This is a genomic window from Nocardiopsis sp. NPDC050513, assembly GCF_044457925.1.
Taxonomy (GTDB): domain Bacteria; phylum Actinomycetota; class Actinomycetes; order Streptosporangiales; family Streptosporangiaceae; genus Nocardiopsis.
Genome location: NZ_JBITHK010000010.1, coordinates 57,268 through 171,361, shown reverse-complemented (window position 1 = coordinate 171,361; position 114,094 = coordinate 57,268). Strand labels below are relative to the sequence as shown.

Genomic DNA, 114,094 nt, shown 5'->3' with positions numbered 1-114,094 from the left:
CTGAGCCAGGCCGAGAACAAGGTCTTCCTCGACGCGGCGGACGCGTTCGTGTTCGTCGTCGACGCCGAACAGCTGGCCAGAGGGGTGCCGGACGCCGCGTTCAGCGCCATCCTCAACCTCGTGCCGAACAGCCGGGACAAGGCCGCCGTGCTGGTGCTGTCCAAGGCGGACCGGTTCCGCTTCGAACCCCCGGTGGACAGGTGGCTGCGCGCCGGGCCGCCCGACGCGGACCCGGCCCGGATCGAGGCCGAGACACGCGACCTGTACGCCTTCGTCACACGCTTCGACGAGGCCGACGGGTGGCTGCGCCCCTGGGCGGAGTTCGGCAGGTCCGCCATCCACGCGGTCTCGGCCACCGGGGGCCCCGACGCGCCCGGACAGAAGCTCTTCGCCCGGCCGGTGCGGCCCCAACGCGTCCTCAGCCCCTTCGTGACGCTGATGGCGATGACCGGCGTGATCGGTTCCGACGAGGCACGGAGGGTGGGGCTGTGACGGCGACGGGAGACGCGGGCGGTCCCGTGGCGCACCAGATCCACTTCGGGTGGCGGGAGAACAACCTGTTGGGGCAGGGCCTGGGGCCCACGTCCACCTCACTGCGCCGCGACGTCGACTACGAGCGGCTCCGCTCCTGGTACGGGCGGCTCGCCAAGGTCGCCATCCCGGAGTTCGCCCCCGGCGAGGCCGAGCCCGGCTTCTGGTTCCGCCGCTTCGAGGACGGGCAGGGCGCTCTGCTGTACCGCGTTCCCGAGTCGGTGGACCGCGACCGCCGCGGCAGCTTCGCCCGGGCCATGGTCGGCCCGGGCGTGGGGCCGACCTGGGCTCTGCTGTGCGCCGCGCGCAACGGGCTCGGCGGGGCCGCCCCCGCCCACGAGGACTGGGGGATGCTGCCGCCCCTGCCCCTCCCGAGCCGCCGGACCGAGAACCTGCGGAGGATGCACGGCGAGCTGGACCGGGACGCGCTGTCCCACCCGGGCCTGGTCAACCTGGTGGCGGCGGTGCTGGCCAACCCCTTCGCCCGCGTCGACGTCCGCTCCGCCTACGGCGCCAGGACGATGGACCACAAGGACCGCATCGTCCTGCTGTGGGGGCTGTACCGCGCGCTCTTCCGGGTCCTGGGGCGGAGCAACGATCCGCTCTTCGACGGTGTGGACTGGTCCTTCAGCACCAGTGAACCCTGGTCGGACCGCACCGGCCACCCCGCGGACCCGCCCCGGCTCGCCTTCCGGCCACCCGGCTCGGGCGACGGACCGGTCGACCTGGCGGCGCCCGCGCCGCAGGACCACGCCCGCCTCGTCGCCCAGTGGTTGACCAACCGGCTCGACGAGGAGGACGACCCTCTCACCCCGGACGAACGGGCCCGGATCCGGCGGCTCGGGGAGTGGGGCGACGACGGCTACGGGTGGATGATGCGGCGGTTGCACGAGAAGGCCGCGCGGGAGGGGACGACCGTGCCCGCGCCCCCGCGAGCCGGGGCCACCCGCCGCTCGCCCGCGGACGCGCCGCCGTGGTCGCAGCCCGGTGAGGAGCCCGCCACCCGGACCCGGCCCGACACGGCCGACGAGGAGGCCACGGAGGAGGTCCCGCCGCCTCCCGCCGGTCCCGACGAACGCACGGAGGAGATCGCCCCGCGCCCGGGCGCCGCCGAGGAACCCACGGAGGAACTCTCGCCGGGGGGTGCGGGCGTCCAGGGCGCGGACCCGGAGCTGGCCTCGCTGACGACGCGGATCAGGCACGCACGCGACGGGGACGAGCTGGCCCAGGCCGTGAACGAGCTGGTGCACCTGCTCAACCCCACGGTTCCGGACGCCCTGAGGCTCCGGGGACGGCCCCGGGACCTGCGGATCTCGCTCACCGCGCCTCTCCACCTCCTCGTCGCGGCGGGTGCGGCGCTGCTCCTGCTCGTGGTCTGCCTCGTCCTGGTGGCGATCCTGGTCACCTGACCGGCGGCGGATCCCAGAGCCGCACCACCGACCGCAGCACCTCGCCCCTGCGCATGCGCGCGAAGGCCTCCTCCACGTCCCCCAGACCGATCTCCTCGCTGACGAACGCGTCCAGGTCCAGACGGCCCTGGCGGTAGAGGTCGACGAGGACGGGGAAGTCGCGGGAGGGCAGGCAGTCGCCGTACCAGGAGGACTTGAGCGCGCCGCCGCGGGCGAACACGTCCAGCAGCGGCAGCTCCAGCCGCATCCGCGGGGTGGGCACCCCGACCAGGACGACCGTGCCCGCCAGGTCGCGCGCGTAGAACGCCTGCTCGTAGGTCTGGGGCGTGCCGACCGCCTCGATGACCACGTCCGCGCCGAACCCGCCGGTGAGGCCGCGGACGGCGGTGACCGGGTCCTCGTCCCGGGCGTTGACGGTGTGGGTGGCGCCGAGCCCGCGGGCCCGGTCGAGCTTGCGGTCGTCCAGGTCCACGGCGATGATCCGCGCCGCGCCGGCCAACCGGGCCCCGGCCACGGCGGCGCACCCGACGCCGCCGCAGCCGATCACCGCCACCGAGTCGCCCCGCCCCACACCGCCGGTGTGGACCGCCGCGCCGATCCCCGCCATGACCCCGCAACCGAGCAGCCCCACGGCGGCGGGGGACGCGTCCGGGTCCACCGGGGTGCACTGGCCCGCGGCCACGAGAGTGCGTTCGGCGAACGCTCCGATGCCCAGGGCGGGGGAGAGCGGGGTGCCGTCCTCCAGGGTCATGGCCCGCGTCGCGTTGCGGGTGGCGAAGCAGTACTGCGGACGCCCCCGCCGACAGGCACGGCAGTCCCCGCACACCGCGCGCCAGTTGAGCACGACGTGGTCCCCGGGGGCCACGGTCGCCACGTCCGCGCCGACCGACTCCACCACCCCCGCCGCCTCGTGGCCGAGGAGGAAGGGGAAGTCGTCGGAGATGCCGCCCTCGCGGTAGTGCAGGTCGGTGTGGCACACCCCGCACGTGCGGACCGCGACCACGGCCTCGCCCGGACCGGGATCGGGGACGAGGACCGTGGTGAGTTCGACGGGCGATCCCTGGGAGCGGGCGACCACTCCGCGTACGCGCTGGACCATCGGGAGTACCTCCAACGGGGCCGGGGAGCGGCGCACGCCGCGTTGTGAGCATCCCCCGGGGACACGGCGCCCGAAACCGTCCGCCGGTCGGCGCGCCGCGCCCGCGGCCCGCCGGAATCAGAGCCGCGCGCTCAGTCCCAGTCCCAGGCCGCCGTCGACCAGGATCTCCTGCCCCGAGGTGAAGGTCGCCTCGAACCCGAGGAAGAGCACGGCGCGGGCGACCTCGGCGATGGTGCCGTGGCGGCCCATGGGGGTCGCCGCGTCGCCGACGCGCATGAACTCCTCGCGCTGCTCCTCGGTGAGACCGGGGACGCCCATGCTCGGGGTGTCGATGAACCCGGGGGCCACCGCGTTCACCCGGATCCCGCGCGGCAGCAGCTCCGAGGCCAGCACGCGGCCGAAACCGAGCACGGCCGCCTTGGTGCCGGTGTACACGCTCATACCCGCGGCGCCCATCACGTTGGTCACCGCGGTGGTGAACACGATCGACCCGTGGTCGGCGATGAGGGGGAGCAGGCGCTGGACGGTGAAGAACGCGCCCTTGGTGTTGACGTCGAACATCCAGTCGTAGGCCTCCTCGGTGACGTCGGCGACCGGTCCGAGGCCGGACACCCCCACGTTGACGTGGAGGAAGTCGATCCCGCCGAGCTCCTCGCGCACCGTCGCGGCGAGGGCGTCGACGTCGGCCAGGTCCGCCGCGTCCGCGCGCACCACGTGCGCGTCCGGGCCGAGCTTGGCGCGCGCCTCCTCCAGGTTCTTCTCGTTGCGGCCGGTCAGAAGCACCCGCGCGCCGCCCGCGACGAGTTCCTCGACCACGCCCCTGCCCATGCCGTGCGTCCCGCCGACCACCACGGCCCGCTTGCCCGTGTAAGCGCCCATCGTCGTGTCTCCTCCGTCGTCCGTGCGGCCGGTCGGCCGCTGGCTGATGACCCCACCGTGTCCCCGGCCGCCACGGATCCCCTACGGGCCCGCTACGGCCCGGTGGCCGTGCCGCCGCGGGTACGGGCCGTGGGCCGCTACGTTGGGGGCATGCGATTCGGGGTGCTGGGGGAACTCGCCGTGTGGACCGACGACGGCGAGCCCGTGCGCGTCCGCGACACCAAGGTCCGCGCCCTGCTCGCGGCGCTCCTGTCGGCCGAGGGGCGGATGGTCACGGTCGACCGCCTCGTCGACGCCCTGTGGGGCGACGCCCCGCCCGCGCGGCCCGCCGCCGTGCTCCAGGCCCGCGTCTCCCAGTTGCGCGGGGTGCTGGACCGCGCCGAACCCGGCGCCCGCGCCCTGGTGCGGTACCGCGCTCCCGGGTACCTCCTCCCGGCCGACGACGTGGACGCCGTGCGCTTCACCGCGCTGGTGCGGCAGTCCCGCGACGGCGCGGCCCCCCGCGCGAGGGTCGACCTGCTCACCCGTGCCCTGGACCTGTGGCGGGGACCGGCCCTGGCCGAGTTCGCCGACGGCGAGACCGCGCGGCCGGCGGTGGCCCGGTGGGAGGAGGGACGGGTCGCGGCCGTGGAGGAGCGCGCCGAGGCCCTGATCGAGCTCGGCGAGTACGCGGCGGTGGCCGCCGAGCTCGCCGACGCCGCCGACCGCCACCCCTTCCGGGAACGGCTGCACGCCGCCCGCATCCGCGCGCTGTACGGCGCGGGCCGCCAGGGCGAGGCGCTGGCGGCCTACGAGCGGCTGCGCGCCCGCCTCGCCGACGAGTTGGGCGTCGACCCGGGCCCCGACCTCGTCGCCCTGCACCGCGCCCTCCTGGAGCAGGACCCCGCCCTGGGCCGTGTGACGGTCGCGGACGCGCCGCCCGGAAACCTGCCCGCGCCCGTGGACGGCCTGGTGGGCCGCGAGGAGCGGCTCACGCGCCTGGTCGCGCTGGGCGGGGAGCGCCGCCTGGTCACGCTGACCGGTCCGGGCGGGGTCGGCAAGACGCGGTTGGCGCTGGCGGCGGCCGATCGGCTGGCGGCGACGGCGGGACCGGACGGCGCCTGGCTCGTCGAACTCGCGCCCCTCGCGGAGGGCGGTGACGCGGTCGCCGTGCTCGCCGCCGTGCTGGGGGTGCGCGACGACGGGGGCGGACCCGACCCCTTCGACCGGACCGTGGAGCTGCTGCGCGGGCGGCGGTCCCTGATCGTGCTGGACAACTGCGAACACGTCGTCGCGTCCGCGGCCGACACCGCCGCCCGCCTGCTGCGGGCACTGCCCGACCTGACCGTCCTGGCCACCAGCCAGGTGCCGCTGGACGTGGCGGACGAACAGCTGTTCGCCGTGCCGCCGCTGGACCTGCCCCCGGAGACCGGCGGCCCCGAGGCGCTCGCCCGCTCCGGAGCGACCCAGCTCCTGGTCGCCCGGGCCAGCGCGGCGGAGCCGTCCTTCAGGCTCGACGAGGACACGGCCGCCGCCGTCGCCGCGATCTGCCGACGCCTGGACGGCATCCCCCTGGCCCTCGAACTGGCCGCCACGCGCCTGCGCCACATGAGCGCGGACGAACTGGCCGCCCGGCTCGACGACCGCTTCGCCGTGCTGGGCATCGGCCGCCGCGACGCCCCGGCGCGACAGCGCACCCTGCGCGCGATGATCGACTGGAGCTGGGAACCGCTCGGCTCCGTCGAACGCCAGGTCCTGGCCCACCTGTCCGTCCTCTCCGACGGCGGCGACCTGGCCGCCGCCGAGGCCGTGTGCACCGCTTCCGGAGCCGTGACCCGCGCCCAGGTCCTGGACACCGTCGGCGCGCTCGTCGACCGCTCCCTGGTGGTCGTCGGACGCCACCCGACCGGGACCCGCTACCACCTGCTGGAGTCGGTGGCCGCCTACGCCCTGGACCGCCTCGACGCGTCGGGCGCCACGGGCCGGGCCCGCCTGCGGCACGCCCGCCACTTCACCGACCTGGCCGAACGCGCCGACGCGGGCCTGCGCGGACGTGACCAGCGCCGGTGGCTGGAGCGCCTGGACTGCGAGGCCGCCAACCTGCGCGCCGCCCTGGACACGGCCGTGCGCGAGACCGACGCCGACCTGGCCCTGCGCCTGGCCAACGCCCTGTGCTGGTACCGCCACCTGCGGGGGAGGGGCCGCGAGTCGCGTGCCGCGCTCGACCGGGCACTGGCGCTGCCGGGCGGTCGGCCCGGGGCGCGGGCGTGCGCCCGGGTGTGGCGGGCCGCGCTCGCCGACCCGAAGGACGCCCGGCTCCGCGAGGAGGCCCGGCGGGCGCTGCCCGTGGTCCCCGACACCTCCACCCGCGCGCGACTGGCCTGGTTCCTGGAACTGTCCCGCTGGGGGCTCGGCGACACCGGGCAGGCCGAGCGACGCGTGCGGGAGGTGCACGAGGAGGCCCTCGCGGCGCACGACGGGTGGTGCGCCGCGGTCAGCCGGGTCCTGCTCGCGCAGGCCGCCCATCGGAGGGGCGAGTTGGACGTGGCGCTGAGGTCGGCGAGGGAGGGCGAACGCGAACTGCGCGCCCTCGGCGACCGCTGGGGCGTGCTCCAGGCCGCCAACGCCGCCGCGGAGGTCCTGGAGGCGCTCGGCGACCTGGAGGGGACCGCCGCCCACTACGAGGAGGGGCTGCGCATCGCCGAGGACCTGCGGCTGTGGGCGGTGGTCGCGCGCACGCTCTCGGGGCTGGGCCGCGTGTCGATGCTCCGCGGCGACCTGGCGCGGGCGGGCGACCTGCTCGAACGGGCGCGGGGGATCGCGGCCGAGCACGCGGACACGCTGGGCGAGCAGTTCGCGGACGCCGGACTGGCCCTGGTGGCCCGCCGCTCGGGCGACCTGGAGCGGGCCGAACGGCTGCTCCTCCGGTGGCTGGACTGGAACCGCGGCGCCACGGGACGGATCGGGTTGGCGTTCATCCTCACGCAGCTGGGCTACGTCGCCGAACAGCGCGGAGACTCCGGGCTCGCCCTCGCGCGGCACGAGGAGGCGCACGGGGCCGCCGAAGCCAGCGGTGACCCCCGCGCCGTCGCGCTCGCGCTGGAGGGCCAGGCGGGCGCGCATGCGCTGATGGGGGACGGGGAACGGGCGGGGAGGCTCGTGGCCGAGGCCGCCGGGCTGCGGGAGCGGGCGGGCGCGCCGCTGACGGCGGCCGAACGGGTGGACGTGGACCGGATCGCGCAGCGGTCGGGGGAGCCGGGACCGGTCCCGCGGGCCGACGACGGGGGCCCCTGACCCGATCGGCTCAACGGCGGGCGTCGCGCGGGGCCGTGCGCACGAGGTGCTTGGTCTCCTGGAACTCCTCCATGCCGCGCGGTCCGTTGAGCCGTCCCACCCCGCTCTGCTTGAAGCCGCCCTCCTCGAACTGGTCGTGGACCACCGCCCAGGTGTTGGTCCACACCGTTCCGGCGTCCAACTCCCGTCCGACTCTCAGCGGCCGGTCGGCGTCCCTGGTCCAGACCGAGGCCGCCAGGCCGAACTCGGTGGCGTTGGCGAGGGCGACGGCCCGCTCCTCGGACTCGAAGACCTCGAAGGTCGCGACGGGACCGAACACCTCCCTCCGCACGATCGCCGCCTCCGGGTCGGAGACCTCCAGGAGGGCGGGACGGTAGTAGGCGCCTCCGGCCAGCCGGTCGGCGTCGGGATCGTCCCCGGTGAGGGGCCCGCCCCGGAGCAGGGGGCGGGCGCCGTCCGCGATCGCCGCACCGACCTCGGCGTCCACGCGCGCGACCGCCTCCCGGTCGATCATGGGGCCGATCTCCGACTCCGGATCGTCACCGGCGCCGAGGCGGACGCCGGACAGGGACGCGGTCAGCCGGGCGCGGAGTTCGTCGGCGACTCCGCGCTGGACGAGCACACGGCTGCCCGTCATGCAGAACTGGCCGGCGAAGGTCGTGACGGCCTTGGTCAGGACGGGCACCGCCGCGTCCAGGTCGGCGTCGTCGAAGACGATCATCGGGGTCTTGCCGCCCAGCTCCAGTGAGACCGGCGTCAAGGTCTCGGCCGCCTGCGCCATGATCGCGCGTCCGACCCGGGTGCTGCCGGTGAAGCTGACGACGTCCACGTCCGGGGCGGCGACCAGCGCCCGCGCGCCGGAGCTCCCGGACTCGGTGAAGAGGTTGAGGACCCCGTCCGGCAGGCTCCCGGTCGCCGCGACCACCTCGTTGAGCAGACCGTTGACCAGTCCCGTCTGACCCGGCATCTTCACGACCGCCGCGCATCCGGCCGCCAGGGCCGGGGCGAAGGACCGGACGGCCAGGACGACGGGGGAGTTCCAGGGGGTGACGACGGCGGCCACGCCCGCGGGCTGGCGGAGGGTCATGGAGTAGAGGCCGGGTCCGACCTCCGCGGACCGTCCGGAGTCGGTCAGCGCGAGGGCCGCGTAGTACCGCAGCTTGGGGATGGCGAGATCGACCTCGAAGGCCGCCTCCGCGAGGATCTTCCTGTTCTCCCTGGCCAGCAGGGTGACCAGTTCGTCGCGGCGTTCGGCCGTCCGGTCGGCCAGCTCGTTGAGTGCCCGGGCGCGCCAGGCCCGGTCCCGGGCCCAGTCGCCCGTGTCGAACGCGGCGCGCGCGGCGGCGATCGCGGCGCGGGCCTCGGCCTCTCCGCCGTCCGCGTAGTGGTCGAGCACGCTCCCGTCGTGGGGGCTGGTGGAGGGTGTGACCCTCGTCGACGTGGCCCAGGCGCCGTTGATCCAGTGCCGTGCGTCGGCGGTGGGAGTGGTGTGCGCGGTGGTCATGGCGGTCTCCTCGTACGGGGGTGGGTTGGCGGGTGGGGGGCTGGGGCGGCCCGTCGCCGGCCGCGTGCGCGGGGCGGGTCAGTCCATCAGCAGGACCGGTTTGACCGCGCCTCCGTTCTCCGCCGCGGTCGCGGCGTCGTTGATCTCCTCGAAGGCGAACGCGGTGACGAGGCGTTCGAGGGGGAAGCGTCCGGCGTCCTGGAGGGCCGCCAGGGCGGGGATCATCCTCTGCGGCACGCTGAACCCCTGGTTCACCCCGATGACGGTGGGGTTGCGCGTCAGCATCGAGGGGACGTCCAGGCTCACCTCGCTGCCGAACGGCGGCGCCCCGACCACGGCGACCCTGCCGTTGACGGCCACCAGGTCGACGGCCTGGCGCAGGACGGCCGGTACCCCGGTGCTCTCCAGCACGTAGTCCGCGCCGCGCCCCGAGGTGAGTTCGGCGACCGCCTCGGAGACGTCCTGCCCGACCGCGTTGACGGTCGCCGTCGCGCCCAGCGAGGTCGCGAGGGCGAGGCGTTCGGCGATCCGGTCCACGACGATCACCTGCGTCACGGGCGTCAGGCGCGCGGCCAGGACCGCGGCGAGGCCCACTCCTCCGGCGCCGTAGACCACCAGGCTCGTCCCAGGCTCGGGTCGGAGCACGTTGAGGACGGTGCCCGCCCCGGTCTGCGTGCCGCACCCGAGCGGGGCCAGGGCCTGCCACGGGGCGGAGGACTCGACCCGTACCACGCCCCGCTCGGGGGCGGTGGCGTGGGTGGCGAACGAGGACTGGCCGAAGAAGTGGGCGTGCAGGGGACGCCCGTCGGGCCGCCGGACGGGGGAGGACCCGTCCAGCCGTGATCCGCCCAGCAGGTTGAGGTGCACCCAGTGGTCGCACTGCACGGGTCGGCCGGTCCGGCACGCGGTGCAGTGGCCGCAGGACGGGAAGCTGAGCACGACCCTGTCCCCGGGGGCGACCGAGGTCACGGCGGATCCGATCTCCTCGACCACCCCCGCGCCCTCGTGGCCGAGCACGGCGGGCAGGGGGAAGGGCGTCCTCCCGTCCCGGGCCGCGAGGTCGGTGTGGCACACGCCCGCGGCGCGCACGCGGACCCGCACCTCGTCCGGCCGCAGATCGTCGAACTCCACCCGGGTCAGCCGGAACGGCCCTCCCCGTTCCTCCACCACAGCGGCGGTCACCATGTCCCCACTCCTCTCCTGGGCCGTCCGCGGCCGGCGTTCACAGCCACGGGGGCACCGTCGCGGCGGCCGTGACCGTGCGCGCCGCCGGGGTGTCCCGCCCGGCGAGCCAGGCGCACAGCGCGCCCGCGGACCCGGTGACCTCCTCGGCGACGGATCCGCCGGGGCCGATCCGGTAGGTCCGGTCCCGGTCGTCCGGGCGCAGTGAGAGCGGCGGGCAGTCCTCCTTCGCGCCGATCCCCCGGCTCACGTCCTCGAGCAGGGCGTCGAGCAGATCCGGGGGGAAGCCGTCGAAGTCGTCGCCCGTGCCGAGGTCGACCCGGTGGATCCACAGCTCGCGCGTGCGCAGCCACGCGACCTCGGCGGCGGGGACGGTGCGGCCCAGGGCACTGCGGACGGCGGCCCGCCACGCGGCGTCGGGGAGGGCGTCGGCGGCCGCGAGCAGCCGGGCGTCCGACTCCAGGACGTCGGCGAGGACCTCGGACGCCGGACGTCTGGAGCCCCGTTCGATGTCCTCCCGACGCGTGGCGGGGTCCGGGTACATCGGGGTCTCGGCGCCCGTGCGCGCCCAGGTGAGCAGGTTCGCGAGGGCGTCGGCGTTGCGCGCGAGATGGGTCAGCACGTGCGCGCGGGACCAGCCCGGCAGCAGTGAGGCGCCCTCGGCCGCGACCGGTCCGAGCTCGTCGAGCCGCTCGCGGAGCAGTCGGGAGCCGGCACGGGCCCAGGCGAGTTCCCGCAGGGGCGCTGCCTGGGCGTCAGCCATCGGTCCTCTCCCTCCGTGCCGTGTTGCGGCACTCGCCGACCCCGGAGACACGGGTGGTGAGCACCTGCCCGTCGGCGAGGTAGCGCTGGGGTGTGCGGGCGTGCCCCACGCCTCCCGGTGTCCCGGTGGCGATCACGTCCCCGGGCTGGAGCGTGACGATGCGGGACACGTAGCGGATCAGCGCGGCGGGGTCGAAGACCAGGCCGGAGGTGTCGGCCCGTTGGACCGTCTCCCCGTCGACCTCGCCGGTCAGGGCCAGGCCGGACGCCGCGTCCGCTTCGTCCGGGGTGACCAGGAACGGACCGAACGGGGTGGTGGCCTCGAAGGTCTTGCCCTGGTGCCACTGCGGGGTCCGGAACTGCCAGTCCCGGGCGGTGACGTCGTTGAGGACGGAGTAGCCGGCGACGGCTGCGGCCGCGGCGGCCGGATCGGCCCGGCGCACGCGCGTCCCCACGACGACGGCGAGTTCGGCCTCCCAGTCGATCGCCTCGGACTCGGCGGGCAGCACGATGTCGTCGTACGCGCCGATCAGCGCCTCGGGGTACTTGCTGAACAGCGTCGGGAACTCGGGCAGCGCACGGCCCATCTCCAGGATGTGGTCGCGGTAGTTGAGGCCGACGCAGACGATCTTCCCGGGCCTCGGCACGACCGGGGCGTACTCCAGGTCCGCCGTCAGGTGGGTGCGGCCCCGGGCGGCCTCGGCCACCTGGCGCCACCTGCACGAGCGCAGGAGCGCGCCCACGTCGCCGTGCCCGGTCTCCGTGGCGGTTCCGCCGTCGACCCGCACGGCGGCGGTGCCGCCGGGGACGCGGATGGTGGCCAGCTTCATCGGTTGCCTCCCGGGGCGGTGGCGGGGTTGGTGGCGTCGGTCAGGTAGAGGTGCAGGCGCTCGCTCACCGGCTGGTCCCCGAAACGGAACAGGTCGAGCTCCGCGCGGGCCTCGACCCGGACCTCGGTCCAGCTCGGAACGGCGACCAGGTCGCCCTGCTCGACCTCGTGCGGCCGGCCGTCCAGGTGGAAGACGCCGCTGCCCTGGAACACCTGCCAGACCGAGCTCGCGGACTCGCGGGAGGGCGCGGTGCCGGTTCCGGGGCGAAGCCGGTGCATCTCGGCCCGGAGGGTGGGGAGCACGTCGCCGCCGGTGGCGGGGTTGGCGAACCGGACCGCCGCGTGGCCGGGGGCGACGGCTCCCGGGTGCCCCTCGTCGGACAGTTCGAGCTGGGCCGCGAGAGCGGCGTCGGTGTGCTCCCAGCGGTAGGCCGCCAGGGGGGATCTGTGCGGGACCGTCTCGCCGCCGAGGGGACGCAGCCCGGGGTGGCCCCACAGCCGTTCGCCGCGGGAGTGCACGGGGGTGGACCGATCCTCCAGTTCGCCCGGTCCGAACTGGAAGAACTCCGTGTTCAGGGCGTTGGACAGCGGGATGTCCAGCCCGTCGAGCCAGGCCATCGGACGGTCGGTGGTGTTGTGGTGGCCGTGCCAGGCCCATCCGGGGGTCAGGAGCAGGTCGCCGCGGCGCATCGCGACGGGGTCCCCGTCCACGATCGTCCACACGCCCTCGCCCTCCAGGACGAAGCGGAAGGCGTTCTGCGCGTGCCGGTGGACGGGGGCGGCCTCGCGCGGACCGAGGTACTGGACAGCCGCCCACAGGGTCGCGGTGGCGTGCGGCAGACCGGGCAGTCCCGGGTTGGCGAGGGCGATCGCGCGGCGCTCGCCGCCGCGTCCGACCGGGACGAGTTCGCCCGCGCGGGCGGCGAGTTCGTAGAGCTCCTTCCAACGCCAGCGGTGCGGCACCGCCGACGGTCGCGGCACGGTGGGCATGAGGTCCTCGCGCTGGGTCCACAGCGGGATGAGTCCGTGGTCGTCGAAGTCCCGGTGCAGGGTGTCGAGGCGGGGGTCGTGTGCGGTCATGGCCGACTGCGCTCCAATCGTCGAGGTCCGGTGGGGAGCAACCCTCTGGACGTCTCCGACGCTACGACCGGTTTTCTTTCCAGTGAACTAGATATCTCATAGAATTCTTCCATGAGGAATTCACCTGCTCTGGAGTCCGTGGACAACGCCCTCCGACTGCTCGTCCTCCTGCGCCAGGAGGGGCGCGTCCGGCTCAGCGACGCCGCCGACGACCTGGGCATCGCCCGCTCCACCGCGCACCGCCTCATGTCGACGCTGCGCGCCCGGGGCTTCGCCGTCCAGGGAGCGGACAAGGCCTACCGCCCGGGGCCGGAGCTCTACCGGCTCGGGGAGTCGCAGCGCACCGACTACGAACTGATCGAGACCGCCCGCCCCCACATGCTCTGGCTCAACACCGAGCTCAACGAGACGGTGCAGCTGATGGTCAGGGACGGGACGCGGGTCCGGTTCCTGCACAGCGTCGAGGCCTCGCACGTCCTGCGCGTCAGCTCCCGCGCGGGCGGGACCCTCCCCGCTCACCTGGCCTCGGGCGGCAAGGCCCTGCTCGCCGAGTGCGGCGCCGCCGAGATCGACGAGCTGTACGGAGCCCGCCCGCCCGGGGAGGACCCCGCCGCCCTGCGGGCCGCCCTGGCCGAGGTGCGGCGCATCGGCTACGGCGTCAACAGCGGAGCCACCGAGCGGGGTATCACCGCCGTCGGCATGGCCGTCCACGAGGCCGGCGGCCGGGCCGTCGCCGCGCTCGCGGTGTCCGCGCCCTCCCTCCGGCTGCCGCGGAGCCGCTTCGAGGAGGTCGCGGCGGTGCTGAGGGTCGCCGTGCGGAGAATGGAGGGCCATCTGTGACCCTGATTCCTGTGTGAGGAATTTCTCCTCCTTGTGGATTGTCGCAGGTCGAACCCCTGGATCTACTGAGGGGCGTTCAGGCCGGGGCCCTTCGCGACGGTCGGCCGTCCGCCCCGCGCCCCCTTCCTTCCGGAGGTCGATCCGCATGCCCGAGTCCCCAACCCCGTCCGCCGACGCGGCGCCGGCCGTCAGAACGGCGCCCGTCCTCACCGTCGCCTCGCTGTGCACGGCCACCATCACCGTGGAGGGCTACGACCTGATCGTCTACGGTGTGGCCCTGCCGTCCCTGAGCACCGAACCGGGTTGGGGGATGAACGCCGGGCAGATCGGGATGCTGGGCAGCCTCGCCTACGTCGGCATGCTGGTCGGCGCGTTGGTCTGCGGCCACCTCTCGGACCGGTGGGGCCGCAGACGGCTCATCCTGGCCTCGATCGCCGTCTTCACCGTGTGCACCGGGGCGTGCGCCGTCGCCACCGCGCCCTGGCAGTTCGGCGCCCTGCGGTTGCTGGCCGGCGTCGGCATGGGGGGCGTGATGCCGTCCGTGGTCGCCCTGACCAAGGAGTTCGCCCCCCGGAGGCGCGCCTCCCTCATCGTGACCCTGGTGCTCGCCGGCATCCCGGTCGGCGGCTCCATCGCCGCTCTGACCGCGGCGCTCTGGCTCCCCCTCCTCGGCTGGCGCGGACTGTTCGCGGTCGGTGCGGCCCTCTCCGTCGGTGTGCTCGCCCTGGTCCTGTGGCGGCTTCCGGAGTCCGGCGCGCACGGGGACGCCCACCCCGTGTCCGCCCCGCACCCGCGGGGCACGGTCACGAGGGAGCTCCTCGTCGGCCGCCGGGGCGCGGCCACGCTGCTCTTCGTCCTGGCCAACTTCACCATCCTGCTGACCTGGTACGGCCTCAACACGTGGTTGACCCAGCTCATGCGGGAGATGGACTACCCGCTCGGTTCGGCGCTGCGGTTCACCCTGATCCTCAACCTCGGCGCCGTTCTGGGCTCCTTCGTGCTCGCCGCTGCCGCGGACCGGCTGGGCCGTCCCCGACTCGTCGCGGCCGTCGCGGCGGCGCTGACCGCCTGCTCCGTCGTCGCCCTCCTGCTCGGTTCGGCGGGTACCGGAGCCCTGCTGGCGAGCACGGCGCTGGCCGGCGTCGGCGCGCAGTCGGCGCTGACGATGATGAACGCCTCGGTGTCGGCGACCTATCCCCGTCGGATCAGGGCCACCGCCCTGGGCTGGGTGTCCGGCTTCGGCCGGATCGGCGCGATCGCCGCGCCGCTGGTCGGGGGATGGATCCTCCAGGCCGCCCTGGGACCCGTGGCGGTCTTCGCGGCCTTCGCCGTGTCCGCCGCGCTGTCCGCGGTCTTCTTCGCGGCGGTGCCGTTGAGGGAGCGGGAGCTCGGGACCCCCGGACCCGTCGCGGCGGAGCCGACCCCGAAGGCTCAGGCGCGCACGAGGTGATAGCGGTGCTCGGGTCGTCCCCCCGACCCGTAGCGCAACCGCAGGGCCGCCCGGTCGTCCGCGCACAGGTGCTCCAGGTAGCGTCGCGCGGTCACCCGGGCGATCCCCGTGCGCTCGGCGACCTCGGCGGCCGACAGGTCGCCGTCCGCGTCGCGCAGGGCCTCGGTCACCAGACGGACGGTCGCCGCGGACAACCCCTTGGGCGGCGCGGACGCGCTGCCGGGGCGCAGCAGTCCCAGCACACCGTCGATATCGCTCTGGCTGGCCTCGACCATCGCGGCCAGCCTCCGCCTCGCCGCCGCGTAGCGCTCCAGGCGGTCGCGCAGCTCGGTCATCGCGAACGGCTTGACCATGTAGTGGAGCGCACCGCCGTGCAGCGCGGCCCGGACGTACTCCGCGTCGCGCAGGGCGGAGACGACCAGGACGTCCACGTGGGGGACGGTTCCGTCGCGCTCGGCCGAGCGCAGTCCGTCGAGCACGGACAGGCCCGACCCGTCCGGCAGGAACAGGTCCAGGAGCACGAGGTCGGGACGGTGGTCGCGCACCGCCTGCATGGCCGCCGCCGCGCCGTGCACGACCGCGGCGACCTCGAACCCGGGAACCGTCTCCACCAGTGCCCGGTGGTTGTGCGCCACCCGGGCGTCGTCGTCCACGATCACGGCCTTGGGCACGACACGTCCGTCCTCTCCTGGGCGCCCGCGCCGGCCGCGGGACCGTGCGGGCGAAGATAGGCGGCGAACACCGTCTCCTCGTCGGTCTCCACCTCCACCCGGCCGCCCCAGCGCGCGCACGCCTGGCGGACCAGGGAGAGCCCCAGACCACGCGGACCCGCCCCCGGGTCCTTGGTGCTGAACCCGGCGGTGAACACCTCGTCGATCCGGTCCGCCGGGATGCCCGGGCCCGAGTCGGCCACCCGGACCTCGACCAGCCCGTCCGCGAGGCCGCTCTCCTCGCAGGAGTGCAGGCGGACCAAAAGCTCCACGCGGCCGCCCGAACCGGCCGCGTCCAGAGCGTTGTCGACCAGGTTACCGACGACGAGCAGGACGTCGTCGCGCAGGCGGCGGTCGAGCTCCCGCGGCACCCGGGTCATCGGCGACAGCTCCAGCCGTGCGCCGATCTCGCTCGCCTGCGCGGACTTGGCGAGCACCAACGCCGCCAACGCCACGTCCCCGACGCGCTCGGCCGCCTCGGCGCCCGCGCGGGTGTGCGCCCCCGACAGCTCGGCGAGGTAGTCGCGGGCCTCGTCCACGGCGCCCAGCTCCAGCATGCCCGCCACCGTGTGGATCCGGTTCCCGTACTCGTGGCGCTGGGCGCGCAGGCCCCGGGTGACCGTGCGTGCCCCGCTCAACTGCTGGCTGAGCCGGACGAGGTCGGTGCTGTCGCGCAGGGTGACCACCGCCCTGTCCCCGCCGTCGGGGGACCGCACCGGCCTGCGGTTGCACACCAGGACACGCGGGCCCACCGCGACGAAGCGGTCCTCGCCCCCGTCCAGACCGCGCAGCAGGCGCAGGAGGGGCTCGTCGAGGTCGAGTTCGGCCAGTGCGCGGCCGACGCAGTCGTCGGGCAGGCCGAGCATCCGCCGGGCGGGGACGTTGGCGAGCACCACGCGGTCCTCGTCGAGGCCGACCACGCCCTCGCGGATGGCGTGCAGCAGGGCCTCGCGGCCCTCCAACAGCGCGGTGATGTCCTCGGGTTCCAAACCGTGCGTCCTGGCGCGGATGCGCCGGGAGATGGCGTAGGCGACGCCGGCGCCCAGCAGGAGGGCCGCGGACAGCGTCAGGAGGGCGATCCGCCGGGCCTCGGCCGACGCCTCGCCGACCTCCTCCGCCAGGTACCCGACGCTGACCATGCCGACGACGTCACCGTCGGCGTCGCGCACGGGAACCCGTGCCCGCAGCGTGAGCCCGGCCGGACCCCGCCGGACACCGGTCCACGTCTGTCCCGCCAGGATCGGCCCCGGGTCGTTGGCGGGACGGCGCCCGATCTCGTCGGGGTCGGGGTGGGCGCGGCGGATCCCGTCGTCGTCGACGAAGACGACGTAGCGCGCCCCGGACGCCGCGCGCACGCTGTCGGCCAGGGGAACCAGGACCTCCTCCGGCGCGGGGCCGTCGAGCGCCTCGGCGACCCCGGGCGCCACCGCCACCGTCCTGGCCAGGCTCAGCGTGCGCTGCTCGTAGCCGTGTTCCACCACCTCGTCCAGATGCACGGTCCACAGCACGCCGGCTCCGAGGAGCACCGCGGTCAACAGCAGCGTGTTGGCGGCGAACAGCCGACCGGTCAGTGTGGGGCGCATCAGGCGGGGGTTCCCTCGTTCTCCCGGAGCGACCCATACGACCAATAGGCCCTTTGGGAACACAAGCGCGCGGTCGCGCGGACCGGGGGCGGACAGTGTCGCTCAACCTATCGGACACGGCCGCGCAACCTCCCGACAACCTCGGTGAGCGGCCGACGACACACACAACGGAGGAGCCATGCTCACCGTCATAGGAGCGGCCGTCATCGTCAGCGTCTCCGCTCTCCTCATCTCCGGGAGGGTCGCCCCGGTGGTGGCGCTGTCGATCGTCCCCCTCCTCGGGGCGTTCGCGGCGGGCTTCACGCCGGGCGAGATCGGCGCGTTCTTCGAGTCCGGTGTGGGCTCGGTCCTCGACGTGGCCGTGATGCTCATCTTCGCCATCCTGTTCTTCGGCGTGATGAACGACGCGGGGATCTTCCGGCCACTGGTCGACGCCGTCGTCCGGCTGGCGCGGGGCGACGCCGTGGCCGTCGCCGTCGGGACGGTGCTGCTCGCCGCCGTGTGCCATCTCGACGGGGCCGGGTCGACCACCTACCTCATCTGCCTCCCCGCGCTCCTGCCCGTCTACCAGCGCATGCGGATGAGCCCGTACCTGCTCATGCTGCTGATGGGCACGAGCATGGGCATCCTCAACATGCTGCCCTGGGGCGGACCGGTCGGCCGGGCGGGCGTGGTCCTCGGCATGGACCCGGTCGACCTCTGGCGCGGTCTGATCCCGGTGCAGGCGTACTGCCTGGTCCTGTTGATCGTGATGGCGGTGGTGCTGGGACTGAGGGAGAAGCGGAGGATCCGGAGACTGGACGAAGCCGTCGCACCCGTGGGCGCGGGCGTCGGCGCCCGGGGCGGCGCCGGGAGCCCGTCCGGTGCGGGCTCCGACGCGGGGGCGCCGACCACGGTCGCAGGCGACCCGGTGCGGGAGGACGGGGACGCCGCGGACACCGGCGGGGAGCCCCGGCCGCGCGTGCGGCGCCCGCTGGTCAACGTCGCGCTCATCGTCACGGTCCTGGCGGTCCTGGTCTGGGGCATCCTGCCGTCCGGGTACGTGTTCATGGTCGGACTGGGCGTCGCGCTCGTCGCCAACTATCCGCGGGTCTCCGAGCAGATGGACCGGATCAAAGCGCACGCCGCGAGCGCACTGGGCACCGGGGCGATCATCCTCGCGGCGGGCACGTTCCTGGGCACGCTGGAGGGCACGGGCATGCTCGACGCGCTCGCCGCCGACCTGGTCGGGGTCCTTCCCGCCGCGGTCGTGCCCCAGCTGCACCTGGTCGTCGGGGTCCTCGGTCTCCCGCTGGAGCTGGTGCTGAGCACCGACGCCCACTACTTCGGCCTGCTGCCGCTGGTGGAGAGCACGGTGACGGCGCACGGCGGCGACTCGCTGTCGGTGGCCTACGCGGTGATCGTCGGCAACATCATCGGGACCTACATCAGCCCGTTCAACGCCTCGCTGTGGCTGGGCGTGGGGCTCGCGGGGGTCGATCTGGGCAGGCACATCCGCTACTCGCTGCCGTGGATGTGGGCCTTCAGCCTGGCCGCCCTCGCGGGCGCCGTGGCCATGGGGGTCGTCAGCGTCTGAGGACGCGGCCGCGCCGGAGGCCGCGCCCTCCGCGCCCGCGGCCGCTCAGACCGGGGGCGGGGCGGTGGAGCCGCGGACGACCAGGTCCACGGGCAGCAGCAGGGAACGCGGTCGGTGGGCGGGCTCCTCGATCGAGTCGAGCAGCATGCGCGCCGCCTCCGCCCCCAGGTCGTGGTGGGGCACGCCCACCGTGGTCAGCGGCGGGTGGAGCTTGTCGAGGAAGGGCATGTTGTTGAAACCCACCAGGCTGACGTCCCCGGGACAGGACAGGCCGCGTTCGGCGAAGACGTCGTAGCATCCGAAGGCGAGCAGGTCGTTCCCCGCCACGACCGCCGTGGGGAGCGGGCCGCGGTCCAGCAGCCCGCGCAGCGCGTCGGCGCCGGCGGCCTCGGTCCAGGACGCGGCCTCGGCGACCGGCGCGGGGTCGTCGTCGAGCCCGAGGTCGCGGACCGCGTGCCGGAAGGCGCGCGCCCGGGTCCGGCCGGTGGAGGTGTGACCCGGACCGGCGACATGGGCGACGCGCGTGTGGCCGAGTCCGGCCAGGTGCCGTACGGCCAGTTCGATCCCGGCGGCATCGTCGGGAGTCACGCACGGGATGGCCGGCGCGGAGACCTTGCGGTTGACCAGGACCATCCGCACGCCCTCGTCGTGGAGTTCCCTGAGCAGCGGGTGGTCCAGCTGCGCCGTGGCGATGATCAGCCCCTCGACCCGGCGCGAGCGCAGCGACTCGATCCGGGCGCGCTCGCGGTCGGGGTCGTTGTCGGTGTTGACGATCCACGCGTCGTAGCCGCGCGGCTCCAGGGCCGCCTCGACGCCGCGCACGATCGGGGGGAAGAACGGGTTGGTGAGATCGGGGATCACCACCCCGACGCTCCCGGACCGCGCGGTCCTCAGGCTCAGCGCGATCGGGTTGGGCCGGTATCCCAGCTCCTTGGCGGCCTTCTCCACCCTGCGCACGGTCTCGGCCCCGACCTGCGACCGGCTCTTGGGGTTCAGAGCACGGGACACCGTGGTCGGATGGACTCCGATCAGGTCGGCCACGTCACGCAGGGTCGGTCGGCCCGGCCGGTCAGGGGTCATGGCCCAACGTCTCCTTCTGAAGGTCTCCACCGTCTGCGGCCCAGCACGGCGCACAACCCGAGGGGTATCGCCAGTACGGTCACCCCGCCGAAGATCTCAGCGTACCGCTGTGCCTCGGCGAGGCCGCCCGTGAGCGTATGGGCCGCGGCGCCGCCGAGGAAGAGCGCTCCGGCGAACGCCGAGACCACCATCGCCCGCGCCCCGGGCAACACCTCGGTCGCCCAGGTCTGGAGGGTCGAGTGCATGAAGGTCCAGGCCACGCCGAGCAGCCCGGCCGAGGCGAGCGCGGTGGCCGGCGAGCGCGCCACCGTGACGAGCCCGCACGCCAGGACGGCGGCCGCGGAGCCGAGCGCGATCAGCCGCCAGGGGTGCATCCACCCGGAGATCCTCCCCACCACGTGCGAGCACACGAGCACCGCGACACCGTAGGCGGCCGTCACCGCCCCGGCCACCGACGCGCCGGCCCCCGCCGACTCGACCGCGGCGGGCAGCAGGGTCAGCGCGCCGAGCAGGACCGCCCCCTCGACGAAGACCAGGGCCAGGACCAGCCGGGTGGGCCGGGACCGGACGATCGCGCGCATCGGCGCCACCAGTCCCTGCCGCCTTCGCGGCGCCGTCGGCGGGGGGAGTCCGCCCAGGGCCGCGGCCAGCGCGATCGCGGCCACCCCCGTCAGAACGAAGGCGGCCCGCCAGGAACCGTGTTCGGCCAGCGCCCCAGCGCCGACCGAGGCCAGCGCCGTCCCCACGGCCACGCCCGCCATCAGCCGGGCGACCTCGTGCTGGCGCCGCCGGGAGGGCACGGTGTCGCCCACGTAGATCAGACTCGCCGGGATCGCGGCTCCGAAGCAGGCCCCCGCCAGCCCGCGGGTCAGACCCAGCGCGAGCACGGATCCGGAGAAGGCCGAGGCCACCGCGCTCGCCCCCGCCAGGGCCAGCGCGACCCGGACCGTCCCGACCAGGCCGAACCGGTCGGACAACAGTCCCCACACCGGCTGGGTCAGCCCATAGGCCAGCACGTAGGCGGCCAGTGCGTGGACCACCGAGGACAGCGGAACGCCCAGGCTGGACGCGATCGTGACCATCATCGGGGGCATCGCGAACCGGTCGAGCATGCTGACGAACGGGACCACCCGGAGTCGGAGAGGGGTCATGCGCGCGCCTGGACGAGCCCTCGCGCGGGGTCGAGCGCGTCCGCCAGCGCGGGGTCGGGACGGTGGCGCCGCCTCAGGTCCACGACCGTGCGCATCGCGTCCATGTCGACCGATCCTCCGGCCACCAGCCCCTCCACGGGTGACTTCAGGCGCCGCACGTAGCGCTCCGCCAGCGGACCGGGCAGCCCGAGCGCGGCGGCGGCCTCCTCGGCGGCCAGGGCGTCGACCGCACCGCCGACCAGTCGTTCGGCGGTCTCCCGCAACCCGGCGGCGAGCCGTTCCACGTCCCGCCCCCCGACGGTCGCCAGAACCGAGCCGAGGTACGGGCCGCACACGTCGGCGACACCCGACACACGGGTCGCGCCCGCGTCCTCGGCCCGCAGTTCGCTCCCCGCGTTGAGCATGGTCGCGTCGCACTCTCCGGCGAGGAGGGCCGCGAGCCGCCGTGGCGTGGCTCCGAGCGCGGTCACCCGGAAGCCGCCCGGCCGCAGACCGTGGGACTCCAGGAGCCGGTACAGGGCGAAGGCGTACCCGGAGTCGGGGACGTCGACGCCGACCAGCGCCCCGCCCAGGCCCGCGAGACCGGGACGCGTGTACAGACCGAGACCGAGTCCGCGGTCGACCGGGGCCGCGATCCGCGCGTCGAAGGTCGCGCCGAGCGGGTTGTCGCGCACGAAGCGGTAGGCCACGACGTTGTCGGGGCTGGTGACGGCGGCGTCGATCCGGCCGTCGCGCAGGGCGCGGAACTGCTCGGGCGACGAGGACTGCGGCTGCTCCTCGACGTCCAGGAGTCCCAGGCGCCGTCCGACGCGCAGTACCACGGAAGGACTGAGGGTTCCCACCTTCAGCACATTCGATTGCATCCGATCATTCCTCTCTTGACAAGCAATGAATCTAACCGCATGCTGCTGATTACGCAATCGATTGCGTACTTCGGTGCGATCCGACACGGGATCGCCGGAACGACCGTGGAGAAGGCGGGTACCTGATGACGGACGCACGAGTCGGCTGGATCGGAACCGGCAGGATGGGCCTGGCCATGGCCGCGCGCCTGGCCCGGGCGGGGGTGGACCTCGCCGTCTGGAACCGCACCGCCGCCAAGGCCGAACCCCTGCGGGAGCACGGTGCGGCGGTGGTGGGCTCCATCGCCGACCTGCGCGACCGCGGCGTCGTCTTCACCATGGTGTCGACCTCGGCCGACCTGGAGGAGGTGCTGGACACGCTCCTGGGGGGCGAGCGCACGCCCGGGATCGTGGTCGACTGCTCCACGATCTCCCCGGAGGCGTCCGCGGCCGTGCGCGTCCGGTGCCGCGGGCACGGCGTGGAGTTCCTCGCCGCTCCGGTCAGCGGCAACGCCAAGGTGGTGGAGTCGGGCGGGCTCAGCCTCGTGGCCTCGGGCCCCCGGCGGACCTACGAGGCGGTGTCCCACCTGCTGGGGCACATCGGCCGGGCGGTGGCCCATGTCGGGGAGGGGGACGAGGCCCGCCTGGTCAAGATCGCGCACAACCTCATGCTCGGCGTGGTCACCCAGTGCATGGCCGAGATCACCGTGCTGGCCGAGAAGGGCGGCGTGCCGCGCCACGCCTTCCTCGACTTCCTCAACAACAGCGTCATGGGCTCGGTGTTCACCCGCTACAAGACGCCCGCCTTCGTCAACGTCGACTACACCCCCACGTTCACCCCGGTCCTTCTGCGCAAGGACTTCGACCTGGGGCTGGCGGCGGCCCGGAGCCTGGACGTGCCCATGCCCCTCACCGCCGCCACCGCCCAGCTCGTCCAGGCCAGCGTCGGCAGCGGTCGGGTGGACGAGGACTTCGCGATCCTGCTCGACCTCCAGGCCGCCGCCTCGGGCCTGGAACTGGATCCCGAGGGCGTCGCCGTCGACGACGGGCTGGCCCGGTCGTGAGCGCGCCCCTGGCCGCACCCGGCCACATGGCCGTCGACTACGAGCAGCGCGTCGACTTCGACCGGCTGCGCGCCCACCGGTGGGGCAGGGCCAGGGCGGCGTTGGAGAGCAGCGGCTGCGGAGCCTTCCTGCTGTTCGACTTCTACAACATCCGCTACACCACGCAGACCTGGATCGGCGGGGCGCTGGGCGACAAGATGACCCGGTACGCCCTGCTCACCCGGGACGGCGGACCCAGACTGTGGGACTTCGGCTCCGCCGCCCGGCACCACCGCCTGCACAGCCCGTGGCTCGACCCGGAGGACTGCCACGCCGGGATGCTCGGCCTCCGGGGCGCCATCGCGCCCACCGCCGGTCTGATGGAGGACGCGGTCCGCCAGATCCGCGGACTGTTGGAGGAGGCCGGAGCGGCCGACGCCCCCGTCGGCGTGGACATCGTCGAACCGCCGTTCCTGTTCGAGATGCACCGCCAGGGCCTGCACGTCGTGGACGCCCAGCAGTTCATGCTCGACGCCCGCGAGATCAAGTCCCCCGACGAGATCACCCTGCTCACCCAGGCGGCGGCGATGGTCGACGGCGTCTACCACGACGTCGTGGAGGCGCTCAGACCGGGCGTCCGGGAGAACGAGATCGTGGCGCTGGTCAACAAGCGGCTCTACGAGATGGGCTCCGACCAGGTCGAGGCGGTCAACGCGGTCAGCGGGGAGCGGTGCAACCCGCACCCGCACAACTTCTCCGACCGGTTGATCCGCCCCGGCGACCAGGCGTTCTTCGACATCATCCACTCCTACAACGGCTACCGGACCTGCTACTACCGCACGTTCGGGGTCGGATCCGCCACGCGCAGCCAGCGCGACGCCTACCGCCGTGCCCGCGCGTGGATGGACGCCTCCATCGCCATGGTCAAACCGGGGGTGGGGACCGATCAGGTGGCCGGGGTCTGGCCCGCCGCCGCCGACTTCGGCTTCGAGAACGAGATGGCCGCCTTCGGCCTCCAGTTCGGCCACGGGCTCGGGCTCGGACTGCACGAGCGGCCGGTCATCTCCCGGCTCAACAGTCCGCGCGAACCGGTCGAGCTCCGGGCCGGGATGGTCTTCGCGCTGGAGACGTACTGTCCCGCCGACGACGGGTTCTCCGCCGCGCGGATCGAGGAGGAGGTCGTGGTCACCGAGGACGGCTGCCGCGTCCTCACCCTCTTCCCCGCCCAGGACCTCGTCGTCGCCAACGCCTACTGAAGGAAAGGGCATCCATGCTCACGGAACTCCGCATCGCCGGGAAACGGGTCCCGGCCAGCGACGGTGGACGGTTCGGCGTGGTGGACCCCGCCTCCGGGCACGAGGTCGCGACCGTGGCCGACGGCACCGTCCCAGACGCCCTGGCCGCGGTCGACGCGGCGGCCGCGGCCGCCGAACCCTGGGCGGCGACGCCTCCGCGGCAGCGGGGGGAGATCCTGCGCCGGGCCTTCGAGCTGATGGAGCAGCGCTCCGAGCAGCTGGCGGCGCTGATCAGTCTGGAGAGCGGCAAGGCGCTCGCGGACGCGCGTGCCGAGGTCTCCTACGCGGCGGAGTTCTTCCGCTGGTACTCGGAGGAGGCCGTGCGCGCCTCCGGGGAGGTGACCACGGCGCCCTCGGGGGCCCACCGGATCCTCGTGCTGCGCAGGCCCGTCGGCGTGTGCGTCCTGGTCACGCCCTGGAACTTCCCCGCCGCGATGGCCACCCGCAAGATCGGCCCGGCGCTGGCGGCGGGCTGCACGGTGGTCCTCAAACCGGCGAGCGACACCCCGCTGACCGCGCTGGCCGTCGGCGGGCTGCTGGAGGAGGCGGGCGTGCCGGACGGCGTGGTCAACGTCCTCCCCTCCCGGCACTCCGGCGAGGTGGTCTCCGCGATGCTGCGCGACCCCCGCGTCCGGAAGCTCTCCTTCACCGGTTCCACCGAGGTGGGGCGGGTTCTGCTCCGCGAGGCCGCCGACCGCGTCGTCAACACCTCGATGGAACTGGGCGGGAACGCTCCGTTCCTGGTCTTCGCCGACGCGGACCTGGAGGCCGCGGTCGAGGGCGCGATGGTCGCCAAGATGCGCAACGCGGGTGAGGCGTGCACGGCGGCCAACCGCTTCTACGTCCAGGCGCCGGTCGCCGACGCGTTCGGGCGCGCCCTCGCCGAACGCATGTCGGCCCTGGTCGTGGGCCCCGGCACCGATCCGGACACGCAGGTGGGGCCCCTGGTGAACCGGGAGGCGGTGACGAAGGTCGACCGGCTCGTCCGGGACGCCGTCCGGGCCGGGGCCAGGACCCTCGCCGGCGGCGGGCGGCCCGACCGGCCCGGCTTCTTCTACGAGCCGACCGTGGTGGCGGACGTTCCCGAGGACGCGCCGCTGCTCAGGGAGGAGATCTTCGGGCCGGTGGCGCCGATCGTCGCCTTCGGCACCGAGGACGAGGCGGTCCGGATGGCCAACGACACCGAGTACGGGCTCGTCTCCTACGTCTACACCGGCGACATGGCGCGCGGGCTCCGCCTGGCCGAGCGGATCGAGTCCGGCATGGTCGGGCTCAACCGCGGTCTGGTGAGCGACCCGGCCGCGCCCTTCGGCGGGGTCAAGCAGAGCGGTGTCGGCAGGGAGGGAGGACACGAGGGCATGCTCGACTACCTGGAGCCGCGGTACGTCGCGGTGGACTGGTGAGGCGCGGGGCGCCGGAGGCGGGCCTTCGGCGCCCTCGGGTTCAGGCCCGCCCGGCGGGGCCTCGGTCCGAGCCGGGCGGGTAGGAGACCAGCTCGAACTGCATACCCCACGGGGCGAGGAAGTACACCCAGCGCTTGCCCCGGACCGGGCCCCGGCTGGGGTTCGGTCCGTCGAGGACCCGCACGCCCCGACTCCTCAGATGGGCGGCGGCGGCGTCGATGTCGTCCACGCGCAGGGCGACGTGGTGGCCGCCGACGTCGCTGTTGCGCGGCACGGAACGGGCCTGGTCGGGCGCCTGGTACTCGAAGACCTCGAAGACCGCCTGGTCGCCGCAGCGGAAGAAGTGCAGTTCGCGCATGACGGTCCGGGGATGCACGTTGAGCCTGGTGGCCATCCAGTCTCCGTCGTCGTCCCGGAACGGGCCGAGCGTGTACAGGTACTCGCAGCCGAGCACGTCCTGCAGGAAGATCCGCGCCTCCTCCAGGTCGGGCACGGTGAAGCCGACGTGGTCGACGCCGGTCAGTCCTGGCAGCATCGCGCTCCCCTTCGTTCGGATCCACGGCCTCCTCCGGCCGACGGCGCGGCTCCCGCCGGCCGGTCACCGGAACCCTGGCACAGGTCCACCTGGTTGCGCAATCGATTTCAAGGAGGAATCATGACGGAACGACACCCACTGGAGCCCGCCGCGCCCTGGGTGCGGATCACGGCCGGCGACGAGGACTGGGACGGGGCCGACCCGGACCTGCTCATGACGATGCTCGGCCACCTCGTCCTGATCAGGGCGTTCGAGGAGTACCTCCTGGAACTGTCCCGCGACGGCCTGGTCCACGGACCGGTGCACTCCAGCATCGGCCAGGAGGGCGGGGCGGTCGGCTCCGTCCTGGCCCTGACCGGCGCGGACACCGTGAACGGGTCGCACCGCGGCCACCACCAGTTCCTGGCCAAGGCGCTCGCCCACCTCGAACCGGAGGGCGTCGACCCGCGCAAGGACCCCTCCGACGCCGTCCGCGCCCTCCTCCTGAGGACCCTCGCCGAGATCTGCGGGCTCGACCGCGGCTTCAGCCACGGCCGCGGCGGTTCCATGCACCTGCAGTGGCACGAGGCCGGCGCGATCGGCACCAACGCCATCGTCGGCGGAGGCGTCCCCCTCGCCGCCGGATCGGCGTGGGCCCACCGGCAGGCCGGGACCGACGCGGTCGCGGTCACCTACTTCGGGGACGGCGCGATCAACATCGGTTCCACGCTGGAGACCCTCAACCTCGCCGCGGCCTGGCGGCTGCCGCTGTGCTTCTTCGTCGAGAACAACGGGTACGCCGTCTCCACCGCAGTCGACGAGGCGACGGGGGAGCCGCGGCTGTCGGGGCGCGGCCCCGGATTCGGGATCCCCAGTTGGAAGGTCGACGGGATGGACCCCCTCGCGGTCCACGCCGCCATGGCCGAGGCGGTGGCCCACATGCGCGCGGGCCGCGGCCCGACCCTGGTCGAGGCCGACGTCTACCGGTACTTCCACCAGAACGGGTCCTTTCCCGGCAGCGCCTTCGGATACCGCACCAAGAAGGAGGAACGCGCGTGGCGGGACCGGGACCCCATCGCCCGGGTCCGGGCCCACCTGGAACGGCGCGGCCTGCTCACGGCGGCCGAGGCGGACGCCGCGGTGGAACGCGCCGCGGCGCTCATGGCCGGCCTCGGCGGCGAACTCCTCGAACCGCTGCCGGGCGGCCGGCCCGGTCAGCGGCGCATCCGCCCCGCCGAGTGGCCCGACCCCGCCTTCGCCGACGTCGGGGTGCGCGGCGACCTCGGCGAGTTCGCGGGAGCGCGGTTCGCCGAGCGCGCCGACTTCACCGGCGACATCGCCGAGTACCGGATGGTCGAGGCCATCGCCAGGGTCACCGCGCGGCGGATGGAGACCGACCCGGGCGTCGTCGTCCTGGGCGAGGACGTGCACCGGCTCAACGGCGGCACCAACGGCGCCACCCGCGGGCTCAAGGACGCCTACCCGGACCGCGTTCTGGGCACCCCGATCAGCGAGAACGCCTTCACCGGGCTCGGCGGGGGGATCGCGCTCGACGGGCGGTTCCGTCCGATCGTGGAGTTCATGTACGCGGACTTCATGTGGGTGGCGGCCGACCAGCTGTTCAACCAGATCGGCAAGGCCCGCCACATGTTCGGCGGCACGGGCGCGGTCCCGTTCGTCCTCCGCAGCAAGGTCGCGACGGGGACCGGGTACGGATCGCAGCACTCCATGGACCCGGCGGGGATCTTCGCCACCGCCGCCGGATGGCGCGTCGCCGCGCCCTCCACCCCCTTCGACTACGTGGGCGTGCTCAACAGCGCCCTGCGCTGCCAGGACCCGGTGGTCGTCCTGGAGCACACCGACCTGTACGACGCGGTCGGCGAGGGGCCCGCCGACGATCTCGACTACTGCCTGCCGATCGGGCGGGCGGCGGTCCGCCGCACGGGGTCCCAGATCACGGTGCTGACCTACCTGGCGATGACCGGAACGGTCCTGGACGCGCTCGGCGACGTGGACGCCGAGGTGATCGACCTGCGCTGGCTGGACCGGGCGAGCCTGGACTGGGAGACGGTCGGCGCGAGCATCCGCAAGACCAACAACGTGCTCATCGCCGAGCAGGGCGCCCTGGGCACCTCCTACGGCGGCTGGCTGGCCGACGAGATCCAGCGCCGCTACTTCGACTGGCTGGACCAGCCCGTCCAGCGGGTGACGGGAGGGGAGGCCTCGCCCAGCATCAGCGCGGTGCTGGAGCGGGCGGCCGTCGCCGGGGGCGACGAGGTCTCCGCCGCGCTGACCGAGATCCTGGGGTACTGACATGGCCGACGTGGTGCGCATGCCGCGGATCGCCGCGGACACGGCGGAGCTGGTGCTCCAGGAGTGGGTGGTCGCCGAGGGCGGGGCGGTGACCGCGGGGGAGGCGGTCGCGACCGTCGAGACGGACAAGGCCGTGGTCGACGTGGAGGCGGAGGGCGACGGCGTCCTGTTGAGGGCGCTGGTTCCGGCCGGGACCAGGGTCCGGCCGGGTGAGCCGATCGCCGTCGTGGGAGCGGTGGGGGAGCAGGCGCCCGCCCCGGACACGTTCCCGGACGAGGCGGCGGTCCGCGGCGAGGCGCCCGGGCCGAAGGCGGCCCCCGCGGGACCGGAATCCGGACACGGCGCCGGAGCGGAGGCCGGGGCCCGGGTGTTCGCCAGCCCGCTCGCGCGCCGGATCGCCCGGGAGGCCGGGATCGCGTTGTCCGAGGTCGACGGTTCGGGTCCGCGCGGCCGGATCCGGCGCGCGGACGTGGAGGCGGCCGTCGAGACGACGAGGAGCGCGCGGACGGCGGAGGCCGCGTCGGCCGCACCCCCGGTGGCCGCTCCTCCGGCGGCGCCGACCCCCGCGGCGGCCTACACCGAGATCCCCCACACGCGCCTGCGCCGCGCCGCCGCCGCCCGCCTGACCGAGAGCAAACGGACCGCGCCGCACTTCTACCTGCGCGGCACGGCGCGGGTGGACCGCCTGACGGCGTTGCGCGAGCGGCTCAACGCCGAGGGGGCGGGGACGCGCGTCTCGGTCAACGACCTGGTGGTCAAGGCCGCCGCACGGGCGCTGGTCCTGGAACCCGGCCTCAACACGACCTGGACCGACACCGCGACGCGCGTGCATTCCAGCGCCGACGTCGCGGTGGCCGTCGCCACGGACGCGGGCCTGGTCGCCCCCGTGCTCCGCGACGTGGACCACCGGTCGGTGGGGGCGGTCGCCGCGGCCGTGCGGGACCTGACCGACCGGGCGTCCGCGGGACGGCTGCGCCAGGACGAACTGGAGGGCGGGACGCTCACCGTCACCAATCTGGGGATGTTCGGGACCGAGGAGTTCGCCGCGATCATCAACCCGCCGCACGCCGCGATCCTGGCCGTGGGGGCCGCCCGCCGGGAGCCGGTCGTCGAGGACGGCGCGGTGGTGGCCGGCACCGTCATGCGGTGCACGCTGTCCGCGGACCACCGGCCGGTGGACGGGGTGGCCGCGGCCCGGTGGATGCGGGCCTTCCTGGACCTGCTGGAGAACCCGCTGCGCATCCTCCTCTGACCGGTCGGACACCGCGAGGGGCCGCGGTCGCACCGCGGCCCCTCCGGCCCGTTCCGGGGCCGCGCGCTCCTCCCGCGGCCCCGATCCGGCCTACCCGGCGCCGGGCACGGCGCCGATCTGACGCAGCAGTCCCAGTTCGTCCCCGAAGAACCAGGCCTCGGCGACCAGCCCGTCCTCGATCCGCCAGATGCCGACCTCCAGGACCTCCACCCTGCGCCCGGTCGCCGGGATCCCGAAGAGCGGGCCGGTGTGCGTTCCGCGCAGCGTCCACACCGCCCAGACCCGGTCGTCCTTGGCGATGACGTCCTCGACGGTGTCCACCCGGTCGGAGATGGTCGACGCGGTGTACCCCGGCCCCTCGGCACGCGCGGCGTACGCGTGCGCCAGGTGACCGAACCCGTTGCGGTGCCGGCGCATGTCCGGATGCGTGTACCGGCGGCGCTCCTCGAAGGGGGCGGCGCGCAGCGCCAGGACCAGGTCGATGTTGGCCCGCTCCCGGTCGGTGTAGGAGGCGGGCGGGGGCGGCAACGGCGGAACGGCCCCGACCAGGCCGCGGTCGCGGTTCACGCCGCTCCCTCCATCCGCACGAGCTCGACCTCCAGGGTGATCCGCACCTCGTCGGAGACGACGGCGCCGCCGGTGTCCATGACGCCCGACCAGGTCACTCCGAACTCCCTGCGACGGATCACCGCAGTGGCGGAGAAGCCCGCCCGTACGGCGCCCCGGTGCTCGACCTGTCCGCCGAAGACGGCGTCGAGCACGACCGGGCGGGTGGCCCCCCTGATCGTCAGGTCGCCGGGGACCCGGAAGCGGTCTCCGCCGACGAGTTCGACCGGACGCGAGGCGAACGCCATCACCGGATGGGCCGCGGCGTCGAGGAAGTCGGGCGAGCGGATCAGGTCGTCCCGCATGGGGTGACCCGAGGAGACGCTGGCGACGTCGACGGCGGTGGAGACCGTGGCGCCGAACGGGTCGTCCGGGGGCACCGTCACCCGGCCGTCGAACGCCAGGAAGCGCCCGTGCACGCGCGCGACGGTCATGTGCCGGACGGAGAACCCCACCAGGGAGTGGGCGGCGTCGATCGTCCAGATGCCCGGACTCAGGGGGGTAGCTGTGCCGGTGGCCGCCATCACCGCCCCCCGTTCCCCGACGGGCCCGCGAACCGCGGCATGACGTCCCTGACGAACCGGTCCAGGGAGGCGTCGGCCAGCGCGGGGTCCATCTGCCCGTAGAGGAACACCAGCGTCATGTGCTCCACCCCCTGGGCCCGGTACTCGGCGATCGCCGACGCCACCGTGTCGGGTCCGCCGACGATCATCGCCCTGTCGACGAAGGCCTCGCGGTCCACGGGAGAGACCCCGACGACGCTGTTCTTGAACCCGGCGCCCTCCGCGCCGCCCCCGAACGTCCGCCTGGACTGCTCGGCCAGGTAGTCGAGCGGTCCGGCGACGTCGCGCCGGGCGGCCTCGTCGGACTCGGCGACGTAGACCATCTTCTGCACCATCGACCACTCGCGGGCGAAGCGGACCGTCTCGGCGTCGTGCCCGGCCTCCTGCAGGGCCTTGTGGTAGAGGGACCACTTGCGGCCGATCTCGGCGGCCGAGTCCCGCGCGGTCATGAGGACCCAGCCCCGCTCGGCTGCGTAGAGCACCCCCTCGTCGGACAGGCTGGCCCGGCCGAAGCGCGGTCCTCCGGGTGTGAAGGCGGCGGGCATCACACGCCGGGTCAGCACCCCCCGGGAGTGCGTGGTCTCGTACTCCAGGTCCGGGTCCTCGAGAGTCTTGGCCAGGGCCTCGCCCGCCACGTCCAGGACCTCCTGCATCATGGGGCCGCGCTGCTCGGGGTCGCGGCCCAGGCCCTTGTACTCCTGGGGCGACCCGCCGGTGCCCACGCCGATCACGCACCGGCCCCGGGTGAGCAGGTCCAGCGTGTTGCACGCCTCGGCGAAGTTCAGGGGGTGCCAGAGGGCGGGGACGGCGACGGACAGCACGACGTAGGCGTCGCGCAGTTGCGGCGCCAGGTAGGCGCCGAAGGTGAACGGGTTTCCGTACGTGTTGTAGCCGGTGAAGTGGTGTTCGGTCAGGCAGATCCCGGCGAACCCGCTGCGGTCGGCGCGCAGGGCCTGTTCGGTGACCGCCTCGATCACGTCGAGATCGTGGTCGGGGCCGGGGGACTGGGCGTTCAGGTAGATCGAAAACCGCATGGCAGCTCCTTGTCGTGACGGTGTGGGCAGCGTCCGCCGGAGGCGGGCGGGGGGTCAACGGCGTGTGCAAACCTGCACACGGCCGCCGCGGGCGCGACCGTGTTCGAAACTGCACAGCGGCTTGTCCGGAGGATGCCGCGAACGGACGATGGGCGGCATGACGAGCTCAACGGAATTCGTGGACTGCATGTCGATGGCCCCGGCCGTCAACCTGGCCGGGTACGGGGTCGGCGAGGCGCTGTTCAAATCGGTGGTCGGTTCGCTGCCGACCGGGGTCACGGTGGTGACGTCCCTGGACGGGGAGGGTCGGCCGGTCGGTATGACCTCCGGCGCGGTGTGCGGTCTGTCCTGTTCGCCCCCGCTGCTGTTGACGTGCATCGGACGCCGGTCACAGACGCTCAGGCATCTGCTCGGGCACGGGACGTTCTGTGTGAACGTCCTCGGCGCCGGGGCGGACCGGCTCTCGGACCGGTTCGCCGGGCGCGGTCCCGACCGGTTCGCCGGGGTGGCGTGGCGGCCGGGTCCGCGCGGGGTGCCCGTCCTCACCGAGGGCGTGGTCGCCCACGCGGTGTGCGAGGTGTACGAGGAACTCGGCGGCGGCGACCACACGATCGTCGTCGGCCTGATCGTCGGGGGCGAGCACCGGCCGGACGCGGCCCCGCTGCTGTACCACCGTCGGCGCTATGCCGGGTTTCCGGAGGACTGATCGAAATCGATTGCAGAGACATCGGCACGCATCTGAGGCTCCATCCTCCAGTCGGATGGGGCCTTCTCTGTGTATCCAGGCAGATCCCGAGGGGGAGGTAGCGGGTCAAGAGCGCGTTACAGACTGCACAGCACCCTTGACCAGCGACATGTGAGGTACAACACTCTCGTCTTAAGCAATCGATTGCGTCACGTTCTCCGGGCTTCACCCGGAGCGGGCGCGGTCGGTACGACCAGGCGAAGGAGTTGGCATCCTGGATGCGCGTCCTCTACCTCCCCGTCCGCCGCTCGACGGGGCGAACACGGCGGTCCGCCCCGGAGCGGTGTCCGTGCCCCCCCGAACCGGTCGGACCGGTGGTGACGGCATGAGCGCCTCCACCACGCTGCGGTCCGCGTCCGGCCTCCAGTCCCGCAAGCGCAGGCGGACGGCGCCGGGAGCGGCACGCCGGGGCCTGACCTCGGTCCTGCGCGGCGTGGCCGGGGCAGCGGCCGTCGCACTCGCCTTCGAGGGCTTCGCGCGGCTGGAGGTCGTCGACCCGCGGCTCCTGCCCCCGGCCACCGTGATCCTGCCCCGCGCCCTGGAACTGCTCGTCGACCCGTCCTTCCTCGTCGAGGTCTGGGCGACCCTGGCGTCCCTGCTCCTGGGACTGGCGCTGGCCGCCGTGATCGCTGTTCCCCTGGGGCTGCTGCTCGGCTCCTACCAGGCCATGGCCAGGGCGTGCGCGCCGATGGTCGACTCGCTGCGCTCCGTCCCCGGCATCGCGGTCATCCCGCTGCTGGTCCTGGTCATGGGCCAGGGCCTGGAGATGAAGGTGACCATCGTGGTCTTCGTGACGGTCTGGCCGCTGCTGTTCAACACCATGTACGGCGTGCGGTCCGTCGACCGGGTCGCGGTGGAGACCGCCCGCAGCTTCCGCGTCCCGACCCTGATGACGTGGCGGAGCGTGGTCCTGCCCAGCGCGGTGCCCCTGATGCTCACCGGCCTGCGCGTCGCGCTGGCCACCGGCCTGACCGTCGTCATCGCCGCCGAGATCGCGGTCGGCACCTACGACGGCGTGGGCTACTTCATCCTGCGGGCCAGCTACGGCGGGTTCAACGCCGACACCGTGTTCGCCGCGGTCGTCCTGGCCGGTGTGCTCGGTTTCCTCATGAACTGGCTCACCACGGCGGCCACGTCCCGGCTCGTGGCCTGGAGCGACCGAGGAGCGACCCCGTGACCAGCACAGCGGTGACGACCCCCGCGAACGCGCTGGCGCACGCGCGCGGCATCGCGATCCGCGTCGTGCCCACGGCCGCGGTCCTGGCGCTGTGGCAGTGGGCGACCACGGCCCACCCGTCCCTGTTCTTCCCCCCGCCCTCGCTGATCGTCGGCCGGGTCGTGGAGCTGTGGTTCAGCGGCCCCCTGGCGGGAGCCCTGCTCACCGACCGGTTCTGGGCCGACGCCGGGCCCAGCGTGGCCAGGGCGCTCACCGGCTGGCTGCTCGGCGCGGCCGTCGGGGTGGCCGTGGGGATCACCGCGGGCCGGTGGCTGAGCGCCGCGGGATACCTCGATCCCCCGGTCAACTTCATGCGCTCCCTGCCCAAGCCCGCGATCGTCCCGCTCTTCCTGCTGCTGTTCGGCGCGGGGGACGCCATGCGGGTCGGACTGATCGCGTTCGGCTGCATCTGGCCGGTCCTGCTCAACACCATGCAGGGTGTGCGGTCCGTCGACCCCGCCTACCACGACACGGCCAGGGCCTTCCACATCCCCGTGGGCCGGCAGCTCCTCCACATCGTCATCCCCGCGGCGGGGCCCAAGATCGCGGCGGGCATGCGGGTGACCCTGTCCCTGTCGCTGATCCTCATGGTGCTCTCCGAGTGGCTGCTCGCCCGCGACGGGCTGGGCCACTTCCTCATCAACGCCCAGCGCACGTTCCAGATCCTCGACCTGTGGGCGGCCATCGTCCTGCTCGGACTCCTCGGCTACCTGCTCAACGTCCTGTTCCTCGCCGTCGAGCACCGCGTTCTCGGCTGGCACCGCGAGATCTCCCTGGGAGGCACCGGATGAGCACGCTCGAGGTCGCAGACCTCACCAAGGTCTACGACCGCGGATCACCCGCCCACACCGCTTTGAGGGAGGTGTCCTTCGAGGTCGGGGAAGGCGAACTGCTGTCGATCGTCGGTCCGTCGGGCTGCGGCAAGACCACGCTGCTCAAGTGCGTGGCCGGGCTCGTGGAGCCGACCGCCGGCCGGGTCTCGCTCCTCGGCGAGGAGGTCACCGGGGTCCCTGAGGGACTGGCCGTCGTCTTCCAGGACTACTCGCGCTCGCTCTTCCCGTGGATGCGCGTCGGGCGCAACGTGGAGTTCCCCCTGCGCACCCTGGGCCTGACCAGGGACGAACGTCGGGAACGGGTGGAGTCGTCGCTGGCCGCGGTGGGGCTGGCGGGCAAGACCAGGCAGTACCCCTGGCAGCTCTCCGGAGGCATGCAGCAGCGCGTCGCGATCGCGCGGGCGCTCGCCTACCGGCCCCGGATGCTGCTGATGGACGAACCCTTCGCCTCGGTCGACGCCCAGACCCGGTCCGAGCTGGAGGACCTCACCCGGGCCGTGCACCGGGAGTTCGGCATGACGATCCTGTTCGTCACCCACGACATCGACGAGGCGGTCTACCTCGCCGACCGCGTGATCGTCCTGCGCGGGTCTCCCGGGGCGGTCCTGTCGGAGATCGGCGTGGACCTGTCGGACGAGCGCGACCAGATCAACACCCGGTCCCTCCCCGAGTTCGTGCGCCTGCGCAGCTCCGTCGCCCAGCAGATCAGGGACGCGGCGGCCCTCGGCAGCGGTACACCCTCGTGAACTCCGCCAACGTACGCGAACCCCGACCCCTCTGGAGGTAACACGACCATGATCGCCCCACGACCCCCGCGCCTCGGCGTCCTCGCCGCGGCCGGCGGACTCCTCCTCACCACCGCCTGCGCCGGCGGTTCCGACGCTCCCGCGTCCGGAGACGAGGACACGACCATCACCATCAGCAATCCGGCCAACGTCAGCAACGTGGCCCTGCACGTGGCCATCGCCCAGGGCTTCTTCGAGGAGGAGGGGCTGACCGTCGAGGCCGACATCGACCTGGGCGCGGGCAGCACGGTCGAGGCCGTCGCCGGGGGACAGGTCGACATGGCCTGGACCAACGTCGTGGGCGGACTGACCGCCTACAACGAGGGGATCGACATCCGCCTGGTGGCCGTCACCGACGTGGCGGTCGCCGGATCCCAGCAGGTCCTCGTGCCCGAGGACTCCGACGCCGAGAGCGTGGCGGACCTGCGGGGAGAGACGGTGGCGGTCCTGTCGCCCGCGACCATCTGCATCCTCAACCTCCGCTCGGCCCTGGCGGCGGAGGGGCTGCCGGTCGACGCGATCGAGGTCACCCCGGTCTCCCCGCCCGAGCACCCCAACGTGCTGGAGGCCGGGGAGGTCGCCGCGACCTGTACCAGCGACCCGTTCCGGACCCTGATGATCAACGAGCTGGGCGCCCGGTCGGTGTACGACACCTCCAGCGGTGAGCTGGAGGGCTACGCCGTCGGCGGCTACGTCGTGTCGGAGGAGTTCGCCCAGGAGAACGCCGGGGCGCTGGCCGCGTTCCGGCGGGCGCTGATGCGCGGCACCGCCTACGCCAACAGCAACCCCGAGGAGGTGCGCACCGAACTGCCGGAGTTCACCACCGTGGACGCCGAGATCGCGGACGAGGTGATCATCAACATCTTCATGGAGGCGGCGGACGTGGCCGCGATCGAACCCGAGGTCCAGCGGATCGCGGACGCCATGCTCGAGTACGGGATGGTCGACGAGCCGATCGACATCGGCGACTACATCGTCCCCGACGGGGAATGAGGGCGGTGTCCCGCCCGCGCCCGCGGGCGGGACACCCGCGGTCGGCCCGAACACCCCGCACGACCACGGAGGAGAGGTCCCCGGTGATACCCGTGTCGCCGAACGTCCCCACACGAGCCGACCTGTGCGCGACACCGCTGCTGTCCGGTCTCCCGGAACGGGCGGTGGACGACTTCCTGCGGCTGGCGCGCACCCGCCTGCACCGACGGGGCACCCGCCTGTTCTCGGAGGGCGAGCCGGGCGGGTGCGTGTACCTCCTCCTGAGCGGCAAGGTCAAGGTCACCCGCCCCGGGCTGGACGGCACGGAGATCCTGTCCACCATGGTCGGACCGGGAGAGCTCCTGGGGGAGCTGACCGCCTTCGACGGCGCACCCCGGCACGCCGACGCCACCGTGGTGCGGGACTCGGCCGTGGTGCGGATCCCGGCGCCCGCGCTGCTCGACTGGCTGCGGCGGAACCCGGCCGCGTCCCTGCGGATGATGTCCCTGCTCGCCGAACGCGTGCGCCGGATGAACGACCGGTTGGAGGACTCCTCGGGGGCGGACGTGGCGACCAGGGTGGCGCGGGCGCTGGTGGAACACGCCGCCCGGTTCGGCCGCAGGACCTCCGAGGGACTGCGGTTCGCCCTGGACCTGCGCCAGGACGAACTGGCACACCACCTGCGCGCCTCGCGCGAGAGGGTCAACCAGGTCCTGGTCGACTTCTCGCGCCGCGGCTGGATCGAGCGCGACGGCGAGGAGTTCGTCGTGCTCGACCCCGCGGCGCTCACCCGACGGGCCAGGTACCGCCCCGAGACCGCGCACCGGCGCCCCTCGGTCCTGCCGGTGCGCTACCGGAGTCAGTCCCCGTAGCGGACGTGCACGTTCTTCAGCTGGGTGTAGGACTCCGGCTCCCCGATGTCCTCGGCGAAGCGGTGTGCGACCGCGGGGTCGCGGGCGGACACGCCGACGGTCAGGCGACCGGCTCGGGCGTCCGCCCGGCCTCGCGCGGCCGGTCCAGGCGCCCGGTGCGGCGCAGCCACCACTCCGCGGGCAGCGTCCCCAGGGGAGGCACGGAGGCGGCCAACGCGACCAGGGTCGGCCAGATCCCCCAGCGGAGATGCAGCGCGGCGGCCACGGTCAACGCCACGTACAGCATGAACGCGCCGCCGTGCAGCGGCCCGAACACGTGCACGCCGACCTCGCTGCCGCCGCCCAGGTACTTGAAGCCCATGCCGACCAGGAGACCGGCCCAGGTCACGGCTTCGACCACCGCCACCACGCGGAAGGCCGTCGCTGTCGTACGCGGTTGGATGCTCACTCTGTTCCCCGGGGTCTCTTCACTGGACACACGAGATCCCGGCGCCGGGCGCCGGGACCGGTCCCAGGCTAGGCCACCCTCACGGGAGCGGTGCCGCGGGTCCGGGTCGACCGGCGGCGGTCCCTCGACCAGAGTCCGCGGACGCGACGAGCGGCGCGTCCCGCGTCAGTTCCCGGAACCCGACACCGTGGTACAGCCCGCGCGCCTCCGGGTGCCCCGGCGCGCCCAGACACGCGACCGTCGCGTGGGCGGCCCCGGCCGCCCGCGCCACACGCATGCCGTGCAGGAGCATCGCCCTGGCCAGCCCCATCCGCCGGTAGTCCGGATGCGTGCCGACCGGCTCGAACTCAGCGGTCCCGTTCGCTTCGTCGAGCCACATGATCGTCGAGGACGCCATCGTCCCGTCCGGCGCCTCCACCAGGATGTGCAGGTCGCCGCGGTAACCCTCCGTCCCCCGGACGCCCCGGTAGGCCTCGGCCGAGTACGCCGAGGGGGCCCAGGCGTCCAGATGGGCCTGGACCGCGGCCTCCGGCCCGGCCTCGTCGGCGGTGCGGAACCGGAACCCCTCCGGCAGGACGGGTTCCTCCACGTCGGTGAGGTCCCGCTCGTTGAACTGCGTCCAGTGCCCGGTGTCGCCGAGCGAGGCCGGGTCGGTCCGGTAGCCGTGCGCCGCCCATCGCCGCAGAGCGAACGCGTCGGCGGCGCTGGGCAGCACCGTGCGCTCGATGCCCGCCGCCGTGCGGTCGTACCAGTCGATCACGTCGTCGATCAGCCCGGCGTGGTCGGGATGGACCTGACAGGACAGGTAGGCGGTGGTGACGTCCTTCACCGACCCGTCGCTCCGCCTCACCCGGTGCGGAAGACGGGCCCAGCCCCACGCCACGAGGTCCCCGTTGGAGAACCACAGTCGGCGCCGCCACCCCGCGCCCGCGCGGGCGTGCCCCGCGCCCCAGTTCCAGGCCAGCTCGCCGAACGTCGCGTCGCTGTTCACCAGTTCGGGTCGGGTGGCGGTGACACGCTGGGCCAGACCCTGCATGAGCCGTACGTCCGCGGCGGTCAAGCGCTCGGAGTTCGTCATGCTGCGCCACTGTGCCAGGACTCGGCCGCGCCGTCGAACCCTTTTCCGGGGACGCCGGTCGCGGCCCGGCGTCCCCGGAACACCGACTAGGAGGCCATCTCCGTGCGCGAGGTCCACTCGTAGACGGGCAGGTCCCCCTCGTCGGTGTACCGGTGCCGCGCGGTGGCGCTGAAGTGCTCGTAGCCGCCGCGGAACGGGATCTTGACCTCGTCGCCCGCGCGCGGCGCGGGCACGACCCGCTGCGGAAGGTCCTTCGGCCCGCCTTCCAGGACCGCCTTGTGTGTCTCGTCCATACGTTCAGACTCGCACGTGCCCCGGGGCCTGTCACGCACCGCGCCGCCGCCTTTACCCAGGCGGGAGGAGGCGGACACACCCGTGCCCCGCCGGGATTCGACGGGGCACGGGTGTGTTCGGCGCGGTGCCTACCGGCGGCCCATGGGGGCCGCGTCGGCCGGGGCGGCGGGCGACTGGCCCGGAGCGGCCTCGGCGGCCTCGGCGGGCGCCGCCTCCGCGTTCTCCGCCGGGGCGGCCTCAGCCGCCTCCGCGGGCTGGGCCGCCTCCGCCGCGTCGGCGGGCTTGCCGGGCTTGCCGGGCTTGGCCGGCGTGGCCTCTCCCGCCTCGGCGGGCGCGGCCTCGTTCGGGGTCACCTGGATGGTGTCCCCGGTCTCCGCGGCCTCGGCCGCCTCCGCCGCGTCGGCGGGGTTCTGCAGGACGAGCAGAGCCTTCACCGCGGGGTCCAGCTCGCGGATCGTGTCGCCCGCGCTGACGAACTCGACGGCCTGCGCCCGGCCGTTGGTCTCGAACTGGTCACAGGAGTTCCGGATCAGGATGACCGGCGACTCGGTGTTGTTCGTGAACCGGTGGAACTCCGTGTTCTTCGCCTCCTCGAGCACCTCCTCCGGCAGGTTGTGGCAGGAGCCGGGCTTGGCGTCGGTGATGACGTGCTCGTTGGTCTTGAGCTGGCTCCAGTCGATGACCTCGAAGGTCAGCGTGCCCTCCGCGGCCTGGGCCGGGGTGGCGATGGACAGGGTCAGCGCGCAGGCGGCGAGGCCCGTCGCGGCAGCGGTGGTGAAGCGAACCACGATTACACCCTCCGTATGGGATTGATTACAAAACGTTATACACGGGGGTGGGCGCGGATCGCGAGCACGTCGACGGCATGAAGGAAGACTGTTGGCCGTCACGTGGTCTGCGGTTTATTCATCCCTCCAGGACGCGCTCCCGCAACGCACGCAGGGAGGTGAACCGGTGCGCCGCCAACCCCAGGCGGACCGCCGCGTCGACGTTGGCCTGGCGGTCGTCCACGAACAGCACTCGCGCGGCGGGCACCGCCAGCCGCTCCACGGCCCACGCGAAGGCCGCGGGTTCCGGCTTGGCACGGTGGATGCGGCTGGACAGGCCGACCACCGAGAAGGGCTCCAACACCCGGGCGTGCCGTCGCCCGAAGAAGTCGGCGATCTCCGCCGGGATGTTGGACAGCAGCCCGAGCCGGGTCCCCGTGGCGGCCAGGTCCGCCACGTAGGCGACCATCTCCTCGTCGACGCGCGACCAACTCTCCACGTCCAGCGCGAGCAGCCGCCGCACCCGCCGCCCGTCGAAGTCCGCCCCGAGGTGCTCGGCCACCGCCTTCCAGTACGCGGGTCCGTCGAGGTCGCCCCGGTCGTAGGCCTGGCGCGGACGCCAGTACGCGTCCCAGAAGTCCGCCCCGGCCGCCCCGGCCTCCCGCTCCAGGGCCGCACGCCCCTCGGGGGACTGGTCACGGGCGATCACCCCGAACATGTCGAACAGCACGGCGTCCAAGGATGGGACCTCCCGTCGGATCGGATCCGCCCACCCTAGCGCCGCGCCCGGCCGTCCCCGAGAGCGGTCCGACCGCGATACTGGGGCCCATGGACGACCTGATGCTCTCGCTCCTGCCGCTGACCACCACCGCGGAGGAGGGCGGACGCGACGCCCGCGCGGCCCTGCTGCCCGTCGGCAGCCTCGAACAGCACGGCCCCCACCTGCCCCTGGTGACCGACACCGTCATCGCCTGCGTCCTGGCACGCGAACTCGCCCGCGCCCACCCCGTGCGCCTCCTGCCGCCCGTCACCGTCTCCTGCTCCCAGGAGCACGCCGCCTGGCCGGGCACCGTCAGCATCTCCGCGCGCACCCTGCACGCCGTGGTCACCGACATCGCCGCCTCGCTCGGCGGCACCCCGCTCGTCCTGGTCAACGGCCACGGCGGCAACCACGTCCTGGCCAACGTCGTCCAGGAGTCCCGCGGCGCCATGGCGCTGTTCCCCCAGGCGCACGAGTGGGAGGCGGCACGGACGGCCGCCGGGATGACCACCGACAACGACACCGACATGCACGCGGGGGAGTTGGAGACCTCGGTCCTGCTGCACGCCTGTCCGCACCTGGTCCGCCCCGGCCGCGCCGACCACGTCACCGGCGCCCGCGACCACATGCCCACGCTGGGCCTGGCCCCCTACACGCCCACCGGCGTGGTCGGCCGTCCCTCACTGGCCACGGCCGACAAGGGCCGCAGGCTGCTCGCCGCCCTCGTCGCGAACCTCACCGGGCACCTGGCCGCCCTGGACGCGGCGGCGTCCGACCACCCGCACGACGATGACCGCCGCGCCGGGCAGCCCCGCCACGAGCGCCAGCAGCCCGTAGACGACTGACGCCGTCACGCCCTGTTCGGCGCCGAGTCCGGCGGCCCCGAACGCCAGCGCCGCCACCGCCTCGCGCGGCCCCCACCCGCCCACGTTCACCGGCAGGCTCATCGCGAGCAGGGAGAGCACCACCAGCGGCGCCACCTGGGCCACGGGGGCCGACACCCCCGCGACGGAGGTGGCGAACACGAACAGGCCCACGTGACCGGCCAGCGCCGCCGCCGACAGTCCCACGACCTCCGCGCCCCGGGCCAGCACCCCCGCCCGCGCGTCCGCCGCGGTGTCCCGCAGCACGCGCCACCATCGGGGACGCCGCCCCCGGCCCAGCACCAGCCCCGCGCCGACCAGCGCCGCGGCGGCCCCGAGCACCCCGGCCGAGACGCCGACCGCCCGCATCCCCGGCCCGAACAGCGCCGCCGGGAGGGCGAACAGCAGCCCCGCACCGGTCGCGACCAGGACGACCTGGCCCGCCACACGCTCCAGGACGACCGCGCGCACCCCGCGCCCCACGTCTCCCGCGTACCGGCCGTGGCTGACCGCCCGGTGGACGTCGCCCAGCACTCCGGCGGGCAGCACGGCGTTGAGGAAGACGGCGCGGTAGTAGTCCCCGACCGCCCGGGTGAACGGCAGCCGCAGCCCGACCCCGCGCGCCACCACCCACCAGCGCGCCGCGCTCAGCACGGTCGTGTACGCGCCCACGGCCAGGGCGACCAGCACCGCACCGGCGTCCACCACCGCGAACGCGGACGTGAACGCCCCGGCGGGGAACCACCACACGACGCCCGCCAGGATCGCCGCCCCCACGAGGGCCCGCAGCCACCCCGTCCACAGCCGTGCGTGCGTGCGCCGTCGGCCGCTGGAATGCCGTGGGGTTCGATTGGGCTCTGCGTCCTGCGGTGCGCCCGTGTCCCACGTGGCGTCGGCGTCTGGTGGGGGAGCCGTGGTCGGTGGGTCGACGGAGACTCGCCCGGCGCTTCGGTCCCGCGGCGCCCTCGTGTTCCGTGTGGTGTTCGTCCCCCGTCGGCCACCGGAGGTTCGCTTGCGGCCTGGGTCCCGCAGTGCGCCCGGGGCCCAGGTGACGTCAGCGCCTGGTGGGGCCTTCACGGCGCCTCCGATCCCGGCGCCGGAGGCGGCAGCACCACCAGGTCGGTGTGGTGCACCGCGGCCCGCAAACGGCCCCGCTCGCACTGCTCCATCCGCCGCTCCAGGTACGCCGCCACCGGGAGCCCGGGTTCCTGCTCGGCCGCCGCGCCCACCCAACCGCGCAACCACTCGGCCAGAAGGTCGCCGCGGTCCGGCCCCAACCGCCACGGGCTCGCGAACGCGCGCGTGCGCGCCCCCAGCCCCGCGAACACCTCGGCCGTGACGGCGGCGGCGTCGGGACCGAGCCTCCCGCCGCGCCGCTGGTGGTCGTCGAAGGCCCGCGCCACCCGCGCGTCGAGCGGATCGGCGGGGGACAGCTCCACCCGGCCCGCCACCGTCAGCGTCAACAGCGCGGGACACCCGGCCCCGACGACCGCCCCGGCCAGCGCCTCCACCTCGGCACGCGTCAACAGGTCCAGCAGAGCCGAGGCCGCCACCAGGCTCACGCCCTCCAGGTCGCGGGCCCGCAAGGACGCCAGGTCCAGCTCGCGGGTCTGCGCACGGTCGACCGGCACGCTCTCCCGCGCCAGCGCCAGCAGGGCCGGATCCCGGTCGAACAGCACCCACCGCCGCGACTCCGGCAGCCGCGGCGCGAGCCACCGGCCGAACGATCCCGTGCCGCACCCCAGGTCGGCGACCACGCGACCGTGCCCGCGCACCTCCTCGACCGCCCGCTCCGACCTGGCCTCCGCGTCCGCGCCCTCGCGCAGCGCCAGCCACTCCGGTGCGAACGCCGGTACTCCGGTCGAGGTCAACGGCACCCCTCCTGGTCGAGGACCGCGCACATCGCGCGCGCCGCCTGCTTCCATCCTGCCAACTCTGATCGCCGCCGGCGGGCCGAGGTTCGCAGTCTTTCGCGCAGATCCCGGTCGGCGAGCCAGAGCCGCAGCGACGCGGCGAGCGCGACGGCGTCCTCCGGGGCGACGAGGAGGCCGGGCCGGCCGCCCCCGGCGTCCCGCCCCAGGGCCTCGGGGACCCCGCCGACCCGTGCGGCCACCACCGGCACACCGCGCGCGAGAGCCTCGGTCACCGCCATGCCGAACGTCTCGGCGCGCGAGGGCAGCACCACCAGGTCGGCGGCGGAGTAGGCGGACTCCAGAGCGGCCCCCGTGAGCGCCCCCGTCAGCCGCACCCCCAGCGCCCCCGCCCGCGCGCGCACGTGCTCGGCGTGCGCGTCCCGGCCGATCGGTCCCACGCACACGCACTCCCAGGGCCCGTCCAGCCGAGCGAGGGCCTCCAGGAGCAGGTCGTGCCCCTTGCGCGGGGTCACCGACGCCACGCACAGCAGGCGGGAGACGCCGTCGGTGCCGGGTGCGAGCGGTGCGGGGTCGGTGCCCGGCGCGACGTGGTGGACGCGGGCCAGGCCGTGGTGGTCGGCCAGCCTCCGGGCCGCCCACCCGCTGGTGGCGACCACGCCGGTCATCCCGAGCACCGCGCGTTCGCGAGCGTCCAGGGCGGCGGCCTCGTCGGGGGGCAGCCCGGTCTCGTCGGCCAGGGGGAGGTGGACCAGGACCACGATCCGCAGCCGGTCGGCGTGCGGTTCCACGACCTCCGGCACCCCGCAGGCGACCAGCCCGTCCACCAGCGCACCGGAACCGTCGGGCAGGCGCGCCAGCTCCCGGGACAGGCGGTCGCGGTCGGCGGCGGTCGGCCGCGGCCAGGATCCTGGCACCTCGACGCGGCGCACGGGCCGCCCGAGCGCGCCGAGCGCCGCGGCGATCCGCGCGTCGTAGGTGTTGCCGCCGCTGGGAACGACGGCCGGCGGCACCACGAACGCCACGGTCACAGGTCGCGCTCGTAGCTCGCCCACGCCACGTGCGACTCGTGCAGCGTCACCGACACCCCCGTCAGGCCGCGCCCGCGCGCGTCGATCCGCTCCACCAACCGGTCGGCGATCACACGGGCGAGGAACTCGGTCGAGGTGTTCATCCCCGCGAACTCGGGCACCTCGTCCAGGTTCCGGTAGTTCAGCTCGGCGACCAGCGCGCCCAGCTCCCGGGTCACCAGACCGATGTCCACGACGATGCCGTCCTCGTCGAGCTCGGGGCGGCGCAGGGTCGCGTCCACGACGAACGTGGCGCCGTGCAGCCTCCGCGCGGGTCCGAACACGTCGCCTCGGAAGCTGTGCGCGACCATCAGGTGGTCGCGGACGGTGACACTGAACAAGGGTCGTCCTCTCGGAACGGGGATCGGGACGGGTGCGGGTCCGGACGAACCGGGACCCGGACGGGGTCAGGGGTAGACGACACGGTGGCACAGGGCGGGCAGCGACCCGTCGGCCAGGCGGGGAAGGACCGACGGCAACTCCTCGAAGCGGCTCTCCCCGGTGACGACCGCGTCGAAGGCCGGGTCGGCGAGCAGCCGCAGCGCCAGGTCCAGGCGGTCGCCGAAGCCGTACCTGCCGCGCCGTGCCGGAGCCAGGGACCCGACCTGGCTGGCGCGCACCGTCAGGCGGCGGGAGTGGAAGTCGCCGCCGAGCGGCACGCGCACCTCGCGATCGCCGTACCAGCTCAGCTCGACCACCTCGCCCTCGGAGGCGACCAACTCCAGGCACCGGGCCAGACCCTCCTGGCTCGCGCTGGTGTGGAAGACCAGATCGCGCCGGGGAGCGGCCGTTCCGGGCGTCGCGAAGCCGACCCCCAACCGGTCGGCGATCCCGGCGCGTGCGGGATCCGTGTCCACCAGCTGCACCCGGGCGCCCGGGACCCCCGCGGCCAGGCGGGCCAGGCAGCATCCCACCATCCCCGCGCCGACCACCGTGACGCGGTCACCGACCAGCGGCGGCGCGTCCCACAGGGCGTTGACCGCCGTCTCCACGGTCCCGGCCAGGACCGCCCGCCCGGGCGGCACGCCGTCGGGCACGCGCCGGACCGCCGCCGCCGGGACCACGAACCGCGTCTGGTGCGGATACAGGCTGAACACCACGCGTCCGACCAGGTCGGCCGGGCCCTCCTCGACCACCCCGACGTTGAGGTACCCGTACTTGACCGGGCCGGGGAAGTCCCCCTCCTGGAAGGGCGCCCGCATCGCCCGGTACTGGCCGGGCGGAACCCCGCCCCGGAAGACCAGGGCCTCCGTGCCCCGGCTCACCCCCGAGTACAGCGTGCGCACCAGCGCCTCGCCCTCGCCCGGCGCGGCCACGGCGATGTCGCGCACCTCGCCCGACCCGGGGCCGTCCACCCAGAACGCGCGCGCCCGCTCACCCATACGTCCTCCTCCGTCCCGCACCAGGCGGTCGCCGCACCCCCGCGGGGGTCACGTCCTCGCCGACGCCGACACCGGCCTCGGAGCCCGCGCCGCGCGGGGGCGGGCGGCGCTCCACAACCCCAGGACGTCACGGCCGAACGACCACGCCAACGCCGCCAGGGCCGAGGCCACCAGCACGGTCGCCACCACCGCGGACAGCACCTCCGCCGCCGCGACCACGAGGACCGCCCCCTGCACCGCGGCGACCGCCTTGCGCGCCCGGCTCGGCGGCAGCGGGCCCCGAAGCCACGGGGCCAGCCAGGCCGCCGCGCCGAACGCGTACCGCATCAACCCGATCACCAGCACCCACGGCCCCAGGGTCAGCGCCACGAACGCGCTCAGCACCAGGATCAGCAGCGCGTCGGTCTCCATGTCGAACGCGGCGCCGAACCCCGACTCCGTCCCGCTCCGCCGCGCCGCCGCGCCGTCGACCAGGTCGAGCGCGAGCGCCACCGCGGCCAGGGCGACCAGAGTCCACACCGCGCCGCCGTCGACGGCCAGCGCCAGGACCCCTCCTCCCAGGACCGCCCGGGTCAGCGTGATCCCGTCCGCGACCCCCAGACGGCGGCGGCCGGACCGACGCGCCGACCACAGCAGCAGGACCGCTCCCACCACCGCGTGCGCGATCCCCGCCGACCACGCCCAGAGCCCCAACCCCACCGTCGCGGCGAGTACGGACAGCAGCGCGGTCTGCGCCACCAGGGCGCCCGCCACCTGGTAGCGCACCGGCTCACCCACGGCCGGGCTCCGGACCGTCCCCGCCCAGGTGCGGCAGGTCGTGTCCCATACGGTCCCGCTTCGCGGTCAGATAGGCGATGTTCTCCTCGCGCGGCGGAGCGAGCAGGGGGACCCTCGCCGCCACCTTGATCCCGTGGTCCTCCAGGGCACGCCCCTTGGCGGGGTTGTTCGACAGCAGCCGCACCGACCGCACCGCCAGGTGCCGGAGCAGGCGCGCGGCGGCCCCGTAGGAGCGGGCGTCCACCGGGAGCCCGAGCACCGTGGCCGAGTCCACCGTGTCCAGACCCTCGTCGTCCTGGAGGGCGAGTGTGCGGACCTTCTCCAGCAGACCGATCCCGCGTCCCTCGTGGCCGCGCAGGTAGACGAGCACGCCCCGGCCGCGTTCGACGATGGCGTCGAGCGCCGCGTTCAGCTGGTCGCCGCACTCGCACCGCAGGGCGCCCAGGGCGTCGCCGGTGACGCACTCCGAGTGCATCCGGACCAGGACCTCCTCACCGTCGCCGAGCGCGCCGAAGGTCAGCGCCAGATGCTCCTGCCGGTCCACGGGGTCGCGGAAGGCCAGCGCGCGGAACGTCCCACGGCGGGTGGCCAGCTCGGACTCGGCGATGTCAGCCGGGTCGATGGTCTGCTCGTACATGATCCCCCTCGCGCAGGCGTCACAACGGCCCGGTGCCCACCCGGTCCGTAGCGAAAACCTCGCCGTGTGTGGGCGTATGGGCCGTCGTCCTTCGTGGATGAGGGGGGAGCGGAGAAAGTTGTGACGCGTTCCAGTTCATGGGGGTGCTCCGCGGCGGGCGGGGCCCGCTCAGGACTCGGGAAGGACGACGCGGATCTCCCCGCCCAGCGTCGCCCCGCCGGCCAGGCGCAGGGCGGCGCCGCTCCAGAACCGCCCGGGGCCGTAGTACCCGGGGCGGCGGCCGCGGGGCAGCAGCCCCATCGCCTCGTAGGTCAGACCCATGACCTCCGCGCAGTAGGTGGTCTCCAGGTCGCGGTCGCGGGCGCGGCGGCCCACCGGGATCCGGCCGCGGAGCCAGCGGGCGACCATCGCCGCAGACGAGGGGAAGGGGGTCCCGTTGAGCCTGGCCACGACGCGCAGCGCCGCGTCCTCCATGGCGGGGGTCGCCACGGGGTCGAGCTGCCGCAGCCAGCACTCCTGCCCGTACCGGCGGCCCCACACCAGGACGGCGTCACGCAGGTCGTGCAGCTGCGCTCCGCGCTGGTGGGCGCCCGTCCACATGTCGACGAGCGAACGCCCGAGCTCGGCGTGCCACATCAGCGGCGGCAGGTCCTCGATCGTGAGGGTCATGCCGACGTGGTTGACCGGGCTGTTCGTGCCGAGCTGGATCGCCCGGTCGGCCGCGCTCGTGCCGCGGAACACCCACGCGTCGCCGGTCCGCGTGATGGCCAGGGCCTCGTCCAGGGACATGCTCGTTTCCGTCACACCGCTAGCCTAGGCACATGCGTTGGAGGAGAGTGCTCGGTGTGGCCGCCTTCGTCGGCGTCGCCGCCACCGGGGTCGTCATCGCCCGTGCCGAACGCAGGCGCCGCGCGTACACACCCGACCAGGTCAGGGACCGACTGCGCGAGCGCGTGGCCAGGATCGGGGACGGGGAGGAGACGTCGCCCGCGCCGTCGCCGCGCACGCGGCGCGGTCGCCTCGCCGACCGCTGGCGCGCGCTCACCCGGAGCCGCCCCCTGACCGCCCTGGCGGAACGCCTCGCGAGAAAGTCCGGCGCGGTGCGATGACTTTCGGCGCGAGCGGGGGTCCTACCGGTGACGGTGTCCGCACATCCACCACGGGAGGCCCCCGATGAACCGCTCCACCACCACGACCGCCGCGTCCGCCGCCCTGGAGGTCCCCGGCGCGCGCCTGTACCACGAGGTGCGCGGCCAAGGACCGCTCGTGGCGCTCGTCGGATCCCCGATGGGCGCCGACTCCTTCGCGCCGCTCGCCGACCTGCTCGCCGCCGACCACACGGTGCTCACCACCGACCCGCGCGGGATCGGCCGCAGCCCGCTCGACGACCCCGACCAGGACTCCACGCCCGACCTGCGCGCCGACGACCTGGCCCGTCTCATCGTCCACCTGGACGCCGGGCCCGCGGCGGTCCTGGGCTCCAGCGGCGGCGCCGTCACCGCCCTGGCCCTCGCCCAGTCCCGGCCGGATCTCGCGCACACCGTGGTCGCCCACGAGCCGCCGCTGAACGAGCTGCTGCCGGACCGCGACACGCTGCACGCCCGCACCGAGGAGATGATCGCCGTCTACCTGGCCGGCGACGTCGTCGGGGCCTGGCGCCTGTTCATGGCCAACGCCGACATCGCCATGCCCGACGAGGTGGTCCAGCAGATGTTCGGCGGAGACCGGGACGCCCAGGCGATCGCGGACGAACGCCGCTTCTACGAGCACGAACTGCGCGGCACCACGCGCTGGCGCCCCGATCTCGGCGCCCTGCGCGCCGTGCCCGCGCGCGTCGTGGTCGGGATCGGCGAGGACTCGGCCGGGGAGCTGTGCGACCGCGCGTCCAGGGCGCTCGCCGCCGGGATCGGCGCCGAACCGGTCATGTTCCCCGGCGGCCACACCGGCTTCGCCGAGGATCCGCAGGCCTTCGAGCCGCGGCTGCGCGAGGTCCTCGCCGGGGCGTAGACCGCCCCCCGGTCGCGGCGGCCCCCTGTCCAGGTCGGGCGGTCCGGGTTACCTTGGTTGCTATGAGCCTTGAGCTGCGGACCGACCGACTCCTCATCAGGGAGTGGGCGCTGGACGACGCGGAGGCGGCCCTGCACATCTACGGGGCCGAGGACGTCGCGCGCTGGCTGACACCGGAATGGCACCCGGTGACCGACATCGGCGCGATGCGATCGGTGCTGCACGCCTGGATCGAGGCGGGCCCCAACCTGATCCCGCCCGCGGGGCGGTGGGCGATCGTGCGCGCCTCCGACGGCGAACTGGTGGGAGGGCTGTCACTCAAGCTGCTCCCGCCCTTCGAGGAGGACTTCGAACTCAGCTGGGCGGTCCGCCCCGACCTGTGGGGCCAGGGGTACGCGACCGAGGCCAGCAAGGCCGTCACCGACTGGGCGTTCGGGCAGGGCATCGAGGAGCTCTTCGCGGTCGCGCGGCCGAGGAACGAGCGCGCGATCTCCGTGGCTCGCCGACTCGGCATGGAATGGGTCGGCGAGACCGAGAAGTACTACGGCATGCGCCTCCAGGTGTTCCGGATGCGCCCCGCCTGACCCGGTCCGGACGCGGGCGGCCCGCCGGGAACCGGTCCCCGGCGGGCCGCCCGCGTGCGTTCAGGCCCGGGCGAACATGGGCGGGTCGAGCCGTGCGAAGCCCTCCTGGCGGTGGTACGCCGACCGGGGGTAGGGCGGCTCGCGGTGGCTCACCGCGTCCAGGCGCGCCACCTGGTCGGGGGTGAGCTCCCACCCGACCGCACCCAGGTTGTCGCGCAACTGGTCCTCGTCGCGCGCCCCGACGATGACGGAGGAGACCGTGGGGCGGCGCAGGAGCCAGTTGATCGCGATCTGCGGCACCGTCCGCCCGGTCTCCTCGGCGAGCTCGACCAGGACGTCGACGACGTCGAGCAGCACCTCGTCGTCCACGGCCGGTCCCAGGGAGGCGGTCCGGTGCAGACGGCTGCGCTCGGGGAGCGGTGTTCCGCGACGGATCCGCCCGGTCAGGCGGCCCCAGCCCAGCGGACTCCACACCAGGGCGCCCACCCCCTGGTCGGCGGCCAGCGGCATGAGCTCCCACTCGTAGTCGCGGCCGACGAGCGAGTAGTAGACCTGGTGGGCGGCGTACCGGGGCAGGTGCAGGCGGTCGGCGGCGGCCAGGGCCTTCATCAGCTGCCATCCGGCGTAGTTGGACACCCCCACGTAGCGGACCTTGCCGTCGCGGACCAGGGTGTCCAGCGCGGACAGGCTCTCCTCGACCGGGGTGGCGGCGTCGAAGCCGTGCAACTGGAGCAGGTCGATTCGGTCGGTGTCCAGGCGGCGCAGCGCCCGTTCGGTGCCCTCGACGATCCGGGCGCGCGAGGTCCCCGCGTCCTGGGGGCCCTCTCCCGTGGGCAGGCCGAGCTTGGTGGAGATGAGCGCCTGGTCGCGACGTCCGCGCAGGGCCGCGCCCAGGGCCTCCTCGGCGGCGCCGTCGGAGTAGACGTCGGCGCTGTCGAAGAGGGTCACCCCCGCCTCCAGGGCGATGTCCACCATGCGGCGCGCCTGGCGGTGGTCGCCGGCGCCCCACTCGCCGAAGAGCGGCCCGCGACCGGCGAAGGTCCCCGTGCCCAGGCTCAGCTCGGGCACGCGCAGTCCGCTGGAGCCCAGGGTTCGATACTGCATGACGATCCTCCCACTCATCGTTAACGGGTCTGTGGTTCCGTTAATATGGGATGCACGCTAGCACGAAACGAGCACTAATGGAACGGGAGTCCCTTTAATGGCGGCGAGTGAGGAACCGGGCACCCGACGTCCCGGAGGACGGACGGCCCGCGTGCGCGAGGCCGTGCTGCGCGCGGCGGGCGACGCCCTGGCCGAGCACGGCGTGGACCGCCTCGACCTGGCCGACGTGGCCCGGCGGGCCGAGGTCGGCAAGACGACCGTCTACCGCCGGTGGGGGACCGTGCCCGCCCTGGTGGCCGACCTGCTGGAGGACATGGCCGAGCAGTCCCTGCCCAGGGTGGAGACCGGGTCGCTGCTGGAGGACCTGACCGCCAACGCCCGCCTCGTGCGCGACACCCTGGCCGACCCCCGCCAGGGGGCCCTCTTCCGGGCCGTGATCGCCGCCGCCACCTGCGACGACAGGACCGCCCGGGCGCTGCACCGGTTCTACGCCACCCGGATCGGTGAGTGGGCGCCCTGCGTCGACGCGGCCGTCGGACGCGGCGAGGTTCCCCCCGGCACCGACGCCCGCGAGGTGGTCCGGGCGGTCTCGGCGCCGCTGTACTACCGCGCGCTCCTGAGCGGCGACCCGCTGGACTCCGAGAGCGCGGAACGCGCGGCCAGGGCAGCGTTCGAGGCGGCCCGGGCCGGGGTGTACGCGCGCTCGTGAGGGGTCAGCCGCCCGCGTTCCACGCCTCGGGCGGGTCGGCGCCGCCCGGCGCGCCCGAGGCGTGGGCGTCCGCGGTCGCGTTCCCCGCACGCCCGGCGGCGCCGGAGGGCGAGCGTGTCCGGGGCCGGGAGGGTCACCGCTCGGCGTCCCGGCAGGCCACGGACGCGAGGTCCGCCTCGATCAGCGCGGCGGTCTCCAGCAGGGCGGGGCGCAGACGGTGGTGGATGTCATCGAACGAGGACCGCCCCGCGTGCGCGGACACGTTCACGGCAGCGACCACGCGGCCGCACGTGTCGCGGATCGGCGCGGCCACCGCGCGCAGCCCCTCCTCCAGTTCCTGGTCCACGACCGCGTAGCCCCGGTGGCGCACACGGTCCAGTTCGGCGCGCAGGCGGGCACGGTCGGTGATCGTGTGCCGTGTGAGCTTGGGGAGGTCGACTCTGGACAGGTAGGACTTCAGGGTGTCGTCGTCGAACCCGGCGAGGATGACGCGCCCCATCGACGTCGCCGCGGCGGGGAAGCGGGTCCCCACGGTGATCGCCACCGTCATGATGCGCAGGGTGGCCACCCGGGCGACGTAGACGATGTCGTCTCCGTCCAGGACCGACACCGACGCCGACTCGCGCACCTGGGCGGACAGGCCCTCCAGGTGGGGCTGGGCGACGTCGGGGAGCCCGGCCGAGCACACGTAGGCGTAGCCCAGCTCCAGGACGCGGGGGGTGAGGCAGAACAGGCGCCCGTCGGTGCGCACGTAGCCGAGGTCGACCAGCGTGAGCAGGAAGCGCCGGGCTGCGGCACGGGTCAGGTCGGTCGAACGGGCCACGTCGCTCAGGGTCATGGACGGCCGTTCGGCGGAGAACGCGCGGAGCACCGACAGTCCCCGCTCCAGGGACTGCACGAAGTGGGTGCCGCGGGCCGGTTCGGCTTCGGTGGACATGGGGCCTTCCTGGTCGGGACGGGGGTGGGCGGGAGCGGGAACGCCCGTGGTCGCAGTGATCGTGTCACACCGTGCTGGATGCGTCACGCTCGCGGTGGCCCCGAGGGATGAACCGACCGGATCGCGGGTAGGACCGGCGGCGCGAGCCGTGCCGAGATGGAGAGGGAAGCGATGACCGTCGACGTCCACCACACCGAGAGCGGACCGGCGCAGGCCCCGCCCCTGGTGCTCGCCGGATCGCTCGGGTCCACCCTCCGGATGTGGGAGCCGCAGGTCGAGGCGCTCTCGGCCGACTTCCGGGTGATCCGCTACGACCACCGCGGACACGGAGGCACGCCCGCGCCCGCGGGCCCTTACTCGATGGACGACCTCGGCGGGGACGTGCTGCGGCTCCTGGACCGGTTGGGGATCCGGCGCGCGCACTTCGCCGGGCTCTCCCTCGGCGGCATGGTCGGCCAGTGGCTGGGCGTCCACGCCCCCGAACGGATCGACCGCCTGGCCCTGCTCGCCACGTCACCGCACATGGGGCCGCCGAGCACCTGGCGCGACCGGATCGCCGTCGTCCGCGAGCGCGGCGCCGGGGCGCTCGCCGACGCGGTCGTGGAGCGGTGGTTCACCCCGGCCTACGCCAAGGAGCACCCGGAGGAGGTGGCGCGCATGCGCGACGGCATCGCCGCCACCGACCCCGAGGGGTACGCGGGCTGCTGCGCCGCGATCGAGCGCCACGACGTGCGCGGCGATCTGGACCGGATCCAGGCGCCGACACTGGTGGTGGCGGGGGCCGACGACGCCGGGACCCCGCCCCGCGGCCACGGCGAACTCATCGCCGAACGGGTCCCGGACGCCCGGCTGGTCGTTCTCGACGACGCGGCCCACCTGCTGTCCTGGCAGCGGGCCGCCAAGGTCAACACCCTGCTCGCGGAGCACTTCGCTCCGACACGGGGGTGAGCGGGGGGCCGCGTGGGCCGCGGCCTGACCGGGGGCGCGTCGGACGCCGCGCCCCCGGCGGCCTCCCGACCGCGACGGCGTGTCGTCAGCGCTTGACGGCCACCCCCGCCATCTCCCACAACGTGATCCCGGGGTCCGCCGGGCGCGTGAGCGGATCCTGCTCCGGGTGCCGCCAGGTGGCGCAGTCCACCGTGCGCGGACCCGAGTCACGCGCGTCCGTCCACGGGCTGACCAGCTCCAGCCCGGCGAAGGCGGCCTCCGCCTCCCGCTCACTGCGCACCCGGCCCCACGGCGTGCCGAAGGAGAGGATCTTCTCGGTGATCCACTCGCCCGCGACGGGGTCGTCGGTGACGCAGTGGGAGAAGATCACGTGGGATCCGGGCGCCAGACGGTCGACGAGGGCCGCCAGGGCGCCGAAGGGGTCCTCGTCGTCGGGGACGCAGTGCAACAGGGAGACCGCCATCAGGCACACCGGGAGGTCGGTGTCGATCAGTCGCCGGGTCTCGGGTGCGTCCAGGATCCGGTCCGCGGCGCGGAAGTCCTCGTGCAGGAACGCGGTCTGGCGGCCGTCGTCGATCAGGGCCCGGCCGTGCGCGGCGACGATCGGGTCGTTGTCCACGTAGACCACCCGGGCGCCGGGGTTGGCGCGCTGCGCGACGTGGTGGGTGTTGTCGGCCGTCGGCAGTCCCGCCCCCAGGTCGAGGAACTGCTCCACCCCCCGCGAGGCCACGAACTCGACCGCGCGCGTGAGGTAGGCGCGGTTGTCGTTGGCGAGGGCGAACACCTCCGGGACCCGGTCCAGGAGAACGTTGCAGGCCACCCGGTCCACCTCGAAGTTGTCCTTGCCGCCCAGCAGATAGTCGTACATCCGCGCGATGCTGGGGGTGTCCATGTCGATGTCGGGGGGGAAGCGATCGGCCATGTGCGGTCCGGGGCGCGCCGACTCCTGAGCCGGGGCGGGTCCCTGCCTCCTTGCTGTGCGGTGCGGGTGTGGCCGCCGGACGCGGTGCGAACGGCGGGCGCGGGCGCTCACGGGAGCGTCCACGGCGAGGAGGCCGGACTCGGCGGTGGGCCCTGAGCGGGTGCGGGACGCGGGCCGCGTGCGCACCGGCGTGCGGGGTGGCTGGCCCCGCGGCCGGGGTGCGCGGTCGACGGTCTCCGCGGCGGAGGCACACCCCGGTGGCCCACAGTCACCCGGTGCGGTCTCCAGAGGAATCGTAACCGCGGAACTACGCGCCCATCGGCGTTTTCCACAGAAAATCCCACGGAGGCTATTCGACTTTCGCGGGGGCGTCCTCCGCGTGCGTGAACAATGGCAGCTCGTCGGCGATCGCCCCGGGCGCGGCCGCCCGGACACGCGCGCCCGCGTTCCCCGGCAAGCGCGGCGCGGCAGGCGGTTCGGGCGCCGACCAGAACACGGCCGCCGACACGTCGGCGGCTTCCCGTCCGTTCTCCGAAAGGGGGATCCATTCCCCGCCGTTCGCGCCCGCCGGTGCGTTCTCCTCCGCTTCCCGGTCCTGTGCCGGCCCGTTCCCCGGCAGGGAAAACGCAGCCACCCGGTCCACCAGGGCGCGGCGCTCGCGGCCCGCCCACCGCGTCAGCGTGAACGGGTCCCGGTCGGCCTCGCGCGCCAGCGCTGCCGCCGCCGCGGACAGGTGCGAGCAGCGGCCCTCCCAGTGGTCGCACGAACAGGTGGCGACCACGTCCGCCCACCCGCGCGGCACCAGCGCCAGCCCCAGGAGTCCGAACACGCGCGCCGCGGCCGGCGGCAGCTCACCGGCCAGCAGCCGGGCACGGAACACCGGCTGCGAGGCCAGCGCCGCGCACGCCCGCTCCCAGTCCCCGTCCGCGAGCACCGGCCGGATGAGGCTGGCCTCGTGGACGGCGCCACCGGCGCCGCCCACCCGGGCGAGCACCTCGCCCGGCCGCACCGACCACCGCTCCACCGTGCCCCCGGAGGCGTCGGCGGACGCGCCCAGGGCCGCGCCCACCAGGGCCGACCACGTCCCGCTCATCCGGCCACGGCTTCCGGCGCCAGGCGCACCACCTCGCGCAGGTCCTCCACCGACAGCCCCGCCAACCAGTGCTCCCCGGTGGTCACCGCGCCCTCGGCCAGCGCGCTCTTGCGTTCGATCATCTCGTCCACCCGCTCCTCCACGGTTCCCACGCACACCAGCTTGCGCACCTGCACGTCCCGTCGCTGTCCGATCCGGAACGCGCGGTCGGTGGCCTGGTTCTCCACGGCCGGGTTCCACCACCGGTCCACGTGCACCACGTGGTTGGCGGCGGTCAGGTTCAGCCCGGTCCCGGCCGCCCTGAGCGACAGCAGGAACACCATGGGACCGGGCGCGTCCTGGAAGCGCCGCGTCAGCTCCTCCCGTTCGGACCGCGGGGTGCCGCCGTGCAGCCACAGCACCGGAACCCCCAACCGGGAGCGCAGGTAGGGAGCCAGACGGTCGCCGAAGCGCGCGTACTGGGTGAAGCACAGCGCCTTGTCTCCCTGCGCCGCGGCCTCGCCCAGGATCGCCTCCAGCCGGTCGAGCTTGCCGGAACGTCCGGCCAGCGCCGACCCGTCGCCCAGGAACTGCGCCGGGTGGTTGCAGATCTGCTTGAGCCGCGCCATGGTCGCCAGGACCAGGCCCTTGCGCTCCTTCTCGTCCGCCTCGGCCATCCGCTCGGCCATGTCGTCGGCCACCGCCTTGTACAGCGACGCCTGCTCCGGGGTGAGCGTGCACCACGTCCGCGCCTCGAACTTCTCCGGCAGGTCCGCGATGATCGACCGGTCGGTCTTGAGGCGCCGCAGCACGAACGGACGGGTCAGTCGGCGCACCAGATCCGCCGCCGCGCCCCCGTCGCCGTCGGCGGGCTCGGCCACCGTGCGTTGGAAGTCCTGGGCCGACCCCAGCAGTCCGGGATTGGCGAAGTCCATGACCGACCACAGCTCCCCCAGGTTGTTCTCCACCGGCGTCCCGGTCAGGGCGATCCGCGTGGCGGCGGGCAGCGACCGCACCGCCCGCGCCTGGCGCGTGCCGTGGTTCTTGAGCGCCTGGGCCTCGTCGCACACCACCCGGTGCCAGGGCAGCGCGGCCAGCTCCCCGGCGTCGCGGGTGACCACGCCGTAGGTGGTCACCACCAGGTCGCACGCGCCCACGAGCCGCGCCAGGGCGTTGCCGACCGGCCGGTCCGGGCCGTGCTGGACGTGCACGCGCAGGTCCGGGGCGAACCGGGCGGCCTCGCGCGACCAGTTGCCCACCAAGGACACCGGGCACACCAGGAGCGTCGGCCCCGGGGCGCGTCCCCCCGCGCGCTCGTCGGTGAGCAGGGCCAGCAGCTGGACAGTCTTGCCCAGCCCCATGTCGTCGGCGAGGATCGCGCCCAGCCCGAGTTCGCCGAGGAAGCGCAGCCACGACGCGCCCCGGTCCTGGTAGGGGCGCAGCGTGCCCTCGAAGCCCGCCGGAGCGCCCATGGGCCGCAGTTCCGCCGAGACACCCCCCTCCAGCAGGGCGCCGACGGGTCCCTCGGCGACCACGTCGGTGACGGGCAGGGGGGCCGCGCCCGCGACCCCGATCGCCGCGCGCAGCGCCTCGTCCACCCGCGACCACCGGCGAGCGCGGCTCCGGAGCGCCTCCAGGGCGGAACCGACCCGTTCGGGGTCGATCTCCATCCACCTGCCGCGCACGCGCACCAGCGACCGCTTGAGCCGGGCCAGCTCCGCGAGCTCGTCCAGCTCCTCCCCGGACAGCGGCTCCCCGGATCCGGGCCCGTTCACGAGCGCCTCGAAGGACACCCTGACCAGGTCGGCGACGCCCACTCCGCCCCGGGTCCGGCGCGGGGCCTCCTCCACGGTCATGCGCAGTCCCAGGGCCTGGCGGCCGCGCCACTCGGGCAGGACCACGCCGAACCCGGCGGCTCCCAGCCTCGGCGCGGCGTCGGCCACGAAGGACTCCGCCCCGGCGGTGTCCAGCAGCAGGCGGGCGGGCGCCAGGTCGCGCAGCGCCCGGCGCAGCGCGGGGTAGTGGTGGCGGGCGGCGCGGCGCAGGTCGGCCAGGGCGGTCTCGCCCACGTCGTCGGGCAGCCACGCGGCGCCCTCGCCGAGCCACACCCGTTCCAGGGGCAGCCGCAGCCCCGGGTCGGTGTCGGACCGCACCCAGAACTCCACCGCCCAGGGGCTGTCCCGGTCGGGCTCGCGCAGAACGAACAGCAGTCGGGCCCGGCCGGGGCCGCGCACGCGCGCCCGCCACTCGCGCAGGGGTCCGCGCAGCGCCTCGGCGGTGGCCGGATCCACGCGGGGGTCCGCCCCGGCGAGCGCGGACGCCAGCCGGGCCGCCGGAGTATCGCTCGCCGCCGCGCCCGCGGCGCCCGTCGGGTCCGCCACACCGTGCGGACGCCTGGCCAGGCGGCGGGCGACGGCGTCGGTGAGCAGCTCCAGCGGAGCGAGCACACAGGAGCGCGCCGCCTCGTCGGGGCCGTCCTCGGGCCGATGGGCGCGGGCCGCGGTCGGCAGCGCGGCGGTGAGCGCCGACAGGCGGGCCTCGGCGGCCTCGACCGGGGCGGGCCGCCAACGCGCACGCGGCGGGTCGCCGACCAGGTCGGGCAGGACGCACCCGGCGGTGACGAGGTCCTCGGCGCAGTCGCGGACCGCACCCAGGTGCGCCAGTGCCGGGCCCAGTCGGACCCGGCCGCCCCCCGGACCGCCCAGGACGTCCAGCAGGGTCTCGGCGCGGCGCGCGTCCAGGACCAGCGCGGGGACCCGCCAGGAGAGCAGCCGCGCCGGAGCGCCGCCGGAGTCGGCGGCGTCGGAACGGGTCGGGGCGCGGTCGTCGCCGGGCAGGGTCAGCCGCAGCTCGTCGTCGGCGGCCTCGGCGGCCTCCTCCCCGGCCCCCAGGGACCCGAGGAGCGACCGCAGTCCACCGGCCGACAGGGCGAAGGGGTGCCGCGGCGGGGCGTCCGCGGGATCCGGACCGGACGCGGACCGGGCCTCCTCGGCCCACACCGCCAGCGCGTCCCCGACCCACACCCCGTGCAGAACCCGCACCGCACCTCCCCGTCCGTCGTCGGCCCCCAGTATGGCCGGGGCCGACGACACGGCGGGCTCAGAGGCGGCTCGGCACCTCGTTGCCGACCGCCGCGATCCCGGCGCGCATGCGCGTCCGCCACAGCAGGACGGCGCCCAGCACGAAGAACACGATCAGCGAGACGATCGCCACCCGGTAGCCGCCGGTGAGGCTGACCGCGACCGTGACGGCCAGCGACCCCAGGAACGTCGACCCGCGGTCGGAGATCTGGAACAGGCTGAAGTACTCGGCCTCGCGGCCCTTGGGGATCAGCTGGGAGAACATCGACCTCGCCAGCGACTGCGTGCCGCCCAGCACCAGACCGATGCCCACACCCATGGCGACGAACAGCGGCACGTCGCCCGCGGGCAGGAAGTAGGCCAGGGCGACCAGCAGGCACCAGACCACGAGCGATCCGAGCACCGTCGCCTTGGTGCCGACCGTCCGCGCCACCCGCCCCGCCACGAACGCGCCCGCGAAGGCGACGAACTGGATGACGAGGATCGTCATGATCAGCGCGCTCTCGTCCAGGCGCAGGTCCTGGCTGGCGAACGGCGCGGCGTAGCGGATGGCGGCCTGGATGCCGTCGTTGAAGAAGATGAACGCGACGAGGAAGAGGACCGTGTTCGGATACTTGCGCATGTCGCGCAGGGTGTGACCGAACTGCCGCAGGGACTGCCCCACCTTCGGCCGCCCCCGTGAGGCCAGGGCCAGCGCGCCGTAGCGGTCGCGCAGCGGCCGGACGGCGAGGACGGTGAACCCCGCCCACCACAGGCCGACGGACGCGAACGCGATCCGCACCGCGTGGTCGGTGCCGATCCCCAGCGCGCCGGCCGACAGCACCAGCCCGAGGTGGACGGCCAGCAGCAGGGCGCCGCCCAGGTACCCGATCCCCCAGCCCGTGACCGACACCCGGTCGCGCTCGTCCGGGGTGGAGATCTCGGGCAGGAACGCGTTGTACACGACGATCGAGAGCCCGTACAGGACGTTGGCCAGCACGAACAGCACGGCGGCCACCTGGTAGCCGCCGGTGGCGGCGTACAGGCCCGCCGTGCACGCCGAACCGCCCACGGCGAGCCAGACCAGCCACCGCCGCTTGTGCCGGGACTGGTCGACCATGGCGCCGACGACGGGCAGCAGGACGATCTGGAGGAGGATCGCCGCGGTCGTCAGCGCCGGGTAGAGCGCGTTCGGGTGCAGGGTGATCGCGTCCACGCCCAGCGGCGCGATGGACAGGGACGGGTCCTGGCACGCCTCCGCGTCGGGCGCGCCGGCCGAGACGCACGCCAGGTTGCTCAGGTACGGGCCGATCAGCACGGTCACCACCGAGGTGATGAACACCGAGTTGGCCCAGTCGTAGACGTACCATCCGCGCTGTTCGCGCCTGCGCTGGAGGGGATCGGGGGAGGGGGAGCCGGTGGTGGTCGGCTCCGGGGCGTTGACCATGGGGGACGCTATCCGTTCTTCGTGGTTCTGCCGGCGCCGCGGGCGCCGTCGGGCCACCGGCCGCGCTGGGTGAGCACCCGCTTGAGACCGACGGTGTTGTCGGTGACGATCCCGTCCACACCGGCGTTGAGCAGGCGCTCCATGACATCGGTGTCGTTGACCGTCCACACGTGCACCTGGAGGCCCAGGCGGTGGGCGGTGCGGATCAGGTCGCGGCTCAGCACGGGGAAGGAGCCCTGCCACAGGGGGATCTGCGCGCACACCGGGACCCGGCTGGCCAGCGCGCGCAGCAGCGGCGACAGGGAGGCCACGCGCAGTCGGGCGACGTCGACCGGACCGCAGGAGGTGGCGACGGGGCGGTCGAGGAGGCGGCGCGCCCGGTCCAGGCGGAACTGGTCGAAGGAGCCCACGCACACGCGGTCCCAGGCGTTGGTGCGGCGCAGGACGTCGCGCAGGGGGAGGACGGCGTCGTCCGACTTCAGGTCGATGTTGAACCGCGCCTCCGGCCAGGCGCCCAACAGGTCCTCCAGAACCGGCACCGGCTCACGTCCCGCGACCCGGGCCCGTGCGACCTCGCGGTAGGGCAGGTCGCCGATGGCGCCGCCCATGTCCGTGGCGCGGTCCAGGGTGCGGTCGTGGAACGCCATGAGGACGCCGTCGCCGGTGGCGTGCACGTCCGTCTCCAGGTAGGTGTACCCCAGGTCGACGGCGTGCTGGAAGGCCACGGCGGTGTTCTCCAGCTCGGTGCGCCGGACGCCCCGGTCGTCGGTGATCCACCCGCCCCGGTGCGCGAGGGCCAACGGGGCGGGGGAGGAAAGGTACGCGTTGGTCACCCTGGTCAGTATGCCGCGTGCGCGGGACGGGCCGTTCCCCGGACGGCGTCGCGGCCGAGAAACCTGGAATTCCCGGTGGCCGGTCAGCGGAGCCCGGCCCTCCGTGTCCGGTGAAGGCGCACGACCACTCCTCGGAAGGGACCCCTCCATGGCCCACGCCGCCCGGCACCCGCTGTGCCCGCGTCCTGCCTGCACCCCGACGTACCGGCCCGCCGTCACCCCCGCCAGGACCCCGCTCCGCCGCCCGCGCCGGGGACGGTGCGGCACCCCGCTCCAGGGCCACCGGACCCCGGACGACGTGTACACGCTGGCCCAGCGGATGGCGGAGGTCCTGGTGGGCCGCCGCGCGCCGGAGGTGATGCGCGACCAATTGGCCGTCCCGGTCCGGGAGGAGCTGCGCCGGTTGCGCGCCAGCGTGCCGTGCGGGATCGCGCCCAGGCTGGGGCGCGTGTTCCACCAGGTGCTTCCGCCCGCGTCCCTGGAGGTCAGCGCCGTGATCGCCTGCGACCACCGCGCGCGGGCGTTCGCCTTCCGGGCCCGCCGCGCGGGGGACCGGTGGGTGTGCACGCACCTGGAGACCGACCGCCTGCACGGTTCGCTGGCACGGTCCCGGCAGAGCCCGCGGTGAACGTGCGGCGCGTCGCACGGACCGGTCCCTCTCCGTGAAGAACGGTGGCCGCGCGGCGTGGTGCCCCTCTGGGCGTGACCACGCTGCGCGGTGTCCGCGCGGCGGCGGGTGCGCGGCGCCGCACCGGCGGCGCCCACGCGTGGATCGGGGGCCCTGATGTCCTGGATTTCCCGGGGGAGGCGCGGATAGGGTCCCGATGGGTCGGTTCCTCCCGGATCGGGTGGGAACCGGCCCGTCCGGACGGCGGTCCCGTCCCACCCGCTCGGGATACGACCACCCCTCCGTCGTGCCAGCCACACGGTGCCCCCGGACAACGGACCCGCCGCCAAGGAAAAGGAGGGGCCGCCCGGCTCACCCCATGCCGGGGCGGCCGAGATCGGCGTATGCGACCTTCTGACATCGTCCACCTGCACAGCATCAGCGCCCCCAGGCTCTCGCCGGACGGCACCCGCGCCGTCTTCTCCGTGATCCGCCCGGATCTGGAGGAGGACGCCTACACCGGCGCCCTGTGGTCGGTGCCCACCGACGGCTCCGAGCCGCCCCGCCAACTCACCCGCGGCACCAGGGACGACGCCCCCGTCTGGTCGCCCGACGGCGGGTGGATCGCCTTCCTCCGCCCGGACGACGCCGAGAAGGCCCAGCTCCACGTGCTGCCCGCCGACGGCGGCGAGCCCTGGAAGGTGACCGACCACCCGCTCGGCGTCGCGGGCGTCCGCTGGAGTCCGGACTCCACCCGCATCGCCTACACCGCGCGCGTCCCCGAACCCGGGCGTTACGCGGGCGTCGAGCCCGCCAAGGAGCCGCCCCGCAGGATCACCGGGCTCAAGTACCGCGAGGACGGCCTCGGCTTCACCGGAGACCGCCGCCCCCAGGTGTTCGTCACCGCGCCGATCGACCCCTCCGGCGAGCCGGGCGACCCGGTCCAGGTCACCGACGCCGACGCCGACCACGGCGCCCCCGCGTGGAGCCCGGACGGCACCCTGCTGGCCTTCGCCGCGGCCCGCCACGCCACCCGTGACACCGACCTGGTCGAGGACGTGTGGGTGTGCGCCCCCGAGGCGGGCGCCGAGCCGCGCCGCGTCACCGCGGGGGACCTCTGCGCCGAGGCCCCCCGCTTCTCCGCGGACGGCGCCACGGTCTACTTCCTCGCCGACGAGCTCGGCCCGGACCTGAACGACTTCGTCGGCCGGACCACGGGCGTGTGGTCGGCCCCGGCGGACGGCTCGGCCGCCCCCACCCGGCTGACCCCGGAGGAGGGCCCGCGTGTGACCGGGGAGGTCCAGGTGACCCCCGAGGGCCTGGTGACCCGGATCGAGAACCGGGGAGCGGTGCACCTGGTCCGGGTGCCGTTCGACGGGGGTGAGCCCACCACCCTGGTCGGCGGGCCGGTGGAGACCCGCTCCTTCGACCACCGGGGCGGGGTGACCGTCGCCGTGGTCGCCGACGGCGCGGGCAGCGGCGAGCTCGTGCGGGTCACCGAGGACGGCGAGCAGGACCTGACCTCCTTCGCCGAGGGGCTGGACCCCCGCCCGATGACGGAGCTGACCGCCCGTACCGCCGACGGGTACCCCGTGCACGGCTGGGTGACCCTGCCTGAGGGGGAGGGCCCGCACCCGGTCGTGCTCATGATCCACGGCGGCCCGTTCGCGCAGTACGGCTGGCAGCTCTTCGACGAGACCCAGGTCTACGTCGAGGCCGGGTACGCGGTGGTCATGTGCAACCCGCGCGGCTCGTCGGGCTACGGGCACGAACACGGCCGCGCGATCATCGGCTCGGTCGGCGCGGTCACCGCCACGGACGTGCTCGCCTTCCTCGACGAGGCCCTGCGCGACGAACGCCTGGACTCCGCGCGGGTGGGCGTCATGGGCGGATCGCACGGCGGCTTCATGACGACCTGGATCGCCGCGAACCACGGCGACCGGTTCCGGGCCGCGATCACCGAGCGCGCCGTCAACATGATCGACAGCTTCCAGGGTTCGTCCGACATCGGCTCCTTCTTCCCCGGACCCCTGTACGGCCCGCCCGAGACGTGGGCGAAGGAGAGCCCGCTCACCTACGCCGACCGGATCGACGTCCCGGTCCTGATCATCCACTCGGAGGAGGACTGGCGCTGCCCCGTGGAGCAGGCGCAGCGCCTGTTCGTGTCGCTGCGCTCGCGCGGGCACGAGGCCGAGATGCTGCTGTTCCCGGGCGAGGGGCACGAGCTGTCGCGCACGGGGCTGCCCAGTCACCGGGTCGCCCGCTTCGAGGCCGTCCTCGACTGGTGGTCCCGGCACCTCTGAGCCGTTCAGCGGGGGTCGGGGCGCGCCGCCCCGACCCCTTCCGGCTCCGGTGTGAGGTATCGCACAGAACCGGGGCGGCGGTTCGGGCCGTCTCAGGCCCCCGGGTCGCTCCCGGGGGTCGCGGATGCCCCCGCGCCACCGGCGATTCGGCCGCCGAAGGGGTGAGTCCGCAGGTCAAGAGGGTTGCCCAAGGGAAGGTAACGAACGGGTAGCGAATCGGTCGGCGATGGTTTAGTGTTCCCATCAAGCCGGAACGCCCGAGTGATCCCCACAAGGGGGACAGTGTCCGGTTTCCGTCGCACTCTGCTCGCCCGCAGCCCTCTTTCCCACGAGCAGAGGCCGCCGCACATCACGCCCGGCCCACCTCCCACGGCCCTCGCGCCGCAGCCGGATCCCCCGCCCACGCATGCGCCGCACGCCCGCCCGGGGCGTGTCCTCGGCGATGCCCGGCGGCGGTAGACGGGTGTGGGAGAAAGGCAGTCGATCCCTTGACTCGCAACCCGGAATCCCGTGTGCGCGGACGGTACCGACTCGCGACGGTCGGATGCGTGGCGGCCGGCGCCGTCCTGCTCTCGTCCGGCGCCGCCCTGGCCGACACCTCCGCCGAGGACGCCCAGAACCGCTTCGAGGAGCTCCAGCGCGAGCTGTCGGAGCTCAACGAGGCCTACAACCAGGCCGAACAGGACCACGAGACGGCCGCGGCCGAACTCCAGGACGTCGAGGAGCGGTTGGCCCGGGCCCAGGAGGACCTGGAGACGATGTCCTCCGACGTCGTCCAGATCGCCCAGTCCGCCTACACCGGCGCGACGCACAGCCTGTTCGGCGTGCTCTTCCGGGACTCGCCGGACGACGCCCTCCAGAACATCGCCGACCTGGACTACCTGTCCGCCGGACAGCAGGTCGTGCTGGCTGACTACATCACCGAGGTCGAGCGCTCCGAGGAGCTCCGCGCGGAGGCCGCCGCCGCCGAGGACGCCGCGGCCGAGGCCCTGGAGGCGGCCGAGACCGCACAGGCCGAGGGCGAGGCCGCACTGGAGGAGCAGGAGGAGGTCCTGGCCGACCTGGGCGGAGAGGACCCGACGGCGGGCGCCGCCGCCACGGGCGCCGAGGTCGCCGCCTCCGGCGACGTGCAGGCGGTCCTGGACTTCGCCCGCGCCCAGATCGGCAAGCCCTACGAGTGGGGTGGCACCGGCCCCGACGCCTACGACTGCTCCGGCCTGGTGCAGGCGGCCTGGGCCCAGGCGGGCGTCAACCTGCCGCGGACCACCTACGACCAGGTCAACGCCGGTACGCGGATCTCCCGCGACGAGGTGCGGCCCGGTGACCTGCTGTTCTTCTACGACGAGTCGGCGCCCAGCCATGTGGGCGTCTACTCGGGCAACGGCAACATGATCCACGGCTCGAACCCCTCGAAGCCGCTGGAGGAGGTCGCCCTCGTCATCGGGGTGGTCTGGCTCGGCGTCACGATGCTCAGGACCGACGCGGGCGGATCCGGACGCTGACCGGCCGACGCCTGGGCGCGACCGTTTCGTAACACATCGGCGATCGTCGCCACGCCGGTGGGAATCATGGCTATAGTGACTCTGTGTCACTGAATAAGCACGTAGCGTCTCATGTCGACGGAGTGTCCCACCGCGGCCGCGTGGAACGCGTGCGCACTCGCGTCTTCCGCAACGACTGGAGCGCACTGACGCCGCCGCGGCTCGGCCAGTGGACCCCCGAGCTGCGGGTCAGCGTCGTCGTCCCCGCGCGGGGCGGACAGCGCCGCCTCGACCTCGCCCTGGCCGCCCTGGCCGTGCAGACCTACCCCGACCACCTCCTGGAGGTCGTGGTCGTCGACATCCACACCGCGCCCCCGCTGCGGCTCCCCGCCGCCCGCCCCCGCAACTGCCGCGTCCTGCGCGCGCCCGAGGGAGTCTGGGGCGCCGGGTACGCGCGAGCCCTCGGCGCCCACGCCAGCTCCGGCGACATCCTCGTCTGGATGGACGCCGACATGATCGCCTGCCCCGAGTTCGTCGAGGCCCAGGCCCGCTGGCACCACACCCACGCCGAGGCCGTCACCCTCGGCCGCGTCCGCTTCGCCGACACCGGTCCCACCGACCCCTGCGACGTGATCGCCCGCGCCCGCACCCGGACCCTGCACGACACCCTGGAGACCGGCCGCCACCACGAGTGGGTCGAACACCTGGTGCGCGACAGCGCCGACCTGCGCGAAGCCGACCACCTGGGCTTCCACGCCTACGTGGGCTCCGCCGCGGGACTGCGGCGCAGCCTGTACGAGGCCGCCGGAGGGGTCGACCCCGACCTCGACCTGGGCCAGGACACCGAGTTCGGCTACCGGCTGTGGCAGGCGGGCGCCGTCATGGTGCCCGAGCGCTCCGCCACGGCCTGGCACGTGGGCCGCGCCACCACCACCCGCACCCGCCTGCCCTCCGAGCGCTTCCGCACCGAGGTCCTCGCCGAACTCATGCCCCACCCCCACGCCTACCGCGAACTCCTGCCCGCCCACCGCAGGCGCGTCCCCCTGGTCCACGCCGCCGTCGACGTCTCCGGCGCCCCCTACGACCTCGTACGCGGCTGCGTCGACCGGATCCTGGACAGCGCCGAGACCGACCTCGGCCTGACCCTCGTCGCCGACTGGGAGGGAGCCGGATCCCCGGCCGCCCACGTCGGCGACCCCCAGTTGGACCTGCGCCTGGTCCAGGCCAACTACCTGGGCGAACCCCGGGTCTCCTTCGCCTCGACCATGCCGCGCACCGGGTTCCCCTCCCCGTTCCTGCTGCGCGTGCCCGTCGCGTGGGGCCTGGGGCAGGTGGCGCTCTCCCGCATGCTCGCCAGCGCCGAGCGCGCCCGCGCCGGGCTCACCGAACTCTTCCCCGCCACCTCGCCCACCCGTGACGCCGGGGTGCGGCTGTGGCGGACCCGCGCACTGGCCCGCGCGCTGCGCGTGCGCGGCGACGGCGAGGACCTGGGCGACGTGGTCGCCGAACTCCACGGCCGCTACCGCATCCACGCGGGGGAGGAGACCCTCACCGACCTGTCGCTGTACCGGTCGGTGCCGCCCCCGCCGCGACCGGCCCCCGACACACGGCCCCGGTTCACCGACGGCACGGGCGACGAGGTGTGCCCGGCCCACGAGCCCGAGCACGCCCCCGAGACGGGAGGGCGCGGCCGCATCGGGTCCTGGCTGCGCACCTGGCGGGGCAGGCCGCGCCGCTCACGCGACCACGGCTGAGGGCCCGGACCGGCCGCGGCCGGTCCGGGCCCCCGCCCCAAGCCGTCAGCGCCTCAGTCGCGCACCCCGATCGAGTCGATGGAGGCCAGCAGCTGCTCGCGCAGGGCGTCGTTGACCGGGGCCGACCCGGTCTCGTCCGAGACGTTCTGCTGCCCCTCGGGGCTGACGACGTAGCGCAGGAAGGCCTGGAGCCGCTCCACCGTGGCCGCGTCGTCGTACTCGCCGCACACGACCTCGTAGCTGACCAGCACCATCGGGTAGCTGCCCGGCTCGGTCGTGCCGTAGTCCAGGTCCAGGGCCAGGTCGAACTCGTTGACGTTGTCCTCACGGCGCGGGGAGTCCGCCACCACCTGGGCCGCGGCCTCGGGCGAGATCTCCACGAACTCGTCGCCCACGCCCAGGTCCACCGTCGACATCCCGTGCACGTGCGACATCTCCACGTACCCGATCGCGCCGCTGGCGCGCTCGATCGTGTCGGCGATGCCGCTGTTGCCCTGCGCGGACTCGACCGGGTTGATCGGCCACTGCCCGTCCGCCTCGTGCGGCCAGGCGTCCGGCGCGGCGGCGGACAGGTAGCGCGTGAAGTTCTCGGTCGTGCCGGAGTCGTCGGACCGGTTGACGGGGGTGATCGCCAGGTCGGGCAGGTCCGCGCCGGGGTTGGTCTCGGCGATCTCGGGGTCGTTCCAGCGGGTGATCTCCTGGTTGAAGATCTTCGCCAGGGTGTCGGGACGCAGGTCCAGCGAGTCGACGCCGTCCAGGTTGAACACCACGGCGATGGCCACCACGTAGGCGGGCAGGTTGACGGTGTCCGACCCGTGGCACCGCTCCGCCGCGTCGGCGTTCTCCTCCGGGCTCATCGCCGCGTCGGTCCCCGCGAAGTCGACGGCGCCGTCGATGAACTGGCTGCGACCACCTCCGGACCCGATCGAGTCGTAGTACACCCGGGCGCCCTCACACGCCGTCTGGTACCCCGCGATCCACGTGGTCATCGCGTTCTCCTGGGCGCTGGAGCCCGCACCGGACAGGCTCCCGGAGAAGCACTCGACGTCCTCGGGCGTCGCGATCTGGAGCCCCCCGGGAACGGCGTCGTCGCTGCCGCAGGCGGTGGCCGCCAGCATCAGACCGGCCAACGCGGCGGACGCCGCGCCCCGGTGGACGGCGCCACGGCGCCGGACGCGGGACTGGGAGTGCTTGTGGGACGGGAGCACGACTACTTCAAACCCTCTCGTCGGTGTCGGTGGGCGCGGGCGCGGATGCGTCTTCGCAGGTGGTGGGAGGCCGCCGTCGAGTCTAGCCACCGCCGGGCGCGCACGCCCAACGCGGCTCCGGGATGCCGCTCATCGCGCGGCCCGCCCGCCGTGCATGACACGCGCGCCGCCTGGGCAGGTGTCCTGCGTGATGAGCGCACACCACACGGCCGCCACGGCCGCGCCGACGTCAACCTACCGCCTCCAGCTCCGGCCCGGGTTCACCCTCGCCGACGCCACGGCGCTGCTGGACCACCTCGGCCGGATGGGGGTCGGCGCCGTCTACCTGTCACCGCTGCTCACCGCCGCGCCCGGCTCCCAGCACGGGTACGACGTCGTCGACCCCACCGAGGTCGCCCCGGCCCTGGGCGGCGACGCGGCCCGCGAGGCCCTCGTCGACAAGGCGCACGACCTGGGCATCGGTGTGGTCGTCGACATCGTCCCCAACCACATGTCCGTCGCCGACCCGGCCGCCAACGCCTGGTGGTGGGACGTGCTCGCGCACGGCCGCGACTCGGTCTACGCGCGCTGCTTCGACGTCGACTTCGACGCCGGTCCGCTGCTCGTCCCCGTCCTGGCCGACGACGGCGACGGCGGCCGGGCCGCGCTGGACGACCTCGCCGTCGCCGACGGCTGCCTGGCCTACCACGACAAGCGCTACCCCCTCGCACCCGGCACCCACACCCCCGGCGACACCCCCGACCAGGTGCACGAACGCCAGCACTACCGGTTGGTGTCCTGGCGGCGCGGCGACGCCGAACTCACCTACCGCCGATTCTTCGACGTCAGCGAACTGGCCGCCGTCCGCGTCGAGGAACCCGGGGTCTTCGACGCCACCCACGCCGAGATCCTGCGCTGGGCCGACCTGGGGCAGCTGGACGGGCTGCGCGTGGACCACGTCGACGGCCTCACCGATCCCGGCGGCTACCTGCGCCGCCTCGCCGAGCGCTTCGACGGGTGGCTCGTGGTCGAGAAGATCCTCGCCCCGCACGAGGCCCTGCCCCAGTCCTGGCCCGTCGACGGCACGACCGGGTACGACGCGCTGCGCGAGGTGTGCGGGGTCTTCGTCGACCCCGACGGCCTGCCGGAGTTCACCGCGCTGGCCGTCGACCAGGGCGTGGACGTGGACACCGGGCACGCCGACGCCCACGCCCGCCGCCAGGCCGCCAGCCGGCTCCTGCGCACCGAGGTGCGCCGGATCGCCGCGCTCCTGCCCGCCCAACCCCCGGACAGCACCCCCCGGCCCTCCGCGATGGCCGTCCGCCAACGCGAGGAGGCCGTCGCCGAACTCCTGTGCTCCTTCGACGTCTACCGCTCCTACCTGCCCGAGGCCGAGGCCGCCTGGACCCGCGCCGTGCGCCGCGCCGCCGACCGCCGTCCCGACCTCGCCTTCGACCTGGCCGTCATCGACCGCCGCGTCCGCGCGGACCCCCAGGGCGAACCCGCCCGCCGCATCCAGCAGACCAGCGGCATGGTCATGGCGATGGGGGTCGAGAACACCGCCTACTACCGGGGCACCCGGTTCGTCGCGGCCAACGAGGTCGGCGGCGACCCCGCCCAGCCCGCCCTGGCCCCCGAGGACTTCCACGCCCGCGCCGCGCACCGCGAGGCCACCGCCCCGCACACCATGACCGCCCTGTCCACCCACGACACCAAGCGCTCCGAGGACGTGCGCGCCCGCCTGGCCGCCCTGTCCGAGATCGCGGGCGACTTCACCGCGGCCGTGCGCCGCTGGACCGACCGCCGCGCCCTGCCCGAACCCTCCCTCAACCTCCTGGGCTGGCAGACCCTCGTCGGCGCTTGGCCGATCGACGAGCGCCGCCTGTCCGACTACCTGCTCAAGGCCGCCCGCGAGGCCCGCCTGGGCACCTCCTGGACCGACCCCGACCCCGACTTCGAGGAGCACGTCCGCGCCTGGCCCGCCCGCGTCCTGGGCGATCCCGAGCTCTGCGCCGAGGCGGCCGCGATGGCCGACGCCGTCCGCGACGCCGGATGGAGCAACTCCCTCGGCCAACGAACCCTGCAACTCCTGGGGCCCGGCGTCCCCGACGTCTACCAGGGCGCCGAACTGTGGGACCTGTCCCTCGTCGACCCCGACAACCGCCGCCCCGTCGACTGGGCCGTCCGCGCCGACGTGCTCGAACGGGTCGAACGCGGCTGGCGCCCGCCCCTCGACGACACCGGCGCGGCCAAGTTCCACCTCGTGCGCACCTGCCTGCGCCTGCGCCGCGAGCTGCGCCCCGGCGGCTACCTCCCGCTCACCGCCAGCGGACCGGCCGCCCGCCACGCTCTCGCCTTCGCCCGCACCTCGGCCGGGGGCCACCGACCCGACGTCGTCGCCGTCGCCACCCGCCTGCCGCTCGCCCTGGCCGCCGAGGGCGGCTGGCGCGACACCGCGCTGCCGCTCCCGTCGGGCCCCGGATCATGGACCGACCGGCTCACCGGCCGCGCGCTCGCTCCCACGCGCGTGGACGGCTTCACCGCCGCCCCGCTCGCCGACCTGCTCGACCACTATCCGGTGGCGGTCCTGGTCCGCGCGTGAGGTCCCCGACACGGCCGCCGCGCGGCGGCCCGGCCACCTCCCCGACGGGCCGGCCACCGCGGGAGTCCTCCGTACACTGGGCCCCGGAAACCCAGCCCCCGCACCCTTCCCCCTCCGGGTCCTTCGTTCCCCTCCCCACACAGGAGCCCCCGTGACCGAGTCCCGCACCGTGCTGCGCGAACGCTACGAGCTGCTGGCCGAGGTGGGCCGCGGCGGGATGGGGCGGGTCTGGCGGGCGCGCGACACCGAGCTCAACCGGACCGTCGCGGTCAAGGAGATCCTGCTGGGGCCCGGGCTGGACGAGGACGACCGCGCCCGGACGGCGGCCCGCGCGCGCCGGGAGGCGCAGGCCATCGCGATGGGCCAGCACCCCAGCATCGTCACCGTGCACGACATCCTGGAGGAGGACGGCCGACCCTGGATCGTCATGGAGTTCCTCACCGGCGAATCACTGCACCGCCTGGTCGGACGGGAGGGGCCGGTACCGGCCCGGCGGGCGGCCGCCTGGGGACTGGACCTGCTCGACGCGCTGGGGGCCGCGCACGCCCAGGGCATCACGCACCGCGACGTCAAACCCGGGAACGTCATGGCCACCGACACCGGGCGCGTGGTGCTCACCGATTTCGGCATCGCCGCGATCTCCGACTCCGCCTCGGTGACCCAGACCGCCGGTGTGATGGGCTCGCCCGCCTACCTGGCCCCCGAACGCCTCTCCTCCGCCCCGGCCAGTCCCGCGGGTGATCTGTGGTCCCTGGGCGCCACCCTCTACCACGCGGCCACGGGCGTCTCGCCGTTCCGCCGTGACAGCGTCCCCGCGACCCTGCACGCCGTCACCACCGCCGAACCTCCCCACGTCCTGCCCGGGACGCTCGGCGAGGCCGTCCGGGGCCTGCTGGTCAAGGACCCGGCACGGCGGATGGACGCCGCCGCCTGCCGCCTCCTGCTGGAGGCCGCGGCCAGGGGCGAGGACGCCCCGGCGACCCCGGGTGCACCCCCCACGGGAACGGTTCCCATGCCTGGCGGGGGACCCCACGCGGCTCCGGGTGCGTTCCCCACCGGAACCGCCCCCGTGCCGGGCGGGGAGCCCTTCGCCGCCCCTGCCACGCGGGAGCGACGCCTGTCCTGGCCCGCGGTGGTGCTCACGCTGGGGCTCGCCGCCCTGGTGGTCGCGGCCGCGGTCGTGGTCGCCGTCCCCTGGGGGGACGACGGGGCCGGGCCCGTCGCGGCGGGACAGGACGACCAGACGCCGTCCTCCTCCGAGGAGACGTCGCAGACCGGGTCCGCCGAGGAGGTCGCGGGCACCGGCGACGAGCCCGCCGCCCCGGGGATGACCTGGACCCATGACCCCGAGGGGTTCGCCGTCCTGGTGCCGGACGGGTGGATCCGGCGGACCGATGGCGTCGGCGTCTACTACGACTCGCCGGCCAGCGACGCCTTCCTCCAGATCGACCTGACCCCCCATCCCACCGACGACGAGTACGCGCACGTGCTGGAGCAGGAGCGGGCCTCCGTCGCGGAGAACCGCTTCCCCGGCTACGAGCGGATCCGGGTGGAGGACGTCACCTCCCGGACCTCCTTCCACTCGGCGGCCGACTGGGAGTTCACCTTCAGCTTCGGCGAGCCCGGTCGGCACTTCCTGACGCGCAACATCGCTGTCGTTCCAGGGGAGCACTGCACGCTGGCCTGGGCCGCGAACGAGGACGTGTGGACGCGGGACGCCGAGTGGCGCGACCAGGCGATCGCCTCCTTCCGACCAGCCTGACCCCGTCGCCGGGCGGGAGCCGCCGGTCCGGTGGCCCCCGGCCCCTCGCGCGCGCGGAGCCGCCGGTCACCGGTCCGGGCACGGACGGACGCATCGGTAGGCTGGAGCGATCATGGCGCCCACCGACACCCCGCACCGCACCGGCCCCAGGCTGCGCATGCCCGACGCCGTCGCCACGGCCCTGGCCTGCCCGACGTGCGGCACCGCCCTGCGGCCCGGCCCGCGCGGCCTGGAGTGCGCCGCCGGCCACTGCTTCAACGTCGCCCGGGAGGGGTACGCCAGCCTGCTCACAGGCGCCACACCGCCCGGCACCGGGGACAGCAAGGAGATGGTCGCCGACCGGCTCCGCTTCCAGCACGCCGGACACTACGACGCGATCGGCCGCGCCCTGGCCGACACCCTCGCCCGCGCACTCGGCGACCGTCCCGCGCCACTGGTCGCCGACGTCGGCGGCGGCACCGGCCACTACCTCGCCCAGGTCCTGACCGCACTGCCCGACGCCGTCGGCCTCACCCTCGACGTCTCCAAGTTCGCCGCCCGCCGCGCCGCCCGCGCCCACCCGCGCGGCGGGGCCGTCACCGCCGACGCCTGGCGCGCCCTGCCGCTGCGCACCGGCGCCGTCGACGCCCTGCTCAACGTGTTCGCGCCGCGCTCCGCCGCCGAGTTCCACCGGGTCCTGCGCCCCGACGGCGTCCTGGTCGTCGTCACCCCCGCGCCCGACCACCTCGCCGGACTGCGCGCACCGCTGGGCCTGCTCGACGTCGACCCCCGCAAGGACGAGCGCCTGGCCGAGGGCCTGCACGGCCACTTCACGCCCGCCGGGGAGAGCGAGGTCCGCTTCACCATGGACCTGAGCCGCGACGACGTGACCACCGTCGTCGGCATGGGACCCAGCGCCCGCCACATCGCCGCCGGCGACCTCCGCGCCCGCGTCGACTCCCTGCCCGAGCCGACGTCCGTCACCGCCTCGGTACGCGTCCACGTCTACCGGCCCCGGCCAGTGGAGGAATCCGCTGGCCAGGGGTGAGAACGTCCGGTGCCGGGTAGGCCACCCGGCGTGAGCGAACGGGACACCTCCACCAGCCCAAGGCTCGGCGTCCACGGCGACTTCGCCGTCTGGGCGCCCCACGCCGACCGCGTCCGCCTCCGCGCCGACGGCACCGACCACCTCATGCGCCGTGACGCCCACGGATGGTGGTCCGCCCACGTCGACGGCGCCGGACCCGGCACCGACTACGGCTACCTGCTCGACGACGCGCCCGAGGTCCTTCCCGACCCGCGCTCGCGCTGGCAACCCGAGGGCGTCCACGCCCCCAGCCGCGTCTACGACCACGCCGCCTTCCCCTGGACGGACGCCGCGTGGACCGGCCGCCCCCTGCCCGGCGCGGTGCTCTACGAACTGCACACGGGAACCTTCACCCCCCAGGGCACGCTCACCGCCGCCGTCGACCGCCTCGACCACCTCGTCGACCTCGGCGTGACCCACGTCGGACTCATGCCGGTCAACGCCTTCGACGGCGCCCACGGCTGGGGCTACGACGGGGTGCTGTGGTCGGCCGTCCACCACCCCTACGGCGGCCCCGACGCCCTCAAGACCCTCGTCGACGCCTGCCACGCGCGCGGCCTCGCCGTCCTCCTGGACGTCGTGCACAACCACCTCGGCCCCTCCGGCGCCTACCTGCCCCGGTTCGGCCCCTACTTCAACGGCGAGACCGCCTGGGGCCCCTCGCTCAACCTCGACGGACCCCACTCCGACCCCGTCCGCCGCCTGGTCGTCGACAACTGCCTCGACTGGCTGCGCCACTTCCACCTCGACGGGCTGCGTCTGGACGCCGTCCACGCCCTGCGCGACGACCGCGCCACCCACCTGCTGGCCGAGCTGTCGGCGGAGGTCGACGCGCTCGCCACCGCCCTGGGCCGCCCGCTGTCCCTGATCGCCGAGTCCGACCGCAACGACCCGCGCACCGTCCTGGCCCGGGAGGCGGGCGGCCTCGGGATGGCCGCGCAGTGGTCCGACGACCTCCACCACGCCCTGCACACCGCCCTGTCCGGGGAGACCCACGGCTACTACGCCGACTTCGCCGGTCCCGACGTGCTGCCCGCGGTCCTGCGCCGCGTCTTCTGGCACGCGGGCACCTACTCCTCCTTCCGCCGCCGCACGCACGGAGCGCCGGTCGACACCGCGAGCGTGCCCGGCAGCCGCTTCCTCGCCTACCTGAGCACCCACGACCAGATCGGCAACCGCGCGCGCGGCGACCGCATGGGTTCGTACGTGTCGCCGGGGCTGCTGTGCTGCGGGGCCGCGCTCGTCCTGTGCTCGCCCTACACACCCATGCTGTTCATGGGCGAGGAGTGGGCGGCCACCACCCCGTGGCCGTTCTTCGCCTCCTTCGACGACCCCGAGCTCGCCGAGGCGGTCCGCCGGGGCCGGCGCCGCGAGTTCGCCGACCTGGGATGGGCGCACGGGGAGATCCCCGACCCGATGGACCCGGCCACCCGCGACGCGGCCGTCCTGGACTGGGACCAGCGGGCCCGGGAGCCGCACCGCCGCGTTCTGGACACCCACCGCTCCCTCATCGCCCTGCGCCGCGCCGAACCCGACCTCGCCGACCCCCGCCTGGACCGCTGCGGCGTGCGGGCCAGCGGCGACGGTCGCCAGATCACCCTGGTCCGCGGGTCCCTGCGCCTGGTGTGCAACCTCGCCGACGCCGACGCCTCCGTCGAACTGGACGCGCCGCCGCGCGAGGTGCTGCTCGCCACCGGCGAGCCCAAGGCCACCGGCGCCGCGGTGACCCTGCCGGGTGAGTCCTTCGCGGTGCTCCGCGTCTGACCCGGCCCCGCGCCGCCGTCGTCGGCGGCGTGTACGCTTCGGTCGACCGATGATCCGACGGGATGGAACCGTCCCGTGCGAGAGGGAGGACGGCGACCGTGACCGACACCGCGTGGCACCTCGACGAACGCTTCGACGCCCCGAACGGTACGGTGCGCTGGACCAGGCTCGGCGAGGGCGCCCCCGTCGTCCTCCTGCACGGCACCCCGTTCTCCTCCTACGTGTGGCGGCACGTGGCCCGCGCGCTCGCGCCGCACCACACCGTGTACGCGTGGGACATGCCCGGGTACGGGACGTCCGCGAAGTCCGACGGCCAGGACGTGTCCCTGGCCGCGCAGCAGCGGGCGTTCACCGCGCTGCTCGACCACTGGGGGCTGGAGCGGCCCCGGGTGGTCGCGCACGACTTCGGCGGCGCCGTGGCCCTGCGCACCGCCCTGCTCGACGGCGTGGCCTACGACCGCCTCGCCCTGATCGACGCGGTGAGCGTGCGACCCTGGGGCAGCGACTTCTTCCGCCTGGTCAACGCCCAGGCCGACGTGTTCGCCGCGCTCCCGCCCCACCTGCACGAGGCCCTGGTCCGCGCCTACATCGCCACGGCGGCGCACCACGAGCCGCGCGCCGAGGTCCTCGACGCCCTCACCCGGCCCTGGCTCGGCGCCGACGGACAGCCCGCCTTCTACCGCCAGATCGCCCAGGCCGACGAGCGGTACACCGCCGAGGTCGAGGACGCCTACGCCGACCTCGACCTGCCGGTGCTCGTCGTCTGGGGCCGCGAGGACACCTGGCTGCCCATCGAACGCGGTGAACGGCTGGCCGCCGCCATCCCGGGGGCCCGGCTGCATCCCCTGACGGGCGCCGGGCACCTGGTCCAGGAGGACGCGCCGGCCGAACTGACCGCCGCCCTCCTGGACTTCCTCGCCTGAGCGCCTACGCCTCCAGCACGGTGAAGAGCGCCAGCCACTGGTCGGGCGTCACCAGACCGACGGGCGTTGCCCGGGCGACCCCGGCCGTACGCAGCGCCGCGTCCACCCTCCGCGCGGGGTGGGCGCGGCGCAGCGAGGCCCCCAGCGACCCGCCCGCGCCGCCGAACCCCAGCTCGACCGTCCGGCGGTAGGCGCCCCTCCGTTCCGGCGGCAGCAGCGGCTCGGACCTGCGCCGGAGCGTCAGCACCCCGGAGTCGACCCGGGGGACCGGCCGGAACCGGCGCCGATCGATCCGCCCGGCCAGCGTCCACGACCACTCCGGCCAGGTCAGCACCGTCAACCGGGTCCAGCGTCCGTAGGCGCCGGTGCGCTTGCGCGCGTACTCCAGCTGGGTGACCAGCGTGGCCGAGGTCAGGCCCGGCGCGTCGAGGCACCAGCGGACGATGTCGGCGGTGCGGGCGTAGGGGATGTTGCCGACCACGGCGAACGGGCCGCGCGGCGGTCGGGCGCGCGTGAAGTCCGCGCACACCACCCGCACGCCCCGGTCGGGGTCGCGGTAGCGAGCGGCCAGGCGCTCGGCCAGACGGCGGTCGATCTCGTAGGCGATCACCCGCCGTGCCGCCGGGGCGAGGAAGCGGGTGAGGGCGCCTTCGCCGGGGCCCACCTCGACCACCAGGTCGTCGGAGGTCACCCCGGAGACCCGGACCACGTGCCGGGCGGCTCCGGGGTCGGCCAGGAAGTTCTGGGAGAAGCGGCGGCGGCGGTCAGCGGGGGAGCCGGGACGCGGACGTGTCGTACGTGCCATGGAAGGGTCCGATCCAGCCACGCGCGTGGCGGACGTGGACGGGCGGCACGGACGGGCGCGGCGAGGTGCCCACGCAGAGAGGAGAAGAGGTCCGGGCGGCCCGTCCGAAACGGTTCGGGGACGGGACTGGACCTGGACCGGCACACGCGCATGACAGAGGGAGCCCGGCATCCCGACACGGCGGCGCGCGCACGTGCGGGCACGTCGGCGCCGGGGCGGGGCGGCGGGCGGTCCCCGTCGGACGGAGCCGCCGTGTCCGGCGGCTCGCGGAAGGCGTCCTAGCGGTCCAGGGACCCGGACCGGGGACGGATGACGAGGTCGTGGGCGCTCGCGGACCAGGACTGGACCTGGTTCACGATCGCGTGGAAGCTGGCCATGCGCCCACCGTAGGAGGACGCCGCCACGGCGGGCAACAGGTTTTCCACAGGCCTGGAAATGCGGTGGCGGGTCCCTCTCCGGCCACGACATACTCGCGGCATGCCGAACTTCGCGGACTTCGACACCCGCCACTACCGCACCGTCGACGTGGCCCGGGGCTACGACGGCTGGTCGAGCACTTACGAGGACTCCGTCCTGGACGCCATGGACCTGGCCCTCCTCGACGGGCTCACCCGGCCCGACTGGTCCGGCGTGGCCCGCGCCGCCGACCTGGGCTGCGGAACGGGCCGCACCGGGGCGTGGCTGCGCGCCAGAGGCGTGCCGCACGTGGACGGTGTCGACCTCAGCGAGGGGATGCTCGGCCTGGCCCGCAGGCGCGGCGCGCACACCACCCTGGCCCGGGGGGACGTGCGCGACACCGGTCTGCCGGGCGGCGGCTACGACCTGGTGATCTCCTCACTCATCGACGAGCACCTGCCCGACCTCGCCCCCTACTACGCCGAGGCCTGGCGGATCGCCGCGCCCGGCGGCGCCCTGGTGCTGGTCGCCTACCACCCGCAGTTCATCATGGTCTCGGGCATGCCCACCCACTTCACCGACGCCTCCGGTGAGGACGTGGCGATCAGCACCCACCTGCACCTGCTCAGCGACCACACGCGCGCGGCCATGGCCGCCGGGTGGACGCTGGCGGAGCTGGCCGAGGCCACGGTGGACGACACCTGGGTGGCGGCCAAGCCCACGTGGAAACGGTTCCGCGGCCACCCGATCTCGGCCGCCATGGTCTGGAGCAAGCCCGCGTGAAGCCGGGCTCGGGGGCGGGTCAGCCGGTCGACGCGCCGGGGAAGACCGGCATCTCCCCGCGTTCGGCCTGCTCCTGGAAGCGTTGGAACGAGGCCGTGTCGTTCAGGTGGGGGAACGGGGTGTCCGGGACGTCGACGCCGAGGAACGCGCAGAGCCGGTCCCAGCCCTCGCCGACCCGGTAGACCAGCAGCCGGTCGGCCGGGATCGTCGCCTCCACCTGCGCGTTGTGCCGCTCGAACGCCGCGACGGCGGTCGCCTCGTCCGGAACGTGCTCCGCCCCGTGCCCGAAGTGCGTGGTCCACATGAGGTCGAACAACGGCCTGAGGTCCCTCAGGTGGGCGGCTCCGGGCGGGACCTCTCCGTTCTCGAACCACCGGCGCGGTCGCAGGACCGTTTCCCGCATGCTCGCGTACCACCGGTGCGGGTCCCGCACGGTGAGCAGGACCTTGGCGTCGGGGTGGGCCTCGGCCAGCTCCCGCCAGAAGAAGGACAGCGGCCAGTCGGTCCCGGAGCGCCACCCCTCCAGCACGTGCGCCCAGTCCGCGTCGGCGGGCGCCGCCGCGACACCGGCCCAGCGGCGGGCCAGCTCCGCGGAGGAGAACACCTCGAACATGTGGTGGCAGGGGGCGAAGCCGAGCCGCTCCAGCGCCGCCTTCATCGAACTGGTACCTGTGCGCGGGAAGCCCGCGCCGATCACCTGCAGCATCGTTCTCTCCATCTCCAGGGGGCCGGGGAACGGTCGTACTGCGATCGGGTCACCTGATCACGTGGAGAGAGTACCCCGCGACTTTGCGTGCGGCCCGGCGGGGCTCCGGGACGCGGGTGACGCCGCCCATGCCGTCTCGGGACACGGCCGTGACACCGCCCCGCCCCGTCACCCGATCCCGCGACCGCCGCTGAGCCGCCGCGTTCCGCCGGTGTCCCCGCGCCGTGCGCTCGCCGCCTGGGAGGTGCGCTTCGCTCCCCGGCCCGCGCCCGGGTGGTCGGTGCTCGTGACCGTGCGCACCGCGCCCGGGGCGTCCGGCCTCCCTCCCCGCCCTGATCCGTCGTCCCGGGCCGCGGCGAGGCGGTCGAGAAGCTGCTCCATCGCCCGGCAATGGCCCGCCAGCTTCGCGTTCCCGGCGCGCATGGCGCCGATCGCCTCCAGCGCGCGCATGTTCGCGGGTCGGGCGCCCCTGGCCAGCTCGCCGACCCGCCTCCCCGGACTCATCCGTCCCGCCGCCGCGTATTCGGCGATCGCGTCAGGTCCGTGCGCGTCGGCGAGCAGGGCGCGGACCTCCGCGACGAGGGCCCGTGCCTCCCCGGCCGCGGCGGGCGCGGACCGCTCCAGGCGCGACAGCTGCGACCCGAGGGCGTTCCTCGCGGCCGACCACCGCGCCCTCGTGTGCTCGGCCTGCGACACGACCTCGTTGAGCTCGGCCCTGACATGGGGACGTTGGCCCCGCGCCCAGGGGAACCGCTCCAGCGTCGCCGCTGTCAGCGGGTGGTCGCCCAGTTCCACGCTCACTCGGTTCTCGGCCATGCCCGTGTTCCCTCCACACCGATGCCGCCCGCGGGACGGCGCTCCCTCGATCGCCCGCGATCATCGCGCGCCCGCTCCCCGGCCGCAAGACCGGGGCGTCCGGCTGGTGGTCCACGACCGCCGGGATACGGCGGTCCCGGGGAAACGCGTGAGCGACGCGGGTCACCGGTGCGGACGCTCAGCTCTGGACGTACTCGGCGCGCACGGCGTAGATCGCGGCCTCGGTGCGCGAGTGCACCTGGAGTTTCTCCAGGATGTTGCGGACGTGGTTCTTCACGGTGTTCTCCGTGATGAACAGACGCGTGCCGATCTCCCGGTTGTTGAGCGAGCGCGCCAGCAGCTTGAGCACCTCGGTCTCCCGTGGCGTCAGCTGGGGCAGGGGAGGGGCGCTGCGCGGGGCGCTCTCCTGTTTGGCCAGCTCGGCGAACTCCCCGATGAGCTTGGTGGCCATCACCGGGTTCACGAAGGAGCGGCCCGAGGCGATGGCGCGGACGGCGCCCGCGATGTCGGTGACCCCGATCTCCTTGAGCAGGTAACCCGTGGCGCCCGCCTTGAGCGCGTCGAAGAGGTCGACCTCCTCGTCGCTCATGGTCAGCATGATGAACTTGACCCCTGGCAGTGCCTCACGGATGCGTGAGCAGGCGTCGATGCCGCCGACCTGGGGCATGCGCACGTCCATGAGGATGACGTCGGGGTGGTGCTGGGCGGCGAGGTGGACCGCCTCCTCGCCGTCTCCGGCCTCGCTGACCACGTCGATGTCCAGCTCCACGTCCAGGACCGACACCAGGCCCCGCCGGAACAGGGCGTGGTCGTCCACGACGAGGACGCGGATGGGGGCGGACGGAGCGAGGGGTTCCGCCGCGGCCCGGGTCGGGGGTGGGGGGCTCGGGGGGTGCGGACTCACGTCAGTGGCCTTTCTCGCGCATGACAGACCTGGGAGAGGTTCCACGTCCCCCGCCTGCGCCCGGTGTGGCCCGGCGGTGGGGAACGCACCACCTCAGGAAGGGACTTTCCACTTTAGGCAGGCTTCTCGCGGTCTACGGAGGAATCGAGCGAACCTACCTGGCGGTACCCCGGTCATGTCATCAGGAAACGGGCACAAAGAGGGGGATTCGCGCACTCGCGCGCTGCTCTCCTCTTCGTGAGGGATAGTAATGATGCCCGTTTTGGTGCTGACCGAAAATGGTGTTCTCTACGGAAGTCGCGGTCCCGCTCCGCGTCGGGGACGCCTGGCGCTCGGGGCGTGCGCCGACCGCGCCCCGTCGCCGTCCCGGCCTCTGCAGAAGAACGGGTTCTCGCATTCCATCGTCCCGGGACGATTCAGATAGTTGCAGAACATGCAGGTCCAACCGCTGTCGAGGTGGGGATGGAATCGTTTTTCCGACCGGGGGAGTGAGATGCGACTCATTGAGCGGTCTCTCTTTCCTTGGGTGTTCCCATGCTTCCACCGACGGCGTGAAGACCGCGGTTTTTCGGGCTCCTCCGCGTGTGGGACCGGAGCCGCGGGATCGGGTCCTTCGGTGGGGCGAACGCCGCGCGGGCGTCACGCTCCCCGGGCGGCGGGCGCGGTCAGCGCGGCCAGCCACACGTCGCGGTGCCGCCGGACGTAGTCGGCCGCCGGGCCCCAGTGGTCGGCGTGGCCCTCCGCGTGCAGGCGCGCCCACGGCTGGCGGCCGGTCCGGGCCCCCTCCACCAGCAGGTCGTGCATGCCGCGCACCTCGTGCAGGATCGCGCCGGGCAGCGCGCGGCGCTGGGCGTCGTCGCAGCCGTAACCGTCGGCGAGCGCGCGCAGCCGTGCGGCGTCGCGTGCGGGTGAGCCGCCCGCGTGCAGCGGCACGAACCCGTGGGCGGCGTAGCCCAGGTCGCCCATGCGGGTACCCGGTCCGGAGGCGTCCCAGTCGATGAAGGTCCAGCGCTCACGCGGGCGGACCTCACCCGCGGCCTTCATCGCTCCCGCCGGTCCGTCCCCGCCCGTGCCGTCCGGCGCTCCGTCGTCGGCCGCGGAGTCCGGCCGGGGCTCGGGGCCCGGTGCGCGGACGAGGTTCCAAGGGCCCAGGTCGTGGTGGCACACGATCTCCTGGTGTTGGGGCGCCACGGCCACGTCCCACTCCGCGTGGAGCGGGAGGTCGGCGGTGAGGTCGTGCAGCCCGCGGATGAGAGCGCCGAGTCGGCCCAGTTCGGTTGAGGTCATCGGCGGCAGGCGGTCGGCGGTCGTGCCGGGCGCGAACTCCAGACACTGGCGGCCCTCGTCGTCGCGGCCGAACCACGCGGGAGCGGCTTCGTATCCGTGCGCGTTCAGGTGGGTCAGCAGCGCGCCGACGGCGGGGGAGGAGCGGGTCCAGGGTTTGCGCACCGTGCGCCCCACGCGCACCACCCGGTCGGAGACGTTGCCGCCGTAGAGGATCTCCTCGTCGGGCGGGCCGCCCGGGATGCCGTCCATGGCGACCAGTGTGGTGGGTCGCGGGGGTCGGCGCATCCGCTTTCCGGCCTTGTCCCCTAAGGTGTTAGCTAATAACATGTTAGCCACTAACATCTTGGAGGGCGGATGTCGGACTGGCGGGCGGACAAGCGGGCGCGGACCCGGGCGAGGATCCAGGAGACCGCCCTGGACCTGTTCGCGAGGCACGGCTACGACCAGGTCACCGTGGAGCGCGTCGCCGCCGCCGCGGGGGTCTCCCACACGACGTTCTTCCGGTACTTCCCCACCAAGGAGGACGTCGTCCTGCGCGACGACTACGACCCGCTGATCGCGCGGTACGTCGCCGCCAGGACCGAGGCCGACCCGGTCGACCGCGTCCGCCTGGGCCTCGCCGAGGCCTTCACCCACCTCGACACGGCCGCGCTGGAGACCGCCCGCGACCGCACGCACCTGATGCTCTCGGCGCCGAGCCTGCGCGCCCGCGTCTGGGAGAACCAGGTCGCCACCCAACGGCTCCTGGAGGAGGTCCTGCACGGGTCGACGCCCGGGCCCGTCCCCCTGGCGACCCGTGCCATCGCGGCCGCCTGCACGGCCGTGCTCACCACGACCGTCACCACCTGGGCCGAGGACGGCCCCACCGAAGCCCTCCCCAGCATGGTCGACGAAGCCCTCGCGGCCCTGCGCCCTCCCACGCCCTGACCGGGGCAGAAAGGCGGCAGCCGTGAGCGCGATCCACGTGCGCGGCCTCACCGTCCGCTACCGCGGGGCGTCCGCCCCCGCCGTGGACGGCATGGACTTCACCGTCGAACGGGGCGAGGTCTTCGGCCTCCTCGGCCCCTCCGGAGCCGGGAAGTCCACCGTCCACCGGGTCCTGACCCGGCGGATCCGCCGGTTCGGCGGAACCGTCGACGTCCTCGGAGCCCCCGTGGGCCGGGGCCGCGACCGGGACTTCTTCGAGCGGATCGGCGTCGCCTTCGAACTCCCCGCGCGCCTGCCCGCCCTGACCGCCCGGGAGGACCTCGCCGTCGTCGCCGCCCTGTACCGCGGGCCGACGGAGGACCCCGGGGAACTCCTGGAACTGCTGGACCTGGCCGAGGCCGCCGACCGCAGGACCGCCGAGTACTCCAAGGGCATGCTCGTCCGCCTCAACCTGGCCCGGGCACTGGTCAACCGGCCCGACCTGCTCCTGGCGGACGAACCCACCAGCGGACTGGACCCGGTCCGGGCCGAACGCGTCCGCGAGGTGCTGAGGGACCGGGCCCGCCAGGGGACCACGGTCCTCGTCACCACGCACGACATGCTCACCGCCGAACGCGTCTGCGACCGGATCGCCTTCGTCGTCGACGGACGCATCGCCGCCGTGGACAGTCCCCGGCGGCTGCGGCTCGCGCACGGGAACCCGGGCGTCGTCGTGGAGTTTCGCAGGAACGGGCGGCTGGAGCGCCGGGAACTGCCGCTGGAGGGCCTGGCCGAACCGCTGGGGATCGCCGGGGCGCACGTGGAGACCGTGCACAGCCGCGAGGCCGCGCTCGACGACGTCTTCGCCCGCGTCACCGGTCGGCGGATGGGACGGGAGCCGTGACCGGCGCACTCCGGCGGCCCCGGGCCGCGCTGGCCCTGGAGGCGCGCACCCACACCAGGCAGGGCACGGCGGTCGCGGTCGCGGCACTGGCGCTGGTGTGGGCCGCCGTCGTGCTCGCGCTCCCCGAGGCGCCGGGCCGCACGGTCGCCGGGCTGCTGCTGTTCCTGGACACCGCCGGGTTCGGCGTGCTGTTCGTCGCGGTCCTCATGCTCGGCGAGCGCACCAGCGGGGCGTGGGCGGCGCTGGCGGTGAGCCCCTTGGGCGCGGGGGAGTACCTGGCCGCCCGGCTGGTGGCGTTCACCGTGCTCGGAGCGGTGGCGGCGGTGCCGATCACGGCCGCGGCGCGTCCCGTCGGCGGCCTCGCCGGCGCGGTCGTGGCCGTCGCGGGCACGGCCCTGCTCGCCGCGCTGCTGTGCGCGGTGTCGGTGGCCGCGTGCGCGTCCGCGCGGAACCTCGCCGACCTGATGGTCGCCGTGCCCCTGTGCCTGGGGCCGCTGCTGGCCCCGCCGCTGCTGGTGGCAGTGGGCGTGGCCGACCATCCGCTCCTGTACGCCGTGCCGACCACGGCCGCCCACACGGTGGTGCGCTGGGGGCTGGACCCGGGAGCCGTGTCCCTGTCGGGAACGGCGGTCCCGGCGCTGGCCGCGGTCGCCGCGCTCGCGACGGCCGGGGCCTGCCTGTGGGCACGGCGGGCCCTGGTACGGGCGCGCACGGTCGAGGGGGCCCGGCCGCCGTGGAGCCGTGCCCGCGGGGATGCGCGCCGTGCCCGCGGTCCCCGGGCGAGGGGGCGCCCCGCGCGGGTGCTCGCGTGGGCGGACCTGCGCGGCGCGGCCTCCGACGGCATGGTGTGGGCGCTGCTGGCCGGGCCGGTCGTGGTGGCCCTGGGGCTGCGCGCGGGCCTGCCGCTCGTGTCGCGTGTTCCGCTGCTGGCCGGTGCCGACGTGGCGGCGTGGCGGCCGGTGCTCCTGGCGGCCCTGGTCCTGCTGCACGTGCCGATGATGGCCGGGTCGGTGGTGGCGTTGCGCGCGGTCGAGGACCGGGAACGGGGCACGCTGGCCCTGTGGGCGGCCTCCCCGCTGGGGACGGGCGCCTACCTCACCTGCCGCGCCGCGGCCGCCGCCGGGCTGACGGCGGTGCAGCTCGCGGTCGCGCTGCCGCTCAGCGGGCTGGTCGACGGCGGTGCGCGGTCGGTGGTCGGCGCGGTTCCGGCCGCGGGACTCCTGGCCGCCGCCCTGGCGCTGGCGGTGGTGGCGACCGCCCGGGACCGGGTGCGCGCCCTGGTCGTGCTCAAGGGCGCGGGCGTGCTCTTCGTCCTGGCGCCCGTGGCGGTCTGGGTGCTCCCCCAGCCCTGGGCCTGGTCCCTGCTGCCGCTGCCGGTGACCTGGCCGCTGGCGGCCCTGCCCGCCTACGGTCTTGCGCCGGCCGTGCCCGGCGGGCTGTGCGCGACCGCGGCGGGCGTGCTGCTGGTCGCGGGCGCGTGGCGGTGGGCGCGCGCGGCGGTCGACGGTTGACGGGCGCTCAGCCCCGGTCCGGCGGGGCCCCGGACAGGGCGGCCTCGTCCACGCGCACCAGGGCCACCAGGGGTACGACCATGAGCAGCGCCATGGCCGCGAACACCGCGCGCAGCCCCACGAGTTCGGCGAGCAGACCGCCGAGAGCCGCGCCCACGGGCATGGTGCCCCAGGCGACCAGCCGGTAGGCGCTGTTGACCCGGCCCAGCAGGCCGTCCGGCGTGACACGCTGGCGCAGCGACACCGTCACCACGTTCCACACGGCGATGCTCGCGCCCCCGACGAGGAACCCCGCGCCCACCAGGAACGGGTCCGACGTCAGGGCGGGCACGCCCACGAGCGCGCCGAAGCCCGCGACGGACAGGCGCAGCGCCCAGGCCCGGCCGAGCAGCCCCTCCACGCGGTCGGCCGTCAGCGAGCCGACGAGACTCCCTGCCGCCGTGGCGGTCAGCAGCAGACCGTAGGCGGGCTCGGTCAGGCCCATCGGGGAGTCGGGGCCGACCGCGAACAGCACGAAGACCGCGAACGCGGCGCTGGTGGCCAGGTTGGACACGCCCACCAGCACCGCGAACACACGCAGCAGGCGGTGCCGCCACAGGAAGCGCAGCCCCTCGGCGATGTCGGCCCGCAGGGTCGTGCGGGCGCGGCGTTCGACCCGGAACCGGCCGCGCACGAGCAGCAGCGCGCCCACGGCCGCGAGCCAGAGCGCTGCGGGGACGGCGAACGCCGACGCCACGCCCAGCGCCACCAGCAGGCCGCCCAGCGGAGGGCCGACGAACTGGTGGGCGGTGAGTTCGACCGCGTGCAGGCTCCCGTTGGCGCGGGAGAGCCGATGACGTGGGACCACCTGCGGCAGGATCGACTGGGCGGATGTGTCGTACACGGTCTCGGCGGCGCCCACGCAGAACGCCAGGGCGTACAGCACCGCGATCGATCCGGTGTCCAGGGCCAGCAGCGCGGCCAGGAGGCCCAGGAGCGTCGCGCGCGCGACGTTGGCGCCGAGCATGGCGGCGCGCCGGTCGACGCGGTCGGCGAGCGCCCCGGCGGGCAGGGCCAGCAGCAGCCAGGGCAGGCCCAGCGCGAGGGTCACGCCCGCGACGAGCGCGGGTGCGTCGGTGTGGGCCAGGGCGGCCAGCGGCAGGGCGGTCTTGAGCACGCCGTCGGCCAGGTTGGACAGCCCGGACGAGGTCAGCAGGAAGCCGAAGCGCGCGCTCGGGACCGGCGACGCCGTACCGGGGGCCGGGTCCGGTCGCAGGGGGGTGTCATCGGACATGCGTCGAGAATGACTGATCGATTGATAAAACTCAATCGCCGTGCTGGACGGAGCTCCCGCCCCCGCCGCCGTTCGTTAGGCTGTCGCCATGGCTGAGCTGGAGAACGGGAACGGCCCGGTTCCCGCGGGGAGGCGTCGGCGGCGTCCGGCGACCGTCCGCGAGGCCAAGGCCCTGGCGCACCCGCTGCGCGTGCGGATCCTGCGGCTGTGCCTGCACCGCGAGCTGACCAACAAGGAGCTCGCCGACCGGCTCGGCACCACCCCGGGCACGGTGCTCTACCACGTCCGCCAGCTGGTCGACGCGGGCCTGCTCGTCGCCGCGCCCGTGCGCACCGGCGCCAGCGGCGCGCTGGAGAAACCCTACCGGTCCACGGGCGAGACCTGGTGGCTCTCGCTCTCCGACACCGAGGACGAGTCCGGCGGCGCGCCCGCCACCGCGCCCCTGGCCGCCTTCCAGGAGGAGTTGGACGAGGCCGGACCGGAGTCGGTGCGCGCGTTCGCCCGGTTCGTCCTACACCTGTCCGACGAGGACGTCGCCGAGCTGGACCGGCGCATCGTCGCCGTCCTGGACGAGTTCGTCGCCACCGACGACGAGCGCCGCGACCGGCCCCCGTACGCCGGGATGTTCGTTCTGCACCGGCCCGCCGAGTCCTGACCCGCGGCCGTCCGGCGCGAGCGCCTCAGTCCGTCCCGGACCGGGAGCGCCGGGCGTAGGCGCGGGCCGCGCGGGCGCGGTCGCCGCACCGGGTCGAGCACCAGTGCCGGCGGCCGTGCCGGACCAGGTACCGGTTGCAGGGGCTCGAACCGCAGGCGGTGAGGCGTTCGGCGTCCGGACTCGTGAGCAGGGCGGCGGCGTCGGCGGCGAGGGTCGCCAGGGCGTGGTCGAGGATCTGGTTGGTGGGGTGGGGGGTGGCGCGGTAGGGGCCCGTGCTGTCGTCCCACAGCAGCAGAGGCGCGGTGGGGACACGGGTCAGCGCGTCGTTGACGGCGCTCAGCGCGATGGGCAGGGCGGGCAGTCCGTCGGTGCGCGAGGCGAACAGCGCCCTGATCTGCTCACGGAGCGAGCGCAGCTGCGACGCGCACATCTCCCGCATGTCGGTGTCCACCGGGGCCAGGTCGCGCTCGACCATCCACTGCTTCGCCGCCGGGACGGTGCCCAGGAGGTCGATGAAGCGCCCGCCCGGAAGTGCGATGACGGTGTTGACGAGGGCGAGGGAGCGGTACTGCTCCTCGCCCGGTGCGGGCGGCACCTCGGGCATGGCGGTGGTGTCTTCCATGGGTGTCATGGTACGACGTTCGACCAAACGTGATTCTCACGTTTGCACTTGCCAACAACCGTGAGACTCATCTACGCTCTCATCACGGTTAACAAGACCACTATCCGTGAGGAGCTTCCTCCATGTCCTCGTCCTCCACGACGACCGCCCGCGTTCCCGTCCGCGTCTTCGGCGGTCCGACCGCCCTGTTCGAGTACGGCGGCCTGCGCTTCCTGACCGACCCGACCTTCGACGACCCCGGCGACTACCCGACCCCGGCCGGTATGACCCTCACCAAGACCGCACCCGCCCCGGGCGCGCCCGCCGACCTCGGCCGCGTGGACGTGGTGCTGCTCTCCCACGACGAGCACATCGACAACCTCGACGTCTCCGGTCGCGCCCTGCTCGCCGACATCCCGCTCACCCTCACCACCACCGGCGGCGGTGAGCGCCTCGGGGCGAAGGCCACGGGTCTGGCGGACTGGGAGCCGGTCGAGCTGGAGCGCCCCGGCGGCGGCACGGTCACGGTGACCGCTGTCCCGGCCGTGCACGGCCCGGCTCCGCGCGAGGAGGTCGAACCGATCGTCGGGCAGGTCGTCGGCTTCGTCCTGACCGGAGAGGGACTGCCCACCGTCTACGTCAGCGGCGACAACGCCTCCCTCGACCGGGTCCGCGAGATCGCCGAGCGGTTCGCCCCGGTCGACACCGTCGTGCTGTTCGCGGGCGCTCCCCGGTCCGACGTCCTCTTCGGCGGCGGGACCCTCGTCCTCGACAGCGCCCAGGCCGCCGAGGCGAGCCGCATCCTCGGCGCCCGACAGGTGGTGCCGGTCCACTACGAGGGCTGGGCCCACTTCACGGAGGGCCGTGCGGACCTGGAGGTCGCCTTCGAGAAGGCCGGACTGGCCGACCGGCTGGACTGGGGCACCCGCGGCTGACCCCGCCGGGACCGAGACGCCGCCCGCCGCGGCGGGCGCGGTCTCGGCCGTGCTCCCGGCCGCCGGGGGCTCACCGCACGGACTGCGGTGTGCGCGCCTCCGCCAGGCGTCGGCGCGCCTCGGCCACGGCCTCGCGCCGGGCCGGGGCGGGCGCCGGTGGATGCGGCGGCGGCGCGGACGGTCGGCGCTTTCCCCGGTCGAGCGAGGCGCGCGCACGCTCCAGCAGCGCGGGGTCGATCGCCACGTCCTCCACCGGCGGTTCCGGCGGTGGAGGCTTGGCCGGCGCGGGCGGGTGCATCAGCTCGCCGGGGACCGTGCGGCAGGGGCGCTCGCACAGACGGCACGTGCCGCCGGGGACGTTGCGGATCGCGGGGTGGTCGGGGCACGTGCGGGGCGCGGTCCCGGCCGCGTCCACCAGGAACTCCGGCGGCCGGGCGAAGGGGTCGGGGTGGTCCCCGGACCGGGGGAGGGGGACGCCCGCGAACGGGGAGGGCGGGTTCCCGCGGACGCCGCGCCCGAGCCGCCCGTCGAGGAAGGCTCGCGCGTCCTCGGGGCTGCCGAGGCGGCGCAGGAGCGCGGGGAAGGGACGGCGGGCTGTGGTGGCGTCCCTGAGCACGGCGGCGAGTTCGTCGGCCGCCAGGCCCTCGTCGAGGACCTTGCGGGCCGCGCGGTCCAGAGCCGCCCGGTCGGCGGCCGGGTTGCCCAGCGCCGCGTCGGGGATGCGCGCGATCTGGGGCAGCGCCGGTTCCTCGGGCACCGGCCCCCGGACGGACGGAGAAGGGTCGCTGGGGTAGGGGTGGTTGGGGTAAAGGTCTGTGTGTCGATCTGACGTGTCGGGCACGTCAGTCTGAACGCGCGGGGTGTCGATCTGACCTGTCGTCCGCCCCCGCGGATAGGGGCGGGTGGCCGCGTCGACGGGATCCTCCGCCAGGCGCGCGCGAACGTCGTTGATCTCCGCCAGCGTCGGTTCGGCGAACACGCTGGCGGGGATCAGCAGTTCCAGGACCTCGGGGAGCCGGTCCGCCGACCGGGTGCCGGCGGCCAGGTCCTCAGCGAAGAAGGCACGCACCTGGGACCGCGACAGTCGTCGGATGAGTCCGGCGTCGACGAGGTCGTCCAGGGCGCGCCCGACCGTGGACCGGCTCGCCATCCCTCCGCAGCGCACCACGAGGGACTCACGGGTCAGGAAGCACCAGCGGCCGTCGGCGTCCACCGCGTTGGCGATGGCGATGGCGACCGGGAGCGCGCGGCGGCCGGGGATCAGACCCTCGTGCATGGCGCGCGAGATCCACAGCAGCGGAATGAACCCGACGCCGCGCATGACGCCCAGGTCGCGCTTGCGGGGGCCGAGGGGCACGGTCGAATCCGGGGATTCGGCACGGGGGGTGGGGCAGGGGAGAGTAGACTGCATCGCAGCCGCCTTCCTGGTTGTGCAGGACAGGTGGTCAGAGCCCGGATCGGTGTTGGTAGCACCGACCGGGCTTGTTCGTTTCTGGGGTTTGGCCTCGGTAACCGGGCAGGGGGCAGTAGACTGCACGGCAGTCGCCTTCCTGAGGGATAGACAGGACAGGTGGTCAGAGCCCGGGATCGGTGTTGGTAGCGCCGACCGGGCTCGAATTCTTTTCGGGACACAACGTAGCGGTCCGAACACGGGTTCGGGCGGTTTCGGGAGAAGTCCGTTCCGCTCACCCCGGAAACGGTGTCGGGAATCGCGTGCGCCACGGCATGTGCCAGGTTCGTCCCGTCCGCGCGCCCCGGTTTCGGTCCTGCCGTAGCTCGGATACGGGCGCGGGTCAGAACCGCAGCCAGGTCCCCGCCAGCCCCTGCTGCCCCTCACCGGGCGCCGACCAGTCGCACACCCCGTCCGCGAACACCCGCGCCGCGCGCTCGGCCTGCTCCGGCGTGAACTCGACCGGGTGCGCGTCGGCGTCGAAGGGCACCCGGCGGCACCGGATCACGTCCGAGGCCACCGGCGCGCCCGCGACCATGCGCGGCGAGGAGTGCGTCGGGAAGGCCTCGGCGCACGTGTCGCCGCTGCCGGTTCCCAGGGGCAGCTGCTCGGCGACCACCCGCCGCCGGGGCCCGTCCCCCACCCAGCACGCGTCGGTCAGCCACGCGGGCCGCGCGGCGCGGACGTGGTCCATGGCGGGCCGGTCCGGGGCGCGCCGACGCCGCTCCAGAACCCCCGTCGCCCAGGCGTCCAGCTCCCTCAGCGCCCGACCGGCCACCGGGGCCGACGCCGAGAACCCGCCCGACCCCCGCTCCTCGACCAGCATCACGTGGTTGTCGACGGCGCCGTTGGCCGCGCGCAGCCGCTCGCGGGTGGCGAACGAGTGGTAGCGCATGTGCACGTCCCCGCCCGGGGAGTCGTCGGTGTAGGTGCGGTGGTCCACGATCGGGATGCGCGACAGCCCCCCGCCGCCGTTGAGCAGTCGACCGGTGCGGTAGGCGGCCTCGGTCGCGGCGGGATCGGCCCCGGTCCGCGCGGCCACCACGTGACCGTCGGCGTCGAGCCCGCCGACGTGCTCGTTCAGGTGCAGGAACTCGTCGACGCCGATCGTCCCGTCCAGCAGCGCCCCGAGCCCGTACTGCACGCCGACGTTGTCCAGCGGACGCCGGGGCAGGCCGGTGTCCGGGTCGGCGCCGTACACGTTGACCGTGTGGGCGAACAGCTCGCAGCGGGCGCCGCGGGGGTTGCGCCCGGGGTGGTAGCGCAGTTCCTCGGGCACCTCCGCCCGGCACACGCCCCGGGGATCGATCCGCACCGCCTCCCTGGCCATGCGCCTGAGGCTCCGCCACGTCGGGAACCCCGAGACCGCCAGCCGCTGGTCGCGGGTGAGCGCGTCGGGATGTGTGCTGGCGTAGGCGTCGAGCAGCAGCGCGTCGGCCGCGGCCGGGACGAGCGAGGTCAGTGCGTCGGGGAAGCTCTGGGAGACCACGACGCCGTCCAGCAGCCCCGGATAGTTGTCGGCGATCTGGTGGGCCTGGTACGCGCCGCCGGAGGACCCCCAGCCGAGTGTGAGGTCGGGGGAGCCGTGGGCCAGGACGAAGCGCTCGCGGACCGCCGCCATGGTCTCGGCGGCGAGCAGGTCGTTGCAGTTGAACCCGAACACGTTGAGCGTGGCGGAGGCGACCGCGTACCCCTGGGAGAGCATCCCGGCGTCGAGCACCCCGGCCGTGCGCGTGCCCTGCACGAACCAGCCGCCCTTGCAGCCGCCGCCGAACTTGTACACCAGCCGCCGGTTCCAGCCCTCGGGCGCGTGCCACGGGTCGGGCCCGTCGGCGCCCGGGGTGAACAGCACCGCCGTCTCGTAGATCGCCCGGTTGGCGGTCCCGGTCTCCACCCGCACCGTGAAGGGCACCTCGGCGCCTGTGGAGGTGGCGGTCCGCGCGGCGTCGCCGGGGACGCGGTCGGGGTCGGGCATCGCGGCCCACGCGCCACCCGTGGTCCGGTACATGTGCCGGACCACGGCGGGGGCCGAACAGTCCCCGTCGAGAGGGGGGCCGAGTGTTCCGCCGCCGTGCAGGCCGAAGTCGTCGGTGCCGCACGCGAACGGCGTCTCGTGCGGCCCGGAGAACACCGGTCCCGACGCCGGGTGGTTGGTGACCGCGAGCCGCGTCCGCCGTCCGCGCAGCGCCGCCACCAGGGTGGCGCGCCCGTCGGGCAGGTCGGCGACCACACCCTCCAGAGCGGGGCCGGCGCCCTCCAGGTGCACCGTCGCGAGGGCGTCGGTGACGTCCCGGCCGTCGACCGTCAGCCGGGCCCGGCCGGGGTCGGCGCCGGACGGCAGGCCGACCCGGACCAGGGCGGTGCCGCCCATGACCGCGTCGGCCCGGGAGGAGAGCACCTGCAGCGTCGGCCGACCCGCTCTGTCCGGGGCGGGCGGCGGGACCGCGGGGGCCGCGGACGGGGGCAGGACGGCGGCGGAGGCCTCGAAGGCGGTCTGGGAGGTGGGCGGGGCCCCGGAGACGGTGAACACGGCGGCGCAGAGGGCGGCTCCGGCGCCGACGAGGGCGCGTCTGCAGCGCGGTGTCACCACGGGCGCTCTGGGGCCGGTTCGGTCGCGGGTGCCGCGGCCGGGGGCCGCTGGGGATCGCTCACGCACGCCCCGATCGTGTCCACCCGGTCAACCCGGGCGGAGGGAACACACCGGGGATGAGACGGGCTTTGCACTCCCATGACGCCTCGGATACCCCGAACCGGGGCGAATCGAACACCGCGCCCCGCGGTGCGCACGCGGACACCGGCCCCCGGACCGCCGGAGGCCGGTCAGCGCCGGTGTCGGCGGTGCGCCGGCGGAGTCCGGTCAGGCGACCGTCACGACCTGGCGATCCTTCGCCCGCTGACCCGGGCCGGGGTGATCTTCAGGACCTGGTCGCGCGGCCCGGCCGCCCACGGCTGGGGCATGCGTCCCTGCGGCAGCCGGGAGAGCTCCCCGGGGTCGCGGACCCACCGGCACCGGCCGGAGGTCAGCACGCTCCACCCCTCGCGGCGCTCCTCGTCGAAGCGGTCGACCTGGAACGAGGCGTATCCGCGCCCGTGGCGCATGATGGTCCCGGCCAGTGTCGACCGGAACACGATCGTGTCGCCCGTCATGAGGTAGTTCACCGGCAGGACCGTCGGCGCGGCGTCGCCTTCGATGGTGAAGGCCACGCGGCCGATGTTGTGCGAGGCCAGCAGGTTGAAGCAGGTCTGCCGCTCCAGGACGGTGAAGCTGGCCTTGGCGTCGCCCTCGGCGAGGTCGGCTCCCGTCAGGAGCTCGTCCGCCTCTCCGAGCCGGGCCGTCCCCTCCATGATGTCGGTGGCCTGGCGCTGCTCCGGCGGGGAGGTCGGCGTCGTGGCCGCCCCCCGACCCCGGGAATCCGCGCCCGCCCCGCGTGTTCCTTCCATCACGAGCCCCCTGAGATGGTGCCTTCGGCTCCTCCTCCGCCGTGCGCGCCGGTCGGAGCCCGAAGGCGCGGCTCCACGGTGGTGACGGCGAAGGCCCCCACTGACCGCGTACCCGGTCGGACGCCCGGCCCAAACGGAGGGCGGGCGTCCTTCCCGGGGCGCGGCCCGTGGGGGCCCGGGAGCGGCGGACGGACCGGGGCGCGGTTCAGCGGCGGGCGCGGCCGGTCACACCGGCGGGGATCTCGTCCAGGGAGTCGTCCTTGGTCTCCCGGCTGATCAGCAGGGCCGTCAGGGTGAGCGCGCCGACGAGCACCAGGTAGCCGCCCACCCAGTTCAGACCGAACGTGCTGGCCAGCCACGTGGCGATGTAGGGGGCGAACGAGGCGCCGAGCAGACCGGCCAGGTTGTAGGCGACCGACGCGCCGGTGTAGCGGACGTTGGTCGGGAACAGCTCCGGGAGCTGGGCGGCCATGGGTCCGAAGGTCAGCCCCATGAGGGACAGGCCGATGATGAGGAAGGCCATCACGCCGACCGTGCCGCCGCTGCCCATGAGCGGGCCCATCAGGAAGCCGAAGACGATGATCGCCGCGGTCACGGTGATGAGCGTGGGGCGCCGTCCGAACCGGTCGGCGATGATCCCGGCGATCGGGGTGAAGATCGCGAAGAACACCACGCCGACCAGCAGGAACACCAGGAACTGGGATCGCTCGTAGCCCAGGCCGTTCTCCGGGTCGGTGCCGAAGCCCAGGGAGAACACGGTCATGAGGTAGAAGAGCACGTAGGTGGCGACCATGATGAGCGTGCCCAGGACGACCGCAGGCCAGTTGCCGCGGAACACCTCGAGCATCGGCGTCTTGACCCGCTCGCCCGCGGCGACCACCTTGGCGAAGGCCGGGGTCTCGTGCAGCGTCAGGCGCACCCACAGTCCGACGACGATCAGGACCGTCGACAGCAGGAACGGCAGGCGCCAGCCCCAGGCCATGAACGCCTCGTCGCTCATGGTCCCGGTGATGGTCAGGAACACGCCGTTGGCCAGGAAGAAGCCGATCGGCGCGCCCAGTTGCGGGAAGGAGCCGTAGAAGGCCCGCTTGGCGCGGGGCGCGTTCTCGGTGGCGAGCAGGGCGGCCCCGCCCCACTCGCCGCCCAGGCCCAGCCCCTGGCCGAACCGGCACACGGCCAGCAGCAGCGGCGCGACCACGCCCGCCTGCGCGTACGTGGGCAGCACGCCGATGGCGACGGTCGCCACGCCCATGGTCAGCAGCGAGGCGACGAGGGTGGCCTTGCGGCCGACGCGGTCACCGAAGTGGCCGAACACCCACGAGCCGATGGGGCGCGCGACGAACGCGATCGCGAACGTGGCCAGGGACTGCAGCCGGGCGGCCATCATGTCGCCCTCGGGGAAGAACAGCGCGGGGAAGACCAGGACGGCGGCGGTCGCGTAGATGTAGAAGTCGTAGAACTCGATGGACGTCCCCACGAGGCTGGCCGTGAGGACCCTGCCCCGGGAGTTGGTCGGAGGGTCCTCCGGTGCGGCGCTCGGCCGGACCGGCTCCGGCGCACGCGCGTCGACGTCCGTCATCGTGTCCTCTTCCTCCGCGTCGCAGTGGTGGTGATCTGGCGGGATCCTAGCCCCGATGGACACCATGTGGAACTTTTGTCTCATGATCTGGGCAAACGGAGCATTTCGGGCCCCGATTCCGCGACGTGTGTCACAGGAGGCGGGGTCAGGGGCGTCCTCGGAGGTGACGTGGATCTCCCACCGCGATGTCACGTCCGGCGGTCGCCGCCCCGTCATGCGGGTGAAGGTCAACGCACGGATGGGAGACCCCATGACACACGAGATCCTGGTTCTCGGCGCGGGCTACGCCGGGCTCGCGGCGGCGCGCAAGATCGCCCACGACGCGCGGACACGCGCGCTGGACGTGCGCGTCACCCTGGTCAACGCCAGCTCCGACTTCGTCGAGCGGGTTCGCCTGCACGAGGTGGCCGCCGGGCGGGACGTGGGCACGCACCCGCTGTCGGAGCCGCTGGAGGGCACGGACATCGACCTGGTCGTCGGGTGGGTCGAGGGTATCGACCCGGAGGCCCGTCGGGTCTCGGTGCGCGTGGAGGGCGAGGTCCGCACCCTCACCTATGACACCCTCGTCCACGCCCTGGGCAGCTCGGAAGGCCGCAGCACCGTTCCCGGAGCCTCCGAGCACGCGCTCACCTGCGCCACGCTCGACGGTGCCCGCGCCATCGCCGCTCGGATCACCGCCGACCGGCCCGGCCGCCTCGCCGTGGTCGGAGGCGGGCACACCGGTGTCGAACTGGCCGCCGAGATCGCCGAGAGCCACCCCGGCATCCGCGTCGACCTGCTCACCCGGGGTCGGGTCGCCCCCGGAACCAGCGAGAGGGGGCGCGCCCACGTCCTGCGCGTGCTCGACCGCCTGGGTGTGACGGTCCGCGAGAACATCGACGTAGCCGAGGTGGACGCCACGGGTGTCCGTCTGGTGGACGGTGCGCGCGTGACCGCCGACCTCGTGGCCTGGACCGTCGGCTTCTCCGTCTCCCCGCTGGCTCGGGAGGCGGGACTCACCGTCGCCGACGACGGTCGTGCTCTGGTGGACATCACACAGCGCTCGGTCTCCCACCCGGACGTGTACGTGGTGGGGGACGTCGCGCACGGATCGGATCCGGGGGGTGGGGTCATGCGGATGTCCTGCGCCACGGGCCTGCCCATGGGGTGGACGGCAGCGGAGGTCATCCTCGACCGCGTCGCCGGACGCGAGCCGAGCAGGACCGCCTTCGGCTACCTGAACCTGTGCGTGAGCCTGGGACGCCGTGACGGGCTCATCCAGTTCGTCACCGCCGACGACCGCCCCCGGTCACTCGTGCTCAAGGGGCGCGTCGCCGCGCGGTACAAGGAGTTCATCGTCGCGGGCGCATACGGGGGGTTGTGCGGAAGCACGCGTACGGCCGACAGTAACTTCTCCCTGCTGCGCCGGGTGGCCCGTCGCACCGCGAAGCGGCATGCGGCCTCCGCGGCCGGAACCGCCGCGGCGGAAACCGGGGCCGTGGGAGCGGCGGGCCGCTGACCAGGGCGATCCCGCGGGGGACCTCCCCGGGGCGCCTCCGCCCGCGGAGGACGTCGCGCGTCCACGTGACGTCTCCCCGTGCCGCGGTGCGGCACGGGCGCGGGCGCGGCGCGGGCGGGCTGGCGCACCCTGGGGCCCAGAGGTCACGGAGAAGACCAGGAACCGACCCGGGGAGGGATCCGACTGCCCGCCACATCCCGTACCAGGCCCCAGTGGTGGTCCGTGCTGCGCCGCCGGACGGAAGGGCCGACCCGCTCCAGGCTGCTGGTGCTTCCCCACTCCGGCGCCGGACCCGGCTCCCTGCTCGGCGCGCTCACCTCGGTACCCGGTGACGTCGACGTCCTCGGGCTCTGCCTGCCCGGACGCGAACGCCGCTACGACGAGCCGATCGGCTGCACGCTCGCCGACGTGCTCGACGGCTTCCGCACCGAGATCAGCGGCCTGGCGCCGCTGCCCACCGTGGTCGTGGGACACAGCCTCGGCGCTCTGCTCGCCGCCCGGGTCGCCGCACTCGTGGGCCCTACCTGCCGGGCGCTGGTGGTGAGCGGGCAGGTCCCCGGGGGCGTCCAGGAGGCGCGCACGGCCGAGGACCTGCTCCGGGTGGTCGAGGCGGGGGAGGGGACCGCCGCCCGTGTGGTGCGGGACCACCGGATGCGGCGGCGCCTCCTGGACGTGTTGGACGCGGACCTGCGGCTGGGCCGGGAGGCGGCGGCGGACTTCGGCGCGGTCCGGGTGACCGTGCCGGTGCAGGTCCTCGGCGGGCGCTCCGACCGCCTGGTCCCGTCCGGCCGTCTGTCGTCCTGGGCCGACCACACCACCGGCGGATGCCGTGTCGAGCTGCTGGAGGGAGGCCACTTCGCCCTGCTCGCACCGGAGAACGCGGAGACGGTCGCCCGCGTCCTGCGGACGGCCCTGCGGCCGACTCCCTGACCGTGCGGCCCAGGGGTCCGGCCGGGGTCAACCGCGCCGCGCCGCGACGAGCCCCGCGAGGTCGTCCTCGTAGGTCAGGTAGCGGCCGGTGAGCGCGTCGGCCTCGCCCCGGACCAGCCGCAGCAGGTTGGCGAGCGCCTCGGAGACCGGTGTGTACCGGCCGGCCTCGCGCTGCGCGACGAGCCACGAGTCGACGCGGCGGCCCCATGGGTCGTCGCTGCCGCGCGTGGCGGCCCCGGCCGCCGCGAGACCGACGTCCACCAGCCCCGGGTGGTAGCTGAACGCGGTGATCCCGTGCGGCAGCAGTTCGATGGCGATGTTCTCGGTCAGATTGTTCGCCGCGGCCTTGGACACCGAGTACGCGCTGACGTACGGCCAGCGGGTGTGCCCCGCGTGGCTGGAGATCGTCACGACCCGTCCCCGGCCGCGCTCGATCATGCCCGGAAGCACCGCCCGGCAGGCCGCCAGAGCCCCGCCCAGGTTGACCTCCATGGCGTGCCACCACTCGGCCGGGTCGTTCTCCCAGGCCGGTCCGGCCGGACCGGGGACACCGGCGTTGTTGACCAGCACGTCGATCCCGCCGAGCCGCTCGGTGGCCAGACCGACGGCCTCGGCCACCTCGGCGTCGTCGGTGACGTCGGCGACGGCCGTGACGACCTCGGCGTCCCCGTCGAGACCGGCGGCCGCCCTGGGCAGCGAGTCGGCGTCCCGCGTGGTCAGAACCAGGTGCGCGCCCGCCGCGTGCAGCGCCTCGGCGATGGCCCGGCCGAGCCCGCCCGCCGACCCGGTGACCAGGACGCGCAGCCCGGCCAGGTCCGTCGTGTCTGGGGACATCACAACCTCCATGAGCGAGTGGGTGTGCGGGACCGCACCGGGAGCGCGCCGACGCGGCGCCGGTGACGGGGCCGCGTCGGCGCGGGTCAGCCGCCCGCCTCCACCGGGGCCGCCAACGCCTGGCAGAGGTGGTCGGCCAGGGCCTGCGGCACGGGGTGGTCGAGCACGAGCGTGGCGGGCAGCCGCAGTCCGGTCAGAGCGCTGAGCCGGTTGCGCAGTTCCACCGCGGTCAGCGAGTCCAGCCCGGACTCGTGCAGGTTCCGTTCCGGCGGCAGGGCCTCGGCGTCCTCGTGGCCGAGCAGCTCGGCGGCGGCCGCGCGCACCTCGGCCAGCAGCCGTTCGGCCCGTTCGGCCGGAGCCAGGTCGCGCAGCCGGACGGCCGGTGCGGAGGCGGCCGGTCCGGCGGGCACGAGACCGCGCAGCAGCGCGGGCGCCCCGCGGGTGCGCAGCTTGGCGACGTCGAACCTGGCGAGGGTGAGCACCGTGTCGTCCTGCCGCAGCGCCGCGTCGAACAGGGCCAGCGCGAACGCGGTGGGCATGGGCAGGGTCGCGTCCGGGAGGGCGCCGTCCCGGTCGCGGGCGCGCAGCGTCTCCGTCATGCCGGAGGTCTCCTCCCACCCGCTCCACACCAGGGACTGCGCCGGCAGCCCCTCGGCCCGGCGGCGCTCGGCGAACGCGTCCAGGAACGCGTTCGCCGCCGCGTAGTTCCCCTGCCCCGGACTGCCCAGCACCCCGGCCACCGAGGAGAACAGCACGAAGGCGGCCAGCCCGGCGTCCCTGGTCAGCTCGTGCAGGTTCAGCACGCCCTCGACCTTGGGGCGCATCACCCGCTCCACCTGGTCGGCGGTCAACCCGGTCACCACACCGTCCGCGATCACCCCGGCCGCGTGCACGACCGCGACCAGCGGATACCGGGCGGGCACGAGGCCGAGCGCGTCGGCGAGGCCGTCCCGGTCGGCGACGTCGCAGGCGGCGACGGCGACCTCGGCGCCCAACCCCCTCAGCTCCGTGATGAGCGGGTCGGCGTCGCGCGCACCGCGGCGACTGGTGAGCAGGAGGCTGCGGACCCCGTACTCGGTCACCAGGTGCCGCGCCAGCAGCGAACCGAGCGTGCCGGTGCCGCCGGTGATCAGCACGGTGCCGCCGCCGAGGTCCGGTCGGGCGTTCCGTCCCGGTGCGGCACGCGCCAGTTCCGGCGCCTGGAGCCGTCCCGCGCCGATCCGCACGTGCGGCCGTCCGGCGGCCACCGCGTCGGCCAGCCGTGCCGAGGACCCGGGGTCCCCGTCCGTCTCGACCAGGAGGAACCGTCCGGGGTGCTCGGACTGCGCCGACCGGACCAGGCCGCGCGCCGCGGCGTGGGCCAGGTCGTCGCTGCGGGTCAGCACGACGAGTGGGACGTCGGCCGGGTGGTCCGCCGCCAGCCAGTGCTGGACGTGGGACAGCGTCTCCAGCGTCGCCTCCCGGACGTCGTCGGGCGCCGGGGTGCACACGACCGCGTCGGCGTCGGCGGGATCGACCAGGTCGGCGGTCGCGCCGAGACGGTCGGCGCCCAACAGCGCCCACCTCGGTGCGGGCGCACCCACCGGGCCGGTGAGTTCGGTCCACCGCGTCCGGTACACCGAATCCGTCGGCAGCGCGCTCGCCAGCTCGCGCAGGGCCACCGTACGTGTCCCCAGTGTCGCCCGGAAGAGCGGTTCGCGTTCGGCGGTGGCGACGGTCACGGTGAACTCGTCCCGGCCGGCGGGCCTCAGATGGGCGTACGCGCGGGTGGCACGGCAGTCGCCGACCCACACGTCACGCCACACGAACGGCAACGCGACGCGGCCGTCCGGCAGCGGCTCGGTCAGGGCGACGGCGTGCAGGGCGGCGTCACCGAGCACGGGGTGCAGCCCGGGGCCCGCGAACCCGCCGGGCGCCTCCTCGGGCAGACGCAGCTCCGCGAACAGTTCCCCGCCCCGGCGCCACAGCCCGCGTACGGCCCTGAACGCCGGGCCGTACTCGTAGCCGCGCTCGGCCAGCGACGCGTAGTCGAAGTCGACCTCCTCGGCGTCGGCCGGGGGCAGTTCCCCGGCGGACGGCTCGTCGCGTGTGTCGTGGAACGCGCCCTGGGCGTGGCGTCGCCACTGGCCGCCGGGCTGTGCCGGTCGGCTGAACACCTCGACCGTGCGCCGGTCCGGGTCCGCCACGACCTGGAGCTCCGCCGTGCCGTGCCGGGACAGCACCAGGGGCGCCTCGACGACCAGCTCATCGAGTCCGGTGCCACCGGAGCCGTGCGCGGCGCGCAGCGCGAGGTCCAGCAGAGCGGTGCCGGGCAGGATGCAGGTACCGTTCACCGCGTGGTCGGCCAGCCACGGCTGCTCGACCGGCGAGACACGGCTGGAGGCCACGATCTCACCGCTGCGCGCGGATTCGACCATCGTCCCGAGCAGCGGGTGGCCCGTGCCCGCCCCGGGCGGGGCGGTGGCCGTGAGCCAGAACCGCCGCCGCTGGAACGGTGTGGTCGGCAGGGGCACCGGCCGTCCAGTGCCGGTGGCGAGGTTCACCCCGTCCATCCCCCGCGTGTACAGCCGCGCGGCGGACATCAGGAAACGGGCGAGGCCGCCGTCGTCGCGGCGCAGGGTTCCGGTCACGACCCCGGTCGTGCCGCTCTCCTCCAGCGTCCGCTCGACCGCGGAGGTCAGCACCGGGTGCGAGCTGGACTCCACGAAGACCCCGAAACCCTGGTCGACGAGGTGCTCGACGGCCGGCTGGAACCGCACCGGCTGCCTGAGGTTGCGGTACCAGTACGCGCCGGTCAGCGTGGAGGCCCCGACCCAGTCCAGGTCCACGGTGGAGTACATCGGCACCGAGGGCGCGGCGGTGCGCACCTCCCCCAGCCTGGTCAGCAGCTCGTCGCGCAGTGCCTCCACCTGCGGGCAGTGCGAGGCGTAGCCGATGCGGATGCGGCGGGCGTGCACGCCGTCCAGCGCGCACTCGGCGAGCAGCCCGTCGATCGCCTGGTCGTCACCGGCGACCGCGGTGGTGGACGGACCGTTGAGCGCGGCGATCCAGAGCCGGTCCGGCCAGCGCTCCAGCAGCCAGTCCAGCTGTGCGCGCGACGCGGTCACCGACACCATGCTGGAGCCGGCGCCGAGTTCGGCGATGACCTGGCCGCGCACCGCGACGACACGGGCGGCCTCCTCCAGGGACAACGCGCCCGCGACGTACGCGGCGGCCAGCTCACCCAGAGAGTGGCCGAGCACCGCGTCCGGTTCGACGCCGCGGGAACGCCACAGGGCGGCCAGCGACACCATCACCGAGAACAGCACGGGCTGCAGGACGTCGATCCGTTCGAGCCGGTCGGCGCCGCCGGCCAGCACCTCGGTGAGCGACCAGTCCACGTGGGGTTTGAGCGCCCGCTCGCAGGCGTCGATGGATGCGGCGAAGACCCGTTCCCCCATCAGCCCGGCCGCCATGCCCACCCACTGCGAGCCGTGTCCGGGGAAGACGAACGCCACCTTCCCGTCGACGCCCGACGCTCCCGAGACGACGTTGCGCGCGGACCCGCCCTCGGCGAGGGCCCGTATCCCGGCGAGCAACTCCTCGCGGTCGCCGCCGACGACGACGGCGCGGTGGGCGAAGCGGCCACGGGACGCCGTGAGCGCGTGCGCGAGGTCCACCGGGGCGGCGTCCCCGGCCACCGGGAGCAGCCGGGCCGCCCAGTCCCGCAGCCGCTCGGGAGACTTCCCGGACAGCGTCCACGCGACGGCGGACGGTTCGGCGGCGGGCGCTGGCGCCGGTTCCTCCGGTGGCGCCTCCAGGATCAGGTGCGCGTTGGTGCCGCTGATCCCGAAGGAGGAGACGGCCGCGCGCGGCGGCCGGTGCCGTCGCGGCCACGGCATGGTCTCGGTGAGCAGCCGGACGTCTCCCGCCGCCCAGTCGACGTGCGGCGAAGGCTCGTCCACGTGCAGGGTCTTCGGCAGGGTGCGGTGCAGCATCGCCTGGACCATCTTGATCACGCCGCCGACACCGGCCGCGGCCTGGGTGTGCCCGATGTTGGACTTCAGCGAGCCCAGCCAGAGCGGGGTGTCGCGGTCCCGACCGTAGGCGGCCAGGAGCGCACCGGCCTCGATCGGGTCGCCGAGCCGGGTGCCGGTGCCGTGTGCCTCGACCGCGTCCACGTCGCGGGGGGTCAGACCGGCGTCGCGCAGGGCGAGCCGGATCACCTGCTGCTGTGCCGTCCCGCTCGGCGCCGTCAGGCCGTTGGAGGCGCCGTCCTGGTTCACCGCGGAACCCCTGACCACGGCCAGCACCGGGTGTCCGGCGCGGCGGGCGCTGGACAGGCGTTCCAGCACCACCATCCCGACGCCCTCTCCCCAACCGGTGCCGTCCGCCGCCGCGGAGAACGCCTTGCACCGACCGTCCTCGGCCAGCGCGCGCTGCCTGCTGAACTCCACGAACCTCTGCGGCGTCGCCATGACGGTCACGCCGCCGGCCAGCGCGAGATCGCACTCGCCCCGGCGGATCGACTGCACGGCGAGGTCGATGGTCACCAGTGACGAGGAGCAGCCGGTGTCCACGACGATCGCCGGTCCGCGCAGCCCCAGCGCGTAGGCGATCCGCCCGGCGGCGACGCTCCCGGCCGTGGCCGTGCCGATGTAGCCCTCCAGCTCACGGGGCACACGGTCCGGGTCGGTGACGTAGTCCTGGTTCATCAGCCCCGCGTACACCCCGACCCGCGCACCGCGCAGGGACGTCGGGTCGACGCCCGCCCGCTCCAGCGCCTCCCACGAGGTCTCCAGCAGCAACCGGTGCTGCGGGTCCATCGCCAGCGCCTCACGCGGCGAGATCCCGAAGAACTCGGGGTCGAAGCCGGCCACGTCGCGGACGAACCCGCCCCACCGGGTGTGGGAGGTGCCGCTGCGGTCGCGGTCGGGGTCGGACAACCGGTCGAGGTCCCAGCCCCGGTCGTCGGGGAACTCGGAGGCGGCGTCGACCCCGTCGGCCACCAGCCGCCACAGCTCCTCGGGAGAGGTGACCCCGCCGGGGTAGCGGCAGCCGATGCCCACGATCACCACGGGATCGTCGTCGGTGCCGGGCGGCACGGCTGCCGCGGCCCGCGGCTCGGGCGCACCGGTCTCCTCGGGCGCACCGGCGAGCTCGCCTTGCAGGTACCCGGCGATCGCGCGCACCGAGGGGTGGTCGAACGCGAGCGTCGTGGGCAGGCGCAGCCCCGTGGCGGCGGCGATCCGGTTGCGCAGCCGGACCGCGTCCGCCGAGGTGAGCCCGTACTCGCGCAGGGCCCGGTCCGACTCGACGCCGCCCGTGCCGCCCAGCACCTCGGCGACCTGGCCCAGGACGAGGTCGACCAGCCTCCTGCCGAGGTCGGTCCCGGAGATCCCGGCCAGATCCACCCTGGTCGGCAGCCGGTCCGCCTCGGTGACCGACACCGGCCGCACGCCCGCGACCAGCGTGTCGCCCGGTCGGCTCAGCGCGACGTCCACGGCGTCGCGGATCCGGTGGTCGGCCAACCCCTCCACCAGCACCAGGGTGGTGGGCGCGGACCCGGCGACGGCGATCGTCACGGTGGAGCCGGCGACCGTGACGGTGACGTCGTGCCCGGTGCCGGACGGCTCCGCACGCCGGACCCCGTGACCGGCCACGAGGTGGCGGACGAGCAGGTCGGCGAGTTCCCCGTCATCCCCCGCCAGGGCCACGTCGAGGCCGGCGAGCGGACTGGCCCCGGCGGGCGGTTCGGCGCCCGGGAACGGGACCGGCTCACCGTCGGCTCCCACCAGGTGCGGGCCGCCGTGGGAGCCGGCGACCGCGAGCAGCCGGCCGGGCAGCCCGGCCAGCGGCTCGCGCGCGACCTTGCCCGTCGCCGTCCTCGGCAGAGCGGCCACGGCGCGGACCTCCACCGGCACCTTGAAGTAGGCGAGGTCCCTGCGGCACCGCGCGAACAGCTCCGCGCAGTCGACGCCCTCGGGTTCCGGCACCACCACCGCCACCGGGACCTGGCCGAGCTCCTCGTCCGCCCGTCCCGTCACGGCGGCGTCGCGTACACCGGGCACCCGGGCGAGCACGGCCTCGATCTCGCTGGGATGCACGTTCTCCCCGCCCCGGATGATCACGTCGTCGCGCCGTCCGGTGATGAAGAGGTAGCCGTCGGCGTTGCGGCGGGCGAGGTCGCCGGTGCGGTACCAGCCGTCGCGGAGCACCTCCGCGGTGGCCTCCGGCTGGTTGTGGTACCCCAGCATCACGCTCGGGCCGCTGACCCAGATCTCGCCCTCCGCGCCGGTCGGCACCTCGACACCGGTGTCCGGGTCGACCACGCGCAGGCCCAGTCCGGGCAGCGGCAGACCGCACGAACCGGGCACCCGCTCACCGCCCGGCCGCATGGTGGCGACCGGCCCGCTCATCTCGGAGCAGCCGTAGTTGTCGGTGAGCTGGATGCCGAAGGCGGCCTCGAACGACTCGGCGAACGCGGCCGAGGTGACCGCGCCCGCGACGAAGCACACGCGCAGCGCGGGCAGCGTGAGTTCTTCCGTCTCGGCGGCACGGAGCAGGTTGTGGTACACCGTCGGCACGCCGACCAGGAAGGTGTAGGGCCGGGAGCGCAGTTCGCGGAGCACCTCGGCCGGGGAGTAGCCCGTGACCAGGTGCGCCGTGGCGCCGACCGCGGTCACGCCCATCACGCACAGGTTGTAGCCGAAGGCGTGGAACAGCGGCAGCGGCCACAGCACCGTGTCCGCCGGGGACAGTTCGATGATCGGGGCGTAGCAGGAGGCGGCGTTCCACAACACGGCGCGCAGCCGGACCAGCACGCCCTTGGGACGGCCCGTCGTTCCCGAGGTGTAGAGCAGGTAGGCCGGCTCGTCCAGACCGAGGTCGTCGCGCGCCGGGACGGTCGGCTCGCTGGCGGCCAGCTCCTCGTACGACACCGCGTCCGGGGCGCCGCCGACGACGACGAGGCGTTGCGGTCCGGCGGGCAGCACCGCGCGCACCTGGTCGGCGTGCGCGGAGTCGGTGATCACCGCCTGGGCGTCGCTGTCGGCGAGCACGTGCCGCAGCTCCGCGTCGGAGGAGTGCGGGTTGATCGGCACACCGACGCAGCCGCCGCGGTGGACGCCGAGGTAGCTCTCCACCATCTCCACACGGTTGCCCAGCAGGATCACCACCCGCGCGCCCCGGGGCAGGCCCAGCGCGACCAGATGGCCGCCGAGCCGGGCCGTACGCCGTTCCAGTTCCGAGTAGGTCACGGCCCGCCGCGCGTCGGAGTACGCGACCTTGCTTCCGCGCAGCGCCGCGTGCTCGCGCAGCAGTTCGGGCAACGGGCGGATCAGATCGGCGCGGTGTGTCGCGGACATGCCTGCCTCTTCTCTCGATGCGGTCATGAGAGGGCTCCCATCGCTGGCTCGGCCGGGGCGGGGACAACGCCTGGGCCGACGGACCCGGAAGCGGCGTCGTTCCCGGGCGACAGCGGGTCGGCGAGCCGCTCCGCGGTCCCGGCGCGCACGCCGGTGCGCCCGGCCGCTCGCTCCGCCGACCGGACTGTCGTTAGGAGATGGTCTGGAACGCGTACATGTCACCCCTCCGTGCCGTCGGGCGGCACGGGAGTGGAGGGGCGCCTGCCCCGGGTGGAGACCAGCAGCGGAGAGAACCACGTGTAGGAGGGGTCGGCCGTCGCCGCGAACCAGGCGTCGAGCTCCTCACCCGTGATCAGGCCCGTGTCGATCATCCGGTCCCCGAGCAGCCGGTAGGAGGCCCGGAACAGCTCCGTGCCGGGCGAGTCGGCGCCGCAGGCGACGACGTAGCCCGCGGCCGCGACGTCGACCAGTCCACGGCGGCGCAGCGCCGTGTACTGCCGTCTGCCCCAACCGGGGTCGAACCCGCCTTCGCGCAGCGCCGCGGTTCCGGCCCGCACCACCTTGTCGGTCAGCGCCTGGGCGTCCGCGGTGGCGCTGTCCAGGACCGCCGTGTACGCCATGTCGCAGTCCTCGAGGACCAGCCAGCCGCCCGGGCGCAGGGCCCGTACCAGCCGGGCGATCACCTGCTCCCGCTCGCGCAGGTGCATCAGCACCAGTCGCGCGTGGACCAGGTCGAAGGTGTCGGCCTCGAGCTCGTCGCGGACGATGTCGTGCTCGCGAACGCGCAGGTTGCGGCTCTCGATGCCGCTCAGGAAGCGGACGTCGAGGTCGGTGACCACCACCTGGCCGCCCATCCCCACACGCCGGGCGAGCCAGCGGGCGACCGAGCCGCTGCCGCCCCCCACCTCCAGGCAGTTCCACCCCTCGGTCACACCCACATCCGCCAACCGGGCCTTCGACCATGCGTCATAGGTGGCCTCGAACCCGGTGAACCGCGCCTGCGTCTCCGGAGACTCATTCGGCAGCATGTACTCAGATTTCATCATTCACTCGTATTTCATACACGTCGGCCAGTGGGTCGGGAATCGAGTGTCTTCGTCCGTGTCGACCAGAACGGAAATCCAGTCCTGGGGCGAGGTCCCATCGCAGCGCGGAGGAAAGCGGTTCGGAAAGGGCGCGTGCCGGTGGGCGGCACGTCCGGGCGTACTCGTCGTTCCGTGCCACGGGGCGGCACACGGATTTCTCACAGACCCGGGAATCCCTAGCCTGGAATATGTGACACGGACAACGGAAGCCCTCATCCCGGAGCTGCAGGAGTACGTGGCGGCGCACAGCACCGCGCCGGACGAGGTCCTGCGCGACCTCGCGTCCGAAACCCAGCGGCTCTTTCCCGAAGACGAATTCATGCAGATCGGCCCCGAGCAGGGGCGGTTCATGACTCTCCTCGCCCAGATCGCGGGGGCGGAGCAGGCGGTGGAGATCGGCAGCTTCACCGGCTACTCGGCCATCTGCCTGGCCCGCGGCCTGCGGCCCGGCGGAGCGCTGCTGGCGTGCGACATCAGCGAGGAGTGGACCGCGGTCGCCCAGCGGTACTGGAAGCGTGCCGGACTGGACGACACGATCACACTCGAACTCGGACCGGCGCTGGACACGCTGCGTGCGCTGCCGGCTGAGCCGCGGTTCGACCTCGCTTTCATCGACGCCGAGAAGGAAGACTACGTCGACTACTGGGACGAGCTGGTTCCGCGGATGCGTCCCGGCGGGTTGCTGCTCGCCGACAACACCCTCCACCACGGACAGGTCGTCGACCCCGCGGAGAACGCCGCCAACGTGCGAGGCATCCGCGCGTTCAACACCCGTGTCCGTGACGACGACCGGGTGGAGCAGGTCCTGATTCCGATCGGCGACGGCCTGAACCTGGCCCGGAAGAAGTAGGCGCGGCGTCCGCGCCGATTCGCAGGAGAACCCGGCCACACGCGAGCCGACCGGCGCGCGTGTGGCCCCGTGCTGATCCGGCTCACCTGCTTCGCGCTTCGAGGACGACGGGGCGCCCCGGGAACAACGGGGCGCCCCGAAGGCGTGCCGTCCGCGTCGCGCGCCGCGGTCAGCGGGGTGTGCGCTGGCCGGCGGCGGGGGCCAGGGCGGCTTCGAGGCGGCGCACGAGGGTGAGGACCTCGGAGGGGGTGCCGACGGAGATCCGCATCCATCCGGGCATGCCCATGTCCGCGGCGTCACGCACGTGGATGCCGTCGGCGAGCAGCCGCCGGGTGACGGCGGGAGCGCTCCCGGGCAGGTGCGCCGTGACGAAGTTGGTCTGCGAGGGCAGGTAGGTGACGCCGAGCCGGTCCAGGCCGCTGCACAGGGTCGTGCGCGCCGTGGCGGTGGAGACCCTGGTCAGCTCCAGGAACTCCTGGTCCTCCAGAGCCGCGCGGGCCGCCGCCTGCGCGAGTCGGTTCACGTGGTACGGCATGGCGTCCTGCACGGTCCCGACGCGGGAGACGACGTCGGGGCCGCCGATCAGCGCGCCCACGCGCAGGGAGGCGAGGCCGTACGCCTTGGAGAACGTCCGCAGCACACTGACCGCGCCGCCCTCCCGCGCCCACGGGAGCGCCGAGGTGAAGGAGTCGTCGGCGTACTCCGCGTACGCCTCGTCGAAGACGAGGTGCGATCCGGTGGCGCGAGCCGCCTCGCACAGGCTCCGCACGGCGTCGGCGTCCAGGAGGGACCCGGTGGGGTTGTGCGGGTTGCAGACGAAGACCAGGGCCGCGCCCTTGCGCATCTCCTCCACGAGCGCCGCGGGGTCCACGCGGTGGCGGTCGAGGGGGACGTGTGTGACACGCAGGCCCACCGCCTCCAGGCTCTTCGGGTAGCCCTGGTAGGTGGCCTCGGTGACCACCGCGCGGCCGGTGCCGCGCAGCGCGAGCGCGAGCATCATGATGATCTCGTCCACCCCGTTGCCGACGGCGACCCTGTCGGCGGTGACGCGGTGGTGGGTGGAGAGGGCGTCGACGAGCGCGGTGTACCGCGGATCGGGATAGCGGTGAACGCGAAGCAGCTCAGCACGTGCCGCTTCCACCGCTCTGGGGCTCGCACCCCAGGGGTTCTCGCTCCGGTGCAGCAGGAGCGGGGCGGGCAGAGCGCTGTCGGTGACGGGGTGGGCGGTCGGTGTCCTGGTGCGCATCAGGTCTCCTGCCGTCTGGGGGTAGAGAACTCGTTGCCGGGCTGTGACAAGGAGATGACGGGGACATCCGCCCGTCATCCCCCCGTGCCGTGGAACGGCACGGGGGCGGATCGGGGTCCCCGGGGGGCGGGGGCGTCAGTCGCTGAAGTCCTTGTCGCGGGTCTCCGGCAGGGCCAGGAGGCAACCCAGGCTGACCAGGCACAGCACGCCGACGTAGAGGCCGAGGACGAACGGCGACCGCCAGAGCGAGGTCAGCCAGGTGGCGACCACCGGGGCGAAGCCGCCGCCGAGGGTCAGGGCGAGGATGAAGGTCGCCGAGGCTCCGGTGTAGCGCACCCGGGCCGGGAACAGCTCCGGCAGGAACGCGGCCATGGGCGCGAACACCATGATGAACAGGACGAGCCCGATGCTGAAGGCCACGGTGATCAGCACGCCGTCGCCGGTCTGCAGGGAGCCGAACATGGGCAGCGCCCACAGGGCGCACCCGACCGCGCCGGCCAGCATCACGGGGCGTCTGCCGAACCGGTCCGCCATGATCGCCACCGGCAGGGTGGCGGCCACGTCGGCCACGGCGGCGATGCTCGTGGCGGTCAGCATCGTGGTCTGCGGGATACCGAAGGCCGCCGGTCCGTAGGAGAGGCTGTAGACGCTCACCAGGTAGTAGAGCGAGGCGCCGCCGATCGCCGCACCCATGCCGAGGAGCAGTCTGCCGGGGTACTCCCTGACCAGCACGCCGAGGGGGAAGCGGGGCGCCGCGGCGCCGCTGGCGGCCCGCTCGTCGAAGACGGGGGACTCGGCGACCTGGGACCGGACCCACAGGCCGACGCCGATCAGGACGGCGCTCAGCAGGAACGGGATGCGCCAGGCCCCTTCGGCGAAGCCGTCCCTGCCCACGACCGCCAGCATCGGCAGGATCACGGCGCTGGACAACAGGAAGCCGAGCGGCGGGCCGGCCTGCGGGATCGACGCGAACAGCGCGCGCCGCCCGGGAGGCGCGTGCTCCGCGGCCAGCAACACGGCTCCGCCCCACTCGCCGCCGAGGCTCACGCCTTGCAGCAGGCGCAGGACGACCAGGAGCACGGGACCCACGAGGCCGGCGGTCTCGTACGTGGGCAGCAGTCCGACGGCGACCGTGGACAGGCCCATCAGGAGCAGGGAGAGGAAGAGGGCGTGCTTGCGGCCGAGCCGGTCACCGATGGTGCCGAACAGCACCACGCCGACCGGGCGGGCCAGGAACGCCGCGGCGAAGGTCAGGAACGCGGCGAGAGTGGACAGCGTGGCGTTGCCGGAGGGGAAGAAGGCCGGGCCGAGGACGAGGGCGGCGGCCGTGCCGTACACGGCGAAGTCGTAGTACTCGATGACCGTGCCGATGAGGCTCGCGGTGGCGACCCGCGGCGCGCTGGACCGTCGTGCGGTGGCCGCGGCGCTCGCCGCGGTACCGCCGACGGGCTCGGTGCCGCTGGGGGATTCGGACATGGAACGGCTCGCTTCCAGACAGCCCCGGATCCGGAGTGACCCAGGGCACACGGGAGGACTGGGCGGGAACAGTGGTGCTCCGACCACCGGGGAGGGGCCCGTGGTTCCCCCCGCCCGTCGATCAGGGGGAGGGGGCGGGGGAGCCCGCCTCGGCCGTCGACCGGAGTGCGGCGGCCTCCCCCCGGGTCCCCGCGGTCTCCGTCGCGGCCGCCGCGGGCGGGGGCGCGCCGTCGACGGCCCGTTCGAACCGCGAGGGCAGGGCCAGGCGGTACAGGGGCATGGCCGACGCCGTGGTGATGACGGCGATCAGGACGAAGATGGAGAACGCCTCGGTGGTGATCATCTGCTGCGACAGGCCGATGTTGATGAAGATGAGGATCATCAGCCCGCGGGCGTTCATCAGGCTCCCGACCGCGTAGGACTCGCGCCACGAGTGGCCGATCCCCCTCATCGCCAGGGCGCAGCCGAAGTACTTGCCGACGAAGCCCGCCACGAGGAGGGCGAGGAAGGGGAGGATGAGCTCCCAGCTCATCAGCCCGTTCAGGCGTGTGTTGAGGCCCGAGTAGGTGAAGAACAGGGGCAGCAGGAGCACACTGACCATGTCCATCATCCGACTGTGCAGGGCCTCCCGGAACACCGCGTCCCGGGGCATGGCCAGACCGGCGATGAAGCCCCCGAACACCGAGTAGATGCCGATGAGGTCGGTGAACAGGCCGGCCGCCAGGACGACGATGAGAACGACGTAGAGCTGGTCGAAACCCAATCGCCCCGTACGGCGCACGCTCCGCCCCAACGGTCTGAGCAGCCTGGCGACGATCATGAGCATGAACACCGCGAACATCGCCGTGAGCCCGATGGTGACCAGCGCGTGCCCGGGGCCCGCGCCCAGGTGCAGGGCGGACAGGACCGCCAGGAAGCACCACGCGGCGGCGTCGTCGATGGAGGCGCCGATCAGGGTCAGGACGCCCAGCCGCGAGTTCTGGAGTCCGCGTTCGTACAGGATGCGCGCGAGCATGGGGAAGGCCGTGATGGACAGCGCTCCGCCCGCGAACAGGGCGAACATGAGCGGATGGACGTCGGGGCGGGACAGTTGGCCGTAGAAGAGCCAGGCGGCGCCCGCGCCGAGGAGGAGCGAGGGCACCACGCCGGAGACCGCCAGTACCCCGGCGGCGCGCCCCGTGGGCCCCGACTTCCCGCCGCCGTGGTCGAGCCCCGCTCCCACGAGGAACATGAACAGGGTCAGCCCGAGGGTGCTGAGCACGTAGAGGACGGACTTGACCTGGTCGGGGAACAGCGCGGCCTCGACTCCCGGCAGGACGAGTCCGAGGAGGGTCGGTCCGAGCAGGATGCCGGCCACCATCTCCCCGAGCACCCGGGGCTGGCCCACGAGCAGAGCGAGCCGACCGCACAGGGCGGACGTCGCCAGGATGACGATGACGGCGGGAAGGACCCTGACGACGAGGAGGAGGTTGTCGTCCGTGATGGTGCCGAGGAGATCGGTGAGCAATGCGGGTAACCCTCTCGTGTCGCGCGACGTCGGCCGACCTCAGCCCACGGGCTGCTGGACCCGTTCAGGACGCTTGAGGGTGATCCAGCGATCGCTGACCGGGTTCTCCCGGGACTCCTCGCGGTAGATCCGGACCAGGCCCATCAGCGCCGCGTCGCCCTCCCACAGCTCGACCTGGCGCCGCACGGCCTCGTCGTCCCGACGGGCTTCGCACTCCGCGATGACCGTGCTGACCAACTGGCCCGACAACTGTTCGAGGAAGCGCACGTTGGCGGCGAAGCGGGCTTGCAGTTCCTGGTCCGGCAGGCCCGCGCTCATGCCGATGTGCAGTCGCCGCATGAAGTCGAAGTCGGAGTAGCGGACGAACGTGTCCGTCTCGCTCGACTGGTCGAGGGCGTGCCATTCCCGGAAGAAGCGCTGGACCTGGCGGTTGATCTCGGTGCGGCGGGCCAGCCCGGTCACGATCTGGGGGAAATCGGCCAGGCGGCGGAACATGCCGTGGAAGTACAGCAGGCCGGGGCCGCCCCAGTAGCGGCTCACGTCCCAGATGATCTTCGCCATCATGATCCTGGCGTTGCCCATCAGCACGTACTGCTTCTCGAAGTTCTCCAGCCAGTCCTCGACCGCGGTGAGGTACGTCCGGTCGTGGACCGCCGCCCGTTCCCGGATGTCCTCCCCGTCCAGGGCGCGGGTGACCAGGTCGGTGACCAGGCCGTTGCCGATGGCGATCAGATCCAGGCCGGGCGAGTACAACGGGTCGAGGAAGACTCCGGCCTCACCGGTCAGGCACCACCGCTCGTCGGACATGACCCGCTCGCAGCTGTAGGAGTAGTCCTTCATCACCCGGAAGTCCTGGAGCTTGTCGCGATGCCGCTCGACTTCGCGGGCGCACTGCGGCTCATGCTCGCGCAGCCAGTCCAGGGCCCGTTCGAAGCGGTTCATGCCGGAGAACGGGTGCGTGTCCGCGTCGGTGACGATGCCGATGCTGATCGCGCCCGAGGCCAGCCGGATCAGCCAGACCCAGTAGCCGGGCCCCATCAGGTGGTTGGTGGACAGCTCGCGCCGGCCCGCCCGGATCCGGCCGTTCCAGCCGGGGTCGGTCGACCACGCGTCGATGTCGATGGGGTGCCCGATGCGGAACCAGACCGCGTTGGCGCGGTGCCCCACCTTCTTGGCCAACCCGAGCTGGCGCTTGAGCGTCGAGGACCGGCCGGTGGCGTCCACCACCCAGCGGGCCGCGACCTGGTGTTCCCCGCCCCCGTCCGCGACCAGGGTCAGACGGTGGCGGTCCTGGTCCGGCCGCAGATCGATCTCCTGCACCCTGCGGCCGGAGAGGAAGGGTATGCCGAGCCTGTGCAGCTCCTGGCCCAGCGCGTTCTCCAGCCGCCCCCGGTCGAGCTGGTAGCTGCCGACGCTGTGGGGCGGGGGAACGGGGTGGCCGATCTCCACCCGGCGCGCGATGTCCTCGTTGCTGTCGTCGCTGAAGAACACGCGCACACCGAACTTGTCGAGCTGGTGCCGCTCCAGGTGGTCCCCCAATCCCAGCACCTCGCGCAGGTAGTGCGCGGCGATCTCCACCGTCGACTCGCCCACCTTGTGCGCCGCCTCGGGAACGGGGTGCCGCCGTCGCTCGATCACCACGATGCTGGTGTCCGGGCGGGCCTGGCTCAGTTCGAGCGCCAGCGTCAGGCCGGCCGCGCCGCCGCCCATGATCGCCACGTCGTACACATCGGACTGCTGATCCGTGCTGTGGGCCATGCAGATCTCCTACCGTCTCTGGATGGAGGAACGTGCTACCGGGCCGCACCAGGAGATGGCCTGTGACACGTGCGTGTCACTCCGCCGTTCCATGGAGCGGCACGGCGAGCGGTCACGACCGCCCTCCGTAGGCCTCCTCGAACCGCGCCACGGCGGAGGGGACGGGCACGAACGCGCCGTCCTCGACCGTGTTCACCGAGATCGCGTCGGTCGTCAGCCCGGCGTGGTCGTTCGGCGCGTAGGCGACCGGACCGATGGGAGTGGTGAGGTCGAGGCCCTCCAGAGCGGTGCGGACACTGGTGTGCTCGGTGCTCCCGGCCTTCTCGATCGCCGCGACCAGCAGCGTGACGGCGGTGTACCCGTCCCCC

At 74.2% G+C, this 114,094-nt stretch carries 96 protein-coding genes and 1 pseudogene (2 of these 97 running past the window's edge); 41 read left to right on the top strand and 56 right to left on the bottom strand.

Features of this window, described 5'->3' with window-relative positions:
- Both ACIBFB_RS19325 and ACIBFB_RS19320 read left to right on the top strand, forming a co-directional pair.
- A protein-coding gene (locus ACIBFB_RS19325) for a hypothetical protein (RefSeq protein WP_397231937.1) crosses the window boundary here: on the top strand, positions 1-492 show its end. It extends 546 nt beyond the left edge of the window; only the last 492 of its 1,038 coding nucleotides appear in the window; its start codon lies off the left edge, out of view; the stop codon is at positions 490-492.
- Positions 489-1,940 carry a hypothetical protein gene (locus tag ACIBFB_RS19320; protein WP_397231935.1) on the top strand — a complete coding sequence of 484 codons (1,452 nt, stop codon included), beginning with the start codon at positions 489-491 and terminating at the stop codon, positions 1,938-1,940. Before ACIBFB_RS19325 ends, ACIBFB_RS19320 begins: the two co-directional genes overlap by 4 nt.
- Here ACIBFB_RS19320 and ACIBFB_RS19315 read toward each other — a convergent pair.
- Both ACIBFB_RS19315 and ACIBFB_RS19310 read right to left on the bottom strand, forming a co-directional pair.
- Positions 1,933-3,039, bottom strand: a complete 1,107-nt coding sequence (locus tag ACIBFB_RS19315; RefSeq protein ID WP_397231933.1) for an S-(hydroxymethyl)mycothiol dehydrogenase — start codon at positions 3,037-3,039, stop codon at positions 1,933-1,935. The two genes, ACIBFB_RS19320 and ACIBFB_RS19315, sit on opposite strands and share 8 nt — an antisense overlap.
- A 117-nt stretch (positions 3,040-3,156) precedes the next feature.
- Positions 3,157-3,918, bottom strand: a complete 762-nt coding sequence (locus ACIBFB_RS19310) for an SDR family oxidoreductase (RefSeq protein WP_397231931.1) — start codon at positions 3,916-3,918, stop codon at positions 3,157-3,159.
- Positions 3,919-4,068: 150 nt separating this feature from the next.
- Here ACIBFB_RS19310 and ACIBFB_RS19305 point away from each other — a divergent pair, with 150 nt between their 5' ends.
- On the top strand, positions 4,069-7,191 hold the full coding sequence (locus tag ACIBFB_RS19305; protein ID WP_397231929.1) for an ATP-binding protein: 3,123 nt from the start codon (positions 4,069-4,071) through the stop codon (positions 7,189-7,191).
- 10 nt (positions 7,192-7,201) lie between these two features.
- Here ACIBFB_RS19305 and ACIBFB_RS19300 read toward each other — a convergent pair whose 3' ends face one another.
- The 5 genes from ACIBFB_RS19300 to ACIBFB_RS19280 all read right to left on the bottom strand — a co-directional run bounded on the left by ACIBFB_RS19300 (position 7,202) and on the right by ACIBFB_RS19280 (position 12,548).
- Positions 7,202-8,695, bottom strand: coding sequence for an aldehyde dehydrogenase family protein (locus tag ACIBFB_RS19300; RefSeq protein WP_397231927.1), 1,494 nt, complete (start codon positions 8,693-8,695; stop codon positions 7,202-7,204).
- A 78-nt stretch (positions 8,696-8,773) separates the two neighbouring features.
- Positions 8,774-9,880, bottom strand: a complete 1,107-nt coding sequence (locus ACIBFB_RS19295) for an NAD(P)-dependent alcohol dehydrogenase (RefSeq protein ID WP_397231925.1) — start codon at positions 9,878-9,880, stop codon at positions 8,774-8,776.
- 37 nt (positions 9,881-9,917) lie between these two features.
- Positions 9,918-10,640 carry a maleylpyruvate isomerase family mycothiol-dependent enzyme gene (locus ACIBFB_RS19290; RefSeq protein WP_397231923.1) on the bottom strand — a complete coding sequence of 241 codons (723 nt, stop codon included), beginning with the start codon at positions 10,638-10,640 and terminating at the stop codon, positions 9,918-9,920.
- Complete coding sequence (locus ACIBFB_RS19285; RefSeq protein ID WP_397231921.1) at positions 10,633-11,469, bottom strand: fumarylacetoacetate hydrolase family protein; 837 nt, start codon at positions 11,467-11,469, stop codon at positions 10,633-10,635. Before ACIBFB_RS19285 ends, ACIBFB_RS19290 begins: the two co-directional genes overlap by 8 nt.
- Entirely contained in the window at positions 11,466-12,548 is a 1,083-nt protein-coding gene (locus ACIBFB_RS19280; protein WP_397231919.1) for a cupin domain-containing protein, read from the bottom strand. The genes ACIBFB_RS19285 and ACIBFB_RS19280 overlap by 4 nt, the downstream gene beginning before the upstream one ends.
- A 111-nt stretch (positions 12,549-12,659) precedes the next feature.
- Between ACIBFB_RS19280 and ACIBFB_RS19275 the strand changes: the two genes are divergently transcribed.
- Positions 12,660-13,388 carry an IclR family transcriptional regulator gene (locus ACIBFB_RS19275; RefSeq protein ID WP_397231917.1) on the top strand — a complete coding sequence of 243 codons (729 nt, stop codon included), beginning with the start codon at positions 12,660-12,662 and terminating at the stop codon, positions 13,386-13,388.
- Positions 13,389-13,533: 145 nt separating this feature from the next.
- Positions 13,534-14,838: an MFS transporter gene (locus tag ACIBFB_RS19270; RefSeq protein WP_397231915.1), complete on the top strand. Its 1,305-nt coding sequence runs from the start codon at positions 13,534-13,536 to the stop codon at positions 14,836-14,838.
- Here ACIBFB_RS19270 and ACIBFB_RS19265 read toward each other — a convergent pair.
- Positions 14,820-15,509, bottom strand: a complete 690-nt coding sequence (locus tag ACIBFB_RS19265; protein WP_397231913.1) for a response regulator — start codon at positions 15,507-15,509, stop codon at positions 14,820-14,822. The genes ACIBFB_RS19270 and ACIBFB_RS19265 overlap by 19 nt on opposite strands.
- Positions 15,494-17,131, bottom strand: coding sequence for an ATP-binding protein (locus ACIBFB_RS19260; protein WP_397231911.1), 1,638 nt, complete (start codon positions 17,129-17,131; stop codon positions 15,494-15,496). Before ACIBFB_RS19260 ends, ACIBFB_RS19265 begins: the two co-directional genes overlap by 16 nt.
- A 178-nt stretch (positions 17,132-17,309) precedes the next feature.
- On the opposite strand from ACIBFB_RS19260, the gene ACIBFB_RS19255 reads away from it, so the two are divergent.
- Complete coding sequence (locus ACIBFB_RS19255) at positions 17,310-18,707, top strand: CitMHS family transporter (RefSeq protein ID WP_397231909.1); 1,398 nt, start codon at positions 17,310-17,312, stop codon at positions 18,705-18,707.
- A gap of 45 nt (positions 18,708-18,752) precedes the next feature.
- Here the strand turns inward: ACIBFB_RS19255 and ACIBFB_RS19250 are convergent, their stop codons facing one another.
- Genes ACIBFB_RS19250 through ACIBFB_RS19240 form a run of 3 tightly spaced genes read right to left on the bottom strand, consistent with a single transcriptional unit; the run spans position 18,753 to position 21,801 of the window.
- Entirely contained in the window at positions 18,753-19,787 is a 1,035-nt protein-coding gene (locus ACIBFB_RS19250; protein WP_397231907.1) for a LacI family DNA-binding transcriptional regulator, read from the bottom strand.
- A complete protein-coding gene (locus tag ACIBFB_RS19245; RefSeq protein ID WP_397231905.1) occupies positions 19,784-20,938 on the bottom strand; it encodes an MFS transporter in 1,155 nt (384 codons plus the stop codon). The genes ACIBFB_RS19250 and ACIBFB_RS19245 overlap by 4 nt, the downstream gene beginning before the upstream one ends.
- Positions 20,935-21,801, bottom strand: coding sequence for an ABC transporter substrate-binding protein (locus ACIBFB_RS19240; RefSeq protein WP_397231903.1), 867 nt, complete (start codon positions 21,799-21,801; stop codon positions 20,935-20,937). Before ACIBFB_RS19240 ends, ACIBFB_RS19245 begins: the two co-directional genes overlap by 4 nt.
- 125 nt (positions 21,802-21,926) lie before the next feature.
- Here ACIBFB_RS19240 and ACIBFB_RS19235 point away from each other — a divergent pair, with 125 nt between their 5' ends.
- Genes ACIBFB_RS19235 through ACIBFB_RS19225 form a run of 3 tightly spaced genes read left to right on the top strand, consistent with a single transcriptional unit; the run spans position 21,927 to position 25,521 of the window.
- Entirely contained in the window at positions 21,927-22,844 is a 918-nt protein-coding gene (locus tag ACIBFB_RS19235) for an NAD(P)-dependent oxidoreductase (RefSeq protein ID WP_397231901.1), read from the top strand.
- Positions 22,841-24,079, top strand: coding sequence for a M24 family metallopeptidase (locus tag ACIBFB_RS19230; RefSeq protein WP_397231899.1), 1,239 nt, complete (start codon positions 22,841-22,843; stop codon positions 24,077-24,079). The genes ACIBFB_RS19235 and ACIBFB_RS19230 overlap by 4 nt, the downstream gene beginning before the upstream one ends.
- Before the next feature lie 14 nt (positions 24,080-24,093).
- Positions 24,094-25,521, top strand: a complete 1,428-nt coding sequence (locus tag ACIBFB_RS19225; RefSeq protein ID WP_397231897.1) for an NAD-dependent succinate-semialdehyde dehydrogenase — start codon at positions 24,094-24,096, stop codon at positions 25,519-25,521.
- Between the two features lie 40 nt (positions 25,522-25,561).
- Here the strand turns inward: ACIBFB_RS19225 and ACIBFB_RS19220 are convergent, their stop codons facing one another.
- Positions 25,562-26,056 carry a VOC family protein gene (locus ACIBFB_RS19220; protein WP_397231895.1) on the bottom strand — a complete coding sequence of 165 codons (495 nt, stop codon included), beginning with the start codon at positions 26,054-26,056 and terminating at the stop codon, positions 25,562-25,564.
- Between the two features lie 120 nt (positions 26,057-26,176).
- On the opposite strand from ACIBFB_RS19220, the gene ACIBFB_RS19215 reads away from it, so the two are divergent.
- Positions 26,177-28,348 carry a thiamine pyrophosphate-dependent enzyme gene (locus ACIBFB_RS19215; RefSeq protein ID WP_397231893.1) on the top strand — a complete coding sequence of 724 codons (2,172 nt, stop codon included), beginning with the start codon at positions 26,177-26,179 and terminating at the stop codon, positions 28,346-28,348.
- Between the two features lies 1 nt (position 28,349).
- Complete coding sequence (locus ACIBFB_RS19210) at positions 28,350-29,600, top strand: dihydrolipoamide acetyltransferase family protein (protein ID WP_397231891.1); 1,251 nt, start codon at positions 28,350-28,352, stop codon at positions 29,598-29,600.
- Between the two features lie 90 nt (positions 29,601-29,690).
- On the opposite strand, the gene ACIBFB_RS19205 is transcribed toward ACIBFB_RS19210, so the two are convergent.
- From ACIBFB_RS19205 to ACIBFB_RS19195, 3 genes are read right to left on the bottom strand one after another with little or no spacing between them, the layout of a single operon-like run.
- Positions 29,691-30,167 carry an ester cyclase gene (locus ACIBFB_RS19205; protein ID WP_397231889.1) on the bottom strand — a complete coding sequence of 159 codons (477 nt, stop codon included), beginning with the start codon at positions 30,165-30,167 and terminating at the stop codon, positions 29,691-29,693.
- Positions 30,164-30,730, bottom strand: a complete 567-nt coding sequence (locus ACIBFB_RS19200) for a YceI family protein (protein WP_397231887.1) — start codon at positions 30,728-30,730, stop codon at positions 30,164-30,166. The genes ACIBFB_RS19205 and ACIBFB_RS19200 overlap by 4 nt, the downstream gene beginning before the upstream one ends.
- Positions 30,730-31,803 (bottom strand): LLM class flavin-dependent oxidoreductase, encoded by a 1,074-nt coding sequence (locus ACIBFB_RS19195; protein WP_397231885.1) that lies wholly within the window; start codon positions 31,801-31,803, stop codon positions 30,730-30,732. Before ACIBFB_RS19195 ends, ACIBFB_RS19200 begins: the two co-directional genes overlap by 1 nt.
- Before the next feature lie 157 nt (positions 31,804-31,960).
- Here ACIBFB_RS19195 and ACIBFB_RS19190 point away from each other — a divergent pair, with 157 nt between their 5' ends.
- From ACIBFB_RS19190 to ACIBFB_RS19165, 6 genes are all read left to right on the top strand, one after another.
- Complete coding sequence (locus ACIBFB_RS19190) at positions 31,961-32,509, top strand: flavin reductase family protein (RefSeq protein WP_397231883.1); 549 nt, start codon at positions 31,961-31,963, stop codon at positions 32,507-32,509.
- A 364-nt stretch (positions 32,510-32,873) separates the two neighbouring features.
- The gene (locus ACIBFB_RS19185) at positions 32,874-33,725 is read left to right on the top strand and encodes an ABC transporter permease (protein ID WP_397231881.1); all 852 of its coding nucleotides are present in this window, start codon (positions 32,874-32,876) and stop codon (positions 33,723-33,725) included.
- Positions 33,722-34,555 carry an ABC transporter permease gene (locus ACIBFB_RS19180; RefSeq protein WP_397231879.1) on the top strand — a complete coding sequence of 278 codons (834 nt, stop codon included), beginning with the start codon at positions 33,722-33,724 and terminating at the stop codon, positions 34,553-34,555. Before ACIBFB_RS19185 ends, ACIBFB_RS19180 begins: the two co-directional genes overlap by 4 nt.
- Entirely contained in the window at positions 34,552-35,343 is a 792-nt protein-coding gene (locus ACIBFB_RS19175; protein ID WP_397231877.1) for an ABC transporter ATP-binding protein, read from the top strand. The genes ACIBFB_RS19180 and ACIBFB_RS19175 overlap by 4 nt, the downstream gene beginning before the upstream one ends.
- A gap of 48 nt (positions 35,344-35,391) precedes the next feature.
- Positions 35,392-36,375 (top strand): ABC transporter substrate-binding protein, encoded by a 984-nt coding sequence (locus ACIBFB_RS19170; protein ID WP_397231875.1) that lies wholly within the window; start codon positions 35,392-35,394, stop codon positions 36,373-36,375.
- A 92-nt stretch (positions 36,376-36,467) separates the two neighbouring features.
- Positions 36,468-37,226 (top strand): Crp/Fnr family transcriptional regulator, encoded by a 759-nt coding sequence (locus tag ACIBFB_RS19165; protein ID WP_397231873.1) that lies wholly within the window; start codon positions 36,468-36,470, stop codon positions 37,224-37,226.
- A 100-nt stretch (positions 37,227-37,326) separates the two neighbouring features.
- Here ACIBFB_RS19165 and ACIBFB_RS19160 read toward each other — a convergent pair whose 3' ends face one another.
- From ACIBFB_RS19160 to ACIBFB_RS19140, 5 genes are all read right to left on the bottom strand, one after another.
- Complete coding sequence (locus tag ACIBFB_RS19160; RefSeq protein WP_397231871.1) at positions 37,327-37,674, bottom strand: DUF3817 domain-containing protein; 348 nt, start codon at positions 37,672-37,674, stop codon at positions 37,327-37,329.
- A gap of 79 nt (positions 37,675-37,753) precedes the next feature.
- Positions 37,754-38,752, bottom strand: coding sequence for a GNAT family N-acetyltransferase (locus ACIBFB_RS19155; protein ID WP_397231869.1), 999 nt, complete (start codon positions 38,750-38,752; stop codon positions 37,754-37,756).
- 86 nt (positions 38,753-38,838) lie between these two features.
- A complete protein-coding gene (locus ACIBFB_RS19150) occupies positions 38,839-39,045 on the bottom strand; it encodes a DUF5988 family protein (protein ID WP_397231867.1) in 207 nt (68 codons plus the stop codon).
- 129 nt (positions 39,046-39,174) lie between these two features.
- Positions 39,175-39,834: a hypothetical protein gene (locus tag ACIBFB_RS19145; protein ID WP_397231865.1), complete on the bottom strand. Its 660-nt coding sequence runs from the start codon at positions 39,832-39,834 to the stop codon at positions 39,175-39,177.
- A gap of 118 nt (positions 39,835-39,952) precedes the next feature.
- Complete coding sequence (locus tag ACIBFB_RS19140) at positions 39,953-40,543, bottom strand: HAD family hydrolase (protein WP_397232052.1); 591 nt, start codon at positions 40,541-40,543, stop codon at positions 39,953-39,955.
- A 98-nt stretch (positions 40,544-40,641) separates the two neighbouring features.
- Here ACIBFB_RS19140 and ACIBFB_RS19135 point away from each other — a divergent pair, with 98 nt between their 5' ends.
- Positions 40,642-41,418 carry a creatininase family protein gene (locus ACIBFB_RS19135; protein ID WP_397231863.1) on the top strand — a complete coding sequence of 259 codons (777 nt, stop codon included), beginning with the start codon at positions 40,642-40,644 and terminating at the stop codon, positions 41,416-41,418.
- A gap of 27 nt (positions 41,419-41,445) precedes the next feature.
- On the opposite strand, the pseudogene ACIBFB_RS19130 reads toward ACIBFB_RS19135, so the two are convergent.
- The 8 genes and pseudogenes from ACIBFB_RS19130 to ACIBFB_RS19095 all read right to left on the bottom strand — a co-directional run.
- Positions 41,446-42,186: pseudogene (locus ACIBFB_RS19130) on the bottom strand (lysylphosphatidylglycerol synthase domain-containing protein); the annotation flags it as partial.
- Positions 42,187-42,509: 323 nt separating this feature from the next.
- Complete coding sequence (locus ACIBFB_RS19125; RefSeq protein WP_397231861.1) at positions 42,510-43,307, bottom strand: class I SAM-dependent methyltransferase; 798 nt, start codon at positions 43,305-43,307, stop codon at positions 42,510-42,512.
- On the bottom strand, positions 43,304-44,338 hold the full coding sequence (locus ACIBFB_RS19120) for a glycosyltransferase family 4 protein (RefSeq protein ID WP_397231859.1): 1,035 nt from the start codon (positions 44,336-44,338) through the stop codon (positions 43,304-43,306). Before ACIBFB_RS19120 ends, ACIBFB_RS19125 begins: the two co-directional genes overlap by 4 nt.
- Positions 44,335-44,718, bottom strand: coding sequence for a 6-pyruvoyl trahydropterin synthase family protein (locus tag ACIBFB_RS19115; protein ID WP_397231857.1), 384 nt, complete (start codon positions 44,716-44,718; stop codon positions 44,335-44,337). The genes ACIBFB_RS19120 and ACIBFB_RS19115 overlap by 4 nt, the downstream gene beginning before the upstream one ends.
- 66 nt (positions 44,719-44,784) lie before the next feature.
- On the bottom strand, positions 44,785-45,759 hold the full coding sequence (locus tag ACIBFB_RS19110) for a zinc-binding alcohol dehydrogenase (protein WP_397231855.1): 975 nt from the start codon (positions 45,757-45,759) through the stop codon (positions 44,785-44,787).
- Positions 45,760-45,807: 48 nt separating this feature from the next.
- The gene (locus ACIBFB_RS19105) at positions 45,808-46,536 is read right to left on the bottom strand and encodes a CDP-alcohol phosphatidyltransferase family protein (RefSeq protein WP_397231853.1); all 729 of its coding nucleotides are present in this window, start codon (positions 46,534-46,536) and stop codon (positions 45,808-45,810) included.
- Positions 46,529-47,173 carry a GTP cyclohydrolase II gene (locus ACIBFB_RS19100; RefSeq protein ID WP_397231851.1) on the bottom strand — a complete coding sequence of 215 codons (645 nt, stop codon included), beginning with the start codon at positions 47,171-47,173 and terminating at the stop codon, positions 46,529-46,531. Before ACIBFB_RS19100 ends, ACIBFB_RS19105 begins: the two co-directional genes overlap by 8 nt.
- A 168-nt stretch (positions 47,174-47,341) precedes the next feature.
- Entirely contained in the window at positions 47,342-47,962 is a 621-nt protein-coding gene (locus tag ACIBFB_RS19095; RefSeq protein WP_397232050.1) for a hypothetical protein, read from the bottom strand.
- A gap of 56 nt (positions 47,963-48,018) precedes the next feature.
- Between ACIBFB_RS19095 and ACIBFB_RS19090 the strand changes: the two genes are divergently transcribed.
- The 3 genes from ACIBFB_RS19090 to ACIBFB_RS19080 all read left to right on the top strand — a co-directional run bounded on the left by ACIBFB_RS19090 (position 48,019) and on the right by ACIBFB_RS19080 (position 49,764).
- On the top strand, positions 48,019-48,282 hold the full coding sequence (locus ACIBFB_RS19090; protein WP_397232048.1) for a hypothetical protein: 264 nt from the start codon (positions 48,019-48,021) through the stop codon (positions 48,280-48,282).
- A 64-nt stretch (positions 48,283-48,346) separates the two neighbouring features.
- The gene (locus tag ACIBFB_RS19085) at positions 48,347-49,180 is read left to right on the top strand and encodes an alpha/beta fold hydrolase (RefSeq protein WP_397231849.1); all 834 of its coding nucleotides are present in this window, start codon (positions 48,347-48,349) and stop codon (positions 49,178-49,180) included.
- A 62-nt stretch (positions 49,181-49,242) separates the two neighbouring features.
- Positions 49,243-49,764, top strand: coding sequence for a GNAT family N-acetyltransferase (locus tag ACIBFB_RS19080; protein ID WP_397231846.1), 522 nt, complete (start codon positions 49,243-49,245; stop codon positions 49,762-49,764).
- 60 nt (positions 49,765-49,824) lie between these two features.
- On the opposite strand, the gene ACIBFB_RS19075 is transcribed toward ACIBFB_RS19080, so the two are convergent.
- Positions 49,825-50,868 carry an aldo/keto reductase gene (locus ACIBFB_RS19075; RefSeq protein WP_397231844.1) on the bottom strand — a complete coding sequence of 348 codons (1,044 nt, stop codon included), beginning with the start codon at positions 50,866-50,868 and terminating at the stop codon, positions 49,825-49,827.
- Between the two features lie 97 nt (positions 50,869-50,965).
- Here ACIBFB_RS19075 and ACIBFB_RS19070 point away from each other — a divergent pair, with 97 nt between their 5' ends.
- The gene (locus tag ACIBFB_RS19070; protein ID WP_397231842.1) at positions 50,966-51,577 is read left to right on the top strand and encodes a TetR/AcrR family transcriptional regulator C-terminal ligand-binding domain-containing protein; all 612 of its coding nucleotides are present in this window, start codon (positions 50,966-50,968) and stop codon (positions 51,575-51,577) included.
- A 133-nt stretch (positions 51,578-51,710) separates the two neighbouring features.
- On the opposite strand, the gene ACIBFB_RS19065 is transcribed toward ACIBFB_RS19070, so the two are convergent.
- Positions 51,711-52,514, bottom strand: coding sequence for an IclR family transcriptional regulator C-terminal domain-containing protein (locus ACIBFB_RS19065; RefSeq protein WP_397231840.1), 804 nt, complete (start codon positions 52,512-52,514; stop codon positions 51,711-51,713).
- Positions 52,515-52,685: 171 nt separating this feature from the next.
- Here ACIBFB_RS19065 and pcaD point away from each other — a divergent pair, with 171 nt between their 5' ends.
- Positions 52,686-53,462: a 3-oxoadipate enol-lactonase gene (gene pcaD / locus ACIBFB_RS19060; protein WP_397231838.1), complete on the top strand. Its 777-nt coding sequence runs from the start codon at positions 52,686-52,688 to the stop codon at positions 53,460-53,462.
- 85 nt (positions 53,463-53,547) lie between these two features.
- Here the strand turns inward: pcaD and ACIBFB_RS19055 are convergent, their stop codons facing one another.
- The 5 genes from ACIBFB_RS19055 to ACIBFB_RS19035 form a co-directional block, all read right to left on the bottom strand.
- Complete coding sequence (locus ACIBFB_RS19055) at positions 53,548-54,384, bottom strand: SAM-dependent methyltransferase (protein ID WP_397231836.1); 837 nt, start codon at positions 54,382-54,384, stop codon at positions 53,548-53,550.
- A gap of 349 nt (positions 54,385-54,733) precedes the next feature.
- Positions 54,734-55,477, bottom strand: coding sequence for a hypothetical protein (locus tag ACIBFB_RS19050; protein ID WP_397231834.1), 744 nt, complete (start codon positions 55,475-55,477; stop codon positions 54,734-54,736).
- Positions 55,474-58,497, bottom strand: a complete 3,024-nt coding sequence (locus tag ACIBFB_RS19045) for an SNF2-related protein (protein ID WP_397231832.1) — start codon at positions 58,495-58,497, stop codon at positions 55,474-55,476. Before ACIBFB_RS19045 ends, ACIBFB_RS19050 begins: the two co-directional genes overlap by 4 nt.
- 58 nt (positions 58,498-58,555) lie before the next feature.
- Positions 58,556-59,962, bottom strand: a complete 1,407-nt coding sequence (locus ACIBFB_RS19040) for an MFS transporter (RefSeq protein WP_397231830.1) — start codon at positions 59,960-59,962, stop codon at positions 58,556-58,558.
- 8 nt (positions 59,963-59,970) lie between these two features.
- Positions 59,971-60,795 (bottom strand): glycerophosphodiester phosphodiesterase family protein, encoded by an 825-nt coding sequence (locus tag ACIBFB_RS19035; protein ID WP_397231828.1) that lies wholly within the window; start codon positions 60,793-60,795, stop codon positions 59,971-59,973.
- Between the two features lie 148 nt (positions 60,796-60,943).
- Here ACIBFB_RS19035 and ACIBFB_RS19030 point away from each other — a divergent pair, with 148 nt between their 5' ends.
- The 4 genes from ACIBFB_RS19030 to ACIBFB_RS19015 all read left to right on the top strand — a co-directional run bounded on the left by ACIBFB_RS19030 (position 60,944) and on the right by ACIBFB_RS19015 (position 66,940).
- Complete coding sequence (locus ACIBFB_RS19030) at positions 60,944-61,423, top strand: Rv3235 family protein (RefSeq protein WP_397231826.1); 480 nt, start codon at positions 60,944-60,946, stop codon at positions 61,421-61,423.
- A gap of 383 nt (positions 61,424-61,806) precedes the next feature.
- The gene (locus ACIBFB_RS19025; RefSeq protein WP_397231824.1) at positions 61,807-63,705 is read left to right on the top strand and encodes an alpha/beta fold hydrolase; all 1,899 of its coding nucleotides are present in this window, start codon (positions 61,807-61,809) and stop codon (positions 63,703-63,705) included.
- Positions 63,706-64,193: 488 nt separating this feature from the next.
- Positions 64,194-65,207 carry an NlpC/P60 family protein gene (locus ACIBFB_RS19020; RefSeq protein WP_397231822.1) on the top strand — a complete coding sequence of 338 codons (1,014 nt, stop codon included), beginning with the start codon at positions 64,194-64,196 and terminating at the stop codon, positions 65,205-65,207.
- A 140-nt stretch (positions 65,208-65,347) separates the two neighbouring features.
- Positions 65,348-66,940, top strand: a complete 1,593-nt coding sequence (locus ACIBFB_RS19015) for a glycosyltransferase (protein ID WP_397232046.1) — start codon at positions 65,348-65,350, stop codon at positions 66,938-66,940.
- Between the two features lie 53 nt (positions 66,941-66,993).
- Here the strand turns inward: ACIBFB_RS19015 and pstS are convergent, their stop codons facing one another.
- Positions 66,994-68,148, bottom strand: a complete 1,155-nt coding sequence (gene pstS / locus ACIBFB_RS19010) for a phosphate ABC transporter substrate-binding protein PstS (protein WP_397231820.1) — start codon at positions 68,146-68,148, stop codon at positions 66,994-66,996.
- A 190-nt stretch (positions 68,149-68,338) separates the two neighbouring features.
- Between pstS and treY the strand changes: the two genes are divergently transcribed.
- The 5 genes from treY to ACIBFB_RS18985 all read left to right on the top strand — a co-directional run bounded on the left by treY (position 68,339) and on the right by ACIBFB_RS18985 (position 76,244).
- Positions 68,339-70,729 carry a malto-oligosyltrehalose synthase gene (gene treY, locus ACIBFB_RS19005; RefSeq protein WP_397231817.1) on the top strand — a complete coding sequence of 797 codons (2,391 nt, stop codon included), beginning with the start codon at positions 68,339-68,341 and terminating at the stop codon, positions 70,727-70,729.
- A 151-nt stretch (positions 70,730-70,880) separates the two neighbouring features.
- Positions 70,881-72,491 carry a protein kinase gene (locus ACIBFB_RS19000; protein WP_397231815.1) on the top strand — a complete coding sequence of 537 codons (1,611 nt, stop codon included), beginning with the start codon at positions 70,881-70,883 and terminating at the stop codon, positions 72,489-72,491.
- A 112-nt stretch (positions 72,492-72,603) separates the two neighbouring features.
- Positions 72,604-73,518, top strand: a complete 915-nt coding sequence (locus ACIBFB_RS18995; protein WP_397231813.1) for a putative RNA methyltransferase — start codon at positions 72,604-72,606, stop codon at positions 73,516-73,518.
- Positions 73,519-73,548: 30 nt separating this feature from the next.
- The gene (gene treZ, locus ACIBFB_RS18990) at positions 73,549-75,321 is read left to right on the top strand and encodes a malto-oligosyltrehalose trehalohydrolase (RefSeq protein WP_397231811.1); all 1,773 of its coding nucleotides are present in this window, start codon (positions 73,549-73,551) and stop codon (positions 75,319-75,321) included.
- Between the two features lie 62 nt (positions 75,322-75,383).
- Entirely contained in the window at positions 75,384-76,244 is an 861-nt protein-coding gene (locus tag ACIBFB_RS18985) for an alpha/beta fold hydrolase (protein WP_397231809.1), read from the top strand.
- 4 nt (positions 76,245-76,248) lie between these two features.
- Here ACIBFB_RS18985 and erm read toward each other — a convergent pair whose 3' ends face one another.
- On the bottom strand, positions 76,249-77,049 hold the full coding sequence (gene erm / locus ACIBFB_RS18980; protein WP_397231807.1) for an ErmE/ErmH/ErmO/ErmR family 23S rRNA (adenine(2058)-N(6))-methyltransferase: 801 nt from the start codon (positions 77,047-77,049) through the stop codon (positions 76,249-76,251).
- Positions 77,050-77,526: 477 nt separating this feature from the next.
- Between erm and ACIBFB_RS18975 the strand changes: the two genes are divergently transcribed.
- The gene (locus ACIBFB_RS18975; protein ID WP_397231805.1) at positions 77,527-78,228 is read left to right on the top strand and encodes a class I SAM-dependent DNA methyltransferase; all 702 of its coding nucleotides are present in this window, start codon (positions 77,527-77,529) and stop codon (positions 78,226-78,228) included.
- A gap of 19 nt (positions 78,229-78,247) precedes the next feature.
- On the opposite strand, the gene ACIBFB_RS18970 is transcribed toward ACIBFB_RS18975, so the two are convergent.
- From ACIBFB_RS18970 to ACIBFB_RS18955, 4 genes are all read right to left on the bottom strand, one after another.
- Complete coding sequence (locus ACIBFB_RS18970) at positions 78,248-78,934, bottom strand: sulfotransferase family protein (RefSeq protein WP_397231803.1); 687 nt, start codon at positions 78,932-78,934, stop codon at positions 78,248-78,250.
- A 168-nt stretch (positions 78,935-79,102) separates the two neighbouring features.
- Positions 79,103-79,750 (bottom strand): hypothetical protein, encoded by a 648-nt coding sequence (locus ACIBFB_RS18965; RefSeq protein ID WP_397231801.1) that lies wholly within the window; start codon positions 79,748-79,750, stop codon positions 79,103-79,105.
- Positions 79,751-79,928: 178 nt separating this feature from the next.
- Positions 79,929-80,654 (bottom strand): response regulator, encoded by a 726-nt coding sequence (locus ACIBFB_RS18960; RefSeq protein ID WP_397231799.1) that lies wholly within the window; start codon positions 80,652-80,654, stop codon positions 79,929-79,931.
- A gap of 639 nt (positions 80,655-81,293) precedes the next feature.
- Positions 81,294-82,190 carry an aminoglycoside phosphotransferase family protein gene (locus ACIBFB_RS18955; RefSeq protein ID WP_397231797.1) on the bottom strand — a complete coding sequence of 299 codons (897 nt, stop codon included), beginning with the start codon at positions 82,188-82,190 and terminating at the stop codon, positions 81,294-81,296.
- 105 nt (positions 82,191-82,295) lie between these two features.
- Between ACIBFB_RS18955 and ACIBFB_RS18950 the strand changes: the two genes are divergently transcribed.
- From ACIBFB_RS18950 to ACIBFB_RS18940, 3 genes are read left to right on the top strand one after another with little or no spacing between them, the layout of a single operon-like run.
- Entirely contained in the window at positions 82,296-82,868 is a 573-nt protein-coding gene (locus ACIBFB_RS18950; protein ID WP_397231795.1) for a TetR family transcriptional regulator, read from the top strand.
- Positions 82,869-82,890: 22 nt separating this feature from the next.
- Positions 82,891-83,751, top strand: coding sequence for an ABC transporter ATP-binding protein (locus ACIBFB_RS18945; RefSeq protein ID WP_397231793.1), 861 nt, complete (start codon positions 82,891-82,893; stop codon positions 83,749-83,751).
- Positions 83,748-85,262, top strand: coding sequence for a hypothetical protein (locus ACIBFB_RS18940; protein WP_397231791.1), 1,515 nt, complete (start codon positions 83,748-83,750; stop codon positions 85,260-85,262). The genes ACIBFB_RS18945 and ACIBFB_RS18940 overlap by 4 nt, the downstream gene beginning before the upstream one ends.
- 7 nt (positions 85,263-85,269) lie before the next feature.
- On the opposite strand, the gene ACIBFB_RS18935 is transcribed toward ACIBFB_RS18940, so the two are convergent.
- Positions 85,270-86,535, bottom strand: coding sequence for an MFS transporter (locus tag ACIBFB_RS18935; RefSeq protein ID WP_397231789.1), 1,266 nt, complete (start codon positions 86,533-86,535; stop codon positions 85,270-85,272).
- 88 nt (positions 86,536-86,623) lie between these two features.
- Here ACIBFB_RS18935 and ACIBFB_RS18930 point away from each other — a divergent pair, with 88 nt between their 5' ends.
- Positions 86,624-87,190, top strand: a complete 567-nt coding sequence (locus ACIBFB_RS18930) for an ArsR/SmtB family transcription factor (protein WP_397231786.1) — start codon at positions 86,624-86,626, stop codon at positions 87,188-87,190.
- A gap of 25 nt (positions 87,191-87,215) precedes the next feature.
- Here the strand turns inward: ACIBFB_RS18930 and ACIBFB_RS18925 are convergent, their stop codons facing one another.
- The gene (locus ACIBFB_RS18925; RefSeq protein ID WP_397231784.1) at positions 87,216-87,812 is read right to left on the bottom strand and encodes a CGNR zinc finger domain-containing protein; all 597 of its coding nucleotides are present in this window, start codon (positions 87,810-87,812) and stop codon (positions 87,216-87,218) included.
- 122 nt (positions 87,813-87,934) lie between these two features.
- On the opposite strand from ACIBFB_RS18925, the gene ACIBFB_RS18920 reads away from it, so the two are divergent.
- Positions 87,935-88,726: an MBL fold metallo-hydrolase gene (locus ACIBFB_RS18920; protein WP_397231782.1), complete on the top strand. Its 792-nt coding sequence runs from the start codon at positions 87,935-87,937 to the stop codon at positions 88,724-88,726.
- Positions 88,727-88,796: 70 nt separating this feature from the next.
- Here the strand turns inward: ACIBFB_RS18920 and ACIBFB_RS18915 are convergent, their stop codons facing one another.
- The 4 genes from ACIBFB_RS18915 to ACIBFB_RS18900 all read right to left on the bottom strand — a co-directional run bounded on the left by ACIBFB_RS18915 (position 88,797) and on the right by ACIBFB_RS18900 (position 95,196).
- Positions 88,797-90,083: a hypothetical protein gene (locus ACIBFB_RS18915; protein WP_397231780.1), complete on the bottom strand. Its 1,287-nt coding sequence runs from the start codon at positions 90,081-90,083 to the stop codon at positions 88,797-88,799.
- A 436-nt stretch (positions 90,084-90,519) separates the two neighbouring features.
- Positions 90,520-92,832 carry a DUF6351 family protein gene (locus tag ACIBFB_RS18910; protein WP_397231778.1) on the bottom strand — a complete coding sequence of 771 codons (2,313 nt, stop codon included), beginning with the start codon at positions 92,830-92,832 and terminating at the stop codon, positions 90,520-90,522.
- A gap of 212 nt (positions 92,833-93,044) precedes the next feature.
- A complete protein-coding gene (locus tag ACIBFB_RS18905) occupies positions 93,045-93,617 on the bottom strand; it encodes a pyridoxamine 5'-phosphate oxidase family protein (protein ID WP_397231776.1) in 573 nt (190 codons plus the stop codon).
- Between the two features lie 205 nt (positions 93,618-93,822).
- Entirely contained in the window at positions 93,823-95,196 is a 1,374-nt protein-coding gene (locus ACIBFB_RS18900; RefSeq protein WP_397231774.1) for an MFS transporter, read from the bottom strand.
- Between the two features lie 250 nt (positions 95,197-95,446).
- Here ACIBFB_RS18900 and ACIBFB_RS18895 point away from each other — a divergent pair, with 250 nt between their 5' ends.
- Both ACIBFB_RS18895 and ACIBFB_RS18890 read left to right on the top strand, forming a co-directional pair.
- Positions 95,447-96,694: an NAD(P)/FAD-dependent oxidoreductase gene (locus tag ACIBFB_RS18895; RefSeq protein WP_397231772.1), complete on the top strand. Its 1,248-nt coding sequence runs from the start codon at positions 95,447-95,449 to the stop codon at positions 96,692-96,694.
- Positions 96,695-96,916: 222 nt separating this feature from the next.
- Complete coding sequence (locus ACIBFB_RS18890; RefSeq protein ID WP_397231770.1) at positions 96,917-97,624, top strand: thioesterase II family protein; 708 nt, start codon at positions 96,917-96,919, stop codon at positions 97,622-97,624.
- 27 nt (positions 97,625-97,651) lie between these two features.
- Here ACIBFB_RS18890 and ACIBFB_RS18885 read toward each other — a convergent pair whose 3' ends face one another.
- From ACIBFB_RS18885 to ACIBFB_RS18875, 3 genes are all read right to left on the bottom strand, one after another.
- Entirely contained in the window at positions 97,652-98,458 is an 807-nt protein-coding gene (locus ACIBFB_RS18885) for an SDR family oxidoreductase (RefSeq protein ID WP_397231768.1), read from the bottom strand.
- An 86-nt stretch (positions 98,459-98,544) separates the two neighbouring features.
- Positions 98,545-105,804 (bottom strand): SDR family NAD(P)-dependent oxidoreductase, encoded by a 7,260-nt coding sequence (locus ACIBFB_RS18880; RefSeq protein WP_397231766.1) that lies wholly within the window; start codon positions 105,802-105,804, stop codon positions 98,545-98,547.
- A 218-nt stretch (positions 105,805-106,022) separates the two neighbouring features.
- Positions 106,023-106,832: a class I SAM-dependent methyltransferase gene (locus ACIBFB_RS18875; RefSeq protein ID WP_397231764.1), complete on the bottom strand. Its 810-nt coding sequence runs from the start codon at positions 106,830-106,832 to the stop codon at positions 106,023-106,025.
- Positions 106,833-107,079: 247 nt separating this feature from the next.
- Here ACIBFB_RS18875 and ACIBFB_RS18870 point away from each other — a divergent pair, with 247 nt between their 5' ends.
- Positions 107,080-107,739, top strand: coding sequence for an O-methyltransferase (locus ACIBFB_RS18870; RefSeq protein WP_397231762.1), 660 nt, complete (start codon positions 107,080-107,082; stop codon positions 107,737-107,739).
- 169 nt (positions 107,740-107,908) lie between these two features.
- On the opposite strand, the gene ACIBFB_RS18865 is transcribed toward ACIBFB_RS18870, so the two are convergent.
- The 5 genes from ACIBFB_RS18865 to ACIBFB_RS18845 all read right to left on the bottom strand — a co-directional run.
- Entirely contained in the window at positions 107,909-108,985 is a 1,077-nt protein-coding gene (locus ACIBFB_RS18865; RefSeq protein ID WP_397231760.1) for a pyridoxal phosphate-dependent aminotransferase, read from the bottom strand.
- A gap of 135 nt (positions 108,986-109,120) precedes the next feature.
- Positions 109,121-110,461 (bottom strand): MFS transporter, encoded by a 1,341-nt coding sequence (locus ACIBFB_RS18860; protein ID WP_397231758.1) that lies wholly within the window; start codon positions 110,459-110,461, stop codon positions 109,121-109,123.
- 121 nt (positions 110,462-110,582) lie between these two features.
- Positions 110,583-111,968, bottom strand: coding sequence for a cation:proton antiporter (locus tag ACIBFB_RS18855; protein ID WP_397231756.1), 1,386 nt, complete (start codon positions 111,966-111,968; stop codon positions 110,583-110,585).
- A gap of 39 nt (positions 111,969-112,007) precedes the next feature.
- Positions 112,008-113,726: an NAD(P)/FAD-dependent oxidoreductase gene (locus ACIBFB_RS18850; RefSeq protein WP_397231754.1), complete on the bottom strand. Its 1,719-nt coding sequence runs from the start codon at positions 113,724-113,726 to the stop codon at positions 112,008-112,010.
- A gap of 112 nt (positions 113,727-113,838) precedes the next feature.
- On the bottom strand, positions 113,839-114,094 hold the 3' portion of the coding sequence (locus ACIBFB_RS18845; RefSeq protein WP_397231752.1) for an ABC transporter substrate-binding protein. It continues 944 nt past the right edge of the window; only the last 256 of its 1,200 coding nucleotides appear in the window; its start codon lies off the right edge, out of view; it ends in the stop codon at positions 113,839-113,841.

Coding starts and splice junctions, on each gene's coding strand:
- ACIBFB_RS19030 (WP_397231826.1), top strand. CDS start 60,944: ATGGCCCACGCCGCCCGGCACCCGCTGTGCCCGCGTCCTGCCTGCACC.
- ACIBFB_RS19245 (WP_397231905.1), bottom strand. CDS start 20,938: ATGACCCCTCTCCGACTCCGGGTGGTCCCGTTCGTCAGCATGCTCGAC.
- ACIBFB_RS19155 (WP_397231869.1), bottom strand. CDS start 38,752: ATGACGAACTCCGAGCGCTTGACCGCCGCGGACGTACGGCTCATGCAG.
- ACIBFB_RS19305 (WP_397231929.1), top strand. CDS start 4,069: ATGCGATTCGGGGTGCTGGGGGAACTCGCCGTGTGGACCGACGACGGC.
- treY (WP_397231817.1), top strand. CDS start 68,339: ATGAGCGCACACCACACGGCCGCCACGGCCGCGCCGACGTCAACCTAC.
- ACIBFB_RS19150 (WP_397231867.1), bottom strand. CDS start 39,045: ATGGACGAGACACACAAGGCGGTCCTGGAAGGCGGGCCGAAGGACCTT.
- ACIBFB_RS19215 (WP_397231893.1), top strand. CDS start 26,177: ATGACGGAACGACACCCACTGGAGCCCGCCGCGCCCTGGGTGCGGATC.
- ACIBFB_RS18885 (WP_397231768.1), bottom strand. CDS start 98,458: ATGTCCCCAGACACGACGGACCTGGCCGGGCTGCGCGTCCTGGTCACC.
- ACIBFB_RS18905 (WP_397231776.1), bottom strand. CDS start 93,617: ATGGAAGGAACACGCGGGGCGGGCGCGGATTCCCGGGGTCGGGGGGCG.
- ACIBFB_RS19210 (WP_397231891.1), top strand. CDS start 28,350: ATGGCCGACGTGGTGCGCATGCCGCGGATCGCCGCGGACACGGCGGAG.
- ACIBFB_RS19055 (WP_397231836.1), bottom strand. CDS start 54,384: ATGGCCGATCGCTTCCCCCCCGACATCGACATGGACACCCCCAGCATC.
- ACIBFB_RS19070 (WP_397231842.1), top strand. CDS start 50,966: ATGGCGGCGAGTGAGGAACCGGGCACCCGACGTCCCGGAGGACGGACG.
- ACIBFB_RS19310 (WP_397231931.1), bottom strand. CDS start 3,918: ATGGGCGCTTACACGGGCAAGCGGGCCGTGGTGGTCGGCGGGACGCAC.
- ACIBFB_RS19260 (WP_397231911.1), bottom strand. CDS start 17,131: ATGCGCCCCACACTGACCGGTCGGCTGTTCGCCGCCAACACGCTGCTG.
- ACIBFB_RS19100 (WP_397231851.1), bottom strand. CDS start 47,173: ATGTACGAGCAGACCATCGACCCGGCTGACATCGCCGAGTCCGAGCTG.
- ACIBFB_RS19085 (WP_397231849.1), top strand. CDS start 48,347: ATGAACCGCTCCACCACCACGACCGCCGCGTCCGCCGCCCTGGAGGTC.
- ACIBFB_RS19135 (WP_397231863.1), top strand. CDS start 40,642: ATGGACGACCTGATGCTCTCGCTCCTGCCGCTGACCACCACCGCGGAG.
- ACIBFB_RS18985 (WP_397231809.1), top strand. CDS start 75,384: ATGGAACCGTCCCGTGCGAGAGGGAGGACGGCGACCGTGACCGACACC.
- ACIBFB_RS18895 (WP_397231772.1), top strand. CDS start 95,447: ATGACACACGAGATCCTGGTTCTCGGCGCGGGCTACGCCGGGCTCGCG.
- ACIBFB_RS18930 (WP_397231786.1), top strand. CDS start 86,624: ATGGCTGAGCTGGAGAACGGGAACGGCCCGGTTCCCGCGGGGAGGCGT.
- ACIBFB_RS19195 (WP_397231885.1), bottom strand. CDS start 31,803: ATGCGGTTTTCGATCTACCTGAACGCCCAGTCCCCCGGCCCCGACCAC.
- ACIBFB_RS18965 (WP_397231801.1), bottom strand. CDS start 79,750: ATGGCCGAGAACCGAGTGAGCGTGGAACTGGGCGACCACCCGCTGACA.
- ACIBFB_RS19220 (WP_397231895.1), bottom strand. CDS start 26,056: ATGCTGCCAGGACTGACCGGCGTCGACCACGTCGGCTTCACCGTGCCC.
- ACIBFB_RS18880 (WP_397231766.1), bottom strand. CDS start 105,804: ATGTCCGCGACACACCGCGCCGATCTGATCCGCCCGTTGCCCGAACTG.
- ACIBFB_RS19255 (WP_397231909.1), top strand. CDS start 17,310: ATGCTCACCGTCATAGGAGCGGCCGTCATCGTCAGCGTCTCCGCTCTC.
- ACIBFB_RS19235 (WP_397231901.1), top strand. CDS start 21,927: ATGACGGACGCACGAGTCGGCTGGATCGGAACCGGCAGGATGGGCCTG.
- ACIBFB_RS19275 (WP_397231917.1), top strand. CDS start 12,660: ATGAGGAATTCACCTGCTCTGGAGTCCGTGGACAACGCCCTCCGACTG.
- ACIBFB_RS19225 (WP_397231897.1), top strand. CDS start 24,094: ATGCTCACGGAACTCCGCATCGCCGGGAAACGGGTCCCGGCCAGCGAC.
- ACIBFB_RS19110 (WP_397231855.1), bottom strand. CDS start 45,759: ATGGGTGAGCGGGCGCGCGCGTTCTGGGTGGACGGCCCCGGGTCGGGC.
- ACIBFB_RS19200 (WP_397231887.1), bottom strand. CDS start 30,730: ATGGCGGCCACCGGCACAGCTACCCCCCTGAGTCCGGGCATCTGGACG.
- ACIBFB_RS19285 (WP_397231921.1), bottom strand. CDS start 11,469: ATGAAGCTGGCCACCATCCGCGTCCCCGGCGGCACCGCCGCCGTGCGG.
- ACIBFB_RS18955 (WP_397231797.1), bottom strand. CDS start 82,190: ATGGACGGCATCCCGGGCGGCCCGCCCGACGAGGAGATCCTCTACGGC.
- ACIBFB_RS18850 (WP_397231754.1), bottom strand. CDS start 113,726: ATGGCCCACAGCACGGATCAGCAGTCCGATGTGTACGACGTGGCGATC.
- erm (WP_397231807.1), bottom strand. CDS start 77,049: ATGGCACGTACGACACGTCCGCGTCCCGGCTCCCCCGCTGACCGCCGC.
- ACIBFB_RS19240 (WP_397231903.1), bottom strand. CDS start 21,801: ATGCAATCGAATGTGCTGAAGGTGGGAACCCTCAGTCCTTCCGTGGTA.
- ACIBFB_RS19185 (WP_397231881.1), top strand. CDS start 32,874: ATGAGCGCCTCCACCACGCTGCGGTCCGCGTCCGGCCTCCAGTCCCGC.
- ACIBFB_RS19075 (WP_397231844.1), bottom strand. CDS start 50,868: ATGCAGTATCGAACCCTGGGCTCCAGCGGACTGCGCGTGCCCGAGCTG.
- ACIBFB_RS19170 (WP_397231875.1), top strand. CDS start 35,392: ATGATCGCCCCACGACCCCCGCGCCTCGGCGTCCTCGCCGCGGCCGGC.
- ACIBFB_RS19315 (WP_397231933.1), bottom strand. CDS start 3,039: ATGGTCCAGCGCGTACGCGGAGTGGTCGCCCGCTCCCAGGGATCGCCC.
- ACIBFB_RS19295 (WP_397231925.1), bottom strand. CDS start 9,880: ATGGTGACCGCCGCTGTGGTGGAGGAACGGGGAGGGCCGTTCCGGCTG.
- ACIBFB_RS19190 (WP_397231883.1), top strand. CDS start 31,961: ATGACGAGCTCAACGGAATTCGTGGACTGCATGTCGATGGCCCCGGCC.
- ACIBFB_RS19080 (WP_397231846.1), top strand. CDS start 49,243: ATGAGCCTTGAGCTGCGGACCGACCGACTCCTCATCAGGGAGTGGGCG.
- ACIBFB_RS19095 (WP_397232050.1), bottom strand. CDS start 47,962: ATGTCCCTGGACGAGGCCCTGGCCATCACGCGGACCGGCGACGCGTGG.
- ACIBFB_RS19250 (WP_397231907.1), bottom strand. CDS start 19,787: ATGACCCCTGACCGGCCGGGCCGACCGACCCTGCGTGACGTGGCCGAC.
- ACIBFB_RS19270 (WP_397231915.1), top strand. CDS start 13,534: ATGCCCGAGTCCCCAACCCCGTCCGCCGACGCGGCGCCGGCCGTCAGA.
- ACIBFB_RS18860 (WP_397231758.1), bottom strand. CDS start 110,461: ATGTCCGAATCCCCCAGCGGCACCGAGCCCGTCGGCGGTACCGCGGCG.
- ACIBFB_RS18875 (WP_397231764.1), bottom strand. CDS start 106,832: ATGCTGCCGAATGAGTCTCCGGAGACGCAGGCGCGGTTCACCGGGTTC.
- ACIBFB_RS18865 (WP_397231760.1), bottom strand. CDS start 108,985: ATGCGCACCAGGACACCGACCGCCCACCCCGTCACCGACAGCGCTCTG.
- ACIBFB_RS18935 (WP_397231789.1), bottom strand. CDS start 86,535: ATGTCCGATGACACCCCCCTGCGACCGGACCCGGCCCCCGGTACGGCG.
- ACIBFB_RS19175 (WP_397231877.1), top strand. CDS start 34,552: ATGAGCACGCTCGAGGTCGCAGACCTCACCAAGGTCTACGACCGCGGA.
- ACIBFB_RS19290 (WP_397231923.1), bottom strand. CDS start 10,640: ATGGCTGACGCCCAGGCAGCGCCCCTGCGGGAACTCGCCTGGGCCCGT.
- ACIBFB_RS19025 (WP_397231824.1), top strand. CDS start 61,807: ATGCGACCTTCTGACATCGTCCACCTGCACAGCATCAGCGCCCCCAGG.
- ACIBFB_RS19065 (WP_397231840.1), bottom strand. CDS start 52,514: ATGTCCACCGAAGCCGAACCGGCCCGCGGCACCCACTTCGTGCAGTCC.
- pcaD (WP_397231838.1), top strand. CDS start 52,686: ATGACCGTCGACGTCCACCACACCGAGAGCGGACCGGCGCAGGCCCCG.
- ACIBFB_RS18970 (WP_397231803.1), bottom strand. CDS start 78,934: ATGCTGCAGGTGATCGGCGCGGGCTTCCCGCGCACAGGTACCAGTTCG.
- ACIBFB_RS18900 (WP_397231774.1), bottom strand. CDS start 95,196: ATGACGGACGTCGACGCGCGTGCGCCGGAGCCGGTCCGGCCGAGCGCC.
- ACIBFB_RS19280 (WP_397231919.1), bottom strand. CDS start 12,548: ATGACCGCACACGACCCCCGCCTCGACACCCTGCACCGGGACTTCGAC.
- ACIBFB_RS19300 (WP_397231927.1), bottom strand. CDS start 8,695: ATGACCACCGCGCACACCACTCCCACCGCCGACGCACGGCACTGGATC.
- ACIBFB_RS18975 (WP_397231805.1), top strand. CDS start 77,527: ATGCCGAACTTCGCGGACTTCGACACCCGCCACTACCGCACCGTCGAC.
- ACIBFB_RS19050 (WP_397231834.1), bottom strand. CDS start 55,477: ATGAGCGGGACGTGGTCGGCCCTGGTGGGCGCGGCCCTGGGCGCGTCC.
- ACIBFB_RS19040 (WP_397231830.1), bottom strand. CDS start 59,962: ATGGTCAACGCCCCGGAGCCGACCACCACCGGCTCCCCCTCCCCCGAT.
- ACIBFB_RS18920 (WP_397231782.1), top strand. CDS start 87,935: ATGTCCTCGTCCTCCACGACGACCGCCCGCGTTCCCGTCCGCGTCTTC.
- ACIBFB_RS18925 (WP_397231784.1), bottom strand. CDS start 87,812: ATGGAAGACACCACCGCCATGCCCGAGGTGCCGCCCGCACCGGGCGAG.
- ACIBFB_RS18995 (WP_397231813.1), top strand. CDS start 72,604: ATGGCGCCCACCGACACCCCGCACCGCACCGGCCCCAGGCTGCGCATG.
- ACIBFB_RS18950 (WP_397231795.1), top strand. CDS start 82,296: ATGTCGGACTGGCGGGCGGACAAGCGGGCGCGGACCCGGGCGAGGATC.